Here is a 115,343-nt window from a genome sequence, read left to right on the forward strand (position 1 = left end):
TCTAGCAAGTGAAATCGCTTCTCGCCTTCGTGGCAAGCATAAAGCAGAATACACTCCTCACGTAGACACTGGTGATTACATCATCGTTGTAAACGCTGAGAAAGTTGCTGTAACAGGTAACAAGGCGAAGGGTAAGGTTTACTACCGTCACTCTGAATTCCCTGGTGGCCTTAAGACAATCACTTTTGAAAAATTGATTGTTAAGAAGCCAGAGATGGTTCTTGAACTAGCTGTTAAAGGTATGTTACCACGTGGTCCTCTAGGCCGTGCTATGTACCGTAAGCTAAAAGTTTACGCTGGCGCTGAGCACAACCATGTTGCTCAACAACCACAAGTACTAGACATCTAATCGGGGATTATGAAAATGGCAGAGAATCAATACTACGGCACTGGTCGTCGCAAGAGCTCAGCAGCTCGTGTTTTCATCAAACCAGGTAGCGGTGACATCGTAATCAACAAGCGTAGCCTTGATGTTTACTTCGGTCGCGAAACTTCTCGTATGGTTGTTCGTCAACCACTTGAGCTAGTTGAACTAACTGACAAACTTGACCTATACATCACTGTTTCTGGTGGTGGTATTTCTGGTCAAGCTGGCGCTATCCGCCACGGCATCACTCGTGCTCTTATGGAATACGATGAGTCTTTCCGTCCTGCTCTACGTGCAGCTGGCTACGTTACTCGTGACGCTCGTTGCGTTGAGCGTAAGAAAGTTGGTCTACGTAAAGCACGTCGTAAACCACAATTCTCTAAGCGTTAATCTTTTTTCGAAAAGATACACGCTTCAGCTTATGGCTGGAAATGTGGAATCAAAAGCTCGGCTTATGCCGGGCTTTTTTGTTTTTTGACCTTCTAAAACTGTAATTAACTCCTAGACCTACTTCCATTAGTTTTCCTTTCTCTCCTTTTGTGACGGAACGGGCGATTCGCCTCACAAATGTTACAAAAAAGTAGCTTTATCTTGTCAAAAAGTAGGGTTTTCTTTATCATTTCCCATCAAAATAAATACAAATAATCTGTAGATTTGTTAGCCGTGCTCTTAATAGGAAATTAAAACAAGCCAAAGGGAGCAAATGGGAGAATGTTGGATGAGCAATGCGCCTTTAAATAACGGACGTCGGCGTTTCCTTACCGCGACTACGGCAGTGGTTGGTGGGTTAGGAACAGTCGCTGTGGCCGTGCCTTTTATTAAATCATGGAACCCGAGCGCCAAAGCGAAAGCGGCAGGTGCACCGGTTGAAGTGGATATCGGAAAAATCGATGAAGGGGGGCTACTCCGTGTTGAGTGGCGTGGTAAACCTGTTTGGATCGTTCGTCGTGGTCAATCTGCGCTAGACGATTTAAAAAAGGTTGAAGACCAACTTCGAGATCCTAGCTCTCAGGAAGAGCAACAACCTGAGTACGCTCAAAATGAATATCGCTCCATTAAGCCTGAATACTTCATTGCCGTTGGTATATGTACTCACTTAGGCTGCTCACCGACACACTTGCCTGATACCTTTGGCGAGCAGGTGAAAGGGGTTAAATCTGGATTCTTCTGCCCATGTCATGGTTCTAAGTTTGATCTGGCTGGTCGAGTATTCCAAGGGGTCCCTGCACCACTAAACTTAGTGATCCCACCACACACTTATTTAAGTGACACCAAAGTGATTATTGGTGTTGATGAAGGAGGGGATGCCTAATGCAAGCATTATTGGACTGGGTAGAAAAACGCATACCCGCAATGAATGCGTACAAAAAACATCTATCTGAATACCCGATGCCGAAAACATTTAACTTTTGGTATTTTTTTGGTTCACTAGCCATGTTGGTGCTGGTAAACCAGATCTTGACGGGTATTTGGTTAACCATGAACTATGTTCCAACAGGTGAAGGCGCATTTGCCTCTGTTGAGTACATCATGCGTGATGTTGAGTATGGCTGGCTATTACGATATATGCACTCCACTGGAGCTTCCGCATTCTTCATCGTAATTTATCTGCACATGTTCCGTGGTTTAATCTACGGCTCTTACCAAAAACCACGTGAATTATTGTGGTTGTTTGGCATGTTGATCTTCTTAGTGTTGATGGCTGAAGCCTTTATGGGCTACTTGCTACCTTGGGGACAAATGTCTTTCTGGGGAGCGCAGGTAATCATCTCCTTGTTTGGGGCTATACCCGTAATTGGTGATGACCTAACGCTATGGATACGTGGTGACTATGTTATTTCTGGCGCAACGCTAAACCGTTTCTTTGCCTTACATGTTATTGCGCTGCCAATTGTTCTACTGTTGCTTGTTGTTCTGCATGTTATTGCTTTGCATGAAGTTGGCTCTAACAACCCTGATGGTATTGAAACCAAATTACCAAAGGGCACTATGGGCGATGACTACCAGTCACAGTTTAAATTCCATAAAGATTACACCAAGAAATACGACATTATTGACTCTATTCCATTCCATCCATACGGAACGGTAAAAGATTTTGTTGGTATTGCTGGTTTCTTATTCTTCTTCTGTTATGTGTTGTTCTTTAACCCTGAAATGGGTGGGTACTTTCTTGAGCCGCCTAACTTTGAAGCTGCTAACCCGCTGAAAACACCAGAGCACATTGCTCCAGTTTGGTACTTCACACCGTTCTACGCGATTTTGCGTGCGGTTCCAGACAAGCTATTGGGTGTTATCGCAATGGGTGCTTCGATTGTCGTGTTGTTCTTACTGCCGTGGTTTGACCGATGCAAAGTACGTTCGTACCGTTACCGTAGTAAGCTACACCTGGTGAATATCATTCAGTTTACGATTAGCTTTATTGCTCTTGGTATTCTGGGTGCGTTACCCGCTACAGAGCTGTACACCATGTTTGCACGTATCTTTAGCTTGGGTTACTTCATGTTCTTCGTATTGCTGTTCTTCTACAGTAAAAATGAAGCAACGAAACCATTACCAGAGAGGTTAACATTATAATGAAAAAGTGGATTGTTATACTTTTTGCGTTGTTGCCATCTTTGGCAATGGCGGCAGGAGCCAATGTACCTTTAGACAAAGCGAACAACGATCTAACGGATAAGGCTTCCTTGCAAAATGGCGCCAAATTATTCATGAACTACTGCATGGGTTGTCACTCAACGCAATATCAACGATATGAGCGAGTTGCAACCGACATCGGTATTCCACTGGATTTGATGAAAGAGAACTTGATCTTTGATCCTGATGTGAAAATTGGCTCATTAATGCAAAATGCCATCCCTGAGAAACAAGCAGGTCAATGGTTTGGTGCTCCGCCACCAGATTTGACTCTAGTATCTCGTGTTCGTGGTGCAGACTGGCTATATACCTATTTACGGTCTTTCTATGCAGACCCGTCACGCCCATTTGGAGTGAACAATATTGTTTTCCCAAGTGTTGGTATGCCGCATGTATTAGAAGAGTTGCAAGGTATTCCAGAGCCGATTTTTGAAACACATATGGTCGATGGCAAAGAAGTACAGGTCGTAGTGGGCACTCAATCTAATGGTCGTGGCGAACTGAGCCCGACTGAATATGATAATGCCATGCGCGACTTAGTTAACTTCCTCGATTATTCTGGTGACCCAGTTAAGCTAGAGCGTCATGCGATAGGTTGGTGGGCTATGGGGTTCTTGGTTATCTTCACGATTATCGTGGTGCTACTCAAGAAAGAGTATTGGCGTGATGTTCACTAATCGTGCTATAATGCTTCGCTAATTTGTATACAATGGGGGCAGTCGCCTCCATTGTTTTTTTAATTTTAAGTGTGCTGGAGGGCTCAATGGCTGTAGCTGCCAATAAACGTTCTGTGATGACTCTATTCTCAAGTGCCTCTGATATGTACAGCCATCAGGTGCGTATTGTTCTAGCCGAAAAAGGTGTGAGTGTTGAAGTTGAGTTGGTTGAAGAGAACAATCTTCCAAATGAACTTATAGAACTAAACCCTTATAAGACCGTACCTACTTTGATCGATCGTGAGCTTGCGTTATACAACTCAAAGATCATCATGGAATATCTTGATGAGCGTTTCCCTCATCCACCTCTAATGCCGGTATATCCTGTAGCGCGTGGTAACAGCCGCTTAATGATGTTCCGCATTGAGAACAATTGGTACTCTCTAGCGGAAAAAATCGTTAAAGGCAATGTAGAAGAAGCAGAAGCAGCGCGTATCAAACTGCGTACTGATCTACTGACTCTTGGCCCTATCTTTGCTGAGTACGAGTACTTCATGAGCGAAGAGTTTAGCTTGATCGATTGCTACCTTTCTCCTCTACTTTGGCGTTTGCCTGAGCTAGGCATCGAGTTGGTTGGCCCTGGTTCAAAAGAGCTAAAAATCTACATGAACCGCGTATTCGAGCGTGATTCTTTCTTGGCTTCTTTAACGGAAGCTGAACGTGAGATGCGTCTGGCTCGTTAATGGATATTGAAAACATGACAGCGCGCCGACCTTACCTGGTCCGCGCGTTTTATGAATGGTTAGCTGATAACGACCTAACACCACATTTAGTTGTTGATGCAACTTTACCGGGTGTTCGTGTTCCTGAAGAGTTTATCCAAGATGGTCAAATTATCTTGAATATTGCTCCTCGTGCTGTCGGTAACTTAGAGTTGGGCAACGAAGCAATTACCTTCAATGCTCGATTCAGTGGCCGCCCTCATTCAGTGATTGTTCCTATTTATGCTGTTCACGCAATTTATGCGCGTGAAAATGGCGCGGGAACAATGTTTGAACCTGAAGATGCATACGCAGATGACATGACGATTGAAGATGTCGAGCCATCATTTGAAGAAGAGAGCAGTTTAGGTGTCGTTGAGGTTGAAGAACCTTTAGTGGCAACAACTGATGTAACTTCTGAAGATGAAGCGCCTACACGTCCGAAAGGCCGTCCAAGTTTGCGAGTTGTGAAATAGCAGCCATTGATTACCATAGGCCGATAACTTGATGTTAGAAGCCGTTGTGTTATCAAACTCTAGATAAATAAAAAGCAGCGAATTCGCTGCTTTTTTTGTGCCTGTAGGCTAAGTCTTTGCCGCTTATTGTTGCGAATAGAAGCCGTAATAAATTAATTAGGGTTCTATTGCTTCGGCCTGGGCGGTGTGATTAATCTCGAACGCTTTGATGACTTGTTTAACACCCGAAATGTTTCTGGTGATCTCAACGGCTGTATCGGCTTGTTCAGGCGTAACGTAACCCAATAAGAACACTTCGCCGTCCTCTGTGATTACTTTTATTTTTACACCGTTTAACGATGAATCAGTTAAGAGTGATGATTTTACTTTGGTTGTTACCCAGCTATCTTGGCTTATCGTAGACAGTTCTAACAATGGCTTGACTCGCAATTGGTTTGAAACTGATGATACGCCTTTGACTTCACGAACTTTCGATGCAAACTCATGACGAATGTCTTCGGTAACGGCTTGACCGATTAAAATCACCTTACCGTTAAATACCGTTGCAGTGGCTTTCAAGTTGCCAGGGTAGGGCTTTTTATTGCTGATGCCTGCCACTTCAAACTCTAATTGGCTGTCTTGCCAAATTTGTTCCGCTGAACGAGTATCTGTGACAATAGCGGCTGTGGTAGCTGCGCCTGCAACGAACAAACCTGCACAGCCGGATAAGCTCATTATGCAAGCTGATACGAGTACCCATCTTTTAAACATTACATGTACCTCCTTTACTTGCCACGTTACACGGGCTGAACATAAGGCTTACTCTTCGTGAGAAGGGAACAGAACTTGATCAATCAAATCACATAAACAGTGAAGCGTAACCATATGAACTTCGTGTATACGTGCGGTACGTTGGGAAGGAATACGAATTTCAACATCCGACTCACCAAGTAGTCCCGCCATCTCACCACCATCTTTGCCGGTTAAGGCGATGATCGTCATATCACGAGTTACCGCCGCCTCCATTGCTTTGATAACATTTTTACTGTTACCGCTGGTCGATATTGCAAGCAGTATGTCACCAGGTTGACCGAAAGCGCGTACTTGTTTTGAGAATATCTCTTGATAGTGGTAGTCATTGGCTACTGCTGTCAGGGTGGTATTGTCGGCGGTGAGTGCCATTGCAGGTAGGCTGGGGCGCTCAGTTTCAAAATGATTGAGTAAGCAAGACACAAATTGTTGAGCGTTCGATGCAGAACCACCATTACCACAGCACAAAATCTTATTGCCGTTAAGTAAGCTATTCACCATTGAATGAGCGGCTTGAGTGATGTGGTCGGGCAGGGCTTCAGCCGCTGCGATTTGAATCTGAATGCTTTCTGTGAAGCTTTCTCTAATGCTATCGAGCATCGGTTATCCTTGAGTTATTGCGTTTTTTATCCAATTGATGTCATCACCTTTTTGGTGAATAGCAATGACATCAAAGCGAAATTCAGTGTCGTAAGGGGATAGTTTTTGTGTTCTTAGCCACCATTGTGCGGTTTTTATCAGCTTTTGTTGCTTGCTGTAAGTGACCATTTCGGCAGCGTTACCGAAGTTTTTCTGATTTCTGTATTTAACTTCGACAAAGACAATGGCGTTGCGTTCCCTCATTATAAGGTCAAGTTCACCGCACTTGCAGTTGAAGTTGGCCTCAATGAAATCAAGACCATGGCGAATGAGAAACTCTTTTGCCATGGTTTCATATTGTTGGCCGAGCTTTCTTTTATCAAAGCTTACCATGCTCGGACCAGCCTATCTCGCGTTGAACGACACATTGTTCATCAATTGAGAGCTTACCTGTTTGGCCACTTACCTGATAGCCGGGAACAACTTTCATTTGTGGTAATTCAACAATCAAGCGATACGCATCCATACCTAAAGCGTGTAGACGTTTTTCGGCATTGCTGCTTTTTGGCCAAAGAGTATTAATTTTGTTGTTGAGTGATGAGTCTTGATCTAAGAGCAAAGGAATATCGCTGTATGCGACACCCGTTAGATCTTCATATTGGCGCTTATTGCCGTTATTGCTACGTGAATTTGAGAACAATTTTGGCGGTGTGCTATCAGGGTTGATGGCAACTTCAATGAAAGGCTTAATCAGGGTGAGCTCATCATTTTTAGCAACAATGTATACCGAGTCGATGTCACGACGGCTTCGAGCTTGAGACTCGGTTTCCATGCCGATCAGTTTATTTAACTGAGCAATACGTGCTTGGCTGCTATTAAGCCCAAACACCGAGTTGATATTGTTTTGTAGCTGAGCTTTACTGCCGAAGTAGCTTACAGCCGCTTCGTTTTTACTGTATTTCTGCCACTCTTTTTCAAACGCTGCTGCAACGCGTTCACCTAGGCGGCCTTTTGGAGCCAGAATCAACGGGTACTGGTAACCGTTACTGAATAAGTGCTTCGCAGCTTGCGCGACTTCTTGTTCAGGTGAAAGGGTAAGGTAGCAAAAGCGATTGTCTGCAAGCGGTTGGTCGGGAATATTCAGCGCAAGCATCGGCAATTCTGTCGTATTTTGCAGCTGTTCAACTTCGTTTTTTTGCAGTGGGCCGACAATGAAGTCGACATTACGCTCTACCAGTTCTTTTTGCAGCTGCTCCATAGAGAGTGCTTCGGAATCCAATACCGTTAGCGTTGCATCCGCATCGCGATTGAAGTCGTCTAACATAGCGTGGATGAACCCATCACGCACTAACTGGCCTTGAGATGCATATTTACCACTCAGAGGTAACAACAGTGCTGTATTCTGAGGTTTGATGATTTCAAGATCCAAAATCGCTTGAATATCAGCAGGAGTATACAAGTTCGCTGGGTGCGTACTGTTCTCTGCTAACCATTTTTCTAGCGTATTTTTAAGCTGACCTGGATTGTTAGAAAGCGTTTTCATATAAATAGCGAGTTGTAACCAGCCGTCTAATACCGCTTCATCTTGTTCGGCGACTTGAGCCGTCAATTCGTATTCAGAATAAAGGTGTAAGCTTGCCCATACTTTGTTGGCAATCGTTTCTTGTTCATCTTCTGCAAGGTAATTACTTGAAAGGATGTATTCTCGACTTACATTGAAGTGATCTTGTAGTTGCGCAAAAAGTTCGGCTCTTTGTTGATGGTAACTTAACCATTGCGAATTGCTTAATGGCCACCAAGGCTGAAAGTTAAGTTGTTTTAGCGCTTGTTGTGGAGACTGTTCATGCGTTAGGATCAGCGCCCGCGCTAACTGCCACTCTGCCATTTGAACTGGGCTGAGTGATTGTTTTGCTAAACGCTTAGACAGAAGATTGGCTTGGTTCCATTCTTGGTTCTGGGTCGCCGCCTTAAGTGCCATGATCAGCAAGTCATTTTGAATGCTACCTTGTAGGCTATCCGCTTGCATAACATAAGATTGAGCACTCTGTGTTGGTGCTGCGGTTATATCAACTGCGGTAGGCGCTTGCGGGCTGGAAGAACACGCAGCTAAGGTAATTGCTAATGCAATGGGTGTAAGAAGGCGTGGTACACTGATTCTTTTTTTGTTCTTCATAGCTGTGAGTTCTTGTTTAACAAAATACAAAAGTTATCTCTATATTAATCGTTGAAGTGATGGTAAACAAATGACAGACATAAAAACTTCCCCGTCAGAGATCCCAACTCTCTACATTGTGCCAACCCCTATTGGGAATTTAGGCGACATCACCCAACGATCGCTGGATGTGCTTCATAGCGTTGATTTGATTGCTGCCGAAGATACGCGCCATACAGGCCGTTTATTATCTCATTTCAGCATCAAAACCAAAACCTTTGCCTTACATGATCACAATGAGCAGCAAAAAGCGCAAGTGTTAGTCGAAAAATTACAACAAGGACTTTCAATTGCACTGGTTTCTGATGCAGGAACACCGCTCATCAGTGACCCAGGTTATCATTTGGTGACTCAATGTCGTCAAGCCGGTGTCAGGGTTGTGCCATTACCGGGTGCATGCGCAGTTATTACGGCGCTTAGTGCATCGGGTTTGCCTTCTGACCGTTTCAGCTTTGAAGGCTTCTTACCTGCCAAAAGCAAAGGCCGCAAAGATAAATTCTTAGAAATCGCCAAAGCAGAGCGTACGTGTATTTTCTATGAATCGCCACACAGAATAATGGATTCATTAGCCGATATGCTTGAGATCCTAGGGCCTGATCGCGAAGTTGTGATGGCTCGTGAGTTAACTAAGACTTTTGAAACGATCCAAGGCATGCCTCTGGGTGACTTGATTCCATGGATCGAAGAAGACGATAACCGTAAACGCGGTGAGATGGTACTGTTGATTCATGGTCACCGTGAAGAAGTCTCAGAAGAGTTACCTGACGAAGCGACACGAACGCTGGCTATCTTGACAAAAGAGTTGCCCCTTAAGAAAGCGGCGGCATTGACGGCTGAGATCTACAATCTTAAGAAAAATGCGTTGTATAAGTGGGGATTGGAGCATTTAAGTACGAAAAGCTAAGTACTAAAAGCTAAGTACTAAAAGCTAAGTACTAAAGGCTAAGTGCTAAAAGCGGAGTATTAGGAGCCGAGGGGTTGGTGGGGTAGGTTAAAGGTGGGCTGCATTTGCTTATAATCTCGCCAGTCGGTTGTGATATTGGCTGAAAGCTTTCTCTTTGCTAGACACGTTACTTCTTTCTCTATACAATCCGCCATCGGAGTTGACTGGGTAATCGCTGCTTCATTGATGTCCTTTGGGAGACTGATGGAGGGGAGGAACGTCCGGGCTCCATAGAGCAGGGTGCCAGGTAACGCCTGGGGAGCGCGAGCTCACGACAAGTGCAGCAGAGAGAAAACCGCCGATGGCTTAATCTTCTTTTATTCTTCGGAGTAGGGAAGTAAGCACAGGTAAGGGTGAAAGGGTGCGGTAAGAGCGCACCGTGCGTCTGGCAACAGTGCGTAGCAAGGTAAACTCCACCCGGAGCAAGATCAAATAGGCCCTCACATTGCGTTGCTCGCGTATGGGGGCGGGTAGATTGCTTGAGCCTGTGAGCGATTGCAGGCCTAGACGAATGGTTACCGCCGCGCAAGCGGAGACAGAACCCGGCGTATGTGTCAACTCCACCTATACGAGACCCATCACCGCTTAACCGCGGTGATGGGTTTTTTGCGTTATATTGACGCAGTTAATTATTAATCCCGTAAACTTGGCACTAAATCACCCGATTCCTTGTTTAGGGAGTGGCGAGACGATCTTAAATCAGTACACTAGAGTTTCGTCTTTTATAAGCTAAGTACATCTAACGAGAACACCATGACCGAATCTTTTAAACACATTTCAGTTTTGCTTAACGAATCTATTGATGGCTTAGCAATTAAACCTGACGGCACTTACATTGACGGTACGTTTGGCCGTGGCGGTCATAGCCGCACGATTCTCTCTAAGTTGGGTGAAAATGGTCGCTTATTCAGTATTGACCGAGATCCAACGGCGATCGCTGAAGCTCAAAAAATTGATGACCCTCGTTTCACTATTGTACATGGTCCTTTTTCGGGCATGGCAGAATACGCAGAACGCTATGACTTAGTCGGTCAAGTTGATGGTGTCTTGCTGGATTTAGGTGTTTCTTCTCCACAGCTTGATGATGCTGAGCGTGGATTTAGTTTCATGAAAGATGGGCCACTTGATATGCGTATGGACCCGACTTCAGGCATGCCAGTTTCTCAGTGGCTGCAAGAAGCGGATTTAGATGATATTACTTGGGTTATTCGTGAGTTTGGTGAAGATAAACACGCAAGACGAATTGCAAAGGCGATTGTCGCGTATCGTGAAAACGAGGAAAACGAACCTCTGACACGTACTGGCCAGTTAGTTAAGCTTATTTCTGAAGCTGCACCAAAAAGCTTTAAAGAGAAAAAACACCCAGCGACACGTAGCTTCCAAGCATTTCGTATTTACATTAACAGTGAGCTAGATGAAATTGATACCGCACTAAAAGGGGCGTTATCCATATTGGCTCCTGAAGGCCGTTTATCAGTGATTAGCTTCCACTCTCTTGAAGACCGTATGGTTAAACACTTCATGCGTAAAGAGAGTCGTGGTCCGCAAGTTCCTCATGGACTACCATTAACCGAAGCACAAATTGCTGAGCTAGGCAGTGCGGCAATGAAAACCGTCGGTAAAGCAATTAAGCCGAGTGATGCGGAAGTCGATGTAAACACTCGCTCACGTAGCTCGGTACTTCGTATCGGTGAAAAACTATAGTAGTTAATGGTCATGAGTGAAAAAACACCAAGCATCAATCTCGCGAAGCACATTGGTCAAGACCTACTAACCGTAGGGCGCTGGCCTTTGCTTATGCTGATGTGTGCGTTTGGTTCCGCTATGTGGATTGTTCACACCACTCATGATGCACGACAAGCTATTCATCAACGAGATAGTGCCCTAACTGAGCGTGATCGCTTAGATAATGAATGGCGCAACCTTATCTTAGAAGAGAATGCTTTGTCTGAGCACACAAGAGTTCAACAACTGGCCGCCACTGAGCTTGATATGAGACGGCCAGATGCAGACAAAGAAGTGATAGTGTCCTTAAAATGACGACCAAACCTCGCCCGAAGAAAAGTAATAACCAAAGCGCAAAGGAATCGCCAGTGGTCGGCTTGAGCCCTTGGCGTTTTCGTACATTGTTGTTTTTTGTATTCGTTGCCCTCGCGGCATTAATTTCTAGGCTTGCCTACATTCAAATCATCGAACCAGACAACTTGATTCGTCAAGGTGATATGCGTTCTGTCCGCGTTAAAGCTTTGCCTTCTGCTCGTGGCATTATCTCTGAAAGAAATAACGAAGCTTTAGCGGTGAGTGTGCCTGTTGATGCGGTTTGGGCCGATCCTAAAACCATCTTTAAAGAAGGTGGACTAAATCCGATTGAACCTTGGCATGCACTTGCTGATGTGTTGGGGGTTGATCGAGAAAAGCTGCTTAATCGAATTAAGAAAAATAGCACTCGTCGTTTCATTTATTTACAACGGCAAGTGAGCCCTGCTATGGCGAACTATATACGCGAGTTAAAACTGGCGGGTGTAGGTCTTAAGCAGGAATCTCGCCGGTATTACCCTTCGGGGGAAGTGAGTGCACATCTAATTGGTGTTACTGGCATCGACGGACACGGGCTGGAAGGGGTAGAACGTACTTACGATCAATGGTTAACCGGTGAAGCGGGTAAGAAAACCATACGTAAAGACAGATTTGGTCGCGTGGTTGAAAATATTTCTTTAGAAGAGCGTGAACAGGGCGAACCTTTACAGTTGACTGTCGATCAACGAATTCAAGCCATTGCCTACCGTGCGGTCAAACAGGCGGTTGCGGATTATAATGCAACCTCGGCTTCGATCGTCATGCTCGATGTAAAGACAGGCGAAGTGTTAAGTATGGTGAACGCCCCATCATATAACCCAAACAATCGCTCCCAACTGCAGAACTATCGAATGCGTAATCGAGCCATTACCGATGCTTTTGAACCGGGTTCAACGGTTAAACCATTTGTTGTATTAGCGGCCTTGGAAAATGGCACCGCAGACAAAGATACCGTGATAGATACTGGGAATGGCATCATGCAATTAGGCGGTAGCCGAGTGCGAGATGTCTCTAAAGTAGGCAAAGCGGACTTAACCACCATTCTCAAAAAATCCAGTAATATCGGTGTCGCAAAGTTGGCGTTAAATATGCCGCTTGAAGCTCTACTAGGTATGTACAGTTCCGTTGGTTTTGGTGAGACAAGTGGCTTGAACTTGGTCGGTGAAACATCCGGTATCTTCCCTAGTCGTCGCCGTTGGTCGAAGTTTGAAATAGCCACCTTATCATTTGGTTATGGGCTTGCTGTTTCGCCTATTCAATTGGCTCATGCTTACGCCACCTTAGGTAACTACGGAGTTTACCGCCCACTTCATATCGTAAAAGACAACGGGCAAGACATATCGACGCCGGTTGTTGATAAAGACAACGCTAAGATGGTGCTCGAGATGATGGAGCAAGTTACCCAGAAAGGGGGCTCAGCAACTCGTGCCGCCGTGCCTGGATACAGAATCGCCGCCAAAACGGGAACATCTCGTAAAGCAACGGCGGGCGGGTACAGTGATGAATACTTCGCGTATACCGCAGGTATTGCGCCAGTCAGTAACCCTAGAGTGGCACTGGTCGTGGTTATCAATGAACCTCAGGGTGATCAATATTATGGTGGTGCAGTAGCGGCTCCCGTCTTTGCGGAAGTGATGAAAGGAGCGCTACAAATTTTGAATGTCGCGCCAGACGAAAATCAGTTTAATTCTAGCAACAGAGGTTAATTACGTGCATCAGCTTACGTCATTACTAAAACCATGGGTTTCTTTATCCTTAACCGATTCACAAGATGTGATGGTGAATCAACTGCGTCTCGATAGTCGTAAAGTTGAAAGTGGAGATACGTTTGTTGCTATAAAAGGCCATGCCGTTGATGGTCGAAAGTACATTGAAAAAGCTTTAACGTTAGGAGCTAACGCGGTATTGGCGCAAGCTTGTGATGAAAAAGTACACGGTCTTGTTGAGTCTGTAGGCTCAGTCCCTGTGATTTATATTCAGGATTTAGACACGGTTTTGTCTGCATTAGCCGTACGTTTTTATGGTCAGTCTGAAATGGGACTAATTGGCGTTACTGGCACTAATGGCAAAACGACCATTACTCAGCTCATCGCGCAGTGGTTAGACTTGCTCGGTGAAAAGTCAGCAGTAATGGGGACAACCGGAAACGGGTTCCTTTCTGATCTTCAAGCGGCAGCAAACACCACGGGCAATGCCATTGAAATTGCTGATACGCTAGCGAGTTTGGCTCAGCAAGGAGCTAAGTACACAGCATTAGAAGTGTCTTCTCACGGCTTGGTTCAAGGCCGAGTCAGAGATTTGTCTTTCAAAGTGGGCATTTTTACTAACCTGAGCCGTGATCATCTTGATTATCATGGCACGATGGAAGAGTACGCCAATGCTAAATTGTCACTGTTTCGCGACCATCAATGCCAACAAGCTGTGCTTAATATTGATGATGAAGTAGGAGCCAGTTGGTTACAAATACTGCCAAATAATGTGGCGGTTTCGCTTAATCACAAGTCTGCCGATTTAGCTCAAGCGCCTAATCAAACCCTGTTTGCGACGCATGTTGATTATTCGGAAACAGGTATTGATATCAAATTTGATGGCTCTTGGGGCAAAGGTACATTGCAGGCGCCTTTGATTGGTGCTTTTAATGCCAGTAACTTGATGTTGGCCTTGGCCAGTTTGTTAACTCTAGGCGTCGATAAACAGCAATTGCTAAATACGGCGCCAAAATTATTGCCAGTCATTGGGCGTATGGAATTGTTTCAAACAGCGGGTAAAGCAAAAGTTGTCGTTGATTACGCGCATACACCCGACGCATTAGAAAAAGCACTGTCAGCATTGCGTGTTCATTGCCAAGGAAAGCTTTGGGCCGTTATTGGTTGCGGTGGTGATCGAGATACAGGTAAAAGACCTATGATGGCCGACATTGCTGAACGTCTTGGTGACCATTGTATTTTGACCGATGATAATCCTCGCGGAGAAGATCCTGCCATTATCGTCAAAGATATGTTGGCTGGAATGGCTGAACCTGACAAAGCAATTGTTGAGCATGACCGTTATCAAGCGTGCTTACATGCACTTAGCCATGCGGATGAAAACGACATTATTTTACTGGCAGGCAAAGGCCACGAAGATTACCAAGTCATGGCTGAATCGACCATCCATTACTCAGATCGTGAAACTGCGATGGAATTACTGGAGCTGACCAAATGATCAACTTTTCATTGCAGCAAATGGCGTCTGAATTACAAGCCAAATTAATTGGCCTTGATGCTGATATTTCTGCTGTTTCAACGGACACCAGAACCATAGAGCAAGGTTCGTTGTTCATTGCTTTGGTGGGTGAGCGTTTTGATGGCCACCAGTTTTGTGAACAAGCCATGTTAAATGGCGCAAGCGGAATTGTTGTTGAAAAGCCGTTGCCATTAGATATCCCCCAACTTGTTGTGAATAATACCAAACAAGCCTTGGGTGATATTGCAGCTTGGGTTCACCAACAATCGCCATGTAGGACGATTGCCTTAACGGGAAGTTGCGGCAAAACCACCGTAAAAGAAATGCTGGCGGCGATATTACAGCAACGCGGCAGCGTGCTTGCTACGGCGGGTAACTTTAACAATGATATTGGTGTTCCGTTAACTCTGCTCCGTCGTAATGCTAAACAAGATTATGCGGTGATAGAATTAGGTGCCAATCACCTGAATGAAATCGCCTATACCACGCAATTGACAAAACCAAGCATCGCTCTGGTGAATAACGTTGCTGCGGCTCACCTTGAAGGTTTTGGTTCCATTGATGGTGTTAAGCGAGCTAAGGGCGAAATTTATCAAGGGCTTAATTCCGATGATATCGCCGTTGTGAATATGGACAGTAACGGCCTAGAATTTTGGCATGATGTGCTAGCGGATAAAAAAGTGGTTACTTTTTCGCAGCAAAATCGACAAGCCGATTTTTACGCTTCTGACATTGAACTGGATGAGCTGGGCCTTGCGACGTTTTGTTTACATACTCCATTGGGTGACATCACCGTAACGCTAACGTTAGTAGGTGCTCACAATGTATCAAATGCGGTAGCAACGGCGGCGATCGCACAGAATGCTGGCGCTAGCTTGACAGAAATCAAACATGGCTTGGCTAACATGACTAATGTATCGGGTCGAGTCGAAGTCATGGAATTGAAGAAAGACGTTCGCTTAATTGATGATAGCTACAACGCCAGTGTGCCAGCGATGAAAGCGGCAGTGGATTTACTGGCAAATTATCAGGGGCAACGCTGGCTTATTTTGGGCTTTATGGCTGAATTAGGGCAGGAAAGTCTTGAACTTCATCGACAAGTCGGACAACATGCTGCCCCATTTGATTTTGAACATGTCCTTACCTTTGGCGAGGACACAAAAGTAATCAGCGACATTTGTCATGGCACGCACTTTGAGAGTCACGAGGCGATGATTACTTATATTGAGCAGCATTTGAATAATAACAGCAACTCAACCCACACTTTATTAGTGAAAGGTGCGAATAGCGCAGGGATGAGCAAGATCGTTGCTGCTTTGAAGGAGATTTTATAATGTTTATCTGGCTTGCAGACTTACTTCAGCCATATTTTTCTTTTTTCCGTTTGATCGATTACTTGTCGTTTCGAGCGATTTTAAGTGTATTAACAGCATTAGGCCTGTCTTTGTGGATGGGACCACGCTTAATTGAGCGTTTGCAAATGCTGCAAATCGGCCAAGTTGTGCGTAATGACGGACCGGAATCTCACTTTAGTAAGCGCGGTACGCCTACCATGGGCGGTTTGATGATCTTAGCCGCAATTGCGATTACCGTCTTTTTGTGGGCCGATCTGTCTAACCCGTATATTTGGGCGGTGATGTTCGTCACGCTTGGTTATGGTGTCGTCGGGTTTGTGGACGATTATCGCAAAGTCGTACGTAAGAACACCGATGGTCTTATTGCTCGTTGGAAGTACTTCTGGCAGTCAGCCATCGCGTTTGTGGTTGCGTTTGCACTCTATGCTTACGGCAAAGATACTGCAGCAACGCAGCTTGTTGTACCATTTTTCAAAGACATTATGCCGCAGTTGGGCATTCTCTACATATTATTGACGTACTTTGTCATCGTAGGAACCAGTAACGCCGTTAATTTAACCGATGGTCTAGATGGGTTAGCGATTATGCCTACCGTTCTGGTTGCAGCAGGCTTCGCCGTGATTGCATGGGCTACGGGTAACGTTAACTATGCAAGCTACTTACATATTCCTTATCTTCCTCACGCTAGTGAGTTAGTGGTAATCTGTACAGCAATCGTTGGTGCAGGCCTTGGCTTCCTTTGGTTTAATACCTACCCAGCACAAGTATTCATGGGTGATGTTGGTTCGCTAGCGTTAGGTGGCGCACTAGGTACGATTGCCGTGTTAGTTCGTCAGGAATTGTTGTTGGTGATCATGGGCGGCGTATTTGTAATGGAAACAGTATCTGTTATTTTGCAGGTAGGTTCATACAAACTGCGCGGGCAACGTATTTTCCGCATGGCTCCTATACACCACCATTACGAGCTAAAAGGTTGGCCTGAGCCTCGTGTTATTGTTCGTTTTTGGATCATCTCAATTGTTTTGGTATTAATAGGTCTAGCGACACTGAAAGTGCGTTAATCTTATGTAAGCAGCCTATTGGCGCAAGGAAAAATGAATGAACTCTTGGCAAGAGATCAATAAGGTTGTGGTTGTAGGGCTCGGTATTACCGGGCTCTCTGTCGTTAATCATATCGTGAAAACACAACCTAATATCGATGTGAAAGTGATAGATACTCGAAGCGAACCACCGGCAAAAGACAAATTGCCAGCAGGAGTGGAACTGCATTCTGGTAGCTGGAATATGGCATGGTTACTTGATGCAGATCTGGTTGTAGCGAATCCAGGTATTGCGCTGCGCACACCTGAAATTCAACAAGCTTTAGAAGCGAACATTCCTGTTGTGGGTGATATTGAATTGTTTGCGTGGGCCGTGAACAAGCCCGTTGTGGCGATTACCGGATCGAACGGTAAAAGCACCGTGACTGACTTAACAGGGGTTATGGCGAAATCCATCGGGCTAAACGTCGGTGTTGGTGGCAACATTGGTGTACCTGCTTTGGATTTATTAGAGCAAGATGCCGATTTGTACGTCCTAGAACTTTCGAGCTTCCAACTAGAAACCACATCAAACTTACATCTTGCTGCCGCGGCGTATTTGAACTTGTCTGAAGACCATATGGATCGCTATGACGGCATGAAAGGTTACGGACAAGCAAAACAACGTATTTTTGCCCACAGCCAAGTAGCGGTAGTAAATCGAGCAGACAAAGCAACGTGGCCTAACCCTGACTTTGCTGGCGATGTCGTGACCTTTGGTGACGACGATGATGCAAATGCTTTCGGTCTTTCAATTATCGATGGCGTTACTTATTTATCTGAGCATCACCAACCTATTATGCCTGCCAATCAAATGAGTTTAGTCGGTAAGCACAACAGCACAAATGCGCTGGTGGCGATGGCATTACTAAAAGCGGCTGGAATTGATTACAAAAAAACACTGGATTCACTTAAATCTTACCAAGGCCTGACGCATCGTTGCCAAGTCGTTGCGTATGCTAAAGGGGTTAAGTGGGTTAACGATTCAAAAGCGACCAATGTCGCCAGTACGTTAGCGGCATTATCTGGACTGGAATGCCGAGGACAACTGCATTTACTTGTCGGTGGTGATGGTAAAGGAGCAGACTTTTCTGTTTTGGCTCCAGTACTGAATAAGCTTCCTGTTCAATTGCACTGTTTTGGACATGACGGTTCACAATTTATGTCACTACATCCATCGGCTAAGCGCTGGGATACGATGGATCAAGCCATGGCTCATATTGACGCTGAAGTCACAGACGAAGATATTGTGATGTTGTCTCCTGCGTGTGCCAGTTTTGATCAATACCCGAATTTTATGGCTCGTGGTGATGCATTTACAGCATTGGCACAGCATTACGCGAATCTAGAAGTTTAACGGTTGAATGGACGCTTAAGTGGGTAAGCTTAAAGAAAACATATCGGACTTGTATGCTTGGTTATTCAGGCCGTCTCCAGAGGCGTTCTATGATCGGCAATTGGTCTGGATCGCGATTGGACTGATGTTAATCGGCCTTGTGATGGTAACGTCAGCATCGTTTCCGATTAGTGCTCGGTTGACCGACGGCCCGTTTCACTTTATGTATCGTCACTGTGCCTTTTTATTCTTGTCTCTTTGTACGGCGACAGTGGTCGTACAAATACCGCTAGAGAAATGGTTTCGTTACAGTCATTATTTACTGACTCTCTCTTTTGTATTGCTCATTGTCGTACTGGTTGCGGGTAAATCGGTTAATGGTGCATCTCGCTGGATTCCCCTTGGGCTATTTAACTTACAACCAGCAGAAATTGCTAAGTTATCTTTGTTCATGTTCATGTCTGGTTATTTAGTCCGTAAACAAGAAGAAGTTCGAAGTACTTTCTTTGGCGGTTTTTTTAAGCCGATCATGGTATTTGGCTTGTTGGCTTTTTTATTACTTGGCCAGCCCGATCTTGGCACCGTTGTCGTCATGTTGGTGACCATGTTTGGTATGTTATTTATTGCCGGAGCTAAGTTGTGGCAATTTTTGGCGCTGGTGATTGTTGGCGTTGCAGGTGTGGTCGTCCTGATTTTGGTCGAGCCTTATCGAGTTCGTCGAGTTACCTCCTTTTGGGACCCATGGAGTGACCCATTTGGCAGTGGTTACCAGCTGACCCAGTCATTAATGGCATTCGGTCGAGGAAACTGGTTTGGTCAGGGGCTAGGTAATTCGATCCAGAAATTAGAGTATTTACCAGAAGCGCATACCGATTTCGTTTTTGCTGTTATGGCTGAAGAGTTAGGTTTCATTGGCGTAAGTTTGGTGCTGATATTGATCTTTGCTTTAGTGACGAAAGCTATTTTTATCGGGAAACGTGCTTTTGAGGCCAATAAAGTATTTGGCGGTTATCTTGGGTTTGGTATCGGTATTTGGTTCGCATTCCAAACCTTGGTTAATGTCGGTGCGGCTGCTGGGATGGTTCCAACCAAAGGGTTGACCTTGCCACTGATAAGTTATGGTGGTTCTAGCCTCATTATAATGAGTGTGGCGGTGGCTATTTTATTAAGAATTGATCACGAAAGCCGCATTGCGGGCCCAGTGGATCAAGCAGAGATTAAAAAGACAGAGAATGAACAAAAATAAGCGTTTATTGGTCATGGCCGGTGGTACCGGTGGGCACGTATTTCCAGGGCTTGCAGTTGCCAAGAAATTGCAGCAGCAAGGGTGGGAGATCCGCTGGTTAGGCACTGAAGATAGAATGGAAGCGGATTTGGTTCCAAAGCATGGTATCGAGATTGATTTCATTAAAGTAAAAGGTTTACGTGGCCAAGGTTTATTGAAGTTAATTAAGGCGCCATGGCAGATCTTTCATGCCATTTTACAGGCTCGTAAGCACATTAAACGTTGGCAGCCTGATGCGGTACTTGGCATGGGTGGCTACGTGAGTGGCCCGGGCGGTATTGCTGCTTGGCTAAGTGGTATCCCTGTTGTGCTGCACGAGCAAAATGCGGTCGCTGGTTTGACTAATCAGTGGTTGTCAAAAATTGCTAAGCGCGTCTTTCAAGCATTCTCGGGCGCTTTTTCTGACGCACCGGTTGTAGGTAATCCAGTCAGAGAAGACGTAGTCGCGATAGCCGCACCAGAGCAAAGGCTTGCAAGTCGTGATGGCGCAATACGAATACTGGTTATGGGTGGCAGTCAAGGTGCTCGCATTTTAAATACAACGTTACCTCCAGCATTAGCAGAGCTTGGTTCTGATTATACCGTTTGGCATCAAGCGGGGAAAAACAACCAAGCCAGTGTTGAACAAGATTATCAAAATCATGGCGTTACGGATGCTAAAGTCACCGAATTTATCGATGACGTTGCCAGTGCGTATGAATGGGCGGATCTTGTGGTATGTCGCTCAGGAGCATTGACTGTTTCTGAATTATCCGCGGCTGGCGTGGCAGCTATCTTTGTCCCATTTATGCACAAAGATCGCCAACAGGCATTAAATGCCGATCATTTGGTTGTTGCGGGTGCCGCCAAGATGATAGAGCAACCCGATTTGACCGCGGCCGGTCTTGCCCATCAAATAAAAGAATTAGACAGAGTGGCTTTGCTTGAAATGTCGAAACAAGCTCGCTCTGAAGCAAAATTAGATGCTGACAAAGTAGTGGCCGATGCCATTAGTCAACTAACAAGATAATGAGTACCAAGTGATGACGATTGAACATAATCAAGATATTTCCAAAATCCGCGCACTGATCCCTGAAATGCGACGTGTTAAAACAATTCATTTTGTCGGTATTGGTGGCGCGGGTATGAGTGGTATCGCCGAAGTATTGTTAAATGAAGGCTATCACATCACAGGTTCAGACCTATCAGCCAATCCGGTTACGGATCGCTTGACGAGTAAAGGTGCTCACGTATTTTTTGGCCACAGTGCGGAACACGTCGAAAAGGCGAGCGTTGTCGTTGTTTCAACTGCGATTAACGAAAAGAATCCAGAACTTGTTGCCGCGAAAGAAAGAAGAATTCCAGTGGTACGTCGCGCAGAAATGCTAGCGGAGCTTATGCGCTTTAGACATGGCATAGCGGTTGCCGGCACGCATGGTAAAACGACAACCACCGCTTTGGTTACCCAAATTTACTCTGAGGCAGGCCTTGATCCAACGTTCGTAAACGGTGGCTTGGTAAAAAGTGTTGGTACTAATGCAAGGTTAGGTTCGAGCCGTATTCTTATCGCTGAAGCGGATGAGAGTGATGCTTCATTCTTACATTTACAGCCAATGGTAAGCATTGTTACTAACATTGAAGCCGATCATATGGACACATATGGTGGTGACTTCGAAGTACTTAAGCAAACCTTTATCGATTTTCTACATAACTTGCCGTTTTACGGTCAAGCCATCATGTGTATCGATGATCCCGTTGTTCGCGAATTGATCCCGCGAGTGAGCCGTCAGGTGATTACTTATGGTTTCTCAGAAGATGCAGACGTAAGGCTTGAGAACTACCGCCAGCAAGGGCAGCAAGGTAAATTTACCGTTGTGCGCCAAGGCAAAGCGAATTTGGACATTACTCTCAATATTCCTGGTAAGCACAATGCTTTAAATGCATCGGCTGCTATTGCCGTCGCGACGGAAGATGACGTAAGTGATGAAGCGATTCTTAAAGCGATGGCTGGCACTCAAGGAACTGGCCGTCGGTTTGATCATTTAGGTGAATTTGAAACCGGCAATGGCACCGCAATGCTGGTGGATGATTATGGTCATCACCCAAGTGAAGTGGATGTGACCATTCAAGCAGCTCGTGCTGGGTGGGAAGATAAACGTTTGGTGATGATATTCCAACCTCATCGCTACAGCCGCACCCGCGATTTGTACGATGACTTCGCAAACGTACTAGAGAAAGTCGATGTGCTTATTATGCTGGATGTCTACTCTGCGGGCGAAGCGCCGATTGCTGGTGCTGATGGCCGCGCGCTTTGTCGTACCATTCGCAGCCGAGGTAAAATTGATCCGATTTTTGTTCCTGAGTCTGAGCAATTGCCTAGTGTTTTGGCAAATGTACTGCAAGATGGCGACTTAGTGTTAACTCAAGGTGCGGGTGATGTCGGCAAGGTAGCGAAACAGTTAGAAGAATTAGAGTTAGACATCGAAAAGTTAAAGCAAGCATAGAGATGTGAAATATGCTAGGTTTTTAACCCATAAGTCAAAATTGGTCATATTTATTGCGCTCTCGGATAGACACTGGGCTATTGGCCAGTATAATCGGTAGGTTAAGTGGAATTATAAATGTATTTGGAAGCTTGGATACCAAAAAACGAGAGCTTAGTCGTTAATCGCTATGAAAATTAGCTCACGATACTTGGTATGATACTGGATGACTAATTCGATAGTTGCAGAACGAACTTCCTTAGGGACTTTGGCAAGAAAACAGATAGTTGGTCTGATTTTCTTATTGGTTGTGACATTTGGTATCGCGAGTATGTTGATATCAACATTCAATTGGATGTTAGATGACCAACGATTACCCTTATCGAAACTCGTTGTTGAAGGCCAATTACATCATGTGCATCTTGAAGATGTACAGACAGCTTTAAGTTCAATTGAACACATCGGGACATTTATGTCGCAAGATGTTGACGAATTGCAGCAAGCATTAAATGAGCTCCCTTGGGTGGCGTATGCTTCAATTCGTAAACAGTGGCCTGAAACCGTTAAGGTCTATCTTGTAGAGCACAAGGCTCTAGCCATATGGAATGGTATGGATTTACTTAATCAGCAAGGTGATATTTTCTACGCTGATATCGCATCATTAGATGCAGAAAAAGTAAAACTATACGGGCCAGAAGGCAGCAACCATCAGGTGGTGGATGCGTGGGCAAAAATAGATGGGTTACTTGAACCACTTGGTTTGCAGGTGTCATCGCTTGTGTTAAACGATCGACGTGCTTGGCAAGTGATCCTATCAAGCGGTATTCGTCTAGAATTAGGCAAAGAAGCGCTTGAAGAAAGAGTTAGACGATTTACTTTGCTTTATAAAAAGTTGGGAAATAAAGCTGAGAAAATCAGCCATATAGATCTCAGGTATGATACGGGTGCTGCCGTTGGGTGGTTTCCGGAACAAGATTTGATACAAGAGAGAGTCAATGACTAAGACCGCAGATGACAACATAATCGTTGGTCTTGATATCGGTACCGCGACCGTTTCAGCATTGGTTGGCGAGTGTTTACCCGATGGTCAGATTAACATTATTGGTGCAGGTTCGAGCCCTTCCAGAGGTATGGATAAGGGCGGTGTAAACGATTTAGAATCAGTGGTTAAATCGGTGCAACGCGCAGTTGATCAGGCTGAGCTTATGGCTGAGTGTAGAATCAGCAGTGTGTTTATTTCTCTATCAGGCAGCCATATCGGTAGCCGTATAGAAAAAGGCATGGGCACAATCTCTGACGAAGAAGTTTCACAAGACGATATGGATCGTGCGATTCATACCGCCAAATCAATAAAAATTGGCGATGAACAGAGAATCCTGCATGTAATTCCTCAAGAGTTCACCATTGATTATCAAGAAGGGATTAAAAACCCGCTTGGTCTTTCTGGGGTCCGAATGGAGGTTAGCGTTCATTTAATCTCTTGCCATAACGATATGGCACGCAATATCATAAAAGCCGTTGAAAGATGTGGCCTTAAAGTTGAGCAATTAGTGTTCTCTGGGCTAGCATCTAGTAATGCAGTGCTCACCGAAGATGAACGTGAATTAGGTGTTTGTGTTGTTGATATTGGCGCTGGCACGATGGATGTTTCTATCTGGACTGGTGGGGCACTCAGACACACAGAAGTTTTTTCTTATGCTGGTAATGCTGTAACAAGTGACATTGCTTTTGCTTTTGGTACGCCAGTGAGCGATGCAGAAGAAATAAAAGTAAAGTATGGTTGTGCGTTAAGCGAATTGGTCAGCAAAGATGATACCGTCAATGTGCCAAGCGTGGGAGGACGTCCTTCGCGTAGCTTACAAAGGCAGACGTTATCTGAAGTAATAGAACCAAGATATACTGAACTTATGGGTTTGGTAAATCAAACAATTGATACTGTCCAAGAAAAATTGCGCAATGATGGCATTAAGCATCACTTGGCAGCAGGTGTTGTCTTAACAGGCGGAGCTGCGCAAATAGAAGGGATAGTTGAGTGTGCGGAGCGTGTATTCCGCAATCAAGTACGCGTTGGTAAGCCACTAGAAGTAAGTGGCTTAACTGATTATGTTAAGGCGCCGTATCATTCTACGGCGGTTGGATTACTCCATTACGCAAAAGATAGCCAGTTCCATGAGGACGGCGACTACAATGAACCAAAGCGTGGCGGTAACGTCACTGGTTTGTTGGCAAAAATGCGTAATTGGATTCAGAAAGAGTTTTAACCTGGCGGCAGGGAAAACGGAGATAACAAATGTTTGAACCGATGATGGAAATGTCTGACGATGCGGTAATCAAAGTCGTTGGAGTTGGTGGTGGCGGTGGTAACGCCGTTGAACACATGGTGCGTGAGTCTATTGAAGGCGTAGAATTCATCAGTGTTAACACGGATGCACAAGCGCTACGCAAAACGACCGTAAACAGCGTAATTCAAATTGGTGGCGACATCACGAAAGGCTTGGGAGCGGGTGCAAACCCACAAGTTGGTCGTGAAGCAGCACTAGAAGATCGAGATCAGCTTAAAGAAATTTTAACTGGTGCCGATATGGTATTTATAGCTGCTGGCATGGGTGGTGGTACTGGTACCGGTGCTGCACCTGTGATAGCTGAAGTTGCGAAAGAGCTCGGTATTCTTACTGTTGCTGTCGTAACTAAGCCATTTGGCTTTGAAGGTAAAAAACGTTTGGCATTTGCAGAGCAAGGTATCGAAGAGCTTTCTAAGCACGTCGATTCTTTGATCACTATCCCAAATGAAAAGCTGTTAAAAGTACTTGGCCGTGGTGTAACACTGCTTGAAGCATTTGCTAGTGCAAATGACGTACTTAAAAATGCAGTGCAAGGTATTGCTGAGTTGATTACTCGCCCAGGCATGATCAACGTCGATTTCGCGGATGTTCGTACTGTAATGTCGGAAATGGGCCATGCAATGATGGGTAGCGGTATCTCTCGCGGTGAAGACCGTGCTGAAGAAGCGGCAGAAACGGCAATTTCTAGCCCACTATTGGAAGATATCGACTTAGCTGGTGCTCGTGGCGTTCTTGTGAACATCACAGCAGGTTTGGATATGCGTCTCGACGAATTCGAAACTGTAGGTAATACTGTAAAAGCCTTTGCATCAGATAATGCAACGGTTGTTATCGGTACCTCACTAGACCCAGACATGACGGATGAAATCCGCGTGACCGTGGTCGCGACAGGTATCGGTACAGAGAAAAAACCTGAAATCACATTAGTGACAGGTAATACTCAAAAAGCTCAGTCGCCTCAGCCTGTAACACCAACAGCGCAACCAGCAACAGTAGCGAAAAAAGAAGAAAAACCGGCACAAACTTTGCAAGCTAATAACTTGCATAAAGAGAACGAAGTGAAGCCACAGACGGCTCCAAGTAGTCCTGCATCTTCTGCCTCAGGTAGCGCTAGCGCGGCACCTAAGCAAGAAAAAGAGAGCGGATATTTGGATATACCGGCGTTTTTACGTCGCCAAGCTGACTGATATTTGACCTTTGTTCGATTGATATTTGTCAAAAACGTGTTAGGATGTGCGGCCGTAATAGATAGGCCGTACATTTAATACTAGTAGGCGAGGTAATGATGATCAGGCAACGTACTCTTAAAGAGATGGTGAAAACAACTGGAGTGGGATTACACTCTGGTCGTAAAGTCACGCTTACGATGCGCCCTGCACCTGCAAATACCGGTGTTATATATCGACGCACAGACATCGAGCCACCTGTCGACTTTCCGTCAGATCCCGCTTCTGTCCGTGATACGATGTTATGTACAGCATTGGTTAATGACCAAGGTATCCGTATTTCAACTGTTGAGCACTTAAGTGCTGCTCTGGCTGGTATGGGCATCGATAACGTCATTATTGAGGTAGATGCACCAGAAATTCCGATTATGGATGGCAGTGCAAGCCCGTTTGTATATCTATTACAATCAGCAGGCATCGAAACGTTAAATGCACCAAAGCGATTTGTACGAATCAAAAAGAAAGTACGTATCGAAGACGGTGATAAGTGGGCAGAACTCGTTCCCCATGACGGTTTTCGCATGGACTTTGCTATTGAGTTTGATCATCCGGCGATTGAATCGGAAGAACAACACCTTCTTTTTGACTTTTCAACTCAAGCATTCGTTAAAGATATTTCTCGCGCCCGTACATTTGGCTTTATGCGTGACATCGAGTACCTCCAGTCTCAGAACTTATGCCTAGGTGGCAGTTTTGATTGTGCTATCGTATTGGATGAATACCGTATTCTGAACGAAGAAGGCCTGCGATTTGATAACGAGTTTGTAACTCACAAAGTCTTAGATGCCATTGGTGACCTTTATATGTGCGGTCATAGTATTGTTGGCGAGTTACGCGCTTACAAGTCTGGTCATGCACTGAACAACAAATTGTTGCGTGCAGTACTCGCAGATCAAGAAGCCTGGGAATGGGCGACTTTTGAAGAAGAAGCGGGTTCTCCGGTTGCGTTTGCTGAGCCTAATATGGTTCTAGCGTAAGCAATCTAGAATAGTTTTCTAAAACCAGACTTCGGTCTGGTTTTTTTATACCTAAAATTTGCTGCTATCCTCGTTGTATCGGGATCTCGGCAGAGATAATACCGACAATGCTGGTGAGCTTTTTTTAGCTATGATGAAGAACTAGGCGATTAGACGCTATTTTTATGTACTTAACTCAAACAAATGGTAATAGCCATGGTCGTTAGCAAGATAATCACTTAATATACTTTGCAAAATTGAAATATGTGATTGACGCTTGAAATTCGCTCACTGTGCCACAATATCGACTAGATATGATTTAACTCAGTATTCTTTGTATTGAACTGGTAGAGACTGAACACAATTAGGATGGATCGAGCGCGATCTGAACAGAGAGATTCATAAACAATGATAACTAAGCTACTGACAAAAGTGATTGGCAGCCGCAACGACAGAACGTTGCGCCGTTTACGAAAAATAGTAAAAGAAATTAATAATTACGAGCCAACGTTTGAAGCGTTATCTGATGATGAGCTAAAAGCCAAGACGCTTGAATTTCGTGAGCGCCTAGAAAACGGTGCAGAGCTTGATAGCCTACTTCCAGAAGCATTTGCGACCGTTCGTGAAGCGTCTAAACGTGTTTACGGCATGCGCCACTTTGATGTGCAGCTTATCGGTGGCATGGTTCTAAACGGCAGCCAAATCGCAGAAATGCGTACAGGTGAAGGTAAAACACTTACAGCAACCTTGCCAGCGTACTTAAACGCACTAACGGGCAAAGGCGTTCACATCGTAACAGTGAATGACTACCTAGCAACACGTGATGCTGAAACTAACCGTCCATTATTTGAATTCTTAGGTATGACCGTCGGCATTAACGTGCCAAACATGCCGCCACAAGAGAAAAAACAAGCCTACCTAGCTGATATCCTTTACGGCACAAACAATGAGTTTGGTTTTGATTACCTGCGTGACAACATGGCATTTCGCAGTGAAGACCGAGTTCAGCGAGAGCGTTTCTTTGCTGTTGTCGATGAAGTGGATTCCATCTTAATCGATGAAGCACGTACGCCATTGATTATTTCAGGCCCTGCGGAAGACAGCTCTGAGCTATACACCAAGATTAACACGCTGATCCCAAGCCTAGAGCGTCAAGCTGAAGAAGATACTGAAGATTATCGTGGTGATGGTCACTACACATTAGATGAAAAATCTAAGCAAGTTCACCTGACAGAAACGGGTCAAGAATTTGTAGAAGACCTAATGGTTAAAAATGGCTTAATGGAAGAGGGCGATACACTTTACTCTCCAACTAACATTAGCTTGCTTCACCACGTAAATACAGCGCTACGTGCTCACGTTTTATTTGAACGAGATGTGGACTACATTGTTTCGCCTGAAGGTGAAGTGGTTATCGTTGATGAACATACCGGTCGTACAATGCCGGGACGTCGTTGGTCTGAAGGTTTGCACCAAGCGGTGGAAGCAAAAGAAGGCGTTAAGATTCAAAACGAAAACCAGACGCTGGCCTCTATCACATTCCAGAACTACTTCCGTCTTTACGACAAACTTTCTGGTATGACAGGTACTGCTGATACCGAAGCGTTTGAATTTCAGTCTATTTACGGTCTTGAAACAGTTGTTATTCCAACCAACCAACCTATGGTTCGTGATGATATGCCAGATGTGGTTTATCGTTCAGAGACTGAAAAGTTTAATGCGATCATTGAAGACATTAAAGTCCGCGTTGAGAAAGGTCAGCCTACATTGGTTGGTACGGTTTCGATTGAAAAATCAGAGCTACTTTCAAATGCGCTAAAAACGGCAAAAATTAAGCACAACGTTCTTAATGCTAAGTTCCACGAAATGGAAGCTGATATCGTTGCGCAAGCGGGTACACCAAGTGCCGTTACCATCGCAACCAACATGGCTGGCCGTGGTACTGATATCGTATTGGGTGGTAGCTGGCAGAGTCAAATTGCTAAGCTAGACAATCCAACTGACGCTCAAATTGAAAAAATCAAAGCGGATTGGAAAGAAGTACACGATGCCGTACTTGCGGCGGGTGGCTTACATATCATTGGTACTGAACGCCACGAATCTCGTCGTATCGATAACCAACTACGTGGTCGTTCTGGCCGTCAAGGTGATGCCGGTTCTTCACGCTTCTATCTTTCTATGGAAGATTCATTGCTGCGTATCTTTACTTCAGAACGCATGGCGGGTCTTATTCAAAGTGGAATGGACGAAGGCGAAGCGATCGAAAGCCGTATGCTTTCACGTTCGATCGAAAAGGCACAGCGTAAAGTTGAAGGCCGAAACTTTGATATTCGTAAGCAGCTACTTGAATTCGATGATGTGGCAAACGACCAGCGTAAAGTGGTATACGAGCTACGTGATGAGCTAATGAGTGCTGAAGATATCAGTGACATGATTGCTCACAACCGTGAAGATGTATTTGAAACTTTACTGAACGAGTTTATCCCACCACAGTCTCTTGAAGACATGTGGGACATCAAAGGACTTGAAGAGCGCCTGAAAGCGGAGTTTGATCTCGATTTGACCATTCAAACTTGGTTGGATGAAGACGACAAGCTGTATGAAGAAGCCCTGCGTGAGCGCATTCTGGCAACCGCTGTTGAGGTGTACAAGCAGAAAGAAGAAGTGGTAGGTGAGAGTGTTCTACGTAACTTTGAAAAATCTGTGATGCTGCAAACTCTAGACACCTTGTGGAAAGAGCATTTGGCAGCAATGGATCATCTTCGTCAAGGTATCCATTTACGTGGCTACGCTCAGAAGAACCCGAAACAAGAGTACAAGCGCGAGTCGTTTGAGTTGTTTGAAGAGCTGCTTGATGCACTTAAGTTAGATGTTGTGACTGTGCTAAGTAAAGTTCGCGTTCAACAACAAGAAGAAGTCGACCGTATGGAAGAAAATCGTCGAGTACAAGCTGAAGAAGCGGCTCGTCGTCAACAATTCCAGCACCAATCTGCTGACAATCAACTTACCGATGGCGAAGAAGAGTCTGCGGGTCAGCAACCTATACAGCGTGAAGATCGCAAAGTAGGTCGTAACGAACCTTGCCCATGTGGTTCGGGTAAGAAATATAAGCAGTGTCACGGCAAAATCTAATCGATTGATGTCAGTACATTGAAATCAGAGTCGCCGTTGGCGGCTCTTTTTTTGACTACGACCTTTTGACTAGAAGCCTTTTGAATACAAGAGAGTTAACATGAAACGAATTCACATTGCCGCGGGTGTCATCTTGAATCCAGATAAAACCCAAGTATTCATAACTAAGCGTCCTGATACGGCTCATAAAGGCGGTTTATGGGAGTTTCCCGGCGGGAAGGTGGAAGAAGGTGAAAACGCCTCTGACGCGACAGTACGCGAGCTATTTGAAGAAATTGGTATTGAAGTGACTCAGCTTGCGTTGTTTCAGCATTTACAACACGATTATTCGGATAAAAGCTTAGAATTTGATTTTTTTGTAGTGACTGAGTTTAAACATCAGCCCTATGGAAAAGAAGGTCAACTAGGCCAGTGGATTGATATCCATCAGCTTACGGATTTTGAATTTCCGGAAGCTAATATTCCTGTGCTTAATAAAGTGATTGAAGAGTATGGGGATGAGGCGTAAGGCATAAGGCATAAGGAGATAGGCTAAAAAAAGGGATCGATTTTTGTTGAACTTAGTATTAAAAACCCAAAATCTTGCTAAGCCTGTAGCCTGTAGCCTGTAGCCTGTAGCCTGTAGCCTGTAGCCTGTAGCCTGTAGCCTGTAGCCTGTAGCCTGTAGCCTGTAGCCTGTAGCCTGTAGCCTGTAGCCTATAGCTCTTTATCCAAATACCCATCTTCAGACCAACCATCCGCATCCGACATGTCGGGTGCGCCTGGAATGGCTTTCTCTTCATCGGCCCATTCGCCAAAGTCAATTAACTGGCACTGCTTGCTGCAAAAAGGGCGGTAGGCTGCGTGCTCATTCCATTCAACGTTTGTTTGACAGGTTGGGCATTTAACGATGGTTACTTTAGTCATGTTGGCTCTATCTATAAGGTAATTCTAGCTGCAAATGGCGAGATCAAATTCAACGTCATTCGGATAAGCTTGGCCTGTTTCAAATGAAATGAACTTAATGGCAAAACGATTTTTATGGCCCGATATCATTGGATACGTACCATATTGTAATGGGATGGATAAACGCAATATATTGGCTTCTTCTGCATCACTTTGGAAAAATCCAGCGCGTGCAATTTGAGGCTTTTCGTAGCCAGTTTCGCGAGATAGCTTTAACCAAAGATGCAAGGCTTCAGTGAGGGGTTTTAAACTGCTTTGCCAGCGTGCTATATCACGTAATCTATTACTTTCTGGTTGATGTAACCAAAAATGCAGAGCAGGGAGATCAAAGCAACAAGACCCACCAGGTAGATTAAACCGTTGGCGTATGGCACTTAAAAAGCGGTCTTCTTTTAAAGACTGTCCGAATCGTTGAGCCGACATAAGATCGCGATGTACCACATCAATCTGCTCCAAAATGGTATGCAGTGTGTTTTGGTCTACGCCTTCAACGTTTAGCCAACTTTTATAGTTTAATCTTTGTTTCTCTAAATCTTTTGCGAGCTCAGTTTTAAGTTGGATCTGTTCGAATATATCCAACATATCAAACATCGGGCGAAAGAATAATTGATAATGAAAGCCATCTACATGTTGAGCAGCATGATTCATTTGGCGCAATAGCGACTCCACTCGCAAGTAGATACGTGTTTTCTCATTAAGCGGGTGTTCAAATTTATGCGTGGTCATGAAGTTGCCTTTCTCGTCCTCTACCTACCATTTCACCGAATTTAGTCGCACATTGCCAGATATTTCTGGTGCAATTTAGTGATCTGAGGAAAAAGTTCATCATTTGAGTAACTATTATCAATAACATCATCAGCATGGCTAAGCCTTTCATCTCGACTGATCTGTGAAGCTAAGATCGATCTCACTTGCTGCTCGCTGACATGATCTCGCTGCATGGTGCGTTGGATCTGCGTTTGGGTCTGAACATCAATGACCAATATTCGGTCGACCATTGATTGTAGTTGGTTTTCAATCAATAGGGGAACCACCAATAATGCATAAGGTGATCGTACTCTTTTGATCTCTTGCTGCATCTGCTGACGAATCAGAGGGTGAAGCAAACTATTTAGCCATTGCTTTTCTTGTTCAGAAGAAAAAATATGCTCTCGGAGTTTTACTCTATCGAGCGTCCCGTCTTTCGCAATGACTGAACTCCCAAAATGTTGTTCAATCGCTTTTAGCCCATCACTTTGAGGTTCAACGACCTGCCTTGCTATGATATCAGCATCAACAAGGTCTATGTCAAAATGCTGTTTAAATAGATCAGCTACGGTTGTCTTACCGCTTGAGATACCGCCGGTTAAGCCAATAATCAGTGCCATAACTGCCTCGTTTATATACCTAGAATGTTGGTGAAGTACCAATTTGCGATTTCGCTACCAAATAGCAATGTTAACCAGCCAGCGATGGCCAGATATGGGCCAAAAGGAAAAACGTGTTCAATGCCCTTACGCTGTAAGCGCAGTTGAATGAGACCAAAGACTAATCCGACCAAAGAGGACATAAGCACAATCATTGGCAGACTTTGCCACCCAAGCCATGCTCCTAGTGCGGCGAGCAGTTTAAAGTCCCCGTAACCCATGCCATCTTTGCCCGTTAATAGCTTGAATACTTTGTAAACTGACCATAAACACAGATACCCAGCCATGGCACCGATGACCGAGTCTTGTAAGCTGAGTGGGCTTTCGCCTACCAGGGCCAGTGCGATCCCTGACCACATTAATGGCAATGTGAGTTGGTCTGGAAGCAGTAGAGTGTCGAGATCGATGAAAGTAGCAGCGATGAGCGTAAAGGTAAAAAATAATAGAGCGACACTATAAAGGCTGAGTGGGAAGCTCAGAGCGATAACTAACGACAATGTGGCTGTCAGTATTTCTACCGCTGGGTAGCGAACACTGATTTTAGTTTCGCAGTAGCGGCATTTTCCTTTCAAAAATAGCCAGCTAATTACCGGGATATTGTCTGAGATACTTAATTGATGCTGACATTTAGGGCAGGTCGATCTCGGAGTGCTCAGGCTTAATGGTGTTGTATCGATCTTTGCATCAGGGCAAAGTTCGGGATAGGATTCGGTAAACTCTTGTTTCCATTCACGCTCCATCATAAGAGGCGTTCGATAGATCACGACATTAAGGAAACTGCCTATCATTAGGCCAAATATAGTGGCGAATAAAGGATATAGCCAAGGGTAGTAGTAAAACGCTTCCATAACACTCTCGTGGTCACTAGTAAAAATAATGAATCTATCAAAGCCAAATAACTCAGAGTAATACGGCGTTGTCTCTGTATCTTATCCTATCACGCTCATTAAGTTAAAGATCGGAAGGTACATTGCGATGACCAATCCTCCAATTAGCCCTCCTAAAACCAAAATTATGATGGGTTCTAGCAGTTTACCTAAGTTATCGACAGTATCGTCGACCTCATTTTCGTAGACGTCTGCTACTTTATTGAGCATGTTGTCTAAGCGGCCAGACTCTTCTCCGATCATGACCATTTGCAGCATCATTTCAGGGAAGGCATTGCTGTTTCTCATTGCCAAATAGATAGGCATTCCCGCGGCAGTATCTTGCAGAACTTTGGTGATGACCTTTTGGAAATAGAGATTATTTGCGGTTTTTGAACTGGTTTCTATGCCGGATAGAATCGGAATTCCTGAGCTAAAACTGATGGCTAAGGTACGACTGAACTTGGCAAGGGAAGCTTTAGTGAGTACCGCTCCGATAATCGGCAAGACCAAAACGTAGCGAGCGATGATTAGCCTAAGCGCATAGGAACGCTTTTTTGCAGCGCGTAAGCAAAGGGTGAGAGCAATCAATAGGCAAAAAAGCTTCCAGCCTTGCGCTTGAACCACATGAGAAAGATTTAAGACTTGCTGAGTAAACCAAGGTAAATTGGCTCCTAATCCTGCGAACATGGTTTCAAATTCTGGGATCACAAACGTCAGCATTAAGTAGGATACCAGTAGAGCCGTAAAGCTCACCATCGCGGGGTAAATCATGGCCTTTTTTACTTTTGATTTCAGCAATGCACTTTTTTCTTGATAAGTCGCCAGCCGGTCGAATATCTGCGAAAGATGACCGGTTTGTTCACCCGTTGCGATGAGATCGACGTAGAAGTTGTCAAAATGGATCGATGTCGTTGCAAGCGCTCGAGAAAGTGGCGTTCCCGCTTCAACCGCGCTAGATAATTGGCGCAGTATAGACTTCATCTCGGCTTTGTTTTGGTTATCCATCAGCATTTTTAGGGCTTGTATCATGGGAACACCAGCATCAAGCATGGTGGCCATCTGACGACTGAAAATGAGAATGTCCTTCGCACTGACTTTGTTGGAGACTCTTTCAAAAAAAGAAACACTGCGGCGTTTGATTTTTTGTATGTGTATTTTTTGATTAGAAAGCCGATCCCTTACTTCACACTCTGTGTAAGCCAGGATCTGTCCTGAGACTTTTTTACCTGAGCTATTGTGCCCACGCCATCGGAAGTTATGCAGCTTTAAGCGATAAAACGAAGTGGAATCCATCGGGTGCCCTTATAGGAATAGTACGCGTTGAAGTTCTTGGTGGCTGGTGATTCCCAATTTGAGTTTATCTATACCTGCTTGTCTTAGCGTAATCATGCCATGCTGAACGGCAATGGCTTCCAGTTCAGGCATGCTCAATCGCTTGGCGATGGCTTCTATAAGTTGATCGTTAATTTGCAGCATTTCGTAGATACCAATACGGCCGCTATAGCCTGCGTTGCAATCGTTACAGCCTTCTTTGTTTGCTTGATAAATACGACAGTCTTGGCCGATATCTAACGCCTGTCGCATTGCGAAGGGCATCCGATGTTCGGTTTTGCATTGAGGGCATAGGCGTCTTGCAAGGCGCTGAGCGACAACTAAGCTTAATGATGATGCCAAGTTGTATGCTTCGATCCCCATATTTTGTAAGCGAATGATGGTTTCTGCTGCTGAGTTGGTGTGCAAGGTTGAGAGGACTAAATGACCAGTTTGTGCGGCTTTGATGGCAATTTCTGCCGTCTCGAGATCTCGAATTTCCCCTAACATCACCACATCGGGATCTTGACGTAGAAAGGCACGTAAAGCTTTAGCAAAAGTAAAACCCACTTTAGGCTGAATTTGCACTTGGTTGATCCCGGGGAAATTGATCTCAACAGGATCTTCAGCGGTCGAAATATTACGTTCTATTTTATTGAGCTTACTTAGCCCAGTGTAGAGTGAAATGGTTTTGCCACTGCCTGTCGGGCCGGTCATCAAGATCATGCCTTGCGGCTTAGACAATGCATTGAGATAGATCTGTTTTTGTTGTTCGCTATAGCCCAGAGCGTTGATGTCCAATTTGGCATTGTCGCCATCGAGTAAACGCAACACCACCTTTTCGCCCCAAAGTGTTGGTAAGGTCGAGACTCGAAGATCGATGGACGTATTGGCGTTCAAATGAAGTTTGATTCGACCGTCTTGGGGTAATCGTCTTTCTGCAATGTCTAACTTAGCGAGAATTTTTAAGCGAGCGGCTAAGCGCCTATTGAGTTGAGAAGGCGGTGAATTGGTTTGGAGTAGCATGCCATCGCACCGCATGCGAATACGATAACTCTCTTCGTAAGGTTCAAAGTGAATATCTGACGCGTTCTTCCGTATCGCTTCTAAGAGTACTTGATGAATGAAACGGCTTACTGGCGATGTATCTTTGCTTAGATCTTCATTTTGCTGATGCTCGTTGTCGGAGACCGTGACAAGCTCTGCTAAGTCTTGTTCGTTGATGTCTCTACCTGCACCATCATCGCTATCAATTAAGTTGCCATACAGACGTTTAATACAGGCTCGTAATTGCTTTTCTTCGCACAAGACCAATTCAATGGAAAGGTTGGTTGCAAAGCCAAACTCTTCTTCTATCTCGGTATTGCTAGGGTCACTAATAGCAACACAAAGCAGTTGACCGTTTTGATAGAGCGGCAGCGCCTGCTGGCGAGAGATCAATTCTCTGACGCCCAGCTTCTTACATAAAGCGGAGTAGGGGTAGTCCAATGGATTTTCAATGCGTAGGCCAAACAGTTGGCTTAGCTTTTGAAGTAATAATGCAGGTGACAGAAATCCTAGCTCATTTAGCGCCTCACAAACGGATGTTTCTGAGGTGCTAAGGTGATCTCTCAATTCAATTTCATGCTCAAGTGTAATGAGGCCTGCATGAGCAAGAATAGGAATTAGGCTGTACATTAAGGGCAATATTCAGTGTTAGCTTGACTCATACCTGCGTCTTTATAACATTTGGAGTCCCAAGTTATCCCTTCGGCTTGGTAACTAGCTGTCATAACATAGGTTTCGCCTGTTTTTATTGGTCCTTTATCTGAAGTTGCTTTTACACGAATATCGACAGCACCTGAACTACTTCCTGCAGCAGCTACAATCTGCATTTTATTTAGAGTGAATTGAGCTGGTACCCCATTATTATTTGAAATACAGTTGGTTTTGAAGCTATCGCTATCAGCGGAGCTCTCATGAGCACAAACTTCTACCGCTAATTTTATCGCTGAAGCAGCTTTAGGGAATTCGGCAAGTGTCGCCTTTTTTGTGTAGTTTTGGTAAGCGGGAACGGCAAAACTCGAAAGAATAGCTACGATCGCCACCACAATCATCAACTCAATGAGCGTAAAGCCTTGTTGTTTATTTTTCATTTTCTTCTCCATAAATTTAAATACCGGATCAGAATAGAAAGTGACGATGATCTTTTAAATCAAAGAGATATAGATACTCGGTAGGCTTAATGAAAATATGATCGGCAGATCATGGCAGTTGCAGTAGCTTGCGAGTGGGATGACGGACTCTAAGTCTTTCGTATTACTTGGTTTTGCTAGGAAGTACGGGCATAAAAAAAGGAGGCTAAGCCTCCTAGATATAATGGTTACAAACTGAGCGTAGCTTACTTAAAGCGCATAGACAGGTCTAACGCTTGTAGGTGCTTAGTTAAAGCTCCAACGGAAATATAATCCACGCCGGTTTCAGCATACTCGCGAAGCGTTTCTAACGTCACGTTGCCAGAGTTTTCAAGTGCCGCTCGGCCAGCATTAATTGTCACGGCTTCACGCATCATGTCAGTGGTGAAATTATCTAACATGATAATGTCCGCACCCGCATCGATAGCAAGCTGCAGTTCTTCAAGGCTTTCGGTTTCAATTTCAACCGGCTTACCTGGGTTCAGCTCTTTAGCAATGCTTACCGCTTTCGTAATACCGCCACAAGCAATGATGTGGTTCTCTTTTATAAGGTAAGCATCAAACACACCAATGCGGTGATTAAAACCACCACCACATGCAACCGCATATTTAAGCGCGCTACGCAAACCAGGAATGGTTTTACGAGTATCGAGTAGGCGACAGTCAGTGCCTTCGAGCTCTTTGGCATAACGTGAGGTTTCAGTTGCACAGCCAGATAACGTTTGAATGAAGTTCATTGCGTTACGCTCACCGGTTAGCAACGTACGAGCAGGCCCTGTCAGTGTGCACAGCGTTTGATTAGGTTCAACGTGATCGCCGTCTTTTACATGCCACTCAATTGATACTTCACCACCTAGTTGAGCAAACACTTCATCAGCCCATGCTTGGCCACAAAACACGCCGTGTTCACGAGTAATGATTGTTGCGACATTTTGTGCATCGGCTGGGATCAGCTGCGCGGTAATGTCAGCAGATACGTCGAGCGTACCACCTAAATCTTCTTTTAATGTGTCGGCGACAGCACGACGGATTTCATGAGGGAGTTGCTGCTTAAGATAATCAAGGCGCGCTTGGCTATTGTGAGTATTTTTCATGGCTATCTGCATTGGTGTTGAGTAATGCGGGCATAATACTCTTGCTAGGACAGAAATTCAGCACCAATTATCGCAAAATTTTAGTGGATGAAGAGTTTCAATTGAAATTTGTTGTCAAAAAGTAGATAACAAACTTAGTCATTTCCTTTCTGGTGAGTTGAAGTAAATATGAAAATTGATGAAAACCATTGGTTAACGCAAGCTAAGCACGTGCCTTCACCCCACTTTGATTCTCGTCCCAATGATGCTGTTATCTCTTTGCTCGTGCTTCACCATATCAGCTTGCCTCCTTTGCAATACGGAGGCCCTTATATAGAGCAGTTTTTCCAAGGGAAACTCGACGCTTCCAAGCACCCTTTTTTTAAAGTTATTGAAAAAATGAAAGTGTCAGCTCATTGCTTGATAAGACGAGACGGTCAAGTCGTGCAGTTCGTGCCATTTAATGCACGTGCATGGCATGCCGGTAAATCCAGTTTTGCAGGCAAAGAGAGGTGTAACGACTATTCAATAGGCATTGAACTCGAAGGCAGTGAGTTTGATGCCTACTCCTCAGAGCAATATCAGTCGTTAGCCTTGCTGAGTAAAGTCATCATGCAGAACTATCCCGCCATTTCTCCATCCAGAGTTACTGGGCATCAGTACATTTCCCCCCTGCGTAAGAGCGACCCAGGGTTGTGTTTTGACTGGAAAATGTACAGAGAATCACTTAAATAACTGTATTTAAGGCACATTTTATTCGTGCTTTAAGTTTTATTTGTTAACAAAGTTATTTATTTTCATCATAAAAATAAATAATTAGATCTATTGTTATTCAATGGTAAGACCAATCTTATTGTTGTTTTAATGCACAGATGTTAATGGCTGTTTACAACTCGATGGTTTCTATGATTTAAATCAAATTTCACCTAGACAGGTATGTTTTAATTGTGTTACTTTTTTGCCCACCCTGAAATTGGTAATACCAATTGACTACAAAATAATAAATAACAGGCAAAAGACAGTAATTATGGCTTATCAAAGGATCCGTCAGCCAAAGCTTTCTGATGTAATTGAGCAGGAGCTTGAAAGGCTAATTGTTGAAGGGACACTTGCTCCAGGGCAACAACTGCCACCAGAGCGAGAGTTGGCGAAACAGTTTGATGTATCGAGACCTTCGGTGCGAGAAGCCATCCAACGTCTTGAAGCTAAAAAACTGTTAACTCGTAAACAGGGTGGAGGCACTTTTGTAAGTGAAACTTTATGGAAGAGTTTTTCTGATCCTCTGCTAGATTTATTGTCAGCGCATCCAGAAACTCAACTGGACTTACTGGAAGCGCGTCATGCGATGGAAGGACTTTGCGCCTATTTTGCTGCACTACGTGGGACAGAAGACGACTTTGCGAGAATCCAGCACTGCGTAGGGGATATCGCTAAAGCGCAAGAAAGTAAGGATGTTTCGTTAGAAGCATCAGCAGTAATGGCTTTTTTAATCGCCTTAACAGAAGCGGCTCATAATGTAGTACTGCTGCATATTGTTCGTAGCTTATCGCCATTACTAGAACAAAACGTATTTGAGAATTTAGAATTACTGCATCGACGAACTGATGTGGTAGAGCGGGTGAGTGTGCATCGTGGCAACATTGTTGACGCGATTGTAACTGGCCAGCCGGAAAAGGCCCGAGAGATGTCACATTCTCATCTGGCTTATATAGAAGAAGTATTGCTTGATTTGACGCGTGAAGAGAGTCGCCGAGAGCGCTCCTTGCGTCGCATCCAACAAGGTAAAAAGAACTAGTTCTTATACCTGTAATCTAGATCCAACAAAACAAAAGGATAGATCGCATGTCTGAAGTCATGACAAATGACGTTGATGCACTGGAAACTCAAGAGTGGTTAGCTGCCCTTGAATCAGTCGTACGTGAAGAAGGTGTAGAACGCGCTCAATATTTACTAGAACAAGTTCTAGATAAAGCTCGTTTAGATGGCGTAGATATGGCTACCGGTATCAACACCAACTACATCAATACCATCCCAGCCGCGCAAGAACCTGCTTACCCAGGTGACACAACATTAGAGCGTCGTATTCGTTCTATTATCCGCTGGAACGCAATCATGATCGTATTGCGTGCATCAAAGAAAGACTTGGACTTAGGCGGCCACATGGCTTCTTACCAGTCCGCAGCTGCGTTCTATGAAGTGTGTTTTAACCACTTCTTCCGTGCTCCAAATGAAACTGATGGCGGCGATTTGGTATACTACCAAGGTCACATCTCTCCAGGCATTTACTCACGTGCTTTCGTTGAAGGTCGTCTAACTGAAGAGCAGCTAGATAACTTCCGTCAAGAAGTTGATGGTAAAGGTATCCCTTCTTACCCGCACCCGAAATTGATGCCTGAATTCTGGCAGTTCCCGACGGTATCTATGGGTCTTGGTCCTATTTCTGCTATCTATCAAGCGCGCTTCCTTAAGTACCTTGAAGGCCGTGGCATGAAAGAGACTGGCGCTCAACGCGTATACGCGTTCCTAGGTGACGGTGAAATGGATGAGCCGGAATCACGTGGTGCACTTTCTTTCGCTGCACGTGAAAAACTGGACAACCTATGCTTCCTAATTAACTGTAACCTACAGCGTCTAGATGGCCCTGTAATGGGTAACGGCAGCATCATTCAAGAACTAGAAGGCCTATTTAAAGGCGCTGGTTGGAACGTTGTTAAAGTTATTTGGGGTAGCAACTGGGATTCACTACTTGCTAAAGACACCACTGGTAAGCTTCTTCAACTAATGAACGAAACTATCGATGGCGACTACCAAACATTCAAATCTAAAGATGGCGCCTACGTACGTGAGCACTTCTTTGGTAAATACCCAGAAACAGCAGCACTTGTTGCTGACATGACTGATGACGAAATCTTCGCACTTAAGCGTGGTGGTCATGATTCATCTAAACTGTTTGCTGCATTCAACAATGCGAAAGAAACCGGTGGTAAACCAACGGTAATCCTTGCTAAAACTGTTAAAGGTTACGGCATGGGCGACGCAGCTGAAGGCAAAAACATTGCACACGGCGTTAAGAAAATGGATATGACGCATATCCAACATCTACGTAACCGCCTTGGCTTAGAAGACCTTCTTTCAGACGAAAAACTGTCTGAACTTCCGTACTTGAAGCTAGAAGAAGGTTCTCCTGAATACGAATACATGCACGCTCGTCGTAACGCTCTACACGGTTACACTCCTAAGCGTCTGCCTAAATTCACTCAAGAATTTAAAGTGCCAGAGCTAGAAGCGTTTGCTCCTCTTCTTGGTGAGCAAAAGCGTGATATCTCTACAACAATGGCATACGTACGTACGCTAAACATCCTGCTTAAAGATAAGAACATTGGTAAGAACATTGTTCCTATCATCTGTGATGAAGCTCGTACATTCGGTATGGAAGGTCTATTCCGTCAGGTTGGTATCTACAACCCACACGGTCAAGACTACACGCCTGAAGATAAAGGCATCGTTTCTTACTACAAAGAAGCGACTTCTGGTCAAGTTCTTCAAGAAGGTATCAACGAACTAGGTTCTATGGCTTCATGGGTTGCCGCTGCAACTTCATACAGCACAAACGATCTACCGATGATCCCGTTCTACATCTACTACTCAATGTTCGGTTTCCAACGTATTGGTGACATGGCTTGGTTAGCAGGTGACCAACAAGCTCGTGGTTTCCTACTTGGTGCAACGGCAGGCCGTACAACGCTAAACGGCGAAGGTCTACAGCACGAAGATGGCCACTCGCACATCATGGCGAACACAGTACCTAACTGTATCTCTTACGACCCAACGTTTGCTTACGAGCTAGCGGTAATCATGCAAGACGGTATCCGTCGCATGTACGGTGAGAACCAAGAGAACGTTTACTACTACCTAACCGTGATGAACGAAAACTACGCAATGCCAGCAATGCCTGAAGGCGCTGAAGAAGGCATTCGTAAGGGTATCTACAAGCTTGAATCTCACGCTGGTACTAAGGGCAAAGTTCAATTAATGAGCTCTGGTACTATCATGAATGAAGCGCGTAAAGCCGCTCAAATTCTGAGTGAAGATTACGGCGTAGCATCTGATATTTACGCAGTAACCTCGTTCAATGAACTGACTCGTGACGGCCAAGCGGTAGAGCGTGACAACATGCTTCACCCTGATGCAGAAACGAAAGTTCCGTACATCACTCAAGTTCTAGGTAACGAACCTGCAATCGCAGTAACGGATTACATGAAGAACTACGCTGAGCAAGTACGTGCATACGTTCCAGCTGAATCTTACAAAGTTCTGGGTACGGATGGCTTCGGTCGTTCTGATAGCCGTGAAAACCTACGTCGTCACTTCGAAGTGAACGCAGGCTACGTTGTGGTTGCAGCGTTAACTGAACTTGTTAAACGTGGTGATATGGACAAATCTGTGGTTGCTGAAGCAATCAAGAAATTCGATATCGACACTGAAAAAACTAACCCGCAATACGCATAAGGTAGATAAACAATGACAATCGAAATTAATGTACCAGACATCGGTGCAGATGAGGTTGAAGTAACTGAGATTCTGGTTAACGTTGGCGACAAGGTTGAAGAAGAACAGTCACTGATCACTGTTGAAGGCGACAAAGCTTCTATGGAAGTACCTGCGTCTCAAGCGGGTGTTGTTAAAGAAATTAAAATTTCTGAAGGCGATTCTGTATCAACGGGTTCTCTAATTATGATCTTTGAAGCGGAAGGTGCAGCAGCAGCACCGGCTGCGCCAGCAGTTGAAGCGGCGCCAGCAGTTGAAGCGGCGGCACCAGTTGCAGCTGCGCCTGCAGCGACAGCTGAGCTTAAAGAAGTTCATGTTCCAGATATCGGCGGTGACGAAGTTGAAGTAACTGAAATCATGGTTGCTATCGGCGATAGTGTAGAAGAAGAGCAGTCTCTTCTTACTGTTGAAGGCGATAAAGCTTCAATGGAAGTACCTGCACCATTCGCTGGTACCGTTAAAGAAATCAAGATCGCTTCTGGTGATTCAGTCTCTACTGGTTCTCTAGTCATGGTATTTGAAGTCGCGGGCTCTGCACCAGCAGCCGCTCCTGCTCCAGCAGCGGCAGCACCAGTTGCAGCAGCTCCAGCAGCATCAGCTGAAAAAGAAGTGAACGTTCCAGATATCGGCGGTGACGAAGTAGAAGTTACTGAAATCATGGTTGCGGTTGGCGATACAGTTGAAGAAGAGCAGTCTCTGATTACTGTTGAAGGCGACAAAGCGTCAATGGAAGTACCAGCACCATTTGCGGGCACTATCAAAGAAATCAAGATTGCAGCTGGCGATAAAGTATCGACTGGCTCTTCAATCATGACTTTCGTTGTTGAAGGTGCGGCACCCGCTCCTGTAGCAGCGCCAGCTCAAGCGGCACCAGCGGCAGCGCCTGCAGCTAAAGCAGAAGCGCCAGCGGCAGCACCTGCAGCAACTGGCGATTTCGAAGAGAACGGTGATTACGCACATGCGTCTCCAGTTGTTCGTCGTCTTGCTCGTGAGTTTGGTGTTAACCTTGCTAAAGTAAAAGGTACTGGTCGTAAGAGCCGTATCTTGAAAGAAGATGTTCAGTCATTTGTTAAAGATGCACTGAAACGCCTAGAGTCTGGCGCAGCAGCGGCAGGTAAAGGCGGCGACGGTAGCGCTCTTGGTCTACTACCATGGCCAAAAGTTGACTTCAGCAAGTTCGGTGAAACTGAAATTCAGAAGCTTTCTAAGATTAAGAAAATTTCTGGCGCAAACCTGCACCGTAACTGGGTTATGATCCCGCACGTTACACAGTGGGATAACGCAGACATCACCGCACTAGAAGCTTTCCGTAAAGAACAGAATGCGATTGAAGCGAAAAAAGATACTGGTATGAAGATCACGCCACTTGTGTTCATCATGAAAGCAGTAGCGAAAGCGCTTGAAGCGTTCCCAGCGTTTAACTCTTCTCTTTCTGATGATGGCGCAAGCATCATTCTTAAGAAATACGTAAACGTGGGTATCGCAGTTGATACGCCAAACGGCCTGGTTGTTCCTGTCTTCAAAGACGTGAACAAAAAAGGCATCTACGAGCTATCTGAAGAGCTAATGGCTGTTTCTAAGAAAGCACGTACTGGTAAGCTAACAGCAGCAGACATGCAAGGTGGTTGTTTTACTATCTCAAGTCTTGGTGGTATTGGTGGTACAGCATTTACTCCTATCGTAAATGCACCAGAAGTTGGTATCTTAGGCGTGTCTAAGTCTGAAATGAAGCCAGTATGGAACGGTAAAGAATTCGAACCTCGTCTTCAATTGCCAATGTCTCTGTCTTACGATCACCGTGTGATCGATGGCGCAGAAGGCGCACGCTTTATTACTTACTTGAACGGCTGTTTGTCTGACATTCGTCGCTTAGTTCTTTAGAAAGTGATAATTAAGGTGACTTTCGAGTCACCTTAATTGTTAATAACACCAAATTTTTAGACAATGATTGACATCCATAGCCCTAACAAAGTTGAGGTTGCTGTCGATGAATTGTTGTCTAGCTCACAGGCTAACTGAATCTTGCTTTCACACTGTTAACATCTCTGTAAAATATGAGTCGTTTGAAAGTTAAGAAAATTATAAGCGCTACCCATTTAGCCTGTTAGGGATAATGACTACAAGAGGTCACAATGAGCAAAGAAATTAAAGCCCAAGTTGTTGTACTTGGTTCAGGTCCTGCTGGATACTCAGCTGCATTCCGTTGTGCAGACCTAGGTTTAGAAACTGTATTAGTTGAACGTTACAGCACGCTAGGTGGTGTATGTTTGAATGTTGGTTGTATCCCATCTAAAGCTCTGCTTCACGTTGCAAAAGTGATCGAAGAAGCAAAAGCGATGGCTGAACACGGCGTTGTATTTGGTGAGCCTCAAACGGACATCAACAAAGTTCGTATCTGGAAAGACAAAGTTGTTAACCAACTGACTGGCGGTCTTGGCGGAATGGCTAAGATGCGTAACGTGACGGTTGTTAACGGTTTCGGTAAATTTACTGGCCCTAATACTTTGCTTGTTGAAGGCGAAGGCGAAGCAACGACAGTTAACTTCGACAATGCGATCATTGCTGCGGGTTCTCGTCCAATTAAACTGCCATTTATCCCGCATGAAGATCCACGCATTTGGGATTCAACAGACGCACTAGAGCTAAACGAAGTACCAGAAAAACTGCTTATTATGGGCGGTGGTATTATCGGTCTAGAAATGGGTACTGTGTACCACTCTCTAGGTTCTAAAGTTGAAGTTGTTGAGATGTTCGATCAAGTTATCCCTGCTGCGGATAAAGACATCGTTAAAGTTTACACTAAGCGCATCAAAGACAAGTTTAAGCTAATGCTTCAAACTAAAGTTACTGCAGTTGAAGCGAAAGAAGACGGTATCTACGTTTCAATGGAAGGCAAAAAAGCACCAGCAGAAGCTGAACGCTACGATGCCGTTCTTGTTGCTATCGGCCGTGTTCCAAACGGTGCACTTATCGACGCTGAAAAAGCGGGTATCGAAGTTGATGAGCGTGGCTTCATCAATGTTGATAAGCAAATGCGTACTAACGTTCCTCACATTCACGCAATTGGTGATGTTGTAGGTCAACCTATGCTTGCTCACAAAGGTGTGCATGAAGGCCACGTTGCTGCTGAAGTTATTTCAGGTAAGAAGCACTACTTTGATCCTAAAGTAATTCCATCTATTGCGTACACGGAACCAGAAGTCGCGTGGGTTGGTAAAACTGAGCGTGAAGCGAAAGACGAAGGCATTAAGTACGAAGTTGCAACATTCCCATGGGCTGCTTCAGGCCGTGCTATCGCATCAGACTGTGCTGATGGTATGACTAAGCTTATCTTTGATAAAGAAACTCATCGTGTTATTGGTGGTGCTATCGTTGGTACTAACGGTGGTGAGCTACTAGGTGAGATCGGTCTTGCTATCGAGATGGGTTGTGATGCAGAAGACATCGCGCTGACTATTCATGCTCACCCAACGTTGCATGAATCAGTAGGCCTTGCTGCTGAAGTATTTGAGGGTTCAATTACTGACCTTCCAAATAAGAAAGCAGTAAAAAGAAAGTAAGTTAGACTTTTTATGAACGAATTTAAAAAGGCATCTTCGGATGCCTTTTTTGATCTTTTCGGTCTGAAACTCCGGTTTAGGGAGTAAGGGCCAGTAGATGAATGAGCTCGTTTAAGCGGCCATCATTTGTGTTGCCATATCCGCACCATTGCCTCTAACTTTATCGATAGACTCACGAACAGCAGAAGATATGATCAGTGCTCTAGAATCTTGGTGGGTCGCAATAAATGTCGCTTTCGCCTTGTCGTCTTCTTGTTCATCCCAATTTGCGTGTATATCCCGGGCAAAATGTAAAACGACGGCAAGTCTTGGTTTCTCCGCTGATTGAGGCGAGTCCGGGTAATGTTTGATAGCGCCAACCATGTGATCTGGGAATTTCCATGTTTTGGCCAGCAATGCGCCTAGTTCAGGCGCTGTGGTGCCAAGAACTTCTTGCTGTGCTGAGAGTTCATCTTGTCCTGCTTCAACTAGATCAGCGACGGTGCGGGCATCTTCAGGTGCTAAGGTGTGGATCATCAGCTCGCCGATGTTGTGTAAAATGGCGGCTGTAAATGCTTCATTAGCATCGATACCATTTTCGACACCACTGGCCATGGCTATTTTGCTAGCCAGCGTGGCGACTTCAAAAGTATTGGTCCAATACTCGGTCATATCTAAGCTTGGGACTTTGGGAAAAGCACTGGAAAGCACGGAGGCAACAACGAGCGTTTTTACAGGGCCGCTGCCCACCCGAATCAAAGCATCATTGACCGATGAGACCGTCTTATTTCCGCCAAAATGGGCGGAGTTAGCCATACGAAGTAAGCGAGCACTTAATATTTGTTCCATGCCAATTTTATTGGCAAGTTGGCCGAAATCGACATCGTCTTGGTTGACCATATCTAATAGCTCTTGAAGAATCTTTTGTAAGCGAGGTAATTCGTTTAGTCTTGAAATTAGGGCCGTCTGACTCATATGCACTCCTGTTATTTTCGTTGTCCCTTTCAATATAGGCTACATTTTTGAGATGTGGTAAATACAAAAAGTCGCGCACAAGGCGCGACTTTTATAAGTGATTATTTTTAAATGGGTTATCAGCCCTATAGCATCGAAAATACTATTTTTGCTTGTAAATACAAAGCATAGAAAGGAAGCTTTCCTTTACGGTTGCTAAGTATTGAGCATCAGGGTTCCGATTGGCTTGCACATAAAGTGAATAACAGATGCCGTGGAATAAGTTTGCTAGATCGGCGCTGTTATGGCGGTCACAAATCTCGCCACTCTCCATCGCATTGTCGAACATTAGCTCCATTTTCTTTTGATTGCTTTCGTTGCAAGTCAAAAATAATGGCCAGACTTCGTCTCGTGTAGAAGTGCTCCATTCAAACCATACTTTCATCCAATTTTCACCAATAATAGCCGAGTTAATGATGTTGTTGGTGAGTGTATTGAGGTTGTATTCTGCGCTCGCATCTGTATCGATGCTTTTATTAATGAACTCAGAATAATGCTTCTCTACTTGGTTCAGTACTTCATCGACTAAATCTTCGCGAGTCTGAAAGTAATTAAAAACGGTAGCGACGGAGACTTGTGCTATTTCAGCGATGTCTGCGTGCCCACCTCGACCAATCCCTCTGCGTGCAAACACTTCAATTGCAATATCATGAAGTTGTTCTTTTCGTTTTTGAGGAGAAAGCCGTGTCCTTGGTCTTTTTGTTACCATATCCATGTTTATTTTCCTTGCCGACGTTGTTTTTTATTTAATGATTATTTTATAAGTAAGTGTATCACATATGAGTGTAATGGTGCATATGGTCATGTCAATCTTAGAAAAGTGCTAAGTAGTAAAAAATATGACGCAGTTAAAAATTTAACCTAAGGCGTTTGCAGTGCTAAAATAGATGAATCAGAGCGAAATTTACTGTTATTTTATATAGTCAGTATTAATTTCGCAGTAAAATCAGCTACTAACAAATAATGAGAGCGGTATGAAACATACAGTAGAAGTCATGATTTCTGAAAGTGAAGTTCAGAGTCGTGTTGAAGAGTTAGGAAAGCAGATCACAGAGCACTACCATAATTCTGAAAACTTAGTTTTAGTAGGATTATTGCGTGGCTCGTTTGTCTTTATGGCTGATCTAACCCGCGCGATTAAAATCAATCACCAAATCGATTTTATGACGGCTTCTAGCTACGGTAATGCGATGGAAAGTTCTCGTGATGTACGTATCTTAAAAGACCTTGATGATGATATTAAAGGCAAAGACGTACTGCTAGTGGAAGACATCATTGATACAGGTAATACGCTGAGTAAAGTCTGTGAGATTCTGGAAATTCGTGAGCCTAACTCCATTCAGATTTGTACATTACTTGATAAGCCGTCTCGACGTGAAGTCGAAGTGGACGCTAAATTTATCGGTTTTGAAATTCCTGACGAGTTTGTGGTTGGTGTAGGGATCGATTATGCGCAAAACTATCGTCACCTACCTTACGTAGGTAAAGTGGTACCACAAGAGTAATAGTGCCGTTACCGTAGGCTCAATTATTGCCGGACTAATAAAAACGCCCACAATATGATGTGGGCGTTTTTTGTTTAATCGATGGTGTTTTCAACCGTTAATATCTTGGCCATCGCGGCTTGATAAGAGACTTCCAATGACTCTCGGCTATGGCATCGAACGCCTAGCTCGTTTAGAACGCCATCTTCCATACCGTAAACCCAACCGTGGATCTGCACGTCTTGGCCTTTCTCCCAAGCGTTTTGCATTACTGTAGAGTTGCCTAGGTTGTACACCTGTTCAGCGACGTTAATTTCGCACAATTTGTCACCCCATTGTTCACGAGGTAACGAGCCAAAAAGGCTACGGTGTTTAAGGTATAGATCGCGAATATGCAGTAGCCAGTTATTAATCAAACCAAGTTGAGGGTTATCAATCGCGGCATTAACGCCACCACAACCGTAATGACCACATACTATGATGTGCTTTACTTTTAATACTTCAACGGCGTATTGAACAACCGAAAGGCAATTTAGATCCGTATGAATGACTTGGTTTGCCACGTTTCGGTGAACAAATAGCTCGCCGGATACTAAGCCAGTAAGTCGCTCTGCGGGGACTCGGCTATCAGAACAACCTATCCACAAATACTCTGGTTGTTGCCCCTCTGCTAACTTTGCGAAAAATTCTGGTTTTTCTGCTTTGATTGTTTGCGCCCACGCGGTGTTATTGGCAAACAACTGTTTTATATCTGGCATCAAGCTATCCTCTTTATCCCAATCACTATACACAAGCTAAAGGGGGAACTCTTTAAATAAATGCCGTTTTGTCATTCGTTTGTCACTGGTCTGAGTAGTATTTTCGATCCAATTGAAACTTTTTATTACTTTTTTTTATCAATCAAGCTCTGCTTATACCACAAGGCTTTAGCTGATATTTGTATGCTGAATGAATGTGTGTTTTTAAAATTGATATGTCGATCACTGTTTTTTAAATGATAGACTCTAGCTGGACTCGAAATAGTATTGTGGAGCTTGAAATGAAAGGGCGTTATAAGGACTTAACTCTCAAGGGGGATCTGTTTGGTGGTGTAACGACTGCGATCATTTCACTTCCGTTGGCATTAGCATTCGGAGTCGCATCTGGAGCTGGAGCCGAGGCTGGCTTGTGGGGCGCGATAATGGTTGGCCTATTCGCTGCACTGTTTGGTGGGTCTACTAGCCTTATCTCGGAGCCTACAGGCCCTATGACGGTTATCTTAACGGCCGTTCTTACTACTATGACCGCTAAGTACCCCGAGTCAGGGTTAGCGATGACCTTTACCGTTGTCATGATGGCCGGTGCCTTCCAGTTTATACTGGGTACCCTCAAGTTGGGTAAGTACATTACCTTAATGCCGTATAGCGTGATATCTGGCTTTATGTCTGGTATTGGCGTGATTCTTATTATTCTTCAACTTGCGCCATTACTAGGCCAAGCTTCTCCTTCCGGAGGGGTGATTGGCACTATTAATCACCTTCCTGAATTGTTTTCTGCCATCAGTTTTTCTGAGCTTTTACTTGGTGCGACGACGCTGGCGATCTTGTTTTTTCTTCCTCAGCGCTATCGGAAGTATGTACCGGCACAGTTAGTTGCGCTGGTGGCGGTCACGTTATTGTCTATTTTACTCTTTGATACTGACAGCATTCGTCGAATCGGGGAGATCCCAGCAGGCTTGCCAAGCCTAGTTTGGCCGACGTTCAGTGCCGACTTAGTGACCACCATGTTGATTGATGCGCTTGTCTTAGGGACACTGGGTTGCATTGATACCTTGTTAACCGCTGTTATTGCAGATTCATTGACGCGTAAAGAGCATGACTCAGATAAAGAACTGAGGGGGCAGGGAGTTGCGAATATGTTGTGTGGCTTATTTGGTGCGCTCCCTGGTGCGGGCGCAACCATGGGAACCGTGACTAATATTCAAGTTGGGGCTCGTTCGCCGTTATCTGGTGTTATCAGGGCATTAGTGTTGGCTTTAGTCGTTTTGGTGGCTAGTGACTTAACGGCACCGATACCAATGGCAGTATTAGCCGGTATAGCCGTGTATGTTGGCTTTAATATTCTTGATTGGAGTTTTATCTCTCGTGCCCACAAGGTCAGCTGGCAGGGTACATTTATCATGTATGGCGTCATGTTCTTAACGGTATTTGTGGATTTGATTGTTGCGGTTGGACTCGGCGTCTTTATTTCGAATATATTGGTTATCGAGCGTTTGAGTCGAGAACAAGCGAGACAAGTAAAAGCCATTAGTGATGCCGATGAAGACGATGTACCACTGACGGATACCGAGCGAGCATTATTAGAGCGTGCAAATGGGCAAGTTTTATTCTTCTACTTATCTGGGCCGATGATCTTCAGCGTTTCCAAAGCGATTTCACGCCAACACTCCAGTATTGGTGACTATCAAGTGATGATTTTGGACTTGAGTGATGTGCCTATGATCGATGTTACCGTAGGCTTAGCATTAGAAAACGCAATCAAAGATGCACTAGAAACAGACTGCCAAGTCTTTTTGTTGTGTCCAAATGAGCAAACAACCGCACAGCTCGAAAAGCTCAACGTGTCGGCGCTTGTTCCTGATCAGCAGTGGTTTAATAGTCGTTATGAAGCCTTGACGGCATCTGTGCATTGGGTAAATAGAACAGAGACTTAACTTTCAGCACCTGTTCTTTTCATGAATAGGTGTATTAGGAATAAATAAAATAGCCGAATAGCTTGAAAAACGAGCTCGCAGCCTACATTGTTCAAGCGTTAAATAATAAAAATAACGGTTATATTATGTACGCACTAGAAATTGAGCAGCTGCGAAAAACGTACAAGGGCGGTTTTGAAGCCTTAAAAAGGGTCAGTTTACAGGTAGAAAAAGGCGATTTTTACGCGCTTTTGGGCCCAAACGGCGCCGGTAAGTCGACCACGATTGGTATTATCTCATCTTTAGTTAATAAGACTTCTGGTCAAGTGAAGGTTTTTGGTTTCGATATTGACCAAGACTTAGAGCTGGCCAAACAAAATTTAGGTTTGGTTCCACAAGAATTCAACTTCAATCAATTTGAAACCGTCGAGCAAATCGTCATGCAACAGGCCGGGTATTATGGTGTTACCCGAGAGCTTGGTAAGCAACGGGCACAAAAATACCTGACGCAACTCGATTTGTGGGAAAAACGCAAAGAGCCTGCCCGTAATCTTTCTGGTGGTATGAAGCGACGCTTAATGATTGCTCGTGCCCTGATGCATGAACCTAAAATATTGATTCTCGATGAGCCCACTGCAGGGGTTGATATTGAGCTGCGTCGCTCGATGTGGGAGTTTTTGCAGACGATAAACCAGCAAGGAATAACGATCATCTTGACCACTCACTACTTAGAAGAGGCTGAGATGTTATGCCGTAATATTGGCATAATCAGTAAAGGTGAGTTGATAGAAAACACCTCAATGAAAGCGCTACTTAATAAACTGGATGTCGAGACGTTTATTTTTGATCTAGAAAATGTAACGCAGGCACCAGAGCTGATTAACGCCAACATCGTCGGTTTTAAAAATGGTTCTTTGGAAGTTGAAATCAATAAGAACCAAGGTCTTAACGAAGTGTTTGAACAACTGTCGGGTAAGGGCATTAAAGTGCTATCGATGAGAAACAAAGCCAACCGTCTTGAAGAGCTGTTCGTAAGCATTGTTCAAGATCAGAAGGAGGCATAGGCATGTATCAAGTTTATTGGGTTGCCTTTTGTAGTTTGATACAAAAAGAAATTAATCGATTCACTCGTATTTGGGTGCAGACCTTAGTGCCACCCGCTATAACCATGACTTTGTATTTCATTATTTTTGGTAATCTGATTGGTTCGAGAATTGGTGAAATGAGTGGCTTTAGCTACATGGAGTACATTGTGCCAGGCCTGATTATGATGTCGGTTATTACCAACTCATATTCTAATGTTGCCTCCTCTTTCTTTAGTGCTAAATTTCAGCGCAATATAGAAGAGCTCCTCGTGGCTCCAGTACCGAATTACATCATTATTTGGGGCTTTGTGATGGGCGGTGTGGCTCGTGGCCTTGCGGTTGGTGCCATTGTCACCACCGTGTCGTTATTCTTTGTTGATCTGCAGGTCGAACATTGGGGAATCATCATCGCAACGGTCTTTTTGACGTCAGTGGTGTTTTCGCTTGGTGGGTTAATTAATGCGGTGTTTGCTAAAACGTTCGATGATATCTCTATCATCCCGACGTTTATTTTGACTCCTCTTACGTACCTTGGTGGTGTATTTTACTCAATTAGCTTGCTACCCGAGTTTTGGCAAGGTATCTCGAAGATCAATCCCATTGTCTACATGGTGAATGCATTTCGTTATGGCTTCCTGGGTGTTTCTGATGTTGGTATCGCGACATCGTTTGGCGTGCTAGGTGCATTCATTCTCGTTCTATACGCTATAGCTCACTACTTAGTAGAGAAAGGCATTGGATTGAGAAGCTAGTTTTGTAAGGCATAAGGCATAAGGCATAAGGCATAAGGCATAAGGCATAAGGCATAAGACGTGTCTATGCTACAAGTACTAAAAAGGGCTACAGAGAGTATCTGTAGCCCTTTTTGCTATTCATTGGTAGTGAGAAAGGGCTATTCGCTCTTTTCTTCTTCCGTGTTTTCTTTGTTCTCGATGACCAGATCAAAGATCTGATTATCAATTAAACGAACTTGGCCTAAGAATACCGACACAAGAATCACAGCTTGAGTCGATTCAGTTGAAATTGGCAGTAAGCTTTTTGCGTCACGAATGAAAATTTCATCCGGTTGCAGATCCGCTGCACGAAGTTGGTCTGTTGCATCTTCGATAATCGAGCTGTAATCATCACGACCACCACGAATCTGACTGCTGATCCAACGCATAGTGCGTGCAACTACAGGCGCTCTCTGACGTTCGTCCATGGTCAATAAACCATTACGAGAGCTCATAGCAAGGCCATCCATTTCGCGAACGGTTGGTACGCCAATGATTTCAATATCCATCGCTAAGTCGATCACCATTTGGCGGATCACAGCAAGTTGCTGAAAATCTTTATCACCAAAACAGGCCACATCCGGTTGAACGATGTTAAATAGCTTAGTGACAATCGTTGCCACACCGCGGAAATGACCCGGGCGAGAAGCGCCTTCAAGCATATGAGATAAGCCAGGGACTTCAACGTAACACTGTTTATCTAGGCCTTCTGGGTACATGATTTCAGGTGTTGGTGTGAAGACAAAGTCCACCGCCTCGCCATTAAGCTTACTTAGGTCATCCTCAAGGGTTCGCGGGTAGTTATTGAGATCATCCGCACGTTCGAACTGCATAGGATTAACAAAAATACTTACCACAACAAAGTCGGCTTGTTCACGAGCTTTACGCACTAAGGTTAAGTGGCCTTCATGCAGATTGCCCATGGTTGGCACAAATGCAATACGGCGACCGTCGCGTTTGCACTGTTTGATCTGCTCTCGAAGAGAAGCAATATCAGTAAATGTTTGCATCGGGGTTCCTTAGTTAAAAGTGTGCTCAGGGCCAGGGAAAGTTTGACTCTTAACATCTTCCTTGTATTTCGTAATCGCTGAACGAATGTCTCCAGTTTCTGCTAAGAAGTTCTTAGAGAATTTCGGCATGTAATTGGCTGCAATGCCAAACATATCATGCATAACCAAGATCTGGCCGTCGGTATCGTTACCTGCACCAATACCAATGACGGGTATCGTTAGGCTTTCAGTAATGCGTTTTGCCAAAGAAGCGGGAACGCATTCTAGTACCAATAGTTGAGCTCCTGAGTTTTGCAGCGCAATGGCATCTTGAACCATTTGCTCGGCACGCTCTTCGTCACGCCCTTGAACTTTAAAGCCACCGAAGATGTTGACAGACTGAGGTGTCAAACCTAAGTGAGCACAGACTGGCACCGCTCGTTCAGTGAGCATGCGAACCGTATCGCAAAGCCATTGACCGCCTTCAAGCTTGACCATATTGGCGCCGGCTTGCATCAATTTACCTGCGTTTTCACACGCTTGTTCAGGCGTTGCGTAGGTCATGAAAGGCATGTCTGCCAATAATAGGCAATTTGGGCTGCCCGCACGAACACAACGCGTGTGGTAAGCAACATCGTCGATAGATACTGGCAAGGTCGAGCTTTCGCCTTGTAGTACCATACCAAGAGAGTCACCAACAAGAAGAGCTGGCATTTCAGCTTCTTCAAATAACTGCGCAAAGCTTGCGTCGTATGCGGTGGATGTTGCGAACTTACGACCTTCTTGCTTCCAAGCCATAAGCGTGTTTATTGATACGTTTTTCATTTTTATTCCTTACTAGGATTTGGCGCATGGTGCCAAATACTAAGCCCGTTACGATCGACTTGTTTAAGCAGGTTCGCCAGCTTAGTCCCATCAGGGAGTTGTAAATTTGGTTCGATTTCCGAAAGTGGGTAAAGAACAAACTCTCGTACCTTCATTCCATAATGAGGAATGGTTAATCTTTCGGTATCGATCACCTCATCGCCGTAAAGCAAAATATCAAGATCTAGGGTTCTTGGGCCCCAGCGCTCGTCTTTACGGACACGCCCATGTTCCAACTCGATAGCTTGTGTGCAATCAAGCAGTTCCATCGGCGTTAATTCTGTCGTGATTTCAGCAACCGCATTGATGTAATCAGGTTGATCTTGTGGCCCCATAGGCGTGCTGCTGTACAGCGAAGAAGCATTAACAAAAGTCGACTTAGGCACGGATTTGAGTGCTTCTATTGCGAGTTTTGCTTGCTCTACAGGATCGGCAAGATTACTACCAATAGCAATGTATGCTGTGATCATGACTGTGGTTTTCTCTTTTTATTACGGTAGTTGCGCTTACGTCGGTGACCTGTGGATGAATCCCCTAAGTCGGTCACCATAGCTTGACGCATATTACGTCCAGCTTCTTGGTAAGTTGCCCACCAATTAGCAAGCTCTAGGGTATCACCTTGCTCAATTTCACCACGCATTTCTAAGAAATCAAAACCGGCTCTAAACTTGTTAAGCTCTAGTAATCGAGATGCTCGTTTTCCGCTACGGCGAGGTAGACGGAGCTGCAGCTGCCAAATTTCGCGAACGGTTGCAGTATGGCGACGAGGGATCGCGATAGACTTCACTTGTGTATCGAGAACGATATTACTCGCTTCCATAATGGCGTCGTAGTGGTTGAAGTTACGCTCTTCCATTAATTGTTGCGCGACACGGTTAAGCGGATACCACAAGAAAGCTGCAAACATGAAAGCAGGGTTAATACGCTTGCCTTCTTTAATGCGTTTATCTGTCGAAGCCAGTGCAAGCTCAATCATGCGCTCTGCATGAGAGTCTTGTGCTTGGGTGAAATCTTGTTCAAGTTGCGGGAAAAGCTGTTGAAACAAGTTCAATTCACGCATCAAGTAATAAGTATTAAGCCCATGGCCTGATTGAAGTAGTTTTAACGACTCTTCAAATAATCGAGCAGAAGGGATATCACGTAAAAGAGGTGATAGCTCTACAATCGGCGCGGCTGTTTTTTCACAAATTTCCATATCAAGCTTGGCGGCAAACCTTGCAGCTCGAAGCATGCGCACTGGATCTTCGCGATAGCGGGTTTCTGGATCTCCGATCAAGCGAATGACGCGATCGTTGAGGTCTTTAACACCGCCAGCGTAATCGTGGATACTGTAATCCGCGATGTTGTAATACATGGCATTGATCGTGAAGTCACGACGTTCGGCGTCTTCATCGACGCTGCCGTAGACGTTGTCTCGCAACAACATGCCTTCTTTAGACTGAGCAGAAACGTGTTTTGCCGGCTCTTGATGGTGGCCACGGAACGTAGCGACTTCAATAATATCACGACCAAACATGATATGAGCCAAACGGAAGCGACGACCAATCAGACGGCAATTACGGAAAAGTTGTTTCACTTCTTCCGGAGTTGCATTGGTTGCAATGTCGAAATCTTTTGGTTGTTCACCAAGTAAGAGATCGCGCACACCACCACCTACTAGGAACGCATCGAACCCAGCATTATGCAGTCTGTAGAGCACTTTTAGTGCGTTGTCGCTAATTTGTCTGCGAGAAATGTCATGTTCTTCTCGGGTAAAAATCTTCAGAGTAATTTCTCCGTTTGAGCGACCATCTTGTTGGCTTTTCTTCGTTAATAACTGACGACAAAAGCGAGTAACTTGACCTAAAATAGCCCACCTCGATTACGTTTGTGCTCAAAAATAGCGGCCTATAATAGCCTAGCTCGTCGGTTTTGAGAATGGCGACGTGATATTGATGTCATTGGGCAACTGAGTTAGGTGCCAATGAGTCGCGCCCCAAGAAACCATTTGTTCTACGGTTAAATCAGCAAAATCTATAGGTAAATCAAAGCCTAAAAACTGCATTGCCGCTACTAATTCCGCTTTAGGGGTGATGATATTAACCCCCTGAGCGTGATTTTGCTTCGATAGTTTATTCCCGTTAGCATCCATTGCAAGCGGTAAATGCAAGTAGTTTACTGGCGATAAATCAAGCGTTTTGTACAGGCTGATTTGACGACCTGTTGGTTCTATCAGGTCGGCGCCGCGAACAATGTGCGTGATACCTTGGTCAATATCATCAATGACCACAGCTAGATTGTATGCATATAAGCCATCTCGTCGCTTTATGATGAAATCTTCTTCAGCCAATGCTTGAGGGATAGCGGTGAGGCTATGTTTCTGGTCATAAAATTGAGTGACGGGATGATCCATACGTAACCGAACTGAATATGGTTCATTGTTGTTTAACACTTTGTCACGACAACGACCGTTATAAAAACCCCCAGAGGCTTTTATTTGCTTGCGAGTACATTGGCAAAAATACGCTTGCCCCGTCTTTAACCAGAGTTCGATTTGATCTTGGTAGCGCTGGTGACGAGTGCTCTGATAAACAACTTCATCATCCCAATGTAACTGATAAGCCTCAAGAGTACGCAAGATCAGATCCGCAGCTCCTGCCATTTCTCTTGGCGGGTCGAGATCTTCCATGCGGACTAACCAGCGGCCATTTTGTGATCGTGCATCAAAATAACTGCCAAGAGCAGCTATAAGTGAACCAAAATGCAGTGGGCCGGATGGCGATGGGGCGAAACGCCCAACATAAGGAGTGCTTATCATAAATTACCAAAAAAAAGGGAGCTTTCGCTCCCTTTACTTTATTAATTAACGCAGGGAGATTTAACCTTGCATTTGTTTTTCTTTCATTTCAGCCAGTGTTTTACAGTCGATACATAGATCAGCTGTTGGGCGAGCTTCTAATCGACGAATACCGATTTCAACACCACAAGAGTCACAGAAACCGAAGTCATCTTCTTCAATCTTGTTTAATGTTTTTTCGATTTTTTTGATCAAACGACGCTCGCGGTCACGGTTGCGCAGCTCTAGACTGAATTCTTCTTCTTGAGAAGCTCTGTCAACTGGATCAGGGAAATTAGCCGCTTCATCTTGCATGTGATGAACTGTGCGATCAACTTCTTCCCTAAGCTGGTTACGCCAAGCTTCTAAGATTTTAGTAAAGTGAGCCGTTTGCTCTGGTGACATGTACTCTTCACCAGCTTTCTCTTGGTACGGTTCAACACCTGCAATGGCTAGGATGCCTAGCGTTTTTCTTTTGTTGCTCTCTGGCATACAGCATCTCCTACTTACACCTTCAAACTGCTTGGCAGCTAAATAAGGCAGGTATCTATAGCAGAAAGAAAAGCCGGTGGCAAATTCTCATCTCTCAATGAGGTCGCCATTGTGAAGAATGCATCATTTTTCATAGGGCATCGATGAATTTAACATCATGCTTTAGATACATTTCACTATTGGATATATGTGCCTTGTAGCACAGTATCTCAACACCATTTTCTTTTGCTTCAATTAATAATTGTGAATAGTTGGCATCTATATAGTGTGCGCTGGAGACTTTTTCAATCCCTGAGTGCAATACTGCAAAAAAAAGTACTGCTCTGTGACCATTTCTGGCCATTTCCGTGAGCTCACGCAGATGTTTTTGCCCTCGGGTTGTCACACTGTCAGGAAAGTAGCCATGAACATTTTCGTTTAATAACGTGACGCTTTTGACTTCAACGTAGCATTTTAGCTTATCGTCACTTTCGAGTAAAAAATCAATGCGGCTATTTTCACTGCCGTATTTTACTTCTGCACGTACAGAATTATAACCTATTAGCTCCTTTATACTATTTTGGCTTATCGCTTCTGCAACCAAAGCATTGGCTTTTGCTGTGTTTACGCAAATAAAGTCGCCCTGATTCGTTTGGGTTAGCTCCCAGCTATTTGGATATTTACGCTTTAGATTATCTGACGTGGAGTACCAAATTGTATCACCCGGTTCTGCGCAGCCGGTCATCGCACCAGTGTTTGCGCAATGAATCGTTCGGGTGCTGCCATCTTCCAATTCAATATCGGCTAAGAATCGTTTATAGCGCTTTATGAGGGTGGCGGATTTTAAAATGGGTTCAAAGTGCATATTATTACTGTTTTTATGTACAATGTGGGTTGATGTTACTCATTTAATCACAAGGGTTAGTCGTTGTCACAATTGCCGATTGAAGGTGTGTTACCAGAACTGCTTTTAAAGCTAGATTCACATCAACAAATTATCTTGAAAGCCGCACCCGGAGCGGGCAAGTCGACTTTTTTACCCTTAACTCTGCTGAAGCAAAGGGTGATTGACGGCAAAATTATCATGCTGGAACCAAGGCGTTTAGCGGCAAAAAATATTGCCTGCTACCTTGCCAAGCAGCTTGGTGAGCAAGTGGGCGAGCGTGTTGGCTTTCGAGTTCGGGGAGAATCAAGAGTCAGTGCCAATACCCAGTTGGAAATTGTGACTGAAGGGATCATGACTCGTATGATCCAACAAGACCCTGAGTTAACGGGAGTATCATTACTTATTTTTGATGAGTTTCACGAGCGAAGTATTCATGCTGATACAGCGCTTGCGTTTAGCTTGGAAATTCAAGCGGCGCTCAGAGATGACCTTACACTGCTCGTCATGTCGGCGACGTTAGATGAACACGCATTATCAGGCCTGTTACCAGAAGCGGCTTACGTGGAGTCTCATGGGCGGGCGTTTCCCGTTGAAACTCGTTATGCACCAATGAAAATAAATGATCGTTTAGTTCCGAGCATGGTCAAGCAAATCTCAAACTTGATGTTATCGGAACAAGGTTCGTTATTGGCATTCTTACCCGGTGTTGCCAGTATTAAGCAGGTAGAGCAAGATCTTTACGGCCAATGGCCTGATGTCGATATTTGCCCGTTGTACGGTCAACTTAGCCCTGTCCAGCAGCAACAGGCGATTCAACCTGCCAGCCGTGGTCGACGAAAAATCGTACTGGCGACCAATATTGCCGAAACGAGCTTAACGATTGAAGGCATCACCATCGTGGTGGACTCAGGCCTTGAACGCGTGGCCAAATTTAATTTGAAAACCGGTGTCACTAAGTTAGAGCAAGTTAGTATTGCACAATCTTCAGCAGAGCAACGAGCTGGCCGTGCAGGGCGTCTAGAGGCCGGTACGTGTGTTCGCCTTTACAGCGAATCACATTTAAATCAGCAGCCAGCGGTGCCCGAACCTGAAATTTTGCATACGGATTTAGCGCCGCTCGCATTGGAGTTATTGCAGTGGGGCACGAATGATGTCTCTGAGCTTAGTTGGCTTGATACGCCACCTGTGAGCGCCATGTCGAGCGCGTTTTCATTATTGAACAGCATTGGTTTAACCACCTCTAAGAGAGCATTAACGTCATTAGGCACTCAAGCTCAGCACCTCGGTATTGATCCAAGACACGCAGCGATGTTGTTGAAATCAAAAACAATGAGTGTTGAAATGCTCAATTGTTCGCTTGCTGCGATTGCATTAATTGAAGAGCCGGAACGTTCACAAATCGATTTAAAGGCCAGTATGCAGCGTTTGATTGATGGGTGGCATGTTCATCAAAAACGTATCGAGCATCGAATACGAGCCTTGTCGCAAAAGTGCTCAGCGTCCGTTGCGCTTAATGCGTTGGATCAATCGTTGCTCGGGCACTGTTTAAGCTGGGCTTATCCTGATCGCATTGCTCAATCACGTGATGTTTACAACCAAGGTCATCAAGGTGGACAATATTTGCTGGCAAACGGTCATGGGGCTCAAATTGATGATAGCCAACGCTTGGCCGCCAGTGATTATCTCGTGGTGACTGATCTGATGCGTCACCATCATGATGCTAGCCAAATATTTCTGGCGTGTGAATTAACGCATTCTGATTTACCAGAAGAACTGCAAAGCAGCATTGACTACGTTGACTGGGATGACAAGAAAGGCCGCCTAATTGCTGAGCAACGGGTAATGCTTGGTGGTTTGATTTTGAGCCGCAAAGAGCTAGCCAAGCCAGACAGTGCGCAAATGACCGAAGCCCTGACTCACTACGTAAAACGAAAAGGTTTATCGGTACTGCCGTGGAATGAAGCCAGCACAGCATTACTAGAAAGACTTCGATGCGCGGTCAATTGGTTACCTGAACAAGATTGGCCAGATGTCTCTAAACAAGGCTTACTGGAGCAAACCGAACGCTGGCTCACGCCCTATATGGCTGGCATCAAAAACGCAGCTGGGCTGAAAAAAATTGATTTGGTACAAGCATTGAATGCTTACCTGGGCTGGCCGCTCAATCAAGAACTAGATAAATGGTTGCCGACTCATTACACCATGCCAACAGGAAGTCGAAAAAGAATTCGCTACCAAGCAGAGCATGAGCCTATTTTATCGGTGAGAATGCAAGAAGTGTTTGGTGAACAAGACTCACCGCTTATCGCATTAGGTCGAAAAAAAGTGGTACTAGAGTTACTTTCACCAGCGCAGAGGCCTTTGCAAATCACTCAAGATTTAGCCGGCTTTTGGCAAGGTGCATACAACGAAGTAAAAAAAGAAATGAAAGGCCGTTACCCTAAGCATGTATGGCCGGACGACCCTGCTAATCACCTAGCAACAACTAAAACTAAACGACAGTTGAATTCATGATCATTAATAAAAACAGTCGCCAGAAATTAAGCCAAGCAATGCCTGTTAATGAGGTGCTGCCTCCTAAGACATCGACATGTCAAAAGCTTGTCGCGAATGGGATTATCGCGAATAGGCCTGTTGTAAAAAAGCTAGTTGCGAAAAAGCCAACAGCAAAAAAAACACCGACAAAAAAGCCCGTTGCCAAGAAAAGTACCACTAAATCGACGGCAAAAAAGCCACGCAAACGTACCCCTAAGAAAGCGGCCAATCGATCATGGCTGAAGACCATTTGGGGGTTAGCTTGGAAGAGCAGCTTAGCGTTAGTCGCTGTATTGATATTTGTCGGTATTTATTTAGACAGTTATGTAAAACAGCGCTTTGAAGGTCAACTATTTGAATTGCCTACTGTTGTTTATGGTCGGGTATTGACGCTTGCTCCAGGCAGCCCCGTTACGCTAAAGCAACTAACTGATGAATTAGATGTACTGAATTATCGAAAAGTACGTTCTCCAAGGCATCCCGGGGAATACTCATCTTCATCTACCAAAGTGGAAATAATTCGCCGAGAGTTTGAGTTTGAAGATGGACCAGAAGCATACCGTCACGTTATGTTGCACTTTAGCAAACTGGGTATTGAGCGGATTGAATCATTAGAAACAGAGCGTGATATGGGGTACTTGAGGATTGACCCTAAAATGCTCGGTATGCTTGAAAAAAATAACGATGAACAGCGCTTATTCATCAAACGCGAACAATTTCCTGAAGTCCTCGTTGATGCATTGCTAGTTACCGAAGATCGTGATTTTTATCAACATGATGGGGTGTCACCTGTCGCCATTTTGCGGGCACTTGCCGCTAATGTGAAAGCGGGGCGTACCGTTCAAGGCGGCAGCACGTTAACGCAACAGTTGGCTAAAAATCTATTCTTGTCTCGTGAGCGTACTTTGTGGCGAAAAGTGCGAGAGGCCTATATTGCGCTTATTTTGGATCATCGTTACAGCAAAGACCGTATTTTAGAAGCTTACCTTAACGAGGTGTATCTAGGGCAAAGTCGGGGTGAAGCGATTCACGGGTTTGGTTTAGCATCTCGATTGTATTTTGGTCAGCCGATTCAAGAGTTACGCATTGACCAAGTAGCCTTACTCGTTGGGATGGTGAAAGGCCCATCGTATTACAACCCGGTTCGTCATCCTGAACGGGCGAAAGTGCGTCGTGATCTCGTATTGCGCCTAATGATGCAGCAAGACATTTTGACTTCAGATGAGTATGAGTTAGCGGTGACACGCCCACTTGATATTCAAGATACTCCGCAAATCGCAAGCAGGCAGCCCGCGTATTTTCAACAGTTAAGTCGAGAGTTACAACAAAAAGTAGGTGGGGCGTTCCGCACTCAAGCCGGCTTAAAGGTGTACACCTCACTTGATCCTGTTTCTCAGTTTGAACTGGAGAAAGCCGTTAAACGAAAAATCCCACAGTTGGAGTTGAAGACCAGCAAAGGGTTAGAAGCGGCAGCAATCGCAGTCGATCGCCGTAGTGGTGAAATTCGAGCGATGGTGGGGGGGAAAAGAACAGGATACGATGGCTTTAACCGAGCTCTGAACGCGAGCCGCCCTATCGGTTCTCTGGCGAAACCTGCCGTGTATTTGACTGCGTTAAGTCAACCTAAGAAATACACCTTGGCGAGTACCCTTGAAGATAAACCTCTTACCATGAAAGGCAGCAAGGGCAGTGTATGGGCGCCAAAAAACTACGACAGAAAATTCAGAGGTGATGTTCCTCTGTATATGGCGTTTTCGCGTTCACTAAATGTACCGACTGTGCGACTCGGGTTAGAACTAGGCATAAAGCCGGTTATGGACACATTTGAAAAGCTGGGTGTTGATCGACAAGAAATTCGTCCTGTGCCTTCCATGTTCTTGGGGGCGTTTTCTCTTACTCCTTATCAAGTGGCTCAGATGTATCAAACGCTGACGAACTCAGGTAAGAAAGCGCCATTGAGCGCATTGCGTAGTGTTAAAGATAGCGATGGCGAAGTGATTTATCGGTCCATCCCGTTGGTTTCACAAACGGTCCCTCAGCAAGCCGCTTGGTTAACCACATATGCAATGAAAACCGCAGTGGCTCAAGGTACCGGTCGCTATTTGCAACAAAAATTTTCATGGGCGGCGTTAGCGGGTAAAACAGGCACGAGTAACGACACCCGTGATAGTTGGTTTGTTGGTGTGGATGGGCGCGAAGTTGTAACCATCTGGGTGGGTAGAGATGACAATAAACCGACCCAACTGACCGGCGCTAGCGGTGCTTTGCGCGTTTACCATCAGTACCTCACTAACCGAGCACCGGAAAAACTGATTTTGCCGTGGCCACAACAAGTCACGACATTAGGTTTTAAAACACAAGCTTCTGGCGGGTTAAAAGTAGATTGTGGTAACGACTTACGCTTGCCAATGTGGGACATAGAAGGGAACATCAAACAAGCTTGTGATAATAAACCCTTGCAATGGTTAAATAAATTGCTGGATTGGTAGGGCGTTTCATCATATTTTGTCTTAATAATACTGATAATAAATGGAGTTTCATATCGTGAAATGGATAGCTAGAATCGGCGTGGTCATGATGGGATCTCTACTTTCGTTGAGTGCTTTTTCTGAGCCGATACAAACGGAAAAGCAAGTTGCGAATAACATCAGCAGCGCTTCACAAGACAGACCGACGATTGCATTAGTATTAGCTGGTGGCGGCGCAAAAGGTGCGGCGCATATTGGCGTTCTAAAAGCCTTAGAAGAACTGCATATACCCATCGATATCGTTACAGGTACCAGCATGGGCGCCTTTGTTGGTGGTTTGTACGCAACGGGTATGTCTGCGGATGAAATCGAAAGCTTGATTGATACCGTTGATTGGAATAGCGGTTATCGGGATAGAGTAGCAAGAAGCGATAAGAGCATTCGAGACAAAGACATGAATGACCATTATCAAATAAATACTGATCTCGGGATTCGGGGGTTCGAATTTACTGCGCCAAAAGGAGTGGTTCAAGGCCAGAATATGCTGGGTTTATTGCGGGAGTCGGCGGGTAATTTACCACCGATGAGCTCTTTCGATGATCTTGCTGTTCGTTATCGCGCCGTCGCGACAGACATTGTTAAACTTGAGCCCGTAGTGCTTGAAAAGGGCTATTTAATTGATGCGATGATGGCAAGTATGTCCGTGCCTGGCGCGTTGCCACCCTACAAAGTCGGAGACCGACTGCTGGTTGATGGCGGTGTGACCAATAACATGCCCGTCGAGTTAGCGCGAGAAATGGGGGCAGACCTCATTATCGCTGTTGATATCAGTACGGATTACAAAAAAGAAGACGAATTAAAATCATTTTTAACCGTTGGCGATCAGCTATCTAATTATATGGTGCGCCGCAGTACCGAAAAACAATCTGACTTGTTAACCGACGACGATGTGTTACTAACGCCTCTTGTTGGCGACATGGAAACCACAGAATTTGACAGAATGATTGAAGCCTACGAAGTGGGTTATGTTTCCGCTATGCAGTCCAAAAAACAATTGGAAGATTTCGTCGTTACCAGTGCTCAGTTCCAACGCTATATCGATCATAAACAGCAAGCTAGGGTGAAGTTGGAGTATGGTGATGAGCTGGTTGTCGATACCATTCAAATTAATAATGGCTCACGTTATCGTGACTCTTTGATTAAGAGCTATCTGGCATTAGAGACCGGAGAACGCTTGAGCATGGAAGAGATAGAGCGTCGTATTGATGCTTTATATGCCCTTGACCGTTTTGAAACCATTTCATATCGCTATGAGAAAGATCAAGACCAAACCACATTGGTGATTGATGTAAACGAAAAGGAGTGGGGGCCTAACTTCATTGATTTTCGTTTTTTCTTAGAAGACGACTTTCAAACAAGGAGTCAGTATGGGTTCGGAGTCAGTACCAACTTTACGGCTTTAAATAGTCGTGGTGGTGAGTTCTTACTTAACTTAGAAATGGGTTCAGACAAGTTGATTGAGGGTGAATTTTTTACTCCACTCATAATCGACCGTGATATCTTTTCTTCAACCATCGCTTCTTATAGCAATACTGTCAGAAACTTCCCATGGAGCTCTGCTAATGATGGTAATGGTTTGGCTGGATCGATCGATGATAGCCAAAACTACATTCCGATGACCTATCGTCAGTACAAGATTGAATCCAGTCTTGGTGCTAATTTTTCCGCGATGCAGGAACTAAGAGCTGGCGTTCGTTATGTGAATGGCAATTTGCAAGTGACGTCATTACCGTATGCCGGTTCTGGGGATTTTACCCGCCTTGGTGCATTCGCTCGATATCGATATGACTCACTGGATGATCTCAACTTTCCTACTCGCGGTAGCTATATCAATCTAGAGTACTTCAATAGTCAAGATACGGTAAATGAAGGCGAAGTGATTGATAGTAGCAAAGACACCGTGCATGAGGTTGTGTCTAAGTTTGTCTCTGCAAACAGTTATAAACGTCACTCATTAGTCGGGCAGTTGGAGTATGAAGTTGTTCATAGCCAATCTTCATCATTACCCATTGAGCCGAGAAACTTAGGAGGTTTTTTGAATTTGTCGGGAATCCCCCGTAATAGTTTGATCGGTCAAAACAAGCTCTTTAGTAGCATGGTTTATCGTTATCGCTGGTTTGACAACGACTTTGGGTTGTTTAAATCACCGCTCTATTTAGGGGCGTCCGTAGAATATGGTGGCGTTTGGTCGGGTGAGGACGTTCAGTTAGAAGATGCGCCTATTTATCTTGCGGGTTCTCTGTTTGCAGGAGTTGCATCGCCCGTCGGTCCTATTGTTTTAGCTTGGGGTCATGCTGAGCATGGTTATAACTCCATTTATTTGATAGTCGGAAGTTCATTTTAGTCGTAATGTTTGCCAAAGCGGTTGTTCGTAACGATAAGTTTATAAATTAACAAAGAATAATGACCGGAAAATTGAATTTCGATTGCTGCTATCTTGCTGATTCATTAGGTAAGAGTTGCAGCAATTATGAAATTTCATTCAACTTTAGTCGTAAATTGCTATGTTGGTCAAAATGGAGAGATTTTAATTTTAAGTTAAATTTGCTATCCTCCACCCCACAGTTTGGCCCTCTGCCGCTGTCGATGATTTTGATTTAAAGAAACTCAAATCATCTTTAGACCGGCAAGGTAGCCAAGTTTTCCAAGGATGTTTATGCCCATTACACTGGGGTAAACCGCAATGAGAGGAATGAGTTGTGCTTGAAGCCTACCGTAAACACGTCGCAGAGCGTGCCGCAGAAGGAGTTGTCCCTAAACCCCTAGATGCAGAACAAGTCGCAGGACTTGTTGAATTACTGAAAAATCCACCTCAAGGCGAGGACGAAGTATTACTCGACCTACTTGAGAATCGCATTCCCCCTGGTGTTGATGAAGCTGCTTATGTAAAAGCGGGTTTCCTTACGGCCATTACCACTGGTGAAGTAACCTCGTCATTGGTTAGCCGTGAAAAAGCAGCTCAGCTGCTTGGTACGATGCAAGGTGGCTACAACATTGAGTCTTTAATTAGCTTACTTGATGATGCTCAGCTTGCTCCGATCGCTGTTAAAGCCCTTTCTCATACTTTGCTGATGTTTGACTCTTTCTACGATGTAGAAGAAAAAGCGAAAGCAGGTAATGACTCAGCTAAACAAGTACTTCAATCTTGGGCTGACGCCGAATGGTTCCTTTCCAAGCCTGAGCTACAAGAAAAGATCACTCTTACTGTCTTTAAAGTGACAGGCGAAACAAACACTGATGATTTGTCACCAGCACCTGATGCATGGTCTCGTCCAGATATCCCTGTTCATGCACTCGCGATGCTTAAAAATGAGCGTGAAGGTATCGAACCTGAGCAAGCGGGTTCAATTGGTCCACTTAAGCAAATTGATAGCCTGAAAGAAAAAGGTCATCAATTAGTCTATGTTGGTGATGTTGTTGGTACTGGCTCATCTCGTAAATCGGCAACTAACTCAGTGTTGTGGTTCATGGGTGATGATATTCCATTCGTACCAAACAAACGTGCTGGTGGTTATGTCCTTGGTGGTAAAATTGCACCAATCTTCTTCAACACAATGGAAGATGCTGGCGCATTGCCAATTGAAGTAGATGTGACGAAACTGAACATGGGCGACGTGATTGACGTTTATCCATTTGAAGGCAAAGTGTGTGACCACGAAACGGGCGCAACCTTAGCTGAGTTTGGTTTGAAAACCGACGTATTAATCGATGAAGTTCGTGCTGGTGGTCGTATTCCACTGATCATTGGTCGTGGTCTCACTGACCGCGCTCGTCAGTCTCTAAACCTAGAGCCATCTGAAATCTTCCGTCGTCCTGTTGAAGTTGCGGATACTGGCAAAGGTTACACGCTGGCTCAGAAGATGGTCGGTAAAGCATGTGGTGTTGAAGGCATTCGCCCTGGCACTTACTGTGAACCAAAAATGACGACAGTTGGCTCTCAAGATACGACTGGGCCAATGACGCGTGATGAACTTAAAGATCTTGCGTGTTTAGGTTTCTCTGCTGATTTAGTCATGCAGTCTTTCTGTCATACCTCGGCATACCCTAAACCTGTCGATGTAAACACGCACCATACATTACCTGATTTCATCATGAATCGTGCTGGTGTTTCACTTCGCCCTGGTGATGGTGTTATCCACTCATGGCTAAACCGTATGTTGCTTCCTGATACCGTGGGTACAGGTGGTGATTCGCACACTCGTTTCCCTCTGGGTATTTCTTTCCCTGCGGGTTCTGGTCTAGTTGCGTTTGCCGCGGCAACAGGGGTTATGCCTCTGGATATGCCTGAGTCTATTCTTGTTCGCTTTAAAGGCGAAATGAAAGAAGGCATTACATTGCGTGATTTGGTTCATGCGATTCCATATTACGGCATTAAGCAAGGCTTACTGACGGTAGAGAAAGCGGGTAAAATCAACGAATTCTCTGGCCGAGTACTAGAAATTGAAGGCGTTGAGCACTTAAGTGTTGAGCAAGCTTTTGAGCTGTCTGATGCTTCAGCAGAGCGTAGTGCGGCGGGTTGTACCGTTAAACTGTCTCAAGAGTCCATTGAAGAGTACCTAAATTCTAATATCACCATGTTGAAGTGGATGATTTCAGAAGGTTATGGTGATCGTCGTACTCTAGAGCGTCGTGTCACTGGTATGGAAGAGTGGTTAGCGAAGCCTGATCTAATGCAAGCTGATGGTGATGCAGAATACGCGCACGTTATTGAAATCGATTTGGCTGACATTGACCAACCAATTCTTTGTGCACCAAATGATCCAGACGATGCTCGTTTGCTTTCTGATGTTCAAGGCACAGAAATTAACGAAGTATTCATCGGTTCTTGTATGACCAACATTGGCCACTTCCGTGCTGCAGGTAAACTGCTTGAGAAGTTTAATGGTCAGTTGAATACACGTTTGTGGATCGCTCCACCAACTAAGATGGATAAAGATCAACTGACGGAAGAAGGCTACTACGGTATCTTCGGCCGTGCTGGTGTTCGTATTGAAACTCCTGGCTGTTCATTATGTATGGGTAACCAAGCTCGTGTAGCTGACGCGGCGACAGTGATGTCAACGTCGACTCGTAACTTCCCGAACCGTTTAGGTACAGGGGCGAATGTTTACTTGTCTTCTGCTGAATTAGCTGCCGTTGGTGCGATTCTAGGTCGAATTCCGACAAAAGAAGAGTACCTTGAGTACGCAAGGCAGATTGATGCAACCGCTGCGGATACGTATCGCTACCTAAATTTCCATCAAATGGGCGAATACACAGAAAAAGCCGACACGGTGATTTTCCAAGAGCCAGCTTAAACGTTAAGTGTGGTCACTAAAGGCAAAAAGCGCTTCATTATTGAAGCGCTTTTTTTATGGCTGGAATGTTGTATTACTTCAAGCTCATAGCCACCAGTGCGGCGACATTACGAGATGTCATTTCAACATTGAATGCAGCGTCACGCAGAGCTTCTTCTAGGCTAACCGATCGTGGTACAACACTGAAAACCGCATCAATGCCATGGGCATGAACAACATGAGAGTCGTTTGATTGGCAGCCAGCAATTCCAATAACTGGGAGTTGGTATTTTTTCGCTGTACGTGCAACACCAATCGGCGTTTTACCGTGAATGGTTTGACTGTCGATTCGACCCTCCCCGGTGATAACGAGATCAGCATCAGCGACGACTTTACTTAAATTAACGGCATCCATTACGATCTCAATACCAGGGCGAAGCTGCGCATTAAATATGCCAAGTAGAGCCGCGCCTAGGCCACCAGCGGCGCCAGCTCCTGCCATTTCTTTTACGTCGCGTCCGAGTTGAGTCTTAATCACGTCAGCATAATGGGAAAGGTTAGCGTCTAACTGAACGATCATTTCAGTGGTTGCGCCTTTTTGTGGGCCAAATATGTAAGAAGCTCCCTTAGGACCGCATAACGGGTTATCCACATCACAAGCGACTTCTAACTTTATGTTCGCAAGGCGAGGGTCGACCTCTGAAATATCGATAGTGGCTAATCGAGCTAAGGCTCCGCCTCCATAGCCTATTTCTTTGTTTTCAGCATCGAGCATTCGGACGCCGAGAGCTTGAGCCATGCCAATTCCGCCATCATTGGTTGCGCTGCCACCGATACCAACAATAATGTGTTCTACGCCTTTGTTCAGTGCTGCTTTAATTAACTCACCAGTTCCAAATGTTGTCGTTTGCAACGGGTTTCGTTGTGAGGCAGGCACTAAATGCAAGCCTGATGCCGCGGCCATTTCAATGATAGCGGTTTTGCCTTCACCCATCAGTCCGTAAAACCCAGAGACTTGTTCGCCTAATGGCCCTGTCACCCTATGTTCAATGATTTCCCCTCCCGTTGCATCAACCAAAGATTGAACGGTGCCTTCGCCGCCATCAGCCATCGGCAGTTTTATGTAGTCGGCATGGGGTAATACTTGCTTAAAGCCAGCTTCAATCGCATTTGCGACTTCCATCGCTGTTAAACTCTCTTTATATGAATCAGGAGCAATAATAATTTTCATAGAAACCTCTTAAACGAACAGGCCGAATACACCGAAGATGAGAGTCGAAACAACGGCGATCATCAGACCAACCGCTGATTCGTAAGGAACAAGCTTGAGACGCTCACGAATATCCATGTGAACTGCGCCACCAGTGGCATGGAAAAAACTGCCGTGTGGCATGTGATCAAGTACTGTTGCACCAGCGTGAATCATGGCCGCACCGGCCAATGCAGGAACACCAAGTTCTAAAATAGTGTGACTAAATACGCTTGCTGCAACGGCGGTACCCGCTGTCGTGGAAGCCGTAGCTAGAGACATCATGGCACCAGAAATCGGAGCCAGTAGGTAAGATGGTAACCCTGAGGCGGTTAACACTTCAATTAGGCCTGACTTTAATCCTGAGTTGGCGATGATGCCTGCAAGCGTACCTGTACCAAGTAACATTACAGCGACCGGAGCCATACGCGATAAGCCAGAAACAGCAAAGTGATTACTATCTTTGAAGCGACCCATTGCAAGTGCTCCCATTAAACCACCTAAAGGTAGTGCGATAAGCGGATCGACATTAATGCCAGCAATGGGGCGAAGTGCGAGTAAAGCGATGGCGACCAGTGGTGCGACGATAGCGGCTCCAAATTTAGGTAGGCGACTATTGTTGACACTGATTACTTCATTTTCTTTTACTTTAGTGCCTTTGTTGACCAATTTCTTTGCAATGAAATAAGCGAAAATGAGTCCGCAGAGACCGGGGATGATACCGGCAGCCATGACTGACGTGAGCGGAACGTTAAATGCATCTGCAGCAGCAATCGCATTTGGGTTTGGTGACATGACGTTGCCAGCTTTACCGCCACCAACCATAGCAAGTAAGATGGCCATTTTTGACAGATCGGCACGATGAGCAATCGCCAATGCAATCGGCGCAACGGTGATGACGGCAACATCGACAAATACGCCAACAGCCGTCAAAATCATGGTGGCGAGAGCCAATGCAAGTAGCGCTCGAGTTTCGCCAACTTTTTTAACGATGGTTTCGGCGATGGATGTGGCCGCTCCAGATTCAATTAATACACCCGCTAATACACCTGCTGCTAGAATTCGTAAAACTGCAGTCACAATACCTTGAGCGCCACCAATCATTAATCCTACGGTATCGGTCAGTGAAACGCCTCCCACGATCCCGCCAATTAAGGCACCGATGATCATGCCATAAGCGGGTGGTACTTTTTTGAGGATAAGACTTATAGCAACAACAAGTGCTGCTAAGGCGCCAAGAGTCGATACTTCTATCATGCTTTTATTCCCTGAAGATGAGTGATTTGTCTGCACTGTACTGAGTTAATCGGTAGGAATCTTTAGGCAGAATGACAAATGTATCAGTAGTAAAAGTGTGCTTTTTTGTGCATTTGCATAATTGTAACTTTATTTGTCAAAGCAACAGAATGATAAATAAAGACGAGTTTTGTCATTTAAGTTACTGAATGATAAGGAGGTTATTTTCTCTATCTTTTCTATTCTGTAGCGTAGAGTATTTCTATGGATGTGGAGAGCTTGGCAGGTTTGAGCTAAATCACAATTTTGAGCAAAAAACACTCGTAAGGTTTTCAAAAGTACGCCTTTATTATCGGCATCGAGTAATGGTTGGATGGGTTGTTGGAGTTGTTGATAACGCCAAGGGTCAGATTTTAAGCCATCGAGCAATACTGGCAGAACATAATCTTGGTAGTGTAAAACATCATTTTTTGTTTGTGGTGCAGCTTCTAACGTTGCTTTCGCGCTCAGATAGGAATGGCGTATACCCTGTATCGTTGGAAAGTAGTCACCAAGTGCAATGCGTATGCGAAACGCTTCTTCTTTTGCTACCCTGCGGATTAATTGATTGGTGCGAGTTTGCTCTTTACTCCGAGACCAACCGTCATCAGTCAAGGTGATAGGCTTAAGCACGACAACTTCATTGTTGGAAACCGAAACAATACCAACCAAATTATCTCGCTCGGGGTGCTCAAGTAAGTGCACCAACTGTTGTAAATGTTCTAGCGATAGCGTTTCACCATGTTTAGGAACCACTTTAACGATAGCGGCAACGCGTGGCTGATCGAGGTTTAGTTCGAGTTTTTGGGCGATGGCGTTTAATTGAGTTTCGTTTAAATGCGTGCTTTGAATCAACTGTAGAACTAATTCTTCTCGATGCCGCTTATTCCATTGTACTTGTGCCATTAGGTCGGCTTGCTCGACAATGAGTTCAGCGGTCATCTTAACTAACTCAGCATAGTTTCGGATAGATTCCGGTGCGCCAGAGATCCCGACCACTCCAATAGCGTGCTGTTGAAACATAATCGGTAGGTTAATGCCTGGCTTTACTCCTTGAAGTTTGTCAGCCATCGCATCGTCAATTTCAACAGTGCGATGATTATTCAGCGCCAAGATTGCCCCTTCGTGTCTTTGTTGCAGGCGAGTAGGATCTCCAGAACCAATAATGCGACCATGTTCGTCCATTACATTGATGGAATGTGAGATTATTTTCATGGCTCTTTCGACGATTCGACGTGCGATGGTGGCATTCAGTTGCATTTTTCCTAAAGATCCTGACAATGACGAGTAAATTAGCCTGAGTGTAGCAAAGTTAAAAAAAGAGAATAGCGATGGATTACGATTTTAAAAAAAACACATTAGATGGTAGCTATCATGTCCGATTCTCTATGGGACACGAAGTTTTAGGCCGTTGGTTTATTGAAGAGTTGGGTAAAGATACATCTAAGATGGAACTGATTTTGGCTAAACTAATCAGTCACAAAGACAACGCGCAAGAGTGGCGTTTAGTTGGCGAAGAGCTCACCTTGGTATTACAAGAGAACGAAGCGTTAGTACAAGCGAACTTTTTATTTGCGACAGATGACAGCGAACTTGAAGATGCCATGAGCTTTTACGATGAAGAAAGCATCTCTGTTTGTGGGTTTGAGGATCTGATTCAGGCTATTACTGCTTGGCGCACCTTTGTAGAGCGCTACTAACTGCATTAACATTATTGCTACATTTTCGTGAAAAGGCTGCACCTTATTGGTGCGGCCTTTTTTTGTTTTTACCTTTGTATTAATTGTAAATCAATACAAAACAATGAGTTAAATAGTTGGCATGTAACTTGGATTACCTAATTAAAGGAAAAGGAAATTCAAATTAAGTGAGGAAGCTATGAAACTAATAAACGCAATTATAAAGCCTTTCAGATTGGACGACGTGAGAGAAGCGCTTGCAGATGTTGGTATTGAAGGTATGACGGTAAGCGAAGTAAAAGGCTTTGGTCGTCAAAAAGGGCACACAGAATTATACCGTGGTGCGGAATACCAAGTGGATTTTCTACCAAAAGTTAAACTAGAAATTGCAACACAAGCCGACAACGTGGATCGAATTGTAGAGGCCATTTCCAAAGCTGCACATACTGGAAAAATTGGTGACGGAAAGATTTTCGTTTATGACCTAAGCCAAGCCATCCGTATCCGTACGGGTGAAATGGACTGTGAAGCATTATAAGGATAAGAGGATAAGACTATGGAACTTTCACTAACGGTTACTGAACTTCGTTACGCACTAGACACTTTTTTCTTTCTCATTTCCGGTGCGTTGGTTATGTGGATGGCTGCGGGCTTTGCCATGCTAGAAGCTGGCTTGGTTCGTTCAAAAAACACCACTGAAATATTAACGAAAAACCTTTGTTTATACGCCATTGCCTGTACTACTTATTTAATTGTCGGTTATAACATTATGTATGTCGATAACGGTGAAGGTGGTTGGCTACCCTCGATTGGCGCATTGATTGGCACACAAGCTGAAGGTGCTGATCATTCATTAGAGTCAGATTTCTTTTTCCAAGTCGTCTTTGTTGCAACCGCAATGTCTGTGGTATCTGGTGCCGTTGCTGAGCGTATGAAGCTTTGGTCATTCCTTATTTTCTCTGCGATTCTAACGGCGTTTATCTATCCAATGGAAGGTTACTGGACTTGGGGCGGTGGTTTCTTATCTAAAGCCGGATTCAGTGATTTTGCAGGCTCTGGTATTGTGCATATGGCCGGCGCTTCAGCAGCATTAGCAGGTGTCCTATTGTTGGGTGCTCGTAAAGGAAAATACGGAAAAAATGGTGAAATTTACCCGATTCAGGGTTCAAACATGCCACTTGCTACGCTTGGTACGTTCATCCTTTGGTTTGGTTGGTTTGGCTTCAACGGTGGCTCGCAATTGATGTTATCGGACTTTGAAAACGCAACAGCTGTCGGTCAAATCTTCCTTAATACGAACGCAGCAGCAGCAGCAGGTGCAATTGCAGCGCTACTCGTGTGTAAAACAACTTGGGGTAAAGCTGACCTAACCATGGTATTGAACGGTGCTTTGGCTGGCCTTGTTGCGATTACCGCTGACCCGCTCTCTCCAACCCCACTGGTTGCGGTTAGTATTGGAGTCGCTGCTGGTGCCTTGGTTGTCTTCTCTATTGTTGCTCTGGACAAAATTAAAATTGATGATCCAGTTGGCGCTATCTCGGTACACGGTGTGTGTGGTTTGTTTGGCCTGATGGTGGTGCCATTCAGCAATGCAGATGCGACATTTGGTGCTCAACTACTTGGCGCGGCAGTAATCTTTGCTTGGGTGTTTGGTGCAAGTTTAGCAGTATGGGCTGTTTTGAAAGCGACAATGGGCATTCGAGTAACAGAAGAAGAAGAGCTAGAAGGTATGGATATGCACGATTGTGGTGTTGGTGCTTACCCAGAGTTCGTCAGTGTTAAGTAATATTTAGTTACGTTTAAATGGTATAAACCTGCTCAATAGAGCAGGTTTTTTTGTTTGCCCAGCGAAGCTGGCAAACCCATTAGGCTGAAAGAAGCCTAAATCACCCTGATTGAGGGGAAGATAATCCGAATCGCAAGGGCGTTGCTGGCCAACGGCAGGGTTTGAAGGAAGCGATAGGAAGTTAACAGTACACAACGAAAGTGAACCTGATTCGGCAATTTAGGTGGGTAAGCGTGCAAAATAGCGTGAAGCCCGATACTCAATCAGACCTAGATTGTGCTTGAGGGTGGCATTGTTAACAGGGAGCCAGTGCAGTAACTGGGGAAGCCTGACACCACATCCGAGCAAACGTCGGAAGCATAAACTCAAGGCGAGAGCCAAGATCTATGTTGGTGCGAGGTGGCAGATGAATCCGTAGTAGTGAGTAAAGCTCGGCCGGTGAAGCCCAGTAATGGTGTGGAGGATAAAACTGAGCTGACCATCAGTAACACGTCTGATGGGACAACATTTTGCCAAAAGCAATCTGGTGTTGCGAAGGGATGAAGTACATTTTAAGTCTGTGATGAGCAGATGTTTTTTTTTCAGTGGTATACAAGTTGATTAGCTATCGAGGTATTCCGTCTCGGTCTTTGTGAAAGCAAAGCACTGAAGCGAGAAACCGTACAAGGGAGTAACTCTGACTCACTCTAGTAAATTGCCATTGAGCTAGAAGGCTAGAGAGTGGAGTGAAATACACCAACACTGTGAGAGAGCATTTGTCCCCCCACGGCACACAATCTAAAGGAAAAAGTTGAGAGTTTACTACAGTTTATTTGGTCACTTGCTCCAAAAAGAGCGACTCTTTAAAGGATTAAAAAAAGTGTGGAAAGGGAAAGGGCGCGCCCGGAAAAAAAGGGAAAACCCAAACCAACCTCCCCCAAAAATTTGAGGGGAAAACCTAAATCAATTTTTTTCGGAAACTCAAAACAAACCAAAAACCCCCCCCCCCCCTGAATAGTGGAACGGGGGTGGGAAAAAATGTGGGTGGGGGGGTTGGGTTTTTTCTTGGGTTCTCCGAATAGGAAGGGAAAATAGGTTTCTACCAAAGAGTTTTAAAAAAGAATTATTAAAACCCCCACTCCTAAGAAGAAAGAGGTTTTTCCCCCCCCCCCTCCTTGGTGGTGACTATTGCCGGCCCGGGTGGTACAAGAAGTTTTTTAGTTCAATTTACTACTCTATATGATGCTTGTTGCTCTTTTTTTCTGATTTGGCTACTTCATGCTATTCGGTATTGACCTCAATCGAACGCCATTCTCCAGTATATAGTTACTAACTTAGTAGAACACATGCATGTTGCATACATCATGAGAGGAGGTATATCACCCCGCCCCCCCCCCACCACCTCAATCTCCTTTTTTTTGGTGGCCCCGGCCGCGCGCGTTGGAGGCAGGCTGATACCCCAAGGTGGGGGGGGGGGGGGGGGGGAGATTAATCCTTGGGGGGTTCCCCCACCACCCTTTTGGGGGAAAGGAAGTGTTTTTCACACCAAACCTTTATAATAGTATTTTTTTAAACCCCCAATTTTTTGAAAGAGGCCAGTTTCTTCCCCTTCCCGTTTTTGGGTTTAAGACCCGATTTGAAAGTGTGGCCCGGAGGCCAAAAAACAAAAAGGAAGGAGGGTCCATCCGTCGATAACGGAATCAAACACGTTTGGAGATAAAGAATTTATCGAAAGGGTTTCTGTTAAGTTTCGCCCCCGGAGCTTATTTTTAAAAACCAATAAGGAAACCAGGCCCCAGACAGTAGGGTACGGGAGCTCATCCAAACAGTCCTGAAAAAGTGGCGTAATGGTTGATGAGGAGTGCCAGCATCCCGAAATAGTTATTCGCAAGGTGGAAGTAATAAGCCTTGTCCAAGGCGTAGATTAATCAGGATGCGTTTGATCAAGAGATGCGAAAGCGAGGACATCGAATAGTCCGTTATGCCGACGACATACTGATCTTCTGTCGCAGCCGTAAAGGTGCAGAAAATGCGCAAGTACAGGCAACGAAGGTCCTGGAAAAACAGCTCAAGTTAACGGTGAACGAAACCAAATCACACATAGCGCACAGCGGCGAAGGTGTGAAATTCCTTGGAATAGAAATCGGTAGCCATTATAGCCGTATTCAGCCAAAGAAAATGTCGACGTTCAAAGGAAAGTTGAAGCGAGTGACAAGACGCAATGGCGGTAAGCCATTGTTAGAAGTCATTAAACAACTGAATCCACTTCTGAGAGGGTTCAGCCAGTACTTTCGAATAGCGAATGCCAACAGGGAGTTTAAGAAACTGGCCGCGTGGTTAAGGCGAAGACTTCGCAGCGTCCAATTACGATTATGGAAAAAACCGACCCGACTCCACCGCAGGCTAAGACAGCTAGGTTACGAAGGGTCATTCAGGTATATCTGTATGGATAGTTGGAGAAATGCTGCGAGTCCATTAGCCAGTTACTCGATGCCAAATCAATGGTTTAACGACCTTTGATTAGTGAATCTTGAACACGTTAGGACAGGATATGTGTTCAGCCATTATGCTGAATGGAAATGTGCATGAGCCGTATACGAGGTCCGTACGTACGGTTCTGTGAGAGGGATGAGGCGGAGACGCCTCACCCTACTCGATGTTTTTGGTTCATCAATTCTAGGTCTTAACTTTCAGAGATTATCTTTACCATCCGTCGTTCTAAATAAAGTTGTAATTTCTAATTGTACACTGTTTTATTGTCGTGTATCGTATTTCAAAATCAAATGGTTTGATGAACTAAAATATTAAAAAGGTATGTGGTATGCGTTTTAAATCAGTGCTGTCAGCTCTACTTCTAACACTTGTTGCTGTTCTTCCTTCAATAGCGAAAGCCGATTATTCAGTCGGTTATGCGACACTTTCAGACAAGTCGGGAAAGAGCTGGAATGGTATTTCTTTGACAGGGCAGCAAGGGGGCTTTGGGTCTACCGACTTTATAATGACTACCTCTTTATTATTCGGCGGGGAAAAAAATGACTCGATGCTATGGACATTAAATAGCGGGCCAAGCTTTAGAATTACTGAATCGTTTGCACTGTATGGCCTTGGCGGAATTAGTTATTTAGATACAGACTCGACATCAGGAAGTAGCAGCAAATTAGGGTTTAACATAGGTGGCGGCGCGAGGTTTTATTTAAACCCGAGATTGGTGATTAATGCAGGTTTAGAGAAAAGCTTAGTGTCAAATGACGTTGTTTCTAATCCAACGTCGTTCAACTTGGGTGTCGGTTGGATGTTTTAGCGGGTTGGTGAATATTGTGCCATTCGATGAGCGATGAATCATCTCATCGAATGGCAGGATGCGACAAGTTAAACGACAGGTGCAGTTTGTATTGGAGTACTGCTTACTGTAAAGCGAGCATGATACAAGCTCATAAAGTCTTCTCGAATTAGCTGCTCTAATTCGCTAGCACGTTCTGTGGGGCAGAACAGCATAAAATGCACAACTTGTTCACCCATAGAGGTAGTGGTTATTTCAATATGGGGTTCGGCACCAGGTAAATCGAGACCGGCATGACGCTCGATAACCATATTATATCGCTTCGCAATATCAATGAAGTCTTCACAGTGATCATCAATTTTGGCCAACATCGCAGGAATCATTGGATAAAGATTATGAAATTCAGCAACCGTGATGGCGAAGTTATGATAAACATAACGCTTCATGAAGTTTAAGTTTTTTACCGGAACACTGAAGAAGATACTATTAGGCAAGGTGGCTGTTTTACCTGTGTAGTGATAATGCCCATGATGAAGGTCGATTTCCTGCACAACCGTCGCCATTAAGTTATGTTCAATTACTTCGCCACAGGTAGGGCCGACTTCAATCCAATCTCCAATACTAAATGATCGCGAACTTGCCCGTTGAATAGAGCCAGTAAAGCAAAGGATTATCTCTTTAGAGGCAACAACAACAGCAACGGCAATAGCAGTCAAAGAGAGCGCGAATTCACTGATTTCATCTTGCCAAACGACAAATAACATAATAATGACAAAGAAAAACGTGCCATTTTTGGTGCGTGAAATCCATTTTCTTTGTTCAAGGGATAAAAAGTTAACGTCCCCCCGAATCAAGATGATAATCACCTGACGGGTCAGAATCATCGCAACCAACAACAGCCCGGTGAGTAGCAATTGGTTAGACAGTAGATAGTCTATAACTTGTTGAACTTGCTCCACTGTATACTCCATAATTTATTCATTTGAACTCACTATACAATAACTTATACAAGATGGGGAGGGGCATAAACGAAGCGCTGGTATGGGATGCGTTAGAATGCAAAAAACCTCCCGAAGGAGGTTTCAAATAGAGCTGATTGCTGAATTATGCTTTATTTACAGCATCAAAAATAGCAGGCAACGCTTTGTAGAAAATCATGATAGCCATGCGTGGCGTTTCTGTCTGTGGGTAACCGCCATTCATAGCGACAACCGTGCCAGTTTCCTTATCCATAGCGACCACTTGTCCGTGAATACCAACCATTGCGATGATTTTACGACCAGGGATTTGTAGAACGCGGAATTGGTCTTTATACCAACCATCCGCTAGTGCTGCTTCTTTACTTTTCTTCCAAGCAGAACGTACTTCATCATTACCTTCGAGTAAACCATCGATGAATTTCTCAGGGATCACTTCTTCGCCGACGTAGTTCTTACCATTATTGAGCAGTACTTTACCCATGCGAGCTAGGTCTTTGGTTGTCGCGTTTAGGCCACCTGAGGCAACTGGAAAGCCCGTAGCATCGGACATGAAATAAGCATCATTCTCCATGCCTACTTTTTTCCAAATGCGGCTTTCTAAGTAATCCGCTAGGTTTTCGCCCGTTGCTTTTTCTACAACTTTACCTAGTACTTCAGTGTTGATGCATTGGTAGCTGTATTTGCTGCCCATTGGTGCAGAAACTTCTTTCACAAGTTGCATGTAGTCTGCAACGCCGTTCGGGAATGCTTTTGACTCGTCACCGTTCCAACTTTGAGAACGAGTCATGCGGTCATCCCAAGATTTATGAGGCGTCGCTACGATGGTTAAAGAGGTACGCATGTCCGCAACTTCTTGAACCGTTGCGCTTTCCCATGCGGTATTTTTAAGCTCAGGCAAATAGTCGATAACCTTTTTGCTCATATCTAGCTTACCTTCAGCGACGGCAATAGCAGCCAACATTGATGTAAACGATTTAGTTACAGACATATCAAGATGAGTCGAATGCTCATCCATATTGTTCCAGTAATGTTCGTGCATGATTTTGTTATCTTTTAGTACAACCATTGAGTGGTTTTTAAGACGATCACGCAAAAAAGTATTCAATGACATAGAGTCGTTGACGTCCGTAACTTGGATAGCATCAAAGTCTAACTGCGAACCTTGCTCTAAAACTTCTGGAGACAATGTCGGTTCTTCACTTCCTAGTAGGCCGCGAGAAATGTGGTAATGATTGGTGTATTTATAGGCATTAGGAAAGCTGGTTGCAGCGTATTCGGCTGAATCCCAGTTTTCTGGAGTGATGGTCATTTGTGCAGAATGCCCCAAAAACTCTTGGTCGGCAGGGGCAAATTCAGCGGCAGTTGTGCCAAATGACAGGCCAATACCTACGAGTACAGCTAACAAATTTTTGTTCATCATATTACCTTATCTTCAGAATACGTTATCTGAAAACCACTATAATGATACGATGTAGAACTTTCAACTTATTTTGTATTTTTTTGGGCGTTGCATCACTAAATGCGAATACGATTTTAGTCAGTACGGCTGTCTATATTACTGTCCGTTTAAGAGCGCCTTAGAAATTACGGCATAAGATTCAGTGACTTCACGCGGAATTTCTTGTCGGATTTGAAATCCTTTTTCTGGGTAATCGCGAATACGCTCGAAATCTTGCAATAATGCCGAGATCACTAAATCACTGGGCAGAGATTCATTAAAATAGTTACTAAAAGACAAATTGGGTGAGCAAGAGACGACGTTGCTAAAGGTGTTTGGCCACTGCTTTGCAAAAGTAGCGAAAGCTCGGCGTGCCATATAGGGTTTTTGTACCAAAATAAAGTGCTTTGGTTGGTAAGCTAACTGCTCGAACAACGCAGCCGTATACAGGATATTTTCCCCAGAATTAGTCGACTCAGTTTCAAGAATCATGTCTTCGGATGGAACGCCAATATCACTCGCGACTTGAGCGAAAGCTTCCGCTTCAGAGCTATTAAATAACCCTTCAGTAAACCGACCAATGCCACCAGAAAAAACCAATTTAGGCGCATAGCCTTCAAGGTAGAGTTTCGCTGCATATTCCGCTACCCGAATGTCGTTACTGCACATGCAGAAAATACAATCTGACTTCTCGGGTTGATGGTCTAGCCGCATGTATTGCCAAAGCGTGTTGATATTTTGGTATAAAGACATAAGTAGCCCTAGTGTGGGAAATGAATGTGAACAGTGATAATCCTAAAGAGCAAAAGAACACTTATTATTACGAATTAAAGGCATCAAGAACGGATGGGTAATTGAATTGATAACCCAAGCCAAGAAGTTTATCTGCGCTGATGGTTTTGTTTGCTTCATCTACAATGAGAGGCATGGCTAGATCAAGATCAGTGTCATTGATTGCGGCTTGATAAAATTGAGCTTTATCAACCGAGTGGGGAGTCGTCGCATTAACAACTTCTCGGTTTACATGCTCTAAGGCGAATTGAGTCGCGCCAATGGCATCGTACAAATGAAGCATGTTTGCTGGTGCAGAACGGCTAACGGCTTTTAGTTTGCTGACAAATCGAGCGGGGTGACGATTTGGACCAAAAAGCCCCGAACAACGTACTACGCAATAGTCTAGATCACTGTCTATAACGTGTTGTTCAGCTTTTAGCATTATTCTGGCTTTATCTGAAAAGTGAGCGTTGTTTGATGCAAGTGCTAACGTAGCCCTGTCCTCTGTCATGATATCTGGCAGTGACGGATATACCGTACTAGAACTGATCATGATGAGTTTTGAAGGTTTCGCGCGTTTTACGGACTGGGCTAGAGTTTTCCATTGTTGCTCATAAGCGCCGCCGTTTCCTGAGCGAAAGCCAGGCGGAAAGCTGCCAATGACGATGTCTGGGCTGAAATCGAGAAGAATACGATCCAGTGCTGAAGGTGTTGTGCTTTGTGTGGGAGCATCATTGGTGAGCTTACAAACATAGCCGATTAGTGAACTGGCAAGAAGAGGTTCTAGGCTTTCCTGAGATGTTTTAGTGACCGCTACGAGGTAGCCTGATTTTTGTAATTGCAGTGCAAGTGGTAATCCTAACCAGCCAGCTCCAACGATGAGTACTTTTTTGTTCATGAAGTGAGTCTCAATTCTTAGGTACTTAATGCTTAAGTACCTAATTCTTAATCATTCAATTCCTAAGCACTTAGTTTTGAAAAAGATAACGTTTAAGCTGATAGTACTCGTAGTACTTTTTCTGCGTGTTCCGCTACTTCAATGCCTTCGTCGGTGAGGTAACCACCATCTGTTTTTGTGCACAGCCCTTTCGCAAAGAGTCTGGCGACGGCGTTACGAACGTCTTCAGCTGCTTCATTATGTACTTTAATGCCAGTAGCAGCGCTGCTTAGGTCGAACTGAAGCAACAGGTTTAGTTCAGCGATGTGTTCTTGATTAAATTTCATCTTTGTTTTCCTTAAATCAAACAAATGAGTTTTGAACACCATAAAACGCAAAACCGCTCGGAACAACAATAAGTGTCAAGAAGTGTTACATCGGGTCAAATTGACGCTTTTTAGTACACTTGAGCAAGATCAATAGATTAGCTAGGAATGCTTGGCGTTGTTCAATCTTCTGTATTTTTGAGCTAATAAAACAAGTGATTATCATTAAAGTTATTTATAGTTAATAGTAGTGTCATGGGTTAAGTAAATGCTTTGAGGCTTATCCATGAATGGAGATAAATACAATAATGATGGAACGGATATGAAATTAGCACGCACAACGTTGGTGATGACGGCTTTACTTGGCTTGGCTGGCTGTCAGAGTACATCAGATAAACCTAAAGAGGTTGGCGTTACAAATCAAGAGTCTAAAGCAGACTCCTATGCCATTTATGAGCAGGCTAAATCCAATTATGAAACATGGTTAGCGACCTTGAAAGGCTCTGAGTCCTTAAAGCTCTATTCACCCGATTTGTATAGTGAACTTCTTGAATCGTGGGAAGAAGCGGTGGAAATCTATGAAGACGTAGCGGTTGACCCTGCGAAAGCGACCGAGAGCTACTCTGTTTTTTCTTCAGGAACCTATGCAGAGAACTTTACTGAGCGTCTTGGCGTCGTCGAAAAAAATCATAAAGTACTATTGGCATTAAAAGAAACGGCAGATGTACTTTTAGCGGACTCGATCGCTCAGATGGCCTACTTAGATAAGATCGACGCTAAAAAAGCGTACAGCAGTGAATATGCTTCAGTAACACGTTCGTATCAGGGGCTATATGAAGAAGTTGAAGATGGAGACTTGGATGATGCGCAAACTAGCCAAGTTAAGTTCTTAACTAAAGCAAAAGGATTGGAGCAAAAAGTTGTTCTCAAAGAGTTTGTTACTCCGCTAAGTAAGCAGCTCAGTAAGCTACGTAGCGAAGGGTTTAACCGAGTGGCTGCCATTAGTTATGCAAAAGCGAAAGCGGAAGTCAGTGTGGCTGAAAATACGGTTAAGGCAAATACTCGCGATCTGAAAATTATCTCTGAAGCGGTTGCGAGTGCTCAGTTTGAAATCGATCATGTCAAAAATACCGCCGCTGAGGTGAAGCTATTGGCCAACGTGGATGACGAAAAATTTGAGCCGATTATTTTGGAGTTTGAAGGGAAGTTACTGACCATATCTAAATCGATTGATGGTTCTGACTTTCGAGATCAACCATTACGAGTTCAAACCGAGTTAATTGTTGATGCGATTAAGCAACTGCATAGTGAAAATAGCACGGCTGAACTAGAAGGCAAGATTGCAACTTTGAATGAGCAACACGAGACAATGAAAGAGCAGGTGGCGAAACATAACGAGGTGCTCGCCCAAGAAAAAGAGCAGCAAGCTTCGCTCAACAAACAATTGGCTCGTACTGAATCACACATAGCGAGCTTGGAAGAATTGATAGTAAATTACAAACAACAACTCCAAGCGCCTAAAGATGCGGATGAATCGTCTGTCATGCCTGAAGCTAAATCGGTGGAAAGCAGTGAAAGTGCAACGAAAACGGTTAATGAACCTCTCAATGAAATTAGCGACCAATCGGAAAAAACGAAACTTGAAATCACTAATCCCGAAAGCTAGGTAGATTAAATTGAGGTTAAGTTAAGGAAAGCACTCGAAATGGGTGCTTTTTTTATCATTACGTTAAGGGTTATGTGGGATCTCGTTTCGCTTTATGTCTCATTTAAAACATTTTCAGTAAACACTAAAAAACCACTTGAATAAAAGGGGGAACGGAGCGAATATCCTGCGAATTACTCAATGCACCTACAACGTTACCCCATGAACATGAACCAATTTGACTCACTCTTACCTCCTCAAATGGCCGAACGCGCCGCTGAAATTGGCGTTGGCAAAGCGACCAAAGATCCGATGAAAGCCTTTTTGCTTGCCATTACTGCAGGCCTGCATATTGGCATTGCCTTTCTCTTTTATACGACGATCACCACGGGTGCTGAAGATTTACCTTGGGGCTTTACCCGGTTCATTGGTGGTATCGCGTTTAGCTTAGGTTTAGTGTTAGTTATTATTACTGGCGGAGAGCTTTTCACAAGCTCAGTTCTTACGTTGGTCGCCCGAGCAAGTGGCAAGATCAGTTGGAAAAACTTAGTTAAGCACTGGGCGATTGTCTATTTCGGTAATATGGTTGGCGCGATTTTGCTAGTAGGTTTGATGCTTACAGCGAAACAGTACATGTTTGATAGTGGTCAAGTCGGTATTAATACTATGCATATCGCTCAGCACAAATTACACCACGGGTTTTGGCAGGCAGTAGCGTTAGGCATTATGTGCAACGTTCTCGTGTGTATTGGTGTTTGGATGACGTTCAGCGGCAGAACGTTGACCGATAAAATTGTGGTGTTGGTTTTGCCAGTCGCTATGTTTGTCTCTGCTGGATTTGAGCACTGCATTGCGAACATGTTCCAAGTACCAATGGCCATCGGAATAAAGAATTTTGCCTCACCTGAGTTTTGGCAAATGACAGGGGCGAATGCCGCCGATTTTACTGACTTGAATATGATGGGGTTTGTTCTCAATAATCTGATCCCAGTGACGCTTGGTAATATCATTGGCGGTGGCGTCTTTGTCGGCATGGCTTATTGGCTCATCTACTTGCGAGATTAATCGAATGAGTCGTTGAACTCGTGATTAGCGCTTCTCTTTAGAACGTGCAATCTATTCGATTAACTGAAAGCCCCGCCGATGTGGGGCTTTTTCATAATTAGTTTTCGCTAACATATTGTATCTGCATAAGGTTATCCACAATTTCTGTGGATAACCTAGTTAACAGTCGATTGGATATGAGCGATGGGCGAGCAAAAGCGATGTTAACTGAGCAAATAACTAAGATAAGGTATGAGGTCATTCTAGTAAATCAAATGCAACCAGTTGATTATTTGGTTTTGGTTTGACAATTTAGTTAATCTTTTAACTGGTTATTTCCCCCTTAACTTATTGAATAGTATTGTATTTAATCAATAGACTGAAGAGGGGGGTGATGTTGGTTTCGAGTTTCTATATCAAATGATTGGAAGTTAAATGTTACTAAGCGATGTTGCGCTCGATGGCCGTCGTCCCAATCTATTGTCGATTAAAAAACAATCAAACTGATTTTATTGCAAGACTTTGCTTGATGATGGTTAGTCATTGTAAGGCAGAATCCGAACTCTTCCTTCTTTAGTTATGCTCCGTCTCAGGCACAGCTGCAGTGAAATAGTAACGGACACAGTTAGCATTACGAAAATGGCAATAAGGATGAGCAGTTGATACTTGATAGCAATGATCGGACTTGCCCCTCCTAAGATTTGCCCTGTCATCATACCTGGCAAAGTGACAAGGCCTGTCGTACTCATAGAAGCTAAAATCGGCGCGAGTGCTTTCTGCATTGCGGCTTTTACAAATGGCGCACTGGCGTAGGTTGAAGAAGCGCCGAGTGACAGAGCGCCTTCGTATTCAGCTTTACGTTCATGGAAGGCTGTATAAAGGTTTTGTAGTGCCACGATATTGCCCGCAAGACTGTTACCAAGCAACATGCCACAGAGAGGAATAACGTATTGGGCGCTGTAATACGGAGTCGGGCGTACGATAGCAACACACAGTATTAATATAAGAGGGAATAGCCCAGAAATTAAGCCCAATGTGACAGGCCATAGTAGTTCTGCTTTTGGCAGTTTTGATTTGCCTAGAATAGCACTGGCACCAATGAGAACCATCACGGATACCCAAAGCAGATTAAGTAATAAGCTATTAAGGGTAAAAACGAACTCAAGATATAACCCGACCAACAGTAACTGCGACACCATGCGAATTACGCTGATCGAGATTTCCTTTCCCAACTCTAACTGGTAGAACCGATTGAGTGCGTAAGGTACGAGTAAGGTCGTACTAAATAGTAGCATTTGCCACCACGCAATATCGAGCGCTTCTTGCATATCTAACTCTTTGAATTTGTTTTTTTCAGTATATCGATAAACAGCCAAATATATGAGAAATTTCGTACAAATTTGGACACCTGCTCTTTAGATTTTTTGTTAGCAATTTTGTAACAAATAGCGGAATTATCCGAAACGCAGGCTCGATCTGCCGCCGTATTTTTCTACTCATAAAGTGTTATCTTGGTGCAAACTACGTGCTTCATGTTAACAACTTTGCTGCTATATTAACAGATGCATAACGATAACAATTCTTCACATCTATTCACATGTTTACACATGAAATGGTAATTAAATACAACTCTGTGTCAGCTCAAAAAAGTGTTGTGCAGCAAGAGTTAAAGCTGACTAATTCATTGATGAATGCAATTGTCATGTTCTAAAATTTACCAATACAAGATGTGAGTGTATCTGGTCCTTGGACGGGATATGAAAAATTAATCACTTCAATAGCAGGCAAATGTATGAGTAATGTTAACAACGTAGCGGAGAAAGACAGTCGCTCTCTAGAGTGGAAGTCATTCTTACTGATAACAGTAGTTCTCTTTCCAGTTTTAAGTGTCGCCTTTGTGGGTGGGTACGGATTCATCGTTTGGGCGATGCAAGTATTCTTCCTCGGTCCTCCAGGTGTGCACGGTTAATACCCATTTTATACGAATAATATAAAGAGAACGAATTATGAAAGCGTTTATTGTAAAACTTTGGCGAACGTTAACTCGCCCTGCGGTTCACATCAGTTTAGGTGTGTTAACCATGGGTGGGTTCATCGCAGGTGTTATCTTCTGGGGTGGTTTTAATACCGCATTAGAAGCGACAAATACCGAAGAGTTCTGTGTGAGCTGTCATACCATGCGCGACAACGTGTATGTAGAGCTGCAAGAAACCGTGCACTGGAAGAATACTTCTGGCGTACGAGCCACGTGTCCGGATTGTCACGTACCACACGAGTGGACAGCGAAAATCGCACGTAAGATGCAAGCTTCTAAAGAAGTATTCGCACAAGTATTTGGCGACTTAGGCACACCAGAGAAATTTGAAGAACGTCGTATCGAGCTTGCCAAGCACGAATGGGACCGTTTTTCTGCCAACAAATCTCTAGAGTGTAAAAACTGTCACAACTACGATTCAATGGACTTTGACAACATGCGACCAACAGCGCGTATTCAAATGAAGAATGCAGCTGAGCGTGATCAAAGTTGTGTTGATTGTCATAAAGGCATTGCGCATAACTTACCGAAAAACATGGACAGCTCTGGCGGCATGATTGGTGAGCTTGAGCAACTTGCTTCAAATACCGATTATTCTGCAGGCAACAGCCTAACGAGTGTACGTCACCTTCCTATGTATGAAGATGCGGGCATGACAGTAGAAGCGGGTTTTCTGAACCCTGCATCAACCGTTAAAATTGTGGATGAAAAAGGCGACGCAGTACAAATTGAGATTGCTGGTTGGCGTAAAGCGAAAGGTTTTGGTCGTGTAATCCAAGAAGACTTTGGGTTGAATATCCCAGTTGGTTCACTACTCAAAGACACCGCAATCAACGAAGAAATGGTGCAAACATTTGAAACCAAAGAAGACGACCTAACGGGTCTACCTTGGCAGCGTGTTTCGACCAAGCTTTGGATGAAGAAAGAAGCGATGTTAGCTGACGTAACGCCAATCTGGGAAAAAGCAGGTCAAGCGTACCAAACAAACTGTTCTGTTTGTCACACACAACCTGCTGAAGCTCACTTCACCGCAAATGGTTGGCCGGGCATGTTTAACGGTATGTTGGCATTCGTAAACTTTGACAGGGATAGTGAAGCGCTTGTGCTTAAGTATCTACAAAAACACTCTTCAGATTTTGCTGAAGGCGATCACTAAACGTCACACGGAGTATAATTAATGTCTATTACACGAAGAAGTTTTCTTAAAGGTGTAGCAACGACCAGTGCGGCGTCAGTAATTGGTCCTAGCCTATTGGCTTCAGCTTCAGCAAATGCTGCAGAAACAACGGGAACCTGGAAAGTGTCGGGTTCTCACTGGGGCGCATTCCGCGCCCACATCTACGCTGGCAAGGTTCAAGAGATCAAGCCACTAGAAATGGATACGCATCCAACAGAAATGCTAAATGGCGTTAAGGGCATCATTTATAGCCCTTCACGTGTGCGTTACCCAATGGTTCGCCTAGATTGGCTTAAAAAGCATAAATACTCAGGCGAGACACGCGGTAATAACCGTTTCGTACGTGTAACTTGGGATGAAGCGTTAGATCTTTTCTACCGTGAGTTAGAGCGAGTACAAAAAGACTACGGTCCTTGGGCTTTGCATGCCGGCCAAACTGGCTGGCGTCAAACCGGTCAATTCCATAGTTGTACAAGCCACATGCAACGTGCTGTGGGTATGCATGGTAACTTCATCACCAAAGTAGGGGACTACTCGACGGGGGCAGGTCAAACCATCATGCCTTACGTGCTGGGCTCTACAGAAGTGTATGCGCAAGGTACCTCTTGGTCTGAAATTCTAGAGCACAGTGACAACATCGTGCTTTGGGCAACGGATCCAGTTAAAAACCTCCAAGTAGGTTGGAACTGTGCAACACATGAAGCGTACCCATACCTAGATCAGCTAAAAGAAAAAGTAGCTGCAGGTAAAGTGAACGTTATTTCTGTTGACCCTGTGAAAAACAAAACTCAGCGCTTCTTAGGCAACGACCACATGTACATCAACCCGCAGACTGATGTGGCGTTTATGATGGCAGTGGCACACACGCTCTATAATGAAGAGCTGTACGATAAAGAGTTTATTAAAACGTACTGCCTTGGTTTCGATGACTTCATCGGATACGTGAAAGGCGAGACAAAAGACAAAGTTGAGAAAACACCTGAGTGGGCCGCTGAGATCTGTGGTGTAGAAGCCGACAAGATCCGCGACTTTGCTCGTATGCTGGTTAATGGCCGCACGCAGTTGCTATTTGGCTGGTGTATTCAGCGTCAAGAGCATGGTGAGCAGCCTTACTGGGCTGGTGCGGTTGTGGCTGCGATGATGGGCCAAATTGGTCTGCCAGGCGGTGGCATCTCTTACGGACACCATTACTCAGGTATCGGTGTTCCATCAACGGGCTTTGCTGCTCCTGGTGGTTTCCCACGAAACCTAGACCAAGGCATGAAGCCAAAATGGGACAACAGCGACTTCAACGGTTACAGCCGTACCATTCCTGTTGCTCGTTGGATTGATTGCTTGCTAGAGCCAGGAAAAGAGATCCGTTATAACGGCAACAAGGTGAAACTTCCTGATTACAAAATGATGGTGATTTCGGGTAATAACCCGTGGCATCACCATCAAGACCGTAACCGGATGAAGAAAGCGTTCCAAAAACTGCAAACAGTGGTGACTGTTGAGTTTGCATGGACCGCAACTTGTCGCTTCTCAGACATCGTTCTTCCGGCGTGTACTCAGTGGGAACGTAACGATATTGACGTGATGGGTTCTTACTCTGGTCGTGGTTTGTTGGCGATGCATAAGTTGGTCGACCCACTGTTCCAGTCTCGTACCGATTTCGATATCTTTACTGAGCTGTCTCGTCGTTTCGGTCGTCATAAAGAATACACTCGTGGTATGGACGAAATGGAGTGGGTACGTTCACTTTACTCAGACTGTCGTAATGCAAACAAAGGCAAGTTCGACATGCCAGAGTTTGATGAGTTCTGGGAAAAAGGGGTGTTGGACTTCGGTACAGGCAAGCCTTGGGTTCGTCATGCTGATTTCCGTAAAGATCCAGAGATCAATGCACTGGGAACACCGTCTGGTTTCATTGAAATTTCAAGCCGCACGATTGGCCGCATGGATTACGATCACTGTCAGAATCACCCTATGTGGTTTGAGAAGACTGAGCGTTCACACGGCGGTCCGGGTTCAAGCAAGCACCCATTCTGGTTGCAATCTTGCCACCCTGATAAGCGCTTGCACTCACAAATGTGTGAGTCTGAGCAAATCCGTGCAACGTATGCTGTTCAAGGTCGTGAGCCTGTTTATATCAACCCAGTTGATGCAAAAGCAAAAGGCATTAAAGACGGCGACCTAGTACGCGTGTTCAATGACCGTGGTCAATTACTTGCTGGTGCTGTGGTAACAGACAGTTACCCACAAGGCGTGATCCGAATTGAAGAAGGCGCATGGTACGGCCCATTGAACGAAAAAGTGGGCGCAATTTGTACTTATGGCGATCCAAACACACTGACGATGGACATTCCAACCTCTGAATTGGCTCAAGCAACCTCAGCAAATACTTGCTTGGCTGACTTTGAGAAATATACAGGAACAGTACCGCCAGTAACTTCGTTCGGTGGACCGATCGAAGTCAGTTAGTTTCTGATTTAGTCTTTTAACAAATGGCCTACTAGCGATAGTGGGCCATTTTTTTATGGGTATCATTTTAATCTTCTGGTGCGTATTTAAGTGGTGCTATACGGTAAGTTTGTAGTTTAGTTACAAATAAAGTGTTTTAGAAAATAGATACCGTCCTTGGTATGGTTTGTTGTGAGTTATAATTTGCATCTATTTGATTTTTGGTTATTTTAACTTATGTTAATAACTGAACTGTTTGATGTTAAGGTATTGGTATTTAAGGTGTTTTTATTTAATTAGTGGCGATTTATTACTGAATTAAATTCGAGAACTGGTTAGTATAGCGGCTCATTTTTATACGCGTTTTCGCGTTTTGAGGGGCTATGAGTCAACCTACAGATAAATACAGTATAGAAAATACCGACTATACCGTCGGTCAAGATAATGTTCAAAAGTGGGGGTTTGATGTTCACAACCCTGTCTTCGGCGTTAGTGCCGGTCTCATTCTTCTTTTTTTAGTGGCCCTCCTTGTTGTAGACCCTTCCACTGCAAAAAGTGCGTTAGATGGCGCTAAATGGCAAATCATTGGCAACTTTGATTCACTCTTTATGTGGTCTGGAAATATCTTCTTGATCTTCTGTATCGGCATCGTCTTCTCTCCATTTGGCAAAATTCGTATTGGCGGCAAAGACGCCAAACCGGACCACTCTGGCATGTCTTGGATTGCGATGTTATTTGCCGCAGGCATGGGCATCGGTTTAATGTTCTGGGGCGTGGCTGAACCAGTCGCATATTTCACGGGTTGGTATGAAACGCCACTGGGTGTCGAACCTTTTACCGATGAAGCAAAGAAAGCAGCGTTGGGTGCGACGATGTTCCACTGGGGTCTTCACCCGTGGGCAATTTACGCCGTAGTTGGCCTGTCGATGGCGTTTTTTGCCTTTAACAAAGGTTTACCATTATCAATACGTTCCGTTTTCTACCCGCTGTTAGGTGATAAAACCTGGGGCTGGTTTGGGCACATTATCGATATATTGGCGGTACTCGTGACGTTATTTGGTTTAGCCACTTCTTTAGGGTTAGGGGCTCAGCAGGCGGCGAGTGGCATTAGCCACGTGTTTGGTATTGAAGCAACCATTTACCTACAGCTTGGTGTCATTCTGTTTGTTACAACGCTAGCGGTGTTCTCTGTGGTGCGCGGGATCGACGGTGGCGTTAAGGTATTGAGTAATATAAATTTACTGGCAGCGCTTGCATTATTATTAGTCGTGATTGCTGCAGGCATAACCATATTCTTCGATTCGTTGTTTTTGACTGTGACAGGGTATATTGAAAATATCTTGCCGTTGAGTAACCCTCATGGTCGTGAAGATGAAGCTTGGATGCACGGTTGGACAGTATTTTACTGGGCTTGATGGATTTCATGGTCACCTTGTGTTGGCATGTTTATCGCTCGTGTTTCGCGTGGTCGTACTGTTCGAGAATTCGTGACCGCGGTTATTGTCATTCCGACGAGTATTACTTTTGTTTGGATGTCTGCATTTGGCGGTATGGCAATTGATCAGGTCGTGAACAAAGCCGGCGAACTGGGTCAAAATGGTCTATCAGATTTAACTCTGTCACTATTTTATGCTTATGAAGCGATGCCAATGAGTTCAATTCTTTCGTTCTTATCGATTATCTTGATCATGGTGTTTTTCATAACGTCATCAGATTCAGCATCATTGGTTATCGACAGTATTACATCTGGTGGCAAGGTAGATGCACCAGTACCTCAACGTATTTTCTGGGCATCGACAGAAGGCGCCATTGCCGCGGTATTATTATGGGTCGGCGGTACTGAAGCGATACAGGCTCTGCAAGCCGGAACCATATCAACGGGCTTACCGTTTACCATTATCTTATTGGTAATGTGTGTTAGCTTAGTGTTAGGTATGAGAACCGAACTCGAAAAGTACAAACCAGTGTATGCTCAAGCATAATTTCCTTAAGGGTTATTGCTGCTAAATAATAAATAGCCCGCTAATGATAGCGGGCTATTTTAGTTATGAAGCTAAATCATGCTTCGTTTTAATGTGTCTTAATGCAGAAACGTTTTGAGTCCGTTATCGCAGCTAGCATTGAGATCGCCGGCTGGGTTAATAAGGTGAGGCAGAATTTTTGGTAGGTTAAGTTCTATGTCTTTATCACTTACTGGCCCAATTACTGTGTTATACCATCCGAGTAAGCCCAAGACAGCGTAACCAATCGCGTCGTCGTTATCGCTGTTTTCGATAATGATTTGTAGGAAGCGCAACACGGCAAGATCGCTAGAGCTCACTTGATCTAGGGTTTCTTGATAAATGTCAGCAATTAGCCCATCAAACTCTGTTTCAATTGCAACGTTAAATGATCCGCCATCAACAGCAATTCTCATGTCAATTTTTCCTATTGTCTATTTCGCTCTAAAGCTTAACCAATGTTGCCTCAATTGTCGTTGAAATTGGGGTTGATGATCGAAAAAATAAGACAGCAATCGATTCGCTTATGCTATTTCTCCAGAGTACTTGGCGTTTGGCCATTTTATTTTTTTTCAGGAATAATGCTCTGTCGTGCGCCAATGAGGGCTTGCCAGATCTGATCCGGTAAATCAGGGTTTGACGTCATGAATTGCTGGCTAAAAATTAGATAATAGTCTTTCGTTATGATGGCGGGGCTAACTCGTTCTATGTTGGTCCAGTTCTTTTCCTTTAGAAACTTCTCGGCGATGGTATCTTGAATCGCAACCGTCGTTAGGCGATGTGAGCGCAGCATTCGAAACAACTGCTCCGTTGTTTTCACTTCGTGGACGTTGATTTCCTTTTCTTTAAGCACTTTTACGATCGAATAGCCTAAATGCGCTCCAACCATCTGCCTTGATTGACGCAAGGTATCGATGTCAATTTTGTCTGTACTGTCTTTTAGCCGATAGAAATAGTAGCCGATTGTGGCTATGCGTCGGCTTCTATCTGGTTGCCCATCTTTCATTGGGTATTCGGCGTACTCGGCACGATCTGTGTTGTATGAGAAAATGAAACCACCATCGACCGTGCCTTTTTTTATGTCGTGTAATACACGCTTCCCGGGAAAGCGAACGTATTCAAGAACGACGTCTATCTGCTCCGTTGCGAGGCTAATTACATCGAGCGCTAAGCCTGGTTCACTGGGTATTTTACGTCCGTTACCAAGCTGAAAAGGGTGGGATTCAACATCCGAATAGGCAAGTTGGAGTTTTACAGAGGCAATAAGGGATGTTGGCAAGAATGCAATGGTCAACATGACACATAAACGGGCTACAAATGGGTTCATCACTGACTCCTATCTTTTATAGTAAAGCATAGAAGAAGATGGTGACTATTTCAGTAAATGATATCGACTAATGAGATCCCGTTTCAATAATATAACGGGTCGATAATGGTAAGTAAGCCCACTGGTCTGTCAAACTCATTGCTTCAAGTTGTACATACATAACAGCGGGCCTTCTTAGTTTTACATTTCGAACAAAAAGTAATAACCGTAACCAACAATTAAAGCTGGTATAGCAGAATAAAAGGTGGCCGCTAACGCCGCTTTTGGTGCGAGAGCGATGGCCGGGAATAAGGCATCCCCATCATTGGATATGGCATTGGCAATTTGAGTAGAAAACGGAACGGCGCCAGTTAAATACATGCTAGTAACCAGTATTTGCGGCCCACAACCAGGCAACAATCCAACCGCTAACCCCACAAGCGGCATGTAGGCTCCCCAACCCGAAAACGTTTCTTGCAGATTAATTTGAGTGAAGAAGGTGGTCAGTTCAAAGGCCAAAAATGCCACTATCACCCACGCACTGACGAAGTTAGTATCTTGCGCGGCTTTTTGAATCGGGTGAGAAGAGACACACTTGTTATCTTCCGATACGGTAGAGCGATAATCTTCGATTTCTTTGGTTAGGGACCAAAGCAACATTGATGCAATGGCAAACAGACAGCCGGCCCATTCAATGGTGTTGTCTGGTAAAGAAGCTAGCTGGTTGACGTCAACTTGAAATGAACCTAATACTGCAATGACGGTGGCAGGAACGATCAGAACTTTCCAAAACAGACCCTGTAAATTGATGGCTTTGTTTTCCATCGCGGAATGACTTTCAGTTTCTTTACCACATGAGCGAATGACAGAGTCCGATACCGATTTTATCTCTGGACGTAAAAAATCATCTTTGTGGATCTTGTTGACGATCAACCCGGATACAAAACCAACGACAATTCCGATGGCAATTACGCCTAGCCCTGTACTTGGTTGACTGGCCAATAACAAGAAAGCGGCGTCACCCATCGTGGAGGTTAAAACGGCGACAATGGCACCAAACCCGACCCGTCCGCTAATAAACTGGGTTGTGACGACAATGGCACCACCACAACCAGGCAAGGCTCCAAGTAAAGATGCAAATAGAACCTGATAAGTACGTGAACCATTATAGAGTTTGGTCACGGGGTTATTTTTGTTTATCCAGAGTGACAAGTAATGGTAGATCACTAAAGTAAAAGCAACATAGCTAGAAACCGCCCAAAAGGCATCAGACAAGGTTGCAACGGTAACCTCTCTTGTGGTTCCTGAGGCAATCAATGCGATGAGTGCGACCGGTAAAAGAAGCCGCTTATGAGAAAGCTTGAACTGATTTATCGGAAACGTATTCGATCGAAACATAGAAAGAATGTACGGCATGTTAACCCCAAAGCAATGCGAATAATTCTCATTATATGCAAATGAGAATTATTATCAATAAGTTCTTTTAGAAATGTTTACACTTTTTTGCGAGGCTAATAACTTGTTTCTCGACGATTTGAGGCAATTTTGACAAAAGTCGCACGGGGAATTGATGTTCAACGAATGACAAATTGCAAAAATCCAGTAAAATATAGGGTTGAGAATTTAACAAGGTCGATAATGTCGGCCAAAATAATGAATTGTATAGGAAGAAAAATGATTCTAGTTGTTGGTCATAAAAACCCAGATAGCGATAGCATTTGTAGCGCACTTGTAGCAACGGAGTTGTTGAAAGCTCGTGGTTTAGAAGCTAAGCCAATTCGTCAAGGCGAGATCAACCGCGAAACTCAGCACATTCTTGAAGTCGCTGGCGCACCAACGCCTGAGCTTTGTACTTCTGTTGCTGGTGAGAAAATCTGGCTAGTAGATTACTCTGATCTGGCTCAGGCACCTGATGACGTTGCGGATGCTGAAATCCTAGGTATTGTTGATCACCACCGTTTGGGTGATGTGATGACAGTAAACCCAATGGAAGCTTGGATCTGGCCTGTTGGTTGTACTAACACTGTATTGTTTAACATGTACAAAATTGAAGGCCACGCGATTTCTGAGCAAATCGCTAAGCTTATGATGTCTGCAATTTTGTCAGACACAGTAGGTTTTGCCTCGCCAACGTGTACTCAAAAAGATAGAGACGCAGTCGCAGAGCTTGCAGAAATTGCCGGTGTGACTGACCTAGACACATTTATCAAAGAGCTATTGATTGCAAAAACAAACATTGAAGGTTTGTCTGCAGCAGAGCTTGTTGAAAAAGACCTTAAGGGTTACCCGTTCAACGGCCGTGATGTTGTGGTTGGCCAAGTTGAGCTTGCGACTCTTGAGCAAGTAGACGGTATGATCGAAGCACTAGAAGCGGATCTAACTCGTCGTTGTGAAGAAGACGGTCTTGCATTCGCAGCTGTTATGCTTACCGACATTACAACCGCGCAAACTCGCTTAATCTACAAAGGTGAGTGGGCGGCTAAGCTTGTTAAGCATGAGAAAGAAGGCATGCTGATGATGGAAAACACTCTAAGCCGTAAAAAGCAGGGTTGGCCGTGGCTACAAGGTGAGTTGGTATAATTACCCACTTACTGCAATAGTTTATAACGCCTGCTGAGTTATCGGTAGGCGTTTTTATTTTATAAAGGTTAAAGCTATGACTAAACAACTTGATGCTGCGCAAATTGAAACCATTAATAAATACGATGGTGAACAGCGTTTTAACTACTGTATTAAAGAAATCGTTGCTAATCGCCAAGTGTGGATCTTAAAAGACGAACACGGTTGTGTCATGCTAAACACAGAAGAAGACGACTGTGTGCCAGTATGGCCAAACCAAGAATTTGCTGCGGCGTGGGCTACCGGTGAGTGGGAAGCCTGTGTTCCTGAAGCTATCTCTTTAAACAAGTGGCATAGCCGTTGGACGACAGGCTTAGAAGATGACGAATTGTCTGTTGTTGTGTTTCCAAACCAACAAGAAGAGGGTGTCATCATCTTCCCTGACGAATTCGATTTTGAATTGAAAAAGCAATCGTCTAAGCAGAAATAGCATTGAAATAAGGAGCACTAAACATGCTCTTTTTTTTCGTCTGTGAATCAAGACATCCAACCACTTAAGCGAATAGCAAAAAAATGGATGCCATTTGGCCTGTAAACTTTTATCCTACAACTGTTTTTAAAAGGGAAAAAGAATAATGATTATCAAACCAAGAATTCGTGGTTTTATCTGTACCACAACACATCCAGTTGGCTGCGAGGCAAATGTAAAAGAACAGATTGCCTTCACAAAAGAGAAAGGCACTATCGAGAATGCACCTAAGCGTGTGCTAGTGATCGGTTCTTCAAGCGGCTATGGCCTGTCTTCTCGTATTGCTGCTGCGTTTGGTGGTGGTGCTTCTACGATTGGTGTTTTCTTTGAAAAAGCAGGGACTGAGAAAAAACCTGGTACTGCTGGCTGGTACAACACCGCCGCTTTCGATAAATTCGCTAAAGAAGAAGGCCTGTATTCAAAAAGCCTAAACGGCGATGCTTTCTCAAACGAAGCGAAGCAAAAGACAATTGATTTGATCAAAGAAGATCTTGGTCAAATAGACATGGTGGTTTACTCACTAGCGTCTCCAGTACGTAAAATGCCTGAAACTGGCGAGGTGATCCGCTCATCTCTAAAGCCAATTGGTGATACATACACATCGACTGCTGTTGATACCAACAAAGATCTGCTGATTGAAGCAAGCATTGAGCCTGCATCGGAGCAAGAAATCCAAGACACGGTTACCGTTATGGGTGGCGAAGATTGGGAACTGTGGGTACAAGCTCTTTCTGAGGCCGGCGTTCTTGCACAAGGTTGTAAGACGGTTGCTTACAGCTACATCGGTACAGAGCTAACTTGGCCTATCTATTGGGATGGCGCACTTGGCAAAGCGAAGATGGACTTAGATCGCGCAGCAACAGCATTGAATGAGAAATTGGGCCAAACTGGTGGTAGCGCAAATGTTGCGGTACTTAAATCAGTCGTGACTCAAGCAAGTTCTGCTATTCCTGTTATGCCTTTGTACATCGCAATGGTATTTAAGAAGATGCGTGAAGAAGGCGTACACGAAGGTTGTATGCAGCAAATCTACCGTATGTTTAGCGAGCGTCTATATAAAGCAGACGGCAGCGCGGCAGAAGTAGATGAATGTAACCGCCTACGTCTTGATGACTGGGAATTACGCGAAGATATCCAGCAACACTGTCGTGACCTATGGCCACAAATCACCACTGAAAACCTAAAAGAACTAACAGACTACGTTGAGTACAAAGAAGAGTTCTTGAAGCTGTTCGGTTTCGGTTGTGAAGGCGTAGATTACGAAGCAGACGTTGCAACAGACGTTCAATTTGACGTTCAAGATATTTAATAGCTCTTGAATGAAAACAAAAAAGGCACTCATGACGAGCGCCTTTTTTTTAAGCGAAGTACTAAAAGCGAAGTGAAGAGCCTAAAACCTAAAACCCAGAGCCCAGAGCCCAGAGCCCAGAGCCTAAAGCCCTTCTACTTAGAACTTAAACCGCACCACTTAGCACTTCGAACTTAGCTTTTAGCACTTCGCCCTCCGCTCAAGTCAGTATGATTAATACTGTACCTGCTAGGGTCATCAATATATTGGCAATGGCATAGGTGCCAGCATAACCAAGAGCCGGAATAGTTGACTTGGCTTGTTCGTTTACCACATCCATCGCTGGCCCACACGTACGAGCGCCAACAATTGCGCCTATTAGCAAAGCTCGGTTCATTTTAAGAATGTAAGCCCCGACCAAATAAGCGACCATGACAGGTATCACGCTGACTAATAGACTCACGGCGATGATCTGAGGGCCCACTTCGGCCATGTATTTGAAAATACTGTCACCGGCGCTTAAGCCAATTCCAACCATAAAGAACATTAACCCGAGATCTTTCACCATATTCAGCGCCCCTTGAGGGACATAGCCAAAAGTAGGGTGGTTAGCTCGCAAGAAACCAAGGGTAATACCGGCTAATAATAGGCCAACCGCGTTACCAAGGCCAAAAGTGACTTGCCCGAAGGTCATCGTAATCAGGCCGAACAAAATACCGAGTATAAAGAAGCTACAGAAGGCCAATAAGTCGGCCATTTGGCTATGAATAGAGATGAAACCAATTCGCTCAGCTAAGCCAAATACACGGCTCTTCTCACCGCTGACTTGTAAGATGTCACCTTTTGCTAGCACGATATTGAGATCCATCGGCATTTCAATCTGAGCGCGAACTACACGGTTAAGGAAACAGCCGTATTCAGCTAAGTTGAGATCGGACAGCTTCTTACCGGCAATGCTGTCACTTTTAACCACGATCTCTTCTTCAACAACACGGAGGTCGAGTAGGTTACGGTCGAATACTTCTTTGCCGTTTCTAAAGCTTGGATCCAATCTCGCGTGGCTGTCTGGAAAGCCTACCAATGCAATTTCGTCGCCTTCTTGCAAAATCGCATCGCCATCAGGATGGGCAAGAATGCCACTGCGACGGATGCGCTCAATGTAACAGCCTGTTTGTCGGTAGATACCCAATTCACGTAAGTTCTTGCCATCGGTCCATGCAACCAACTCGGGGCCAACACGATAAGCACGTATGATTGGTAGGTACACTTTACGTTGAGCACTAGAGTCTAATCCGCGCTCTTGGGCAATTTGAGTCGCTGAATCGTGCAGGTTTTGCTTTTGTAATCGAGGCAGTAACTTGACCAATAAAATCATGCTAGTAAGGCCGACTAAATAGGCAATCGCATAACCAACTGAAATGTTCTCACGTACTTTCTCCATCGTCATTCCTTCAGGAATGGTCGCCAGACCCGTCTTCAGGGCATCTTGAGCCCCTACCAGGATCGGCGTAGATGTAAGTGAGCCCGCCATCATGCCAGCAGAAAAACCAAAATCGAGCTGTAGGTATCGATTAACGAAGACAGAAATCGCTAGTGCGGTCACGAGCAAGGTTAAACTCAAAATGAAATAGTGTTTACCGTCTCGAAAGAAAATACCGAAGAAGTTGGGACCCGCTTCAATACCAACACAGTAAATGAAAAGCATAAAACCAATAGTGAGAGCATCAGCATTAAAGCTAAAGCCTAGGTTACCCATGAAAATAGCACTGATAAGAACGCCAATGGCACTGCCTAATTGGAGTCGGCCAAACTGAATTTTTCCAATGGCAAGCCCTAGAGCTAGAACGACAAAAATCAATAAGATAGGGTTTTGTTTAAGGAGAATAATGATGTCTATATTCACTGCTTTAACTCAATCATTTTGCTGAGAAGGAGGAAGGTCTTAGTAGTGGTGAAGTGTAACTGAAAGTATAAGAAGTAAGAACCAGATTATGCCAATTTTACAGATTTATTTATCGTCAGAATTACAAGTATAAAAAAAGCCCGCTGAATGCGAGCTTTTTAACACGTCTACTTATTATAAGTAGGCGAAGTATTAGTTAAACAAACCTAGGTTTTCTTTAGCGTATGCTTCGAATTCAGTACAACCGCCAACGTGGTCTTGGTCTACAAAGATTTGTGGAACAGTTTCAACTGGCTTACCTACTGTTTTCTCAAGATCGGCTTTGCTGATGCCTTCTGCGTGAATATCTACATAACGGTAGTTGAAATCTTCACGGCTCTCTTTCAGTGTTTCTGCGATTTCTTTTGCACGTACGCAAAAAGGACAAGCTGGGCGGCCAAAAATTACTACAAACATACGTTTCTCCTTTGTTTTCGTGCTTGCAACTATGCCTTAATCAGCAAGGGAAATAAAGTGAGAAAAACCTTTTGTTACGATAGGCCTAGCCTATTAAATGATTTCGTTCATTTCATCGTCGTTCTATGTGATGAGTCGCGTATTTCAGCTAAGTCGTTGTAAATATCCTAAACTATTTGAAGCAAATCAAAACACGGCGAATATTTTCAGCGCAATCTGAAAGGCAGTTTATTTCGGCTGCAAGGAAGTACTATGTTTCAGTTCATGACATCGGCCAAAATCATTTTTGGTGAAGGCGCATTACAATCGTCACTTTCAGTTATTAATCAATATGGTTATAACGTTCTCTTAGTCACAGGGAAAGACACGGATCGTTCTCAAGTCATTGTCGACTACCTTCAAGCTCAAGCATTACGTTATCAACAAGTGTCGGTTTCAGGCGAGCCTTTTATCGCAATGATTGAAGAGATCGCGCTGCAAGGGCGTAAGTTTAAACCTGACGTCGTTGTTGCCTTTGGCGGCGGCAGTGTTATTGATACCGGTAAAGCCTTGGCTGCGGTTATTCCTAATCAAGGCAGCTTATACGATTATGTTGAAGTGGTAGGCCGAGATGTACCACTTAAGTCAAAGCCGCTGCCTTTTATTGCTATCCCCACTACGGCAAGTACCGGTGCTGAAGTCACACGGAATGCTGTTCTCAAATCGGGTCAGGATCAGGTTAAAGTGAGTTTGAGAAGCCCTGAAATGTTGGCGGATGTGGCCATTGTAGATCCCACGCTTTCATATGGAACCGATTTATATACCTCTGGGCGAGGCGCAATGGATGCATTCACGCATCTCATGGAAGCGTACGTTTGCGGAGACCCAAACCCAATCACGGATATGATTTGTGAAGAGGGGTTAAGAAGGCTCAGTAGTTCGATTGTACCCGCTTGCTTATATGATGATCATGAGGCAAGAGCCGATTTGTCATTTGCGGCCATGTTGGGTGGTATGGCGATAACAAACGCTAAGTTGGGCGCGGCACATGGGTTAGCTTCCGCATTGGGAGGAAAGATAAAGGCCCCTCACAGTGTCATTACCGCCCGTCTAGCACCTCATGTGATGAGAGAGAATATTTCTGCCGCAAGGTTGAGTAAGCGCACTGATATTTTACAGCGCTATCAAATGTTATCGCAGATCGTGACGGAAAACAGCAAAGCATCAGTTGAAGCAGGCATCGATTGGGTGGCTACAATGTTAGACACATTAGAGCTTCCTATTTTGAGTGATTTTGGAGTCTGTCAGACGGCATTTGATGTCGTCGCTCAAGATGCGATGCGTTCGGTGGCGATCAAAGGGAATCCAATTCCACTGACTCAGGAGCGCTTAGCGTTTATTTTGAGCCAAGTATGTTCATGTGATGGAGGCGAATGCAGCGGATCTCACCTAGAAGGTCAATCTTCATCTGCTACTGTGCTGCATTCAGACAAACCTTTGTCGGAAGTCTTATTGCCAAGTAAGCAGCAAGAGCAGGGGAGCAAGTAAGGGGTTATATACCATCTAGACGAGAAGAATGATTCTCTAGAAAGAAAAATGGAGCCAATTGGCTCCATTTTTTAGAATTGTTGCAGTTTGTCGTAGCGCGAATCTTTCAGCGCTTCTTTAACCCGCTTTAGATTGTTTCTAAAGCCGCTTCCTCTGCGAAGGGTAAAGCCTGTTGCCAGTACGTCGATAACCGTCATTTGAACAACGCGGCTCGCCATTGGCATGTATACATCGGTGTCTTCAGGAACATCCAATGTAATAGACAATGATGAAGCACGATCTAAAGGTGAATCTTTAGCGGTAATAGCAATAACCGTTGCGCCATTTTCACGAGCGAGGTTCGCGACTTCAACTTGGCTTTTGGTACGGCCTGTGTGTGAAATCAAAACAACGACGTCATTATCTGTACAGTTAATACAGCTCATTCTTTGCATCACGATATCTTCAAAACAGGTAATAGGGATATTAAATCGAATAAACTTGTTTTGCGCATCGCGTGCAACCGCAGATGAAGCGCCTAAACCAAAGAATGAAATTCGCTTGGCTTGAGTCAGCAGATCAACTGCTCGGTTTACTTGCATTGAATCAATGCTGTTTTTTGCGACATCTAAACACGCCATTGTAGATTCGAAAATCTTATGGGTATAAGCGTCAGGGCTGTCGTCTTCCTCGACGTTACGGTTAACGTAAGGCGTTCCATTTGCCAAGCTTTGTGCTAAGTGCAGTTTAAAATCAGGAAAGCCTTTCGTATCCAGTCTTCGACAGAAGCGGTTTACGGTTGGCTCACTCACGTCAGCCATCTTGGCGAGAGTAGCAATACTAGAGTGAATAGCCGTCTGGGGAGAGGCCATGATCACTTCGGCTACTTTTCGTTCCGACTTGCTAAAGTTTTCCAGGTTTTTCTGTATTTTTTCTAATGTATTCATAGCGTTCACGAGGGTATAGAGAACATCTTTACTGACTCAAACCTACCATCAGATATTGTCTTTGATGGGGGATCATAAAAGGCGAAAAAGTAGGTTACGGCGAGCCAGCCGCTTAAGTTCGAGTATAAACGAAGCGAATCGTTTGCTTTAGTAAAAGGGGCAAATTTGGTTAACTAAATGTCTAGAACATGACAGGCCTCAAACAAAGTTTCAGCTTACTCAATGGTTTGTACGAAAAACGGTCGAAAATTTGGCTGAATTCGCACAAATTCTGTTGTGCGAATTACAAATTGAGAAAGAAACTTACATATCTGAAACTGCCCATTAAGAACGGGAGAGTTACGGATTAATGATGGTTTGGCTTAATTGGTTGATTTGGTCGAGCAATGCGGATTGTCGAGAAGCGATGTCACGTTGTTCAACCAAAACGGATCTTAGGATATCTTTGGTTGTGAGCGGGTTTGCTAGTACAACTCGAAATACCACTGTGGCACGTTCGTCCCATTGCTCAGGCGTTAATCGAGTACGAGACACAAACGATTTCCCGGTTTCACGTTGCTGCTTTTGAATTTGCATTGTGAGTTTATTGAGCAATTCATTCAGCTGTGCTTTCTGACTTGAATTTGCAGACGTAAGGGCTTGTTTAACGACAGGCGGTAAATAGCGATACGTAAGCAAACATAGCTCGGGTTCGGAAATAAGCTCGAAGTCGGCTTGTTGAGAAATTAGGTCAGCAAAGAAGCTCGCTTTTTCTATGCTCTGATCAATCAAAAGCTCATAGCCCGGTCGACTGATAATATGCATAGAAGCGTAAACAAGCATCGCCATACCAGAGCGGCTGCCTTCTAGCGTGTGACTACCAAGATCTTTCGAACCTTTACGAAGAATATACTCTGCATGATGTTCAATGGCTGATAATGCGTCTGGGTTTTTAAACAACACCATACCAGCACCCATAGGAATATAGAGCTGTTTATGGGCATCAATGGTGACAGAGTCTGCTTGTTCAATTCCTGCAAGTAGATGGCGGTGATTATTGGACATCAGCGTTGCGCCACCCCATGCGGCATCCACATGGAAATGACAACCTTCAGCTTTTGCAATACGAGCCATTTCTTCTAATGGATCGATGTTGCCTGTTTCTGTTGTGCCAGCAACACCAACAATAGCGAACGGTAAGATATTTTGAGACTTTAACTCAGTGATTTTATCTTGTAATGCCGCCGGGCAGATGCGGTTGTCGGGGTTCGTTTTAACCGCCACTAAGCTATCGCGGCCTAAGCCAAGCACGTCGGCGGATTTTTTCAAAGAGTAGTGTCCGCGTTCGGAAACGAGAATGGCTAGACCATCGTAGCCATAATGCTTCATGGCTTTAAAGAGGCCTTCTTGCTCTACGCCTTGAAACTCTCCCTGAGCTTTAAGTGCATTATTGCGTGCCACCCAAAGTGCAGTGATGTTAGCAATAGTGCCACCAGAACAAAATGCGCCAAGTGAATGGTTAGCACTGTGCATCCATTGGTTGTAAAAATCGGCATTATTATGATAAATGAGCCCATGAAGCATACCGAGAACTTGGCGTTCTAACGGCGTGAATGCTTTCGATGTTTCAATTTTTACCAAGTTCTGATTGAGCGCAATCATGATCTTAGACAGCGGCATCAAAAAGTAAGGCAATGCTGACGTCATGTGACCAATAAAGCTGGGCGAAGAAGTATGAACCGAGTGTGAGACAAGGTTATCAAGTAAGTGTTGGGTGTGCTCAGACACAAACTCAGGCTGCTCGGGAATGTAAGGGTTAGAAAAGTTCTTTTCTATTTCCCACAGCGGCTTTTCCTCGGCGACGATATGTTCGCGAAGAAATTGGTTGAGGTTTTGTGAGAGTTCTTGTTCGATGTGACCCAGCGTTGAGTCAGGAGCTTCTGGAACAGTGAAAATCTTAAGGAGACTTTCGAAGCTTACATCAGCAGTTTTATTATCTACCATACTAACTTTGTTTCTAAGTGTACTTGTCTCAATAGCGGGTCAATCTAAACGAAAACGGGAACGATGTCCCGCTTTAATTATGCAAACGATTATTTCAGCAATCGTATGACTAAAATCTAATCGCACTCAGTTTTCGCGATCGCGCTTACTTTTTCATTGTAGCGACCTAAGGCTTGGTCGATCTTATTTGGGTGACTTAATAAGTCAGCAAGGGCGGCGCGTAGCTCGTAGTTTTGAGCATGCGGTAAGGCTTGTCTATCCGCAAAAGTCACTTTTGCTAACTGACCAAGCGTGTCTTCACGAGTGGTTAGCTGCTTGATATCGGCTTGTTCAAGCTTAAGCCAGCTTTCAACTGATACGTTGGTGTTCACCTTCGCTGGATCATTGACTAAGTAATAATGTACCGCTTCACGGTTTAGTTCAAAATGGTTGGTACGGCCTTCTAGAAACCACTCGCTAACTTCCGCCAGCTGAGGGTTTTGTTCTGTCGTCAAGGTGACTAAGTCTTGATACCAAGCTAGAGATGCATCGATGTATGCGTCATATTTGCCTTGTTGGCAGGTGGTATCGGCTGCGACTGACAGCGTAGAAACACTGGAAAGCAATACAGCAAGAGCGAAGCGTTTCATGTTAATTCCTTTTGTTATTATGCAGGGCTATTTTAATAAAATGTTATCTATTATCAATGAAATTCAGCGCGCTTTATGAGAGCGAGACGAAAAATAACATAAATACTGGTACTAATATGCTCAAGATAAACCCACTTACGATGGCTATCGGCACACATTTAACCCCACCACTTGATTGAATGATTGGTAAGGTGAAATCCATTGCAGTTGCCCCGGCATAGCCAATAGCGGTACACGGGAACTGTCTGATGATTAGCGGTATCGCAGCCAAAGCGATGAGTTCTCGCCCAAGTTCTAATAAAAACGAGGCGCCGCCTAAAACGGGTCCGTAAGCGTCGCTGATCAAAATACCGGACAACGAGTACCAACCAAAGCCAGAAGCCATAGCTAAACCCTGAGTGATAGGTAAGCCCAGCAACAATGCCGCAAGTACGCCGCCTATCCATGAAGTAATGATGATCACAAGCGCGATCACCATACCGTGCTTATTAAGTAAGATTTGACGCAGAGTAAGGCCGCTATTTCTTAACTGAATGCCAATAAAAAATAATAAAGCCAGTAATATCCATTCACTCCATTGATCCACATTCGAGAGGTCAAGGGGAAGCAATAATCCTATGATCAGGCCACCGCCAACGACCACGATTAACTTGATGGACTCCATCGCCATGGCTGACAGTGGCAACGGTTTACCTGTTTGCTCGGTTTTGACTGGCATGAACTTATCGATAAAAGGAAGAGCCAGCAGATTACACGCACCAATAATCAAAAAGAACCCAATCGCATAGGTCAGGATGCTCTTTATGTTGCCACCTAAATTATCGAGTGCTGCTAAGCTTAGGCCCATGATAAATAAGATCAAATAAATGAGGTAGTGGGTGGTTTTGTTAACAACGTCTAGAAAACGTTGGTTTGAAAATGGTACCAAATACCCAACAATAAGTGGGGCAAAGATATAGAGCATCCCTGAATACATGTAAGTCCTTGTAAAATTGTTGCATTGCTAGCCTTATAGGCTATGCGTATTGTCCTATTATGCAGGATTAGCCCCGACAACTCGATGTTTATCAAGCTCTGCTGCCATCTTGTCGCTATTTTATGTATGCGGTATAAACCCATTCGAATTTTTGGATTTAGCTTCGTAGCTTCCATCAAATGGGTAGGGGAGAATTGGGCGTAAACCGTTGTTTGCTATATATTCTGGTGTCCGAGAATATTTTGCAAGTCAATTATGTTCCCTTTACTAATCATATCGTATGTAGCCGATATCACTTCGTCGAACGTACCCTGCGGCTCCCCAAGACTATTCGTTCATCAAGGTGACAATCCAATACATTTCTCAACAGACGATTACAGCCCTTTATTGTATTCTTTAGGTTGATTAGTTACTGGTGATGCGGGCAAGGAACTTATGCGTTTTTTCGCGGGTCTTACGTCTTATTGAGCTAAGTAGCTATATGGAAATCTCCTCGTCTCTTTATTAATCAATATGACACTTCTTAAAACAAAGCGATGCATCGTTTTTGATTTTACGAGGTCTATTGAACATTCAATTTTGTCCACTATCAGCTTCAAAGTGTCTATGCACAGCATTGAGTTGATAGAGTTAACACGGTATGTACTATGAGTAAACGTTTGGTCGCTCTCGCTTTAACTACGGTAAGTTTTGCAGCTGGAGGGTATTTTTACCTAAATTCGTCGACTCCAGATGGTGTCGCCTTGCCCCTGATAGTGGCCCAAGATGGGGTGATCGCAAAGCAAGCGATCGCGGTAGGAAAAGTGGTTCCAGCGCACTCTATCTCTATAAAATCACAATTAAATGGCATTGTTGGTGAGGTTTACCATCACGTTGGTGAAAGCGTTACTTTAGGCACTCCACTGATCAAGATTAAGCCAAACCCAACTCCTACCGCTCTAACAAATGCCATGACAGAAGTGCTGCGTAGTGAAGCGAGTTTAGATTCTGCTCTGCAGAAGTTAGCCAACTTAAAAAGTCTGGTGGAGCAAAAAGTCATCCCTGATAATTACGGTGATTACGTTCAGGCAAAGTCGGATGTGAAGTCAGCTAAAGCAGACTTACAACAAAAAAAACAAAATTTGGATTTGATACGAAGCGGTGAAGCCGCAATTGGCGATGCCAAGCTTTCATCGACCATTCTAGCCCCAATTGATGGCACTATCTTGAATTTAAAAGTGGAGGTAGGAGAGCCCATTATTTCCACCGAGTCGAATCAAGCCGCAACAGAAATGATGTCTATGGCAGATATGGGCAATATTATTTTTAAAGGTAGCGTCAGTGAGCATGATGCTGCGCAGTTAAAAGTTGGTATGTCTGCCAGCATCACGTTAGCACCGTACCCAGATGAGACAATCATTGGAACCTTGAGCAAAGTCGCGGTTCAGTCAGAAAAGCTCAACACTCCCGGTTCAACATCAAGCTTTGATAATGGCTTTGAAGTTGAGGTAAGTAACATTCAGTTTCCTAAAGAGATCACATTGCGCTCTGGTTTTTCGGCGACGGCCAAAATCACATTGCAACAATCGAATGGTGGAACCACTATTCCTGAACGTTCGATACGTTTTGAAGCGAGCCAACCTTTGGTGTTGATCCCCGATGATTCAGAACAAGGTTACCATTCTCGACAAGTTGAACTCGGGCTGTCGGATGGCGTTAACGTTGAAGTTCTGTCTGGTCTTGAGAGTGGTGAAGAGATCGTCGATAACAGCATGATGCAAGGTGGAGGCCTCAATGCGTAATGGTAAAGGTTGTTGGTTATCGGTGGCTTTGATTGCGGTTGGTGTTAATGCGCAGCCTACGTATGCGATGACCATAGAGCAAGCGTGGCAAGCGGCGAAAAAGTTCGACCCGAGTTATCAAAAATCTCAGCTCGATGAGCAGATAAGCGAAACCACGGTCCTCAGCGCGAAAGGCGAACTTTTTCCTTCTTTAAGTACTGGCGCGAATGCGACTTGGAGTGAGCACGGAAAATACAGTAATAGTTACGATGTCACGTTTGAGCAAACGTTATGGGATAGCAGTAAGTGGGCCAATTTAGATCAGTCACAGGCGACGTATTTGGCGGCACAACTGAGCGTGGCTCAAGCTTATAATGTGTTAGCCGAAAAAGTCATTACGGCTTACCTTGAATTAGCTCAGGCGCAAAGCAACCTCGACCTTGCTAAGCAGAAACGGTTAGAGTCCAAGAAAATTTACGACATAACTCAGAAGAACTATCAAGCAGGAAAGATTCGACTTTCGGAAGTGGAAGAAACCAAAGCGAATTATATTGATGCTCAATCCATTGTTTTGGCGAGTCAATCTGAGCTACAACAGAAGAAATCGGGCTTAATGCTGTTGACCAACGAGTCACCGACTGTGGTGGATGAAATTGCGGCTGATGGATTAGTCAAACCTGAGTTGGCAATGAATGATCAGCAACGCTGGGTAGAGTTAGCCAAGAACAGTAGCCCAGAGTTGTTGGTTGCAAAACAAAAAGTAACAGCGGCGGAATTTGGACGGGAAAAGGCACAAGCAGGTTATTACCCAACACTTTCTGGGAAGTTGACATACAGTGATGGCAGTGAAAGAAGAAATGATAATTTAAGTGCGGGACTCAATGTGCGTTTACCGCTTGATCTTAATGGGTCAACGCGAGCACAAGTTGATAAAGCAAGCTTAGAAATATTATCAGCTAAGCAAGATGTTATCCAGGTAGAAGTGAGACTTAAAACTCAGGTCGAACAAGATTTTCAGCAACTAAACCTGGACTGGCAACGAGTAGAGATTGCCCAGCAACAAATACTGACTCAACAGACCGTGCTAAAGGCCAAGGAGCTCGAATTCAGTGCGGGGCTTTCGCAAGCATCCGACGTGATACGCGCTCATAATCTGCTGTTTGATAAGAAGAATAAACTGCGTAGTCAACTATACCAATACTGGAAGCGTCGTGTTTCTTTGCTAAAAACCGTGGGTCAGCTTGATGATACGGTCATTAAACAGTTGTCTATGGCATTGCATTCATGATTTCGGTTTTGCAGCAAACACTACAAACCTTACTTGCCCATCGGCTACGAAGCGTGTTAGCGGTGATTGCGATTGTTTGGGGGATAGTGTCAGTTTTGGTGCTGGTGGCGCTGGGTGAAGGTTTCTATCAAGTTAATTCAAAGTCTTTTTCCATGCTAATGAATAACACCCAATTGGCATTTGTAGAGCAAACCAGCAAAGAGTGGCAAGGATTACCTGCGCGAAGAGAGCTACGTATTTCTAAACCCCAATTAGAGATGTTGGCGGAACAACCCGTGGTTCAATCCGTTTCCGCTGTGTATGGCAAATGGGACGCAACGGTAACGGATACGGTAGGCGCGCCAATGCCAGGTAACGTAAGCGGTATCGATGATAACTACATTGCATTGCGTAACCTCAAGCTGGCGGTTGGCTCTCGGGCGATTTCTCCAACGGATGTGATCAATCATACTAAGGTCGCCATACTCGGCTGGCGCTTGGCATTGATGGGTAATGTAAACCTTGGAGATAACGTTAATGTAAACGGGATCCCCTTTGTTGTTGTCGGCGTGACCGAGCAAAGCGAAGGCTTCTTTCAAATGGGCAATGAGGATGATCAGGTGATGATCCCAAGTACTACTTTTCAAGATTTATGGCAAAGCCCTCCCTTTATGTTGATCATCGAACCAAGCGAGTCAGTATTGGGCTCGATTTTAAGAACAAGTGTTCGTTCTTTCTTTGCGGCGAAACAGCATTTTGACCCAAGCGATCAAAATGCGATTTATATGCCGGATATTGGTCAAGAAACCCAGTTTTTTAGTGCAATCTTACGTGGCATTCAGTTGTTTCTGGGTGCCAGTGGTGCAATGACTTTGGCGGTCGGTACGATAGGCGTCGCAAATATCATGTTTTTGTCTGTCACTGAAAGAACCAGAGAGATAGGCGTCCGGCTCGCGATAGGCGCAACACCGCGTAATATTTTAAGTCAATTCTTACTTGAAGGTGGGATATTAGTGGTTGTTGGTACTATCTTAGGAATGGTTTTTTCCTACGCAATAGTGTTTGTGCTTAACCTTATCGGTATGCCCGAATGGTTAGGTCAACCTACGATCACTGGCGGCTCGATCGCTATGTCACTATTGGTCACGTTTATCTTGGCGTTATTAGCCGCGTATTTTCCAGCCCGCCGAGCCGCCAATTTAACTCCCGTACAGGCCCTAGTGGCAAGAGCGTAAAATGCAGTTTCCAATTAAACAGATATTTCATGAAATGGCAGCCGAAAAGCTGCGATTATGTTTAACCATCTTTGCTGTGGTTTGGGCCACGGTGTGTATCACAACCATGTTAGCTGCAGGTGAAGGATTAAGGCAGGGGCTGATAAGAAGCTCAGAAAGCGGTAATGGTAAATTGATTTACCTAACCGGTGGCTACGCGAGTGAGGCGTATGGCAATTTTCATAAAGGTAAACCACTCACTTTAAAGATCGAAGACGTTGACATTATTCGCGCGCTACCGTCGGTACAAAAAGCGGTGCCATCAGTGGTTTGGAATGAGCGGGTGACCTATCAAGATAGACGAACGTGGCAAAAGCCGATTGCAGTGACGGCTGACTATAAGCAAGTGATGGGATTTCATACCATGCTAGGCAGCCGTTGGTTTAATCCAATGGACATGCGAGAGCAGAGAAAAGTGATTGTAATAGGGTATGATGTTGCGGCGAGATTGTTTAATAAAAGTGTCGCTGATGATTGGATTTCATCGCCAAAACTGACGGTCGATCCGGTCGGAATGCAGGTTAAAGTCGGTGCTAATCAATTTACGGTGATTGGCGTGCTGAAAAAAAACAGTGCCTACGTTGAGCAAGGAACGCCAGTTAATGAGAGCGTCTTTGTGCCTATTACAACGTGGCAGCGTTTTCACCTAAATGCTGCCATTGGTGCTATTAATATCGTTCCAGCAAAACACGCTGATAGGCTCAATGTTGCCTCAACGGCCAAACAGGTTATTGCGCGTAAAAACGCGGGCAATTTACAAGATAGCGAACTAGTTCAAGCGACCGATATGTTGCTACGACAAAAAACCATGCGTCAATTTTTACTTGGGCTACAAGGTTTTCTAGGCATCATTGGCTTGGTAACGCTCGGCGTCGCGGGGATTGGCATTGCCAACGTTATGTATGCCACGGTTAAAAAGGCGACGCGCGATATTGGTGTGAGAATGGCGGTTGGCGCAACCCCAACGATCATCAAGCTTCATTACTTATTACAATCTTTGTTGACCATGGCGATTGGCGGCGGTATTGGCCTGTTACTTTCATTCTTGTTGGTCAGAGCATTGGCAGCGATTTCCCTTGAAGGCAACATGCTTTATGACTCGTTAGGACAACCAGTATTGGAGTTATCATTGCCAATCCTCTTGTTGGTGGTTGTCGTACTCGCATTTGTTGGCGTTGTTTCGGCATGGTTTCCTGCTCGTCGTGCGGCGAACATTACGCCCCTTGAAGCTCTGCAAAGTGAATAATCTCTGCAACATATTCTAGAGAATCCATATGACAGATACACAACTGGTCAAGCTGACCAATATTAGTAAGCATTATCAAAGCGGTGAAGAGACAATTAAGGCGTTAGATGATGTGTCGTTGAGTATTTTAAGCGGTGAGCATATCGCTATTCTCGGCCCTTCGGGATCGGGTAAATCGACATTGATGAATATGCTAGGCTGTTTAGACAAGCCTACATCGGGGCAATATATTCTTGCTGATCAAGATGTTTCTCAGTTATCCAGTCATCAGTTGGCAGGTATTCGAAATCAAAAAATTGGCTTTGTCTTCCAAAGTTTTAACTTACTCGAATATGCCAGTGCGCTAGATAATGTAGCGTTGCCCCTTGTATACCGAGGAGCAAATGCAAAAGAAAGGCGTAAAAAAGCCAGCGAACTACTGCATAGAGTAGGGCTTGGAGATAGGCTTCATCACAAGCCAAATCAACTCTCTGGCGGTCAAAAACAACGAGTCGCTATAGCCAGAGCGTTGGTTAACGACCCGCAAATTATTCTAGCAGATGAACCGACGGGGGCGCTAGATTCAAAGTCTGGAGCTGAAATCGAACGGCTATTTAAAGAGCTTAATCAAGAAGGAAGAACGATCATTGTTGTCACACATGATAATTTATTGGCTCAGCGAACAGCTCGGGTTGTTACGATTAAAGATGGCAATATCGTGTCGGATATAGCGTTAACTAAATAAATTAAGCCTGTGTAAATAGTTAGACAAGACAGATTTACCCAGTAATCGGCTTAACGATTACGGGTAAATCTTCTCACATTGAATCTCTGTTTCGATACCTGCCCGCAGAAACGAACAGCACCTCAACGTTGTATTGACCAAACAACGATTAGGTCTCTGTTTCTGAATCATAATTTTCGAAGCTGATTGCGTTCAAAATAGAGAATGCAGAGGCTAAGAATAAACCGAGTATCCAAATAAAATACCACATGAAAAGCTCCTTAATACAGTGAATGGCCATTACGTTCAACATACTCACTATCGAGTCGTCCAAACATGGTGCGATAACTAAAAGCCGTGTAACAAAGAATGATTGGCACCATCACAAACGCTACGCCTGTCATGATGTTCAAGGTCAGTTCGCTGGATGTTGAATCCCACAGCGTTAGGCTATGGCTTGGTTTTATACTGGATGGAATAATGAATGGGAACATCGCGAACCCAGCCGTTAAAACGATACAAGCGTTAGTAAGACTTGAACTGATGAAGGCAAGCGCATCCCACTTCAATCTTGCGCTGAGCAAAGCCAATAAAGGAGTGAGCACACTGCCAATCGGTGCAAACCACATCCAAGGGTGAGTCTCGAAGTTTGTTAACCAAGCACCTGTCTCTGCCATCGCTTGTTTGTTTAACGGGTTTGAAACGGCACCATGACTCAGTTCACTAACAATCAGATACCCATCAATATGGCGTATCGCTAAACCACCAATCACCATAAGGCAAGCCACCAGTACCGCACTCATCTGCGCAACTAATTTTGCCTTGTTATATAGTGCATCTGTCGTTTTCATCATCAGCCAAGCACTGCCTTGCAACAACGCCATCAATAACCCAACGCAGCCACACAACAGCGCAAACGGATTAAGCAATTCAACAAAAGATCCGTGGTATTCAACCATAAGTAAACTATTGAGCGAAAAAGGAAGCCCTTGTATTAAGTTGCCAAATGCGACACCAAATAAAATCGGTGGAAAGAACCCTGAAAACGAGATGGATAAATCACATACTTTCCGCCATTGGTCGTTATCTATCTTGGCTCGATACTCAAGCGCAAGAGGACGTAGCCACAATGAGATAAGAGCCAAGTACATCGCAGCATACAAGCTTGAAAACGATGTGGCATACACCAATGGCCAAGCGGCAAACAAAGCGCCCCCTGCGGTAATTAACCACACTTGGTTTCCGTCCCAATGGGGAGCAATGGAGTTAATCATCACTCGTCTTTCAGCGTTGGTTTTACCGATAAGCGGCAAAAGCGCACCCACTCCCATATCGAAGCCATCGGTGATCATAAAACCAATCAGCAGCACACCAATCAGAACCCACCAAATTAAACGCAATGTGTCATATTCGAACATGAGTCAGTCACCTTATTGTTGAACTTGTTGTGCCAATTTGGCTTCAAGTGATGTTGTTTGTTCATAGTGATAACGGCCTGTTTTTAAACTGCTTGGGCCTTTTTTAGCGACGGTAATCATCAAGTAGCTTTCAACTATGATAAAGACCGTATAGAGGCTAATAATTAACGCGAGAGACGTAAGCAAGTTATCAACGGTTTGCGAAGACGCCGCGACTGCGACAGGGAGAATTTCACCGACCGCCCAGGGTTGACGGCCATACTCCGCAACAAACCAACCCGCTTCGATTGCCACCCAAGGTAATGGAATTGACCAAAGTGCCGCCTTCAATAACCAAGGCTTTTGAGTGATGTTTTTACGGTAGGTTTGTAAGAAAGCCGCGCCAAAGACAAACAGCATAATAAAGCCACAGCCGACCATGATTCTAAATGACCAGAACAGTGGCCACACGGTTGGGATT

General features: G+C 44.4%; 98 protein-coding genes, 1 other RNA gene and 2 pseudogenes (2 of these 101 cut by a window edge). 58 read left to right on the forward strand and 43 right to left on the reverse strand.

Going from position 1 to position 115,343, the window contains the following annotated elements; all coding sequences use genetic code 11:
- The 7 genes from rplM to sspB all read left to right on the forward strand — a co-directional run.
- Positions 1-349, forward strand: the 3' portion of a protein-coding gene (rplM, locus tag VTAP4600_RS01095; RefSeq protein ID WP_102521109.1) for a 50S ribosomal protein L13. Its footprint begins 80 nt before the window's first position; 349 of the gene's 429 nt are visible here — the last part of the coding sequence; its start codon lies off the left edge, out of view; the stop codon is at positions 347-349.
- 15 nt (positions 350-364) lie between these two features.
- Positions 365-757 carry a 30S ribosomal protein S9 gene (gene rpsI, locus VTAP4600_RS01100; protein WP_102521110.1) on the forward strand — a complete coding sequence of 131 codons (393 nt, stop codon included), beginning with the start codon at positions 365-367 and terminating at the stop codon, positions 755-757.
- 328 nt (positions 758-1,085) lie between these two features.
- On the forward strand, positions 1,086-1,679 hold the full coding sequence (petA, locus tag VTAP4600_RS01105; RefSeq protein WP_102521111.1) for a ubiquinol-cytochrome c reductase iron-sulfur subunit: 594 nt from the start codon (positions 1,086-1,088) through the stop codon (positions 1,677-1,679).
- A complete protein-coding gene (locus VTAP4600_RS01110; protein WP_102521112.1) occupies positions 1,679-2,941 on the forward strand; it encodes a cytochrome b in 1,263 nt (420 codons plus the stop codon). Before petA ends, VTAP4600_RS01110 begins: the two co-directional genes overlap by 1 nt.
- Positions 2,941-3,678 carry a cytochrome c1 gene (locus tag VTAP4600_RS01115; protein ID WP_102521113.1) on the forward strand — a complete coding sequence of 246 codons (738 nt, stop codon included), beginning with the start codon at positions 2,941-2,943 and terminating at the stop codon, positions 3,676-3,678. The genes VTAP4600_RS01110 and VTAP4600_RS01115 overlap by 1 nt, the downstream gene beginning before the upstream one ends.
- An 86-nt stretch (positions 3,679-3,764) precedes the next feature.
- Positions 3,765-4,400, forward strand: a complete 636-nt coding sequence (gene sspA, locus VTAP4600_RS01120; protein ID WP_102521114.1) for a stringent starvation protein SspA — start codon at positions 3,765-3,767, stop codon at positions 4,398-4,400.
- Positions 4,400-4,894, forward strand: a complete 495-nt coding sequence (gene sspB, locus VTAP4600_RS01125; protein ID WP_102521115.1) for a ClpXP protease specificity-enhancing factor — start codon at positions 4,400-4,402, stop codon at positions 4,892-4,894. The genes sspA and sspB overlap by 1 nt, the downstream gene beginning before the upstream one ends.
- Before the next feature lie 156 nt (positions 4,895-5,050).
- Here the strand turns inward: sspB and VTAP4600_RS01130 are convergent, their stop codons facing one another.
- Genes VTAP4600_RS01130 through VTAP4600_RS01145 form a run of 4 tightly spaced genes read right to left on the reverse strand, consistent with a single transcriptional unit; the run spans position 5,051 to position 8,435 of the window.
- Entirely contained in the window at positions 5,051-5,644 is a 594-nt protein-coding gene (locus VTAP4600_RS01130; protein ID WP_102521116.1) for a BON domain-containing protein, read from the reverse strand.
- Between the two features lie 48 nt (positions 5,645-5,692).
- The gene (locus VTAP4600_RS01135; RefSeq protein WP_102521117.1) at positions 5,693-6,283 is read right to left on the reverse strand and encodes a phosphoheptose isomerase; all 591 of its coding nucleotides are present in this window, start codon (positions 6,281-6,283) and stop codon (positions 5,693-5,695) included.
- Between the two features lie 3 nt (positions 6,284-6,286).
- Positions 6,287-6,655 carry a YraN family protein gene (locus VTAP4600_RS01140; RefSeq protein WP_102521118.1) on the reverse strand — a complete coding sequence of 123 codons (369 nt, stop codon included), beginning with the start codon at positions 6,653-6,655 and terminating at the stop codon, positions 6,287-6,289.
- The gene (locus tag VTAP4600_RS01145) at positions 6,642-8,435 is read right to left on the reverse strand and encodes a penicillin-binding protein activator (RefSeq protein WP_102523846.1); all 1,794 of its coding nucleotides are present in this window, start codon (positions 8,433-8,435) and stop codon (positions 6,642-6,644) included. The genes VTAP4600_RS01140 and VTAP4600_RS01145 overlap by 14 nt, the downstream gene beginning before the upstream one ends.
- A gap of 70 nt (positions 8,436-8,505) precedes the next feature.
- Between VTAP4600_RS01145 and rsmI the strand changes: the two genes are divergently transcribed.
- The 18 genes from rsmI (at position 8,506) to mutT (ending at position 30,399) form a co-directional block, all read left to right on the forward strand.
- Positions 8,506-9,378 carry a 16S rRNA (cytidine(1402)-2'-O)-methyltransferase gene (gene rsmI / locus VTAP4600_RS01150; protein ID WP_102521119.1) on the forward strand — a complete coding sequence of 291 codons (873 nt, stop codon included), beginning with the start codon at positions 8,506-8,508 and terminating at the stop codon, positions 9,376-9,378.
- A 195-nt stretch (positions 9,379-9,573) separates the two neighbouring features.
- Positions 9,574-9,983, forward strand: an RNA gene (gene rnpB / locus VTAP4600_RS01155) — RNase P RNA component class A.
- 187 nt (positions 9,984-10,170) lie between these two features.
- The gene (gene rsmH, locus VTAP4600_RS01160) at positions 10,171-11,121 is read left to right on the forward strand and encodes a 16S rRNA (cytosine(1402)-N(4))-methyltransferase RsmH (protein WP_102521120.1); all 951 of its coding nucleotides are present in this window, start codon (positions 10,171-10,173) and stop codon (positions 11,119-11,121) included.
- A gap of 12 nt (positions 11,122-11,133) precedes the next feature.
- Complete coding sequence (gene ftsL, locus VTAP4600_RS01165; protein ID WP_102523847.1) at positions 11,134-11,457, forward strand: cell division protein FtsL; 324 nt, start codon at positions 11,134-11,136, stop codon at positions 11,455-11,457.
- Positions 11,454-13,199: a penicillin-binding transpeptidase domain-containing protein gene (locus VTAP4600_RS01170; RefSeq protein WP_102521121.1), complete on the forward strand. Its 1,746-nt coding sequence runs from the start codon at positions 11,454-11,456 to the stop codon at positions 13,197-13,199. Before ftsL ends, VTAP4600_RS01170 begins: the two co-directional genes overlap by 4 nt.
- Entirely contained in the window at positions 13,153-14,697 is a 1,545-nt protein-coding gene (gene murE, locus VTAP4600_RS01175; RefSeq protein ID WP_102521122.1) for a UDP-N-acetylmuramoyl-L-alanyl-D-glutamate--2,6-diaminopimelate ligase, read from the forward strand. Before VTAP4600_RS01170 ends, murE begins: the two co-directional genes overlap by 47 nt.
- Complete coding sequence (locus VTAP4600_RS01180) at positions 14,694-16,052, forward strand: UDP-N-acetylmuramoyl-tripeptide--D-alanyl-D-alanine ligase (RefSeq protein ID WP_102521123.1); 1,359 nt, start codon at positions 14,694-14,696, stop codon at positions 16,050-16,052. Before murE ends, VTAP4600_RS01180 begins: the two co-directional genes overlap by 4 nt.
- On the forward strand, positions 16,052-17,134 hold the full coding sequence (gene mraY, locus VTAP4600_RS01185; RefSeq protein ID WP_102521124.1) for a phospho-N-acetylmuramoyl-pentapeptide-transferase: 1,083 nt from the start codon (positions 16,052-16,054) through the stop codon (positions 17,132-17,134). The genes VTAP4600_RS01180 and mraY overlap by 1 nt, the downstream gene beginning before the upstream one ends.
- 37 nt (positions 17,135-17,171) lie before the next feature.
- Complete coding sequence (gene murD, locus VTAP4600_RS01190) at positions 17,172-18,509, forward strand: UDP-N-acetylmuramoyl-L-alanine--D-glutamate ligase (protein ID WP_102521125.1); 1,338 nt, start codon at positions 17,172-17,174, stop codon at positions 18,507-18,509.
- 19 nt (positions 18,510-18,528) lie between these two features.
- On the forward strand, positions 18,529-19,734 hold the full coding sequence (gene ftsW, locus VTAP4600_RS01195) for a cell division protein FtsW (protein WP_102521126.1): 1,206 nt from the start codon (positions 18,529-18,531) through the stop codon (positions 19,732-19,734).
- Positions 19,721-20,782 (forward strand): undecaprenyldiphospho-muramoylpentapeptide beta-N-acetylglucosaminyltransferase, encoded by a 1,062-nt coding sequence (gene murG / locus VTAP4600_RS01200; RefSeq protein WP_102521127.1) that lies wholly within the window; start codon positions 19,721-19,723, stop codon positions 20,780-20,782. The genes ftsW and murG overlap by 14 nt, the downstream gene beginning before the upstream one ends.
- 13 nt (positions 20,783-20,795) lie before the next feature.
- Entirely contained in the window at positions 20,796-22,256 is a 1,461-nt protein-coding gene (murC, locus tag VTAP4600_RS01205; protein WP_102521128.1) for a UDP-N-acetylmuramate--L-alanine ligase, read from the forward strand.
- 205 nt (positions 22,257-22,461) lie between these two features.
- The gene (locus tag VTAP4600_RS01210) at positions 22,462-23,238 is read left to right on the forward strand and encodes a cell division protein FtsQ/DivIB (protein WP_102521129.1); all 777 of its coding nucleotides are present in this window, start codon (positions 22,462-22,464) and stop codon (positions 23,236-23,238) included.
- The gene (gene ftsA / locus VTAP4600_RS01215) at positions 23,231-24,496 is read left to right on the forward strand and encodes a cell division protein FtsA (protein WP_102521130.1); all 1,266 of its coding nucleotides are present in this window, start codon (positions 23,231-23,233) and stop codon (positions 24,494-24,496) included. The genes VTAP4600_RS01210 and ftsA overlap by 8 nt, the downstream gene beginning before the upstream one ends.
- 29 nt (positions 24,497-24,525) lie before the next feature.
- Complete coding sequence (gene ftsZ, locus VTAP4600_RS01220; protein WP_102521131.1) at positions 24,526-25,764, forward strand: cell division protein FtsZ; 1,239 nt, start codon at positions 24,526-24,528, stop codon at positions 25,762-25,764.
- A gap of 98 nt (positions 25,765-25,862) precedes the next feature.
- Positions 25,863-26,780 (forward strand): UDP-3-O-acyl-N-acetylglucosamine deacetylase, encoded by a 918-nt coding sequence (lpxC, locus tag VTAP4600_RS01225; protein WP_102523848.1) that lies wholly within the window; start codon positions 25,863-25,865, stop codon positions 26,778-26,780.
- 387 nt (positions 26,781-27,167) lie between these two features.
- Positions 27,168-29,891 (forward strand): preprotein translocase subunit SecA, encoded by a 2,724-nt coding sequence (gene secA, locus VTAP4600_RS01230; protein ID WP_102521132.1) that lies wholly within the window; start codon positions 27,168-27,170, stop codon positions 29,889-29,891.
- A gap of 100 nt (positions 29,892-29,991) precedes the next feature.
- Positions 29,992-30,399, forward strand: coding sequence for an 8-oxo-dGTP diphosphatase MutT (mutT, locus tag VTAP4600_RS01235; protein WP_102521133.1), 408 nt, complete (start codon positions 29,992-29,994; stop codon positions 30,397-30,399).
- 188 nt (positions 30,400-30,587) lie between these two features.
- On the opposite strand, the gene yacG is transcribed toward mutT, so the two are convergent.
- The 8 genes from yacG to nadC form a co-directional block, all read right to left on the reverse strand.
- The gene (gene yacG, locus VTAP4600_RS01240; RefSeq protein WP_102521134.1) at positions 30,588-30,797 is read right to left on the reverse strand and encodes a DNA gyrase inhibitor YacG; all 210 of its coding nucleotides are present in this window, start codon (positions 30,795-30,797) and stop codon (positions 30,588-30,590) included.
- A 24-nt stretch (positions 30,798-30,821) separates the two neighbouring features.
- Positions 30,822-31,562 carry a cell division protein ZapD gene (zapD, locus tag VTAP4600_RS01245; RefSeq protein ID WP_102521135.1) on the reverse strand — a complete coding sequence of 247 codons (741 nt, stop codon included), beginning with the start codon at positions 31,560-31,562 and terminating at the stop codon, positions 30,822-30,824.
- A 41-nt stretch (positions 31,563-31,603) separates the two neighbouring features.
- Entirely contained in the window at positions 31,604-32,203 is a 600-nt protein-coding gene (gene coaE / locus VTAP4600_RS01250; RefSeq protein ID WP_102521136.1) for a dephospho-CoA kinase, read from the reverse strand.
- An 11-nt stretch (positions 32,204-32,214) separates the two neighbouring features.
- Positions 32,215-33,090, reverse strand: a complete 876-nt coding sequence (locus tag VTAP4600_RS01255; protein ID WP_102521137.1) for a prepilin peptidase — start codon at positions 33,088-33,090, stop codon at positions 32,215-32,217.
- Between the two features lie 81 nt (positions 33,091-33,171).
- A complete protein-coding gene (locus VTAP4600_RS01260) occupies positions 33,172-34,404 on the reverse strand; it encodes a type II secretion system F family protein (RefSeq protein WP_102521138.1) in 1,233 nt (410 codons plus the stop codon).
- Positions 34,405-34,413: 9 nt separating this feature from the next.
- Positions 34,414-36,099, reverse strand: a complete 1,686-nt coding sequence (gene pilB / locus VTAP4600_RS01265; protein ID WP_102521139.1) for a type IV-A pilus assembly ATPase PilB — start codon at positions 36,097-36,099, stop codon at positions 34,414-34,416.
- Entirely contained in the window at positions 36,099-36,569 is a 471-nt protein-coding gene (locus tag VTAP4600_RS01270; RefSeq protein WP_102521140.1) for a pilin, read from the reverse strand. Before VTAP4600_RS01270 ends, pilB begins: the two co-directional genes overlap by 1 nt.
- A gap of 233 nt (positions 36,570-36,802) precedes the next feature.
- Positions 36,803-37,690, reverse strand: coding sequence for a carboxylating nicotinate-nucleotide diphosphorylase (gene nadC / locus VTAP4600_RS01275; protein ID WP_102521141.1), 888 nt, complete (start codon positions 37,688-37,690; stop codon positions 36,803-36,805).
- A 168-nt stretch (positions 37,691-37,858) separates the two neighbouring features.
- On the opposite strand from nadC, the gene ampD reads away from it, so the two are divergent.
- The 5 genes from ampD to lpdA all read left to right on the forward strand — a co-directional run bounded on the left by ampD (position 37,859) and on the right by lpdA (position 45,777).
- On the forward strand, positions 37,859-38,404 hold the full coding sequence (gene ampD / locus VTAP4600_RS01280; RefSeq protein WP_102521142.1) for a 1,6-anhydro-N-acetylmuramyl-L-alanine amidase AmpD: 546 nt from the start codon (positions 37,859-37,861) through the stop codon (positions 38,402-38,404).
- Between the two features lie 292 nt (positions 38,405-38,696).
- Positions 38,697-39,464, forward strand: a complete 768-nt coding sequence (gene pdhR / locus VTAP4600_RS01285; protein WP_102521143.1) for a pyruvate dehydrogenase complex transcriptional repressor PdhR — start codon at positions 38,697-38,699, stop codon at positions 39,462-39,464.
- Between the two features lie 47 nt (positions 39,465-39,511).
- Positions 39,512-42,178 carry a pyruvate dehydrogenase (acetyl-transferring), homodimeric type gene (gene aceE / locus VTAP4600_RS01290; protein ID WP_102521144.1) on the forward strand — a complete coding sequence of 889 codons (2,667 nt, stop codon included), beginning with the start codon at positions 39,512-39,514 and terminating at the stop codon, positions 42,176-42,178.
- Between the two features lie 12 nt (positions 42,179-42,190).
- Entirely contained in the window at positions 42,191-44,098 is a 1,908-nt protein-coding gene (aceF, locus tag VTAP4600_RS01295) for a pyruvate dehydrogenase complex dihydrolipoyllysine-residue acetyltransferase (protein WP_102521145.1), read from the forward strand.
- Between the two features lie 251 nt (positions 44,099-44,349).
- A complete protein-coding gene (lpdA, locus tag VTAP4600_RS01300; RefSeq protein WP_102521146.1) occupies positions 44,350-45,777 on the forward strand; it encodes a dihydrolipoyl dehydrogenase in 1,428 nt (475 codons plus the stop codon).
- A 111-nt stretch (positions 45,778-45,888) separates the two neighbouring features.
- Here the strand turns inward: lpdA and VTAP4600_RS01305 are convergent, their stop codons facing one another.
- Both VTAP4600_RS01305 and VTAP4600_RS01310 read right to left on the reverse strand, forming a co-directional pair.
- Positions 45,889-46,731, reverse strand: coding sequence for an HDOD domain-containing protein (locus VTAP4600_RS01305; RefSeq protein ID WP_102521147.1), 843 nt, complete (start codon positions 46,729-46,731; stop codon positions 45,889-45,891).
- 142 nt (positions 46,732-46,873) lie between these two features.
- Positions 46,874-47,485 carry a TetR/AcrR family transcriptional regulator gene (locus tag VTAP4600_RS01310; RefSeq protein WP_102521148.1) on the reverse strand — a complete coding sequence of 204 codons (612 nt, stop codon included), beginning with the start codon at positions 47,483-47,485 and terminating at the stop codon, positions 46,874-46,876.
- A gap of 259 nt (positions 47,486-47,744) precedes the next feature.
- Between VTAP4600_RS01310 and hpt the strand changes: the two genes are divergently transcribed.
- On the forward strand, positions 47,745-48,275 hold the full coding sequence (gene hpt, locus VTAP4600_RS01315; protein ID WP_102521149.1) for a hypoxanthine phosphoribosyltransferase: 531 nt from the start codon (positions 47,745-47,747) through the stop codon (positions 48,273-48,275).
- Positions 48,276-48,349: 74 nt separating this feature from the next.
- Here the strand turns inward: hpt and can are convergent, their stop codons facing one another.
- A complete protein-coding gene (gene can, locus VTAP4600_RS01320) occupies positions 48,350-49,012 on the reverse strand; it encodes a carbonate dehydratase (RefSeq protein WP_102521150.1) in 663 nt (220 codons plus the stop codon).
- Between the two features lie 281 nt (positions 49,013-49,293).
- On the opposite strand from can, the gene VTAP4600_RS01325 reads away from it, so the two are divergent.
- From VTAP4600_RS01325 to VTAP4600_RS01335, 3 genes are all read left to right on the forward strand, one after another.
- Positions 49,294-50,946, forward strand: coding sequence for a SulP family inorganic anion transporter (locus VTAP4600_RS01325; RefSeq protein ID WP_102521151.1), 1,653 nt, complete (start codon positions 49,294-49,296; stop codon positions 50,944-50,946).
- A gap of 125 nt (positions 50,947-51,071) precedes the next feature.
- Positions 51,072-51,989: an ABC transporter ATP-binding protein gene (locus VTAP4600_RS01330; protein WP_102523849.1), complete on the forward strand. Its 918-nt coding sequence runs from the start codon at positions 51,072-51,074 to the stop codon at positions 51,987-51,989.
- A 2-nt stretch (positions 51,990-51,991) separates the two neighbouring features.
- Positions 51,992-52,762, forward strand: coding sequence for an ABC transporter permease (locus VTAP4600_RS01335; RefSeq protein WP_102521152.1), 771 nt, complete (start codon positions 51,992-51,994; stop codon positions 52,760-52,762).
- A 140-nt stretch (positions 52,763-52,902) separates the two neighbouring features.
- Here the strand turns inward: VTAP4600_RS01335 and panC are convergent, their stop codons facing one another.
- The 7 genes from panC to sfsA form a co-directional block, all read right to left on the reverse strand.
- Positions 52,903-53,793 carry a pantoate--beta-alanine ligase gene (panC, locus tag VTAP4600_RS01340; protein ID WP_102521153.1) on the reverse strand — a complete coding sequence of 297 codons (891 nt, stop codon included), beginning with the start codon at positions 53,791-53,793 and terminating at the stop codon, positions 52,903-52,905.
- 9 nt (positions 53,794-53,802) lie between these two features.
- Positions 53,803-54,597, reverse strand: a complete 795-nt coding sequence (panB, locus tag VTAP4600_RS01345) for a 3-methyl-2-oxobutanoate hydroxymethyltransferase (RefSeq protein ID WP_102521154.1) — start codon at positions 54,595-54,597, stop codon at positions 53,803-53,805.
- Positions 54,598-54,599: 2 nt separating this feature from the next.
- A complete protein-coding gene (gene folK / locus VTAP4600_RS01350) occupies positions 54,600-55,106 on the reverse strand; it encodes a 2-amino-4-hydroxy-6-hydroxymethyldihydropteridine diphosphokinase (protein ID WP_102521155.1) in 507 nt (168 codons plus the stop codon).
- A complete protein-coding gene (gene pcnB / locus VTAP4600_RS01355) occupies positions 55,103-56,407 on the reverse strand; it encodes a polynucleotide adenylyltransferase PcnB (protein ID WP_102521156.1) in 1,305 nt (434 codons plus the stop codon). The genes folK and pcnB overlap by 4 nt, the downstream gene beginning before the upstream one ends.
- Positions 56,408-56,533: 126 nt before the next feature.
- Positions 56,534-57,433, reverse strand: coding sequence for a tRNA glutamyl-Q(34) synthetase GluQRS (gluQRS, locus tag VTAP4600_RS01360; RefSeq protein WP_102521157.1), 900 nt, complete (start codon positions 57,431-57,433; stop codon positions 56,534-56,536).
- Between the two features lie 60 nt (positions 57,434-57,493).
- On the reverse strand, positions 57,494-57,943 hold the full coding sequence (gene dksA, locus VTAP4600_RS01365; protein WP_102521158.1) for an RNA polymerase-binding protein DksA: 450 nt from the start codon (positions 57,941-57,943) through the stop codon (positions 57,494-57,496).
- Between the two features lie 130 nt (positions 57,944-58,073).
- Complete coding sequence (sfsA, locus tag VTAP4600_RS01370; RefSeq protein ID WP_102521159.1) at positions 58,074-58,787, reverse strand: DNA/RNA nuclease SfsA; 714 nt, start codon at positions 58,785-58,787, stop codon at positions 58,074-58,076.
- A gap of 63 nt (positions 58,788-58,850) precedes the next feature.
- Between sfsA and hrpB the strand changes: the two genes are divergently transcribed.
- The 4 genes from hrpB (at position 58,851) to acnB (ending at position 69,168) form a co-directional block, all read left to right on the forward strand.
- Positions 58,851-61,322, forward strand: coding sequence for an ATP-dependent helicase HrpB (gene hrpB, locus VTAP4600_RS01375; RefSeq protein ID WP_102521160.1), 2,472 nt, complete (start codon positions 58,851-58,853; stop codon positions 61,320-61,322).
- On the forward strand, positions 61,319-63,832 hold the full coding sequence (mrcB, locus tag VTAP4600_RS01380; protein ID WP_231897842.1) for a penicillin-binding protein 1B: 2,514 nt from the start codon (positions 61,319-61,321) through the stop codon (positions 63,830-63,832). Before hrpB ends, mrcB begins: the two co-directional genes overlap by 4 nt.
- Before the next feature lie 55 nt (positions 63,833-63,887).
- On the forward strand, positions 63,888-66,215 hold the full coding sequence (locus VTAP4600_RS01385) for a patatin-like phospholipase family protein (protein ID WP_415239670.1): 2,328 nt from the start codon (positions 63,888-63,890) through the stop codon (positions 66,213-66,215).
- A gap of 355 nt (positions 66,216-66,570) precedes the next feature.
- On the forward strand, positions 66,571-69,168 hold the full coding sequence (acnB, locus tag VTAP4600_RS01390; RefSeq protein WP_102521162.1) for a bifunctional aconitate hydratase 2/2-methylisocitrate dehydratase: 2,598 nt from the start codon (positions 66,571-66,573) through the stop codon (positions 69,166-69,168).
- Between the two features lie 73 nt (positions 69,169-69,241).
- On the opposite strand, the gene VTAP4600_RS01395 is transcribed toward acnB, so the two are convergent.
- From VTAP4600_RS01395 to VTAP4600_RS01405, 3 genes are all read right to left on the reverse strand, one after another.
- Positions 69,242-70,378 (reverse strand): glycerate kinase, encoded by a 1,137-nt coding sequence (locus VTAP4600_RS01395; RefSeq protein ID WP_102521163.1) that lies wholly within the window; start codon positions 70,376-70,378, stop codon positions 69,242-69,244.
- Between the two features lie 9 nt (positions 70,379-70,387).
- On the reverse strand, positions 70,388-71,653 hold the full coding sequence (locus tag VTAP4600_RS01400; protein WP_102521164.1) for a GntP family permease: 1,266 nt from the start codon (positions 71,651-71,653) through the stop codon (positions 70,388-70,390).
- Positions 71,654-71,782: 129 nt separating this feature from the next.
- Positions 71,783-72,931, reverse strand: coding sequence for a sugar diacid recognition domain-containing protein (locus VTAP4600_RS01405; RefSeq protein WP_102521165.1), 1,149 nt, complete (start codon positions 72,929-72,931; stop codon positions 71,783-71,785).
- A gap of 71 nt (positions 72,932-73,002) precedes the next feature.
- Here VTAP4600_RS01405 and VTAP4600_RS01410 point away from each other — a divergent pair, with 71 nt between their 5' ends.
- The 5 genes and pseudogenes from VTAP4600_RS01410 (at position 73,003) to VTAP4600_RS01435 (ending at position 78,416) form a co-directional block, all read left to right on the forward strand.
- Positions 73,003-73,371 (forward strand): YacL family protein, encoded by a 369-nt coding sequence (locus VTAP4600_RS01410; protein WP_102521166.1) that lies wholly within the window; start codon positions 73,003-73,005, stop codon positions 73,369-73,371.
- 178 nt (positions 73,372-73,549) lie between these two features.
- Complete coding sequence (locus VTAP4600_RS01415; RefSeq protein ID WP_102521167.1) at positions 73,550-73,888, forward strand: P-II family nitrogen regulator; 339 nt, start codon at positions 73,550-73,552, stop codon at positions 73,886-73,888.
- A gap of 18 nt (positions 73,889-73,906) precedes the next feature.
- Positions 73,907-75,136, forward strand: a complete 1,230-nt coding sequence (locus tag VTAP4600_RS01420) for an ammonium transporter (protein ID WP_102521168.1) — start codon at positions 73,907-73,909, stop codon at positions 75,134-75,136.
- Positions 75,137-77,038: 1,902 nt separating this feature from the next.
- A pseudogene (locus VTAP4600_RS01430) lies at positions 77,039-77,704 on the forward strand (group II intron maturase-specific domain-containing protein); the annotation flags it as partial.
- 232 nt (positions 77,705-77,936) lie between these two features.
- A complete protein-coding gene (locus VTAP4600_RS01435; protein WP_102521171.1) occupies positions 77,937-78,416 on the forward strand; it encodes an outer membrane beta-barrel protein in 480 nt (159 codons plus the stop codon).
- Between the two features lie 68 nt (positions 78,417-78,484).
- Here VTAP4600_RS01435 and VTAP4600_RS01440 read toward each other — a convergent pair whose 3' ends face one another.
- From VTAP4600_RS01440 to VTAP4600_RS01460, 5 genes are all read right to left on the reverse strand, one after another.
- Positions 78,485-79,354 (reverse strand): mechanosensitive ion channel family protein, encoded by an 870-nt coding sequence (locus VTAP4600_RS01440; RefSeq protein WP_102523851.1) that lies wholly within the window; start codon positions 79,352-79,354, stop codon positions 78,485-78,487.
- A 145-nt stretch (positions 79,355-79,499) separates the two neighbouring features.
- Entirely contained in the window at positions 79,500-80,795 is a 1,296-nt protein-coding gene (locus VTAP4600_RS01445) for a serine hydrolase domain-containing protein (protein ID WP_231897843.1), read from the reverse strand.
- A gap of 135 nt (positions 80,796-80,930) precedes the next feature.
- Positions 80,931-81,566 (reverse strand): YdcF family protein, encoded by a 636-nt coding sequence (locus VTAP4600_RS01450; protein ID WP_102521173.1) that lies wholly within the window; start codon positions 81,564-81,566, stop codon positions 80,931-80,933.
- A 67-nt stretch (positions 81,567-81,633) separates the two neighbouring features.
- Positions 81,634-82,485: an NAD-dependent epimerase/dehydratase family protein gene (locus VTAP4600_RS01455; RefSeq protein ID WP_102521174.1), complete on the reverse strand. Its 852-nt coding sequence runs from the start codon at positions 82,483-82,485 to the stop codon at positions 81,634-81,636.
- 92 nt (positions 82,486-82,577) lie between these two features.
- Entirely contained in the window at positions 82,578-82,811 is a 234-nt protein-coding gene (locus VTAP4600_RS01460) for a TIGR02647 family protein (RefSeq protein ID WP_102521175.1), read from the reverse strand.
- A 301-nt stretch (positions 82,812-83,112) separates the two neighbouring features.
- On the opposite strand from VTAP4600_RS01460, the gene VTAP4600_RS01465 reads away from it, so the two are divergent.
- Together VTAP4600_RS01465 and focA are read left to right on the forward strand one after the other, a co-directional pair.
- Positions 83,113-84,456, forward strand: coding sequence for a DNA repair protein (locus tag VTAP4600_RS01465; RefSeq protein ID WP_145958545.1), 1,344 nt, complete (start codon positions 83,113-83,115; stop codon positions 84,454-84,456).
- Between the two features lie 201 nt (positions 84,457-84,657).
- Positions 84,658-85,500: a formate transporter FocA gene (gene focA / locus VTAP4600_RS01470; RefSeq protein WP_172443046.1), complete on the forward strand. Its 843-nt coding sequence runs from the start codon at positions 84,658-84,660 to the stop codon at positions 85,498-85,500.
- 515 nt (positions 85,501-86,015) lie between these two features.
- Here the strand turns inward: focA and VTAP4600_RS01475 are convergent.
- On the reverse strand, positions 86,016-86,807 hold the full coding sequence (locus VTAP4600_RS01475; RefSeq protein WP_102521177.1) for an ABC transporter permease: 792 nt from the start codon (positions 86,805-86,807) through the stop codon (positions 86,016-86,018).
- 464 nt (positions 86,808-87,271) lie between these two features.
- Here VTAP4600_RS01475 and torE point away from each other — a divergent pair, with 464 nt between their 5' ends.
- The 4 genes and pseudogenes from torE to VTAP4600_RS01495 all read left to right on the forward strand — a co-directional run bounded on the left by torE (position 87,272) and on the right by VTAP4600_RS01495 (position 93,115).
- On the forward strand, positions 87,272-87,448 hold the full coding sequence (gene torE / locus VTAP4600_RS01480; protein ID WP_102521178.1) for a trimethylamine N-oxide reductase system protein TorE: 177 nt from the start codon (positions 87,272-87,274) through the stop codon (positions 87,446-87,448).
- Between the two features lie 37 nt (positions 87,449-87,485).
- On the forward strand, positions 87,486-88,670 hold the full coding sequence (gene torC / locus VTAP4600_RS01485; RefSeq protein WP_102521179.1) for a pentaheme c-type cytochrome TorC: 1,185 nt from the start codon (positions 87,486-87,488) through the stop codon (positions 88,668-88,670).
- A 21-nt stretch (positions 88,671-88,691) separates the two neighbouring features.
- Positions 88,692-91,154, forward strand: a complete 2,463-nt coding sequence (gene torA, locus VTAP4600_RS01490; RefSeq protein ID WP_102521180.1) for a trimethylamine-N-oxide reductase TorA — start codon at positions 88,692-88,694, stop codon at positions 91,152-91,154.
- 362 nt (positions 91,155-91,516) lie between these two features.
- Positions 91,517-93,115 (forward strand): annotated as a pseudogene (locus VTAP4600_RS01495) (BCCT family transporter).
- 98 nt (positions 93,116-93,213) lie between these two features.
- Here the strand turns inward: VTAP4600_RS01495 and VTAP4600_RS01500 are convergent.
- The 3 genes from VTAP4600_RS01500 to VTAP4600_RS01510 all read right to left on the reverse strand — a co-directional run bounded on the left by VTAP4600_RS01500 (position 93,214) and on the right by VTAP4600_RS01510 (position 95,855).
- Positions 93,214-93,549: a hypothetical protein gene (locus VTAP4600_RS01500; protein WP_102521181.1), complete on the reverse strand. Its 336-nt coding sequence runs from the start codon at positions 93,547-93,549 to the stop codon at positions 93,214-93,216.
- A 146-nt stretch (positions 93,550-93,695) separates the two neighbouring features.
- Positions 93,696-94,460: a substrate-binding periplasmic protein gene (locus tag VTAP4600_RS01505; protein ID WP_102521182.1), complete on the reverse strand. Its 765-nt coding sequence runs from the start codon at positions 94,458-94,460 to the stop codon at positions 93,696-93,698.
- Positions 94,461-94,640: 180 nt separating this feature from the next.
- The gene (locus VTAP4600_RS01510) at positions 94,641-95,855 is read right to left on the reverse strand and encodes a putative manganese transporter (RefSeq protein WP_415239671.1); all 1,215 of its coding nucleotides are present in this window, start codon (positions 95,853-95,855) and stop codon (positions 94,641-94,643) included.
- Between the two features lie 258 nt (positions 95,856-96,113).
- On the opposite strand from VTAP4600_RS01510, the gene VTAP4600_RS01515 reads away from it, so the two are divergent.
- From VTAP4600_RS01515 to fabV, 3 genes are all read left to right on the forward strand, one after another.
- Complete coding sequence (locus VTAP4600_RS01515; RefSeq protein WP_102521183.1) at positions 96,114-97,019, forward strand: manganese-dependent inorganic pyrophosphatase; 906 nt, start codon at positions 96,114-96,116, stop codon at positions 97,017-97,019.
- Positions 97,020-97,095: 76 nt separating this feature from the next.
- Positions 97,096-97,488: a DUF2750 domain-containing protein gene (locus tag VTAP4600_RS01520; RefSeq protein WP_102521184.1), complete on the forward strand. Its 393-nt coding sequence runs from the start codon at positions 97,096-97,098 to the stop codon at positions 97,486-97,488.
- 145 nt (positions 97,489-97,633) lie between these two features.
- Complete coding sequence (gene fabV / locus VTAP4600_RS01525) at positions 97,634-98,836, forward strand: enoyl-ACP reductase FabV (protein WP_102521185.1); 1,203 nt, start codon at positions 97,634-97,636, stop codon at positions 98,834-98,836.
- Positions 98,837-99,035: 199 nt separating this feature from the next.
- Here the strand turns inward: fabV and VTAP4600_RS01530 are convergent, their stop codons facing one another.
- Together VTAP4600_RS01530 and VTAP4600_RS01535 are read right to left on the reverse strand one after the other, a co-directional pair.
- Entirely contained in the window at positions 99,036-100,718 is a 1,683-nt protein-coding gene (locus VTAP4600_RS01530) for an aspartate:alanine antiporter (protein ID WP_102521186.1), read from the reverse strand.
- A 192-nt stretch (positions 100,719-100,910) separates the two neighbouring features.
- Positions 100,911-101,174: a GrxA family glutaredoxin gene (locus tag VTAP4600_RS01535; RefSeq protein WP_102521187.1), complete on the reverse strand. Its 264-nt coding sequence runs from the start codon at positions 101,172-101,174 to the stop codon at positions 100,911-100,913.
- Positions 101,175-101,426: 252 nt separating this feature from the next.
- On the opposite strand from VTAP4600_RS01535, the gene VTAP4600_RS01540 reads away from it, so the two are divergent.
- Positions 101,427-102,701 (forward strand): iron-containing alcohol dehydrogenase, encoded by a 1,275-nt coding sequence (locus VTAP4600_RS01540; RefSeq protein ID WP_102521188.1) that lies wholly within the window; start codon positions 101,427-101,429, stop codon positions 102,699-102,701.
- 71 nt (positions 102,702-102,772) lie between these two features.
- Here VTAP4600_RS01540 and VTAP4600_RS01545 read toward each other — a convergent pair whose 3' ends face one another.
- The 4 genes from VTAP4600_RS01545 to VTAP4600_RS01560 form a co-directional block, all read right to left on the reverse strand.
- Positions 102,773-103,627: a MurR/RpiR family transcriptional regulator gene (locus VTAP4600_RS01545; RefSeq protein WP_102521189.1), complete on the reverse strand. Its 855-nt coding sequence runs from the start codon at positions 103,625-103,627 to the stop codon at positions 102,773-102,775.
- Positions 103,628-103,966: 339 nt separating this feature from the next.
- Positions 103,967-105,610 carry a pyridoxal-dependent aspartate 1-decarboxylase PanP gene (gene panP / locus VTAP4600_RS01550; protein WP_102521190.1) on the reverse strand — a complete coding sequence of 548 codons (1,644 nt, stop codon included), beginning with the start codon at positions 105,608-105,610 and terminating at the stop codon, positions 103,967-103,969.
- Between the two features lie 116 nt (positions 105,611-105,726).
- On the reverse strand, positions 105,727-106,239 hold the full coding sequence (locus VTAP4600_RS01555; RefSeq protein ID WP_102521191.1) for a hypothetical protein: 513 nt from the start codon (positions 106,237-106,239) through the stop codon (positions 105,727-105,729).
- 73 nt (positions 106,240-106,312) lie between these two features.
- A complete protein-coding gene (locus VTAP4600_RS01560) occupies positions 106,313-107,215 on the reverse strand; it encodes a LysO family transporter (protein ID WP_102521192.1) in 903 nt (300 codons plus the stop codon).
- Between the two features lie 647 nt (positions 107,216-107,862).
- On the opposite strand from VTAP4600_RS01560, the gene VTAP4600_RS01565 reads away from it, so the two are divergent.
- Genes VTAP4600_RS01565 through VTAP4600_RS01585 form a run of 5 tightly spaced genes read left to right on the forward strand, consistent with a single transcriptional unit; the run spans position 107,863 to position 113,486 of the window.
- Positions 107,863-108,996 carry an efflux RND transporter periplasmic adaptor subunit gene (locus VTAP4600_RS01565; protein ID WP_102521193.1) on the forward strand — a complete coding sequence of 378 codons (1,134 nt, stop codon included), beginning with the start codon at positions 107,863-107,865 and terminating at the stop codon, positions 108,994-108,996.
- The gene (locus VTAP4600_RS01570) at positions 108,989-110,263 is read left to right on the forward strand and encodes a TolC family protein (RefSeq protein ID WP_102521194.1); all 1,275 of its coding nucleotides are present in this window, start codon (positions 108,989-108,991) and stop codon (positions 110,261-110,263) included. The genes VTAP4600_RS01565 and VTAP4600_RS01570 overlap by 8 nt, the downstream gene beginning before the upstream one ends.
- On the forward strand, positions 110,260-111,477 hold the full coding sequence (locus VTAP4600_RS01575; RefSeq protein ID WP_102521195.1) for an ABC transporter permease: 1,218 nt from the start codon (positions 110,260-110,262) through the stop codon (positions 111,475-111,477). The genes VTAP4600_RS01570 and VTAP4600_RS01575 overlap by 4 nt, the downstream gene beginning before the upstream one ends.
- A gap of 1 nt (position 111,478) precedes the next feature.
- Positions 111,479-112,762 (forward strand): ABC transporter permease, encoded by a 1,284-nt coding sequence (locus tag VTAP4600_RS01580; RefSeq protein ID WP_102521196.1) that lies wholly within the window; start codon positions 111,479-111,481, stop codon positions 112,760-112,762.
- A gap of 28 nt (positions 112,763-112,790) precedes the next feature.
- On the forward strand, positions 112,791-113,486 hold the full coding sequence (locus VTAP4600_RS01585; protein WP_102521197.1) for an ABC transporter ATP-binding protein: 696 nt from the start codon (positions 112,791-112,793) through the stop codon (positions 113,484-113,486).
- 148 nt (positions 113,487-113,634) lie between these two features.
- On the opposite strand, the gene cydX is transcribed toward VTAP4600_RS01585, so the two are convergent.
- The 3 genes in view from cydX to VTAP4600_RS01600 are tightly spaced (at most 12 nt apart) and all read right to left on the reverse strand, a layout consistent with a single transcriptional unit that may run on beyond the window.
- On the reverse strand, positions 113,635-113,736 hold the full coding sequence (gene cydX / locus VTAP4600_RS01590; protein WP_102521198.1) for a cytochrome bd-I oxidase subunit CydX: 102 nt from the start codon (positions 113,734-113,736) through the stop codon (positions 113,635-113,637).
- A gap of 10 nt (positions 113,737-113,746) precedes the next feature.
- Complete coding sequence (cydB, locus tag VTAP4600_RS01595; RefSeq protein WP_102521199.1) at positions 113,747-114,883, reverse strand: cytochrome d ubiquinol oxidase subunit II; 1,137 nt, start codon at positions 114,881-114,883, stop codon at positions 113,747-113,749.
- A 12-nt stretch (positions 114,884-114,895) separates the two neighbouring features.
- Positions 114,896-115,343: the 3' end of a cytochrome ubiquinol oxidase subunit I gene (locus VTAP4600_RS01600; RefSeq protein WP_102521200.1), read on the reverse strand. Its footprint extends 1,136 nt past the window's final position; only the last 448 of its 1,584 coding nucleotides appear in the window; its start codon lies off the right edge, out of view — the gene reads right to left on this strand; it ends in the stop codon at positions 114,896-114,898.

Origin of the sequence: Vibrio tapetis subsp. tapetis, assembly GCF_900233005.1 — a bacterium.
Classification (GTDB): domain Bacteria; phylum Pseudomonadota; class Gammaproteobacteria; order Enterobacterales; family Vibrionaceae; genus Vibrio; species Vibrio tapetis.

Coding starts and splice junctions, on each gene's coding strand:
- rpsI (WP_102521110.1), top strand. CDS start 365: ATGGCAGAGAATCAATACTACGGCACTGGTCGTCGCAAGAGCTCAGCA.
- petA (WP_102521111.1), top strand. CDS start 1,086: ATGAGCAATGCGCCTTTAAATAACGGACGTCGGCGTTTCCTTACCGCG.
- VTAP4600_RS01110 (WP_102521112.1), top strand. CDS start 1,679: ATGCAAGCATTATTGGACTGGGTAGAAAAACGCATACCCGCAATGAAT.
- VTAP4600_RS01115 (WP_102521113.1), top strand. CDS start 2,941: ATGAAAAAGTGGATTGTTATACTTTTTGCGTTGTTGCCATCTTTGGCA.
- sspA (WP_102521114.1), top strand. CDS start 3,765: ATGGCTGTAGCTGCCAATAAACGTTCTGTGATGACTCTATTCTCAAGT.
- sspB (WP_102521115.1), top strand. CDS start 4,400: ATGGATATTGAAAACATGACAGCGCGCCGACCTTACCTGGTCCGCGCG.
- VTAP4600_RS01130 (WP_102521116.1), bottom strand. CDS start 5,644: ATGTTTAAAAGATGGGTACTCGTATCAGCTTGCATAATGAGCTTATCC.
- VTAP4600_RS01135 (WP_102521117.1), bottom strand. CDS start 6,283: ATGCTCGATAGCATTAGAGAAAGCTTCACAGAAAGCATTCAGATTCAA.
- VTAP4600_RS01140 (WP_102521118.1), bottom strand. CDS start 6,655: ATGGTAAGCTTTGATAAAAGAAAGCTCGGCCAACAATATGAAACCATG.
- VTAP4600_RS01145 (WP_102523846.1), bottom strand. CDS start 8,435: ATGAAGAACAAAAAAAGAATCAGTGTACCACGCCTTCTTACACCCATT.
- rsmI (WP_102521119.1), top strand. CDS start 8,506: ATGACAGACATAAAAACTTCCCCGTCAGAGATCCCAACTCTCTACATT.
- rsmH (WP_102521120.1), top strand. CDS start 10,171: ATGACCGAATCTTTTAAACACATTTCAGTTTTGCTTAACGAATCTATT.
- ftsL (WP_102523847.1), top strand. CDS start 11,134: ATGAGTGAAAAAACACCAAGCATCAATCTCGCGAAGCACATTGGTCAA.
- VTAP4600_RS01170 (WP_102521121.1), top strand. CDS start 11,454: ATGACGACCAAACCTCGCCCGAAGAAAAGTAATAACCAAAGCGCAAAG.
- murE (WP_102521122.1), top strand. CDS start 13,153: ATGTCGCGCCAGACGAAAATCAGTTTAATTCTAGCAACAGAGGTTAAT.
- VTAP4600_RS01180 (WP_102521123.1), top strand. CDS start 14,694: ATGATCAACTTTTCATTGCAGCAAATGGCGTCTGAATTACAAGCCAAA.
- mraY (WP_102521124.1), top strand. CDS start 16,052: ATGTTTATCTGGCTTGCAGACTTACTTCAGCCATATTTTTCTTTTTTC.
- murD (WP_102521125.1), top strand. CDS start 17,172: ATGAACTCTTGGCAAGAGATCAATAAGGTTGTGGTTGTAGGGCTCGGT.
- murG (WP_102521127.1), top strand. CDS start 19,721: ATGAACAAAAATAAGCGTTTATTGGTCATGGCCGGTGGTACCGGTGGG.
- murC (WP_102521128.1), top strand. CDS start 20,796: ATGACGATTGAACATAATCAAGATATTTCCAAAATCCGCGCACTGATC.
- VTAP4600_RS01210 (WP_102521129.1), top strand. CDS start 22,462: ATGACTAATTCGATAGTTGCAGAACGAACTTCCTTAGGGACTTTGGCA.
- ftsA (WP_102521130.1), top strand. CDS start 23,231: ATGACTAAGACCGCAGATGACAACATAATCGTTGGTCTTGATATCGGT.
- ftsZ (WP_102521131.1), top strand. CDS start 24,526: ATGTTTGAACCGATGATGGAAATGTCTGACGATGCGGTAATCAAAGTC.
- lpxC (WP_102523848.1), top strand. CDS start 25,863: ATGATCAGGCAACGTACTCTTAAAGAGATGGTGAAAACAACTGGAGTG.
- secA (WP_102521132.1), top strand. CDS start 27,168: ATGATAACTAAGCTACTGACAAAAGTGATTGGCAGCCGCAACGACAGA.
- mutT (WP_102521133.1), top strand. CDS start 29,992: ATGAAACGAATTCACATTGCCGCGGGTGTCATCTTGAATCCAGATAAA.
- yacG (WP_102521134.1), bottom strand. CDS start 30,797: ATGACTAAAGTAACCATCGTTAAATGCCCAACCTGTCAAACAAACGTT.
- zapD (WP_102521135.1), bottom strand. CDS start 31,562: ATGACCACGCATAAATTTGAACACCCGCTTAATGAGAAAACACGTATC.
- coaE (WP_102521136.1), bottom strand. CDS start 32,203: ATGGCACTGATTATTGGCTTAACCGGCGGTATCTCAAGCGGTAAGACA.
- VTAP4600_RS01255 (WP_102521137.1), bottom strand. CDS start 33,090: ATGGAAGCGTTTTACTACTACCCTTGGCTATATCCTTTATTCGCCACT.
- VTAP4600_RS01260 (WP_102521138.1), bottom strand. CDS start 34,404: ATGGATTCCACTTCGTTTTATCGCTTAAAGCTGCATAACTTCCGATGG.
- pilB (WP_102521139.1), bottom strand. CDS start 36,099: ATGTACAGCCTAATTCCTATTCTTGCTCATGCAGGCCTCATTACACTT.
- VTAP4600_RS01270 (WP_102521140.1), bottom strand. CDS start 36,569: ATGGAGAAGAAAATGAAAAATAAACAACAAGGCTTTACGCTCATTGAG.
- nadC (WP_102521141.1), bottom strand. CDS start 37,690: ATGAAAAATACTCACAATAGCCAAGCGCGCCTTGATTATCTTAAGCAG.
- ampD (WP_102521142.1), top strand. CDS start 37,859: ATGAAAATTGATGAAAACCATTGGTTAACGCAAGCTAAGCACGTGCCT.
- pdhR (WP_102521143.1), top strand. CDS start 38,697: ATGGCTTATCAAAGGATCCGTCAGCCAAAGCTTTCTGATGTAATTGAG.
- aceE (WP_102521144.1), top strand. CDS start 39,512: ATGTCTGAAGTCATGACAAATGACGTTGATGCACTGGAAACTCAAGAG.
- aceF (WP_102521145.1), top strand. CDS start 42,191: ATGACAATCGAAATTAATGTACCAGACATCGGTGCAGATGAGGTTGAA.
- lpdA (WP_102521146.1), top strand. CDS start 44,350: ATGAGCAAAGAAATTAAAGCCCAAGTTGTTGTACTTGGTTCAGGTCCT.
- VTAP4600_RS01305 (WP_102521147.1), bottom strand. CDS start 46,731: ATGAGTCAGACGGCCCTAATTTCAAGACTAAACGAATTACCTCGCTTA.
- VTAP4600_RS01310 (WP_102521148.1), bottom strand. CDS start 47,485: ATGGATATGGTAACAAAAAGACCAAGGACACGGCTTTCTCCTCAAAAA.
- hpt (WP_102521149.1), top strand. CDS start 47,745: ATGAAACATACAGTAGAAGTCATGATTTCTGAAAGTGAAGTTCAGAGT.
- can (WP_102521150.1), bottom strand. CDS start 49,012: ATGCCAGATATAAAACAGTTGTTTGCCAATAACACCGCGTGGGCGCAA.
- VTAP4600_RS01325 (WP_102521151.1), top strand. CDS start 49,294: ATGAAAGGGCGTTATAAGGACTTAACTCTCAAGGGGGATCTGTTTGGT.
- VTAP4600_RS01330 (WP_102523849.1), top strand. CDS start 51,072: ATGTACGCACTAGAAATTGAGCAGCTGCGAAAAACGTACAAGGGCGGT.
- VTAP4600_RS01335 (WP_102521152.1), top strand. CDS start 51,992: ATGTATCAAGTTTATTGGGTTGCCTTTTGTAGTTTGATACAAAAAGAA.
- panC (WP_102521153.1), bottom strand. CDS start 53,793: ATGCAAACATTTACTGATATTGCTTCTCTTCGAGAGCAGATCAAACAG.
- panB (WP_102521154.1), bottom strand. CDS start 54,597: ATGAAAAACGTATCAATAAACACGCTTATGGCTTGGAAGCAAGAAGGT.
- folK (WP_102521155.1), bottom strand. CDS start 55,106: ATGATCACAGCATACATTGCTATTGGTAGTAATCTTGCCGATCCTGTA.
- gluQRS (WP_102521157.1), bottom strand. CDS start 57,433: ATGATAAGCACTCCTTATGTTGGGCGTTTCGCCCCATCGCCATCCGGC.
- dksA (WP_102521158.1), bottom strand. CDS start 57,943: ATGCCAGAGAGCAACAAAAGAAAAACGCTAGGCATCCTAGCCATTGCA.
- sfsA (WP_102521159.1), bottom strand. CDS start 58,787: ATGCACTTTGAACCCATTTTAAAATCCGCCACCCTCATAAAGCGCTAT.
- mrcB (WP_231897842.1), top strand. CDS start 61,319: ATGATCATTAATAAAAACAGTCGCCAGAAATTAAGCCAAGCAATGCCT.
- VTAP4600_RS01395 (WP_102521163.1), bottom strand. CDS start 70,378: ATGAAAATTATTATTGCTCCTGATTCATATAAAGAGAGTTTAACAGCG.
- VTAP4600_RS01400 (WP_102521164.1), bottom strand. CDS start 71,653: ATGATAGAAGTATCGACTCTTGGCGCCTTAGCAGCACTTGTTGTTGCT.
- VTAP4600_RS01405 (WP_102521165.1), bottom strand. CDS start 72,931: ATGCAACTGAATGCCACCATCGCACGTCGAATCGTCGAAAGAGCCATG.
- VTAP4600_RS01410 (WP_102521166.1), top strand. CDS start 73,003: ATGGATTACGATTTTAAAAAAAACACATTAGATGGTAGCTATCATGTC.
- VTAP4600_RS01415 (WP_102521167.1), top strand. CDS start 73,550: ATGAAACTAATAAACGCAATTATAAAGCCTTTCAGATTGGACGACGTG.
- VTAP4600_RS01420 (WP_102521168.1), top strand. CDS start 73,907: ATGGAACTTTCACTAACGGTTACTGAACTTCGTTACGCACTAGACACT.
- VTAP4600_RS01435 (WP_102521171.1), top strand. CDS start 77,937: ATGCGTTTTAAATCAGTGCTGTCAGCTCTACTTCTAACACTTGTTGCT.
- VTAP4600_RS01445 (WP_231897843.1), bottom strand. CDS start 80,795: ATGATGAACAAAAATTTGTTAGCTGTACTCGTAGGTATTGGCCTGTCA.
- VTAP4600_RS01450 (WP_102521173.1), bottom strand. CDS start 81,566: ATGTCTTTATACCAAAATATCAACACGCTTTGGCAATACATGCGGCTA.
- VTAP4600_RS01455 (WP_102521174.1), bottom strand. CDS start 82,485: ATGAACAAAAAAGTACTCATCGTTGGAGCTGGCTGGTTAGGATTACCA.
- VTAP4600_RS01460 (WP_102521175.1), bottom strand. CDS start 82,811: ATGAAATTTAATCAAGAACACATCGCTGAACTAAACCTGTTGCTTCAG.
- VTAP4600_RS01465 (WP_145958545.1), top strand. CDS start 83,113: ATGAAATTAGCACGCACAACGTTGGTGATGACGGCTTTACTTGGCTTG.
- focA (WP_172443046.1), top strand. CDS start 84,658: ATGAACATGAACCAATTTGACTCACTCTTACCTCCTCAAATGGCCGAA.
- VTAP4600_RS01475 (WP_102521177.1), bottom strand. CDS start 86,807: ATGCAAGAAGCGCTCGATATTGCGTGGTGGCAAATGCTACTATTTAGT.
- torE (WP_102521178.1), top strand. CDS start 87,272: ATGAGTAATGTTAACAACGTAGCGGAGAAAGACAGTCGCTCTCTAGAG.
- torC (WP_102521179.1), top strand. CDS start 87,486: ATGAAAGCGTTTATTGTAAAACTTTGGCGAACGTTAACTCGCCCTGCG.
- torA (WP_102521180.1), top strand. CDS start 88,692: ATGTCTATTACACGAAGAAGTTTTCTTAAAGGTGTAGCAACGACCAGT.
- VTAP4600_RS01500 (WP_102521181.1), bottom strand. CDS start 93,549: ATGAGAATTGCTGTTGATGGCGGATCATTTAACGTTGCAATTGAAACA.
- VTAP4600_RS01505 (WP_102521182.1), bottom strand. CDS start 94,460: ATGAACCCATTTGTAGCCCGTTTATGTGTCATGTTGACCATTGCATTC.
- VTAP4600_RS01510 (WP_415239671.1), bottom strand. CDS start 95,855: ATGCCGTACATTCTTTCTATGTTTCGATCGAATACGTTTCCGATAAAT.
- VTAP4600_RS01515 (WP_102521183.1), top strand. CDS start 96,114: ATGATTCTAGTTGTTGGTCATAAAAACCCAGATAGCGATAGCATTTGT.
- VTAP4600_RS01520 (WP_102521184.1), top strand. CDS start 97,096: ATGACTAAACAACTTGATGCTGCGCAAATTGAAACCATTAATAAATAC.
- fabV (WP_102521185.1), top strand. CDS start 97,634: ATGATTATCAAACCAAGAATTCGTGGTTTTATCTGTACCACAACACAT.
- VTAP4600_RS01535 (WP_102521187.1), bottom strand. CDS start 101,174: ATGTTTGTAGTAATTTTTGGCCGCCCAGCTTGTCCTTTTTGCGTACGT.
- VTAP4600_RS01540 (WP_102521188.1), top strand. CDS start 101,427: ATGTTTCAGTTCATGACATCGGCCAAAATCATTTTTGGTGAAGGCGCA.
- VTAP4600_RS01545 (WP_102521189.1), bottom strand. CDS start 103,627: ATGAATACATTAGAAAAAATACAGAAAAACCTGGAAAACTTTAGCAAG.
- panP (WP_102521190.1), bottom strand. CDS start 105,610: ATGGTAGATAATAAAACTGCTGATGTAAGCTTCGAAAGTCTCCTTAAG.
- VTAP4600_RS01555 (WP_102521191.1), bottom strand. CDS start 106,239: ATGAAACGCTTCGCTCTTGCTGTATTGCTTTCCAGTGTTTCTACGCTG.
- VTAP4600_RS01560 (WP_102521192.1), bottom strand. CDS start 107,215: ATGTATTCAGGGATGCTCTATATCTTTGCCCCACTTATTGTTGGGTAT.
- VTAP4600_RS01565 (WP_102521193.1), top strand. CDS start 107,863: ATGAGTAAACGTTTGGTCGCTCTCGCTTTAACTACGGTAAGTTTTGCA.
- VTAP4600_RS01570 (WP_102521194.1), top strand. CDS start 108,989: ATGCGTAATGGTAAAGGTTGTTGGTTATCGGTGGCTTTGATTGCGGTT.
- VTAP4600_RS01575 (WP_102521195.1), top strand. CDS start 110,260: ATGATTTCGGTTTTGCAGCAAACACTACAAACCTTACTTGCCCATCGG.
- VTAP4600_RS01580 (WP_102521196.1), top strand. CDS start 111,479: ATGCAGTTTCCAATTAAACAGATATTTCATGAAATGGCAGCCGAAAAG.
- VTAP4600_RS01585 (WP_102521197.1), top strand. CDS start 112,791: ATGACAGATACACAACTGGTCAAGCTGACCAATATTAGTAAGCATTAT.
- cydX (WP_102521198.1), bottom strand. CDS start 113,736: ATGTGGTATTTTATTTGGATACTCGGTTTATTCTTAGCCTCTGCATTC.
- cydB (WP_102521199.1), bottom strand. CDS start 114,883: ATGTTCGAATATGACACATTGCGTTTAATTTGGTGGGTTCTGATTGGT.